The organism is Dyadobacter sp. SG02, assembly GCF_900109045.1.
Classification (GTDB): Bacteria; Bacteroidota; Bacteroidia; order Cytophagales; family Spirosomataceae; genus Dyadobacter.
This window is the reverse complement of sequence record NZ_FNYL01000001.1, coordinates 779,255-894,597: the sequence shown is the minus strand read 5'-3', so window position 1 is coordinate 894,597 and position 115,343 is coordinate 779,255. Positions and strand designations below refer to the sequence as shown.

Sequence of the window (115,343 nt, the reverse complement as noted above, 5' to 3'; positions counted from 1 at the left end):
GGAAATAAAAGCATATCAAATTGGCAAAGTTCAGTAACCTTCTACTTGGAATACTGCTGGCCGTAACGTGGACGGCCTGCAAAAAGAATGAATCGAAGACAGAGATCGATCCGACGGTAATCGGCCAGGTAACGATGCAGATGACGGACGTAATGGTGCACGACGTCACCAATCCGCCACTCGGGGCCCGGTTCTATTCCTATGCTTGTCTGGCCGGCTACGAGGTGGTTGCCGCGAATGATAAGGCCTATCCGACGATGCATGGCGTGCTGAATGATTTCCCGGAAATCGAAAAGCCAAAGATAGGAGAGTATTCCTACCAGCTCGCCGCGGCATTGGCAATGCTCGAAACCGCGAAGAAAATGCAGCCTTCCGGTGGTTTGCTACTCAAAAAATACCAGCAAAGTCTGGTCGATTCCTGCAAGAGAATCGGGTTTAGCGATGAAGTACTCGCCGGTTCGCAGGAGTATGCGCTGGCGGTGAGCAAGCAAATTTTGAAGTATGCCAAAGGCGACCGTTACAACAAGATCAGCAACTTCCCACGCTACGAGCCTCACGGCGGCCTTGGAACCTGGTACCCGACCCCTCCGGGTTATTTCCCGCCGGTGGAGCCCTATTTCAAAACCGTGCGGCCATTCACGCTCGATTCGGCATCGCAATTCAAACCCGCGCCGCCGGTTGCATTCTCGGAGTCGAAGGATTCGGAGTTTTATAAACTCATGAAACGTAATTACGACGATACCAAAGCGGAGGAGCACCGCGTAATCGCGGCATTCTGGGATTGTAACCCGTTTGCGTTGGAAAACAAAGGGCATTTATTGGTAGGAATGAAGAAAATCTCCCCGGGTGCGCACTGGATGGGCATTACCGACATTGCCTGCCGGAAAGCAAAGACCGATTTTGGTAAAACCATGCTGATCAATACCTCGGTAGCGATCGGGTTGATGGACGGCTTTATGGCCTGCTGGGACGAGAAATTCCGAAGCAACCGCATCCGCCCCGAAACCGCCATCCGGAAGTACATCGACCCGACCTGGAAGCCATTCCTGCAAACCCCGCCGTTCCCGGAATATTTAAGCGGACACTCGGTGATTTCGACGGCGGCGGCGGTGATTCTCACGCATTACTTCGGAGACAACTTCGCTTATACGGACACCGTTGAGGAGCGTTTTAATCTGAAAGCACGCCCATTCAAATCGTTCCTTCATGCTTCGGAGGAATCCGGATTGTCGCGGTTTTACGGCGGTATCCACTTTATGGACGCCATCGAAAACGGTCAGAAGCAGGGGCAGCAGGTGGGGGAATGGGTGATCAGCACACTCGGAAATAAAGCGGTGGCTGCGTCAGGGAAATAGGGTTTTGTGCTCGTTCAGGAGCGTTTTGGTGTAGGTGTATCCTGTTTCAAAAAGCTGATCCGCTTTCCGGAAATCGAAAATGCTGAAACGACTCAATGCGGGCGGTTCGATGAGTAAGTCGCATTTCGCGAAACGCGCCCTGGTTTTGGTATGCATTGCCAGAATGAGGCTGCGGTAAACGATCTCCGTCGTCCGTTTCAAAGGTTTATCTAAATTGAAGGGATTGCAATGGCTCCCGATAATGTAATCTGCCTCGTCGAGCACCGGTTCGACGGGCAGGTTATTCAAAACGCCTCCATCGACCAGGTCGTGGCCGTTGTAATGCATCGGACTGAAAAGCCCCGGAATGCAGCAGGACGCCAGGACCGGTAATGCCAGTTCTCCGCTACGGAAACGGACTTCTTCTCCCGAAACAATGTCGGTCGCAGTCACTATCAGCGGCGTTTTGAGTGATTCAAAAGTATTTTGAGGAATGAATTTCCGAAAAACGTCTTCCATCTTCCGCATATGCAGCAAGCCGTTCGCCCCGATACCGAATCTTAGATAAGGATAAAAACTGGTATCGCGGATGATTTTGAGAATATCGGTCGGCTCGTAACCATAGCCCAGCAAAGCTCCCACAAACGCCCCGGAACTCGTCGCACTGATCACATCCGCCCGAACTCCGCGTTCCCGCAGCGCCTGCGCGACCCCCACATGCGCAATCCCGCGAGCGCCCCCGCCTGAGAGGATTAGTGCTGTTTTCATGGGTTACAAGAGTTGCAGTTCATCGACCCTTTCAAAATGCTTTAAATTCAATGTAACAAGCGGCAGGCTATAATGGATAGCTGTGGCAGCGATAAAAAGATCTGCCATTCCGATTGATTTGTTTTGCTTTTTGAGTGCCTTGCTGATATCGACAGCCGTTCTGGCGATCTCTTTGTCGAATGCCAGGATCTGCGTTCTGAACAAGAAATCCTCCCAATAATCAAATTGATTTGGGGTAGCCCCGATGTGAATTTCGAATTCCGTTATCGCCGAAATACAATAGGTGAATTCATCCTTCACCAGTTTCAGTAGCCGGGAGTTCGCTTTGTCAGATTTGCTGAGAAAATCGATTAGAATAGAGGTGTCAACAAGCACTAGTTCTTTCGCCATTGGTCAATTGCCTTTCTGGTTTCTTCAATCGTTTTAACTTGATTTTCAGAGAACTTTGGGGCTGACAGCAGGAAATCTTCAAGTGAGTTGTTGGGAGATTCATTTTCCATTCGGTCAATTTCAACTTTCAACCGGGCACGCTGAGTGTCCGATAGGCCTCTGATAAGGCTGATCAATTTATCGAATGATATGTTTTCCTGCGTTTGCATATCCAAATATATAGAAATAGCTGCATTTACTCAACCAGGAAATCCCGCAACATCCCCTTCTCCCTAACCCGGATTCCCTTCTCAGTATTCTCCACCAATGCAGCCTCATACACAGGATCATGCTCGAAAAGCAATATGCATTGCTCATCGACCGCCTGGCGCAAGACGCTTTGTTTTTCTTCCATCGTTTGCAATGGACGCATGTCGTAGCTCATGATCCACGGGATCGGGATGTGGTACGACGAAGGAAAAAGGTCGGCGCAGTAGATAATCTTCTGGCTTTTGTATCGGATCACGGGCAGCATCATTTGCTCGGTATGGCCGTCAACGTGGAGGAGGCTGATGCCTTCAAATGGCGATTGGCCGTTTTCGATGAACCGCAGTTGCCCCGATTCCTGCAAGGGAAGGATATTTTCCTTTAAAAAAGAAGCCCTTTCGCGTGGGTTGGGATGGGTAGCCCATTGCCAATGCGCTTCGTTCGACCAATAGGTAGCATTCGCGAATGTCGGTTCGAGGCGGGAACCGTCGCGGCTGAATTGCGCGGCACCGCCGACGTGATCGAAATGCAGGTGCGTGAGAAATACGTCGGTAATGTCCGCGGGGCTGAAACCCTTTTCGGCAATGGATGAATGCAATGTGGCTTCGCCGTGGAGGTCGTAATGACCAAAGAATTTATCGTCCTGTTTGTTCCCCATGCCCGTATCGACCAATATCAGTTTTTCACCATCCTCGATCAGCAGGCATCGCATAGCCCAGGAGCAGAGGTTTTTCTCGTCGGCCGGGTTTTGTTTGTTCCAGAGTGTTTTCGGCACCACGCCGAACATGGCCCCGCCATCGAGCTTGAAAAAACCGGTGTCGATGATATGGATTTTCATAGGGTTTTTTGGATTTAAATCGTCCTTTTCAGTGGAATATCAACATTCTATCGACCTAACATACCATTATTTTTTCGATCTTCCGACCTGAATTTATAACAAGCCTAACCATGCGCGTACCGTTCCTCTCTGTCAGTTTCCTGTTATTGTCGACGTTTTTTGTTGATAATCAATCCTATGCACAAAAAACACCTGTCGACTATGTGGCGACGATGATCGGTTCCGCGCCATCGGCGACGGAAAGTGCCAAAGCGCACAGCGAGGCGGGCAGCGAGCTGAAAGGGCAAACTATCCCCGCGGTCGGCGTCCCTAATGGCATGACGCAATGGACGCCGCAAACGCGCGCCACCGAAACCAAATGCATTGCGCCATTTTACTATAATGACAACAAGTTCCAGGGCTTCCGCGGTACGCATTGGCTGAATGGCTCCTGCGTGCAGGATTACGGCTCGGTGACGGTGATGCCGCTTTCCGGCGAGCTTATCACCAATCCTGAGAAAAGGGCCAGTACATTCAGTCATGAAAAAGAGCTGAGCACGCCGGATCATTACAGTGTGTGGTTGCAGGATCATCAGATCAATGCCGAGGTAACGGCCCTTGCACGGACGGCTATGATGCGGTTCAGATTCGACAGTGGCGAGGAATCATTCATCATTATCGAACCCAACAGCGATGAAGGCGAGGGTTTCGTGGAAGTATTGCGTGAGCGTGGCGAGATTGTGGGTTATAATCCGGTCCACCGCATTTACCAGGGTTCCGGGCAGCCGGCAGGTATCAGCGGGTATTTTGTGATTAAGTTTGATAAGAAATTCATGCAGTCGGGCGTGTGGCTGGGCGATACCATTACGCCTATGGGCCGGATACTGACCGGTAAAGGAAACCGGGAAAAGCTCGGAGCATATGTGGGGTTTGGGGATGAAAAACAGGTGATTACCGCGCGCATCGGCACATCTTTCACGAGCATCGAAGGCGCCAGGGCGAATCTTGAAAAAGAATTAGGCAGCAAGACGTTCGAGGCGGCACGGAAACTGTCGCGCGATGCCTGGAACGAAGCATTGGGTAAGGTAGAAGTTGCCGGCGATGAGCAAGACAAAGCACTTTTTTACAGCGCATTATACCGGACTAAACTTTCGCCCAGGCTCTTCTCGGATGTGGACGGCAGCTATCCGTCATTCGCAGGAGGTACCCCCATGCAAAAGGCAGAAGGTTTCGATTACTATTGCGATTTCAGCATGTGGGACAGCTTCCGCGCAGCCATGCCATTGGGCATCATACTTGAACCCAAACGGGCGGGCGATATGATGCAATCACTGGTGAAAAAGGCCGAGCAGGGCGGCTGGATGCCGATTTTCCCCTGCTGGAACCATTACACGGCCGCTATGGTGGGTGATCACGCATTGTCGGTGATCGCGGATGCTTACGCCAAGAATGTCCGGAATTTTGATGTGAATTCAGCCTATAATTTCCTTCGTAAAAATGCATTCGAAGTAAATACCAATACTAAAAGCTATGAAGCCGGACAGGGGCGCCGTGCTTTGAAATCCTATTTGCAGTATGGCTATGTGCCCCTGGAAGACAGCGTGTGGCAGGCGTTTCACAAGCGCGAGCAGGTATCGCGCACGCTCGAATACGCGTATGATGACTTTTGCCTTTCGACGCTGGCGGATAACTTAGGGAAGAAGGAAGATGCCGACCAGCTGCGCAGCCGCGCGCTCAATTACCGGAATGTGATCGACCCGTCGACAGGTTACGCACGGGGACGATACGCAGACGGCCGCTGGATCGGCCATTTCGATCCGTTTGCGAAACGTACCAGCTTCATCACCGAAGGCTCACCGGCGCAGTATACCTGGTTTGTACCGCAGGACGTTGCCGGATTGCAAAAGATCATGGGAGGAAAGGCCGGTTTCAGTGCCAAGCTCGATACATTGTTCGATCAGGGGTATTACTGGCATGGAAATGAGCCCAATCACCAGATTGCTTATCTGTACGCATTCGCCGGGCAGCCGTGGAAAACGCAACAATGGACGCGGACGATCATCCGCAGCGAATATGATACCAGCGTGGGCGGGTTGAGTGGCAACGAGGACGGCGGACAGATGTCGGCCTGGCTGGCATTCAGTATGATGGGCTTTTATCCCGTGGCGCCGGGTACCGACCAATATGTACTCGGCAGCCCTGTTTTTGAGGAAATTTCCATTGAAACGGGCAAGAACCGCAAGTTCACCGTGAAGGCCAGGGGCGTTTCCGACAATGCGCGTTATATTCAGTCGGCGACGCTCAATGGTAAGCCATTCACCCGTACTTACATTACGCACGGCGAGCTTCTGAAAGGCGGCTCGTTGGTACTGCAAATGGGGGACAAGCCCAACAAGCAATGGGGTACGCAGAAGGCAGATATGCCATTTTCACTTTCGAAAAACTGATAGGTATTGCCGGTTGGTAAAAATTGTATTTCAGGAAAGAATGTTTTGATATTTTTTAATACTACCATATAAAATTTGCATTCATAGCGGTTGGTGCCTAAATTCCACAATTCCATTACTATTCACTCCCAACCCAATGAACCGCAGAAATTTCTTTGAAAAAGCCATTCCGGCCAGTTTTGCATTAGGCGCCGTTGCGTCGTCGTGTGCGCCGAGGACCGAGTTGAGGTATCCCGACAAGCATTTCCACATCAGCCGGGGTTACCACCAGATTCCCAAACTACGCCTTTCGATGGACCGCATTGTGAAGGAAACGGTCGGTTTACGGCCATTCCGCGCCTCAGGCCCGCGACTGGATGTGGAGCAGCTCGGCAGCAAGACGATCGTCCACAACTATGGCCATGGCGGCAGCGGCTGGTCGCTGTCGTGGGGTACCGGAAATATTGCCCGCAAAAACGTACTGGCGACCGGCGAGAAAAAAATAGCGGTATTGGGCTGCGGAACGGTAGGCATTGCCACATCGCGGCTGTTGCAGGAAAGCGGCTGCGAGGTGACCATTTACACGAAAGACGTACCGCCGAATGTGACGAGCAATCTGGCCACCGGTACTTGGTCGCCGGCGTCGCGGGTTTGTGATAAAAAGATCGCCAAACCAGAATTTCAGGCTATATGGGAAGACGCGACACGGTTCTCGTTCCGCCGGTTTCAGTTTCTGTTGGGTATGAATGATATCGCCACCTGGGCGGAAGAATACAGCGTTTTCAAGCAGGTGCCGGTGTACTCGCCCGGTGCCGGCGGGGAGGATTTTGAAATAGAAGGCCTGCTACCGGAGCGCGTGCGATTGGATAAGAAAGAACATCCGTTTAAAGCCGAATATGTGACGCGCCGGACCAATATCATGTTCAATATCCCGACATACCTGCGGCACCAGTTGCAGGATTTTACGATGTTCGGCGGGAAGGTGAAAATACACGAGATCAAAAAACTGGAAGATATCGACGCATTACCCGAAAAGGTGGTCGTGAATTGTATGGGGCTGGGCGCGAAGCCGGTTTTCAACGACCAGGAACTGACACCGGTTTCCGGGCAGCTTTCGTGTCTGATTCCTCAGGGAGATATCAATTACAAATTATACACGCAGGGAGCCAACTTCATCGCCCGTAAAGATGGCATTTACATTGGTAGCAACGGCATCGTAGGCAACTGGGACACAACTCCGAGCAAGGAGCAGACCGAGAAGACGGTCGGGATATTGATGAAATTGATGGAGGAAATGCGGGGTTAATCCTCTTTGAGAAGATAGCGCCGGCGTATCTCGTTGATCAGGAATTTCTTATGGGCTGTAAAACTTTCGGGATGCATGGTTTCAAAAAGGCCGCTCCATTCCTGGTAGCGTAGCGTATCGCCTTTTTTGAAGGCACCCACGTCTATTTTTTTGGATTTAAGGTATTCTTCGAATTCCATATTACTTGATTTTGCCTGCAATATACCCGTTTAAAGTAAGCAATGCCTGCCCGGAAATCAGCTTTAAGCATTAATTTGGCCCGAAATTGCAACGAATACCCGATGAATGTTTTTGAAATGAAGATAGATCTCCGCAGCGACACCATTACCAGGCCCACCCGGGGAATGCAGGAAGCGATGTGGAGTGCGGAAGTGGGGGACGACGTTTTTGGCGACGACCCCACCGTGAATGCATTGCAGGAAAAGGCCGCCAGGCTTTTTGGAATGGAAGATGCGCTCTTTTGCCCTTCCGGTACCATGACGAACCAGCTGGCGATCCGCGCACACACCCGCCCGGGAAGCGACGTAATCTGCGACAAGCATTCGCACATTTACCTGTACGAAGGCGGGGGCATTATGCTCAATTCGTTTTCGTCCGTAAAATTGCTCGACGGAGACCGCGGAAGGCTCACAGCACAGCAGGTAAGCGAAGCCATCAGCCCTGAGAACGACGTCCATTCGACCGTTACCCGGCTTGTTTCTCTCGAAAATACGATGAACAAGGGAGGCGGTTGCTATTACGATTTTAAAGAAATAGAAGCGATCCGCGACGTTTGCCGGGAACGCAATATCCCCCTGCACCTCGACGGCGCCCGGCTTTTCAATGCATTGGTCGAAACGGGTGAAACGCCTGAGCAATATGGACAGGTGTTCGACAGCATCAGCATTTGTCTTTCCAAAGGCCTTGGCTGCCCTGTGGGCTCGTTGCTGCTTGGTACCCGCGAAATGATCCGCGAAGCGCGCCGTTTCCGAAAGGTAATGGGTGGCGGCTGGCGGCAGGCTGGTTTCCTGGCGGCGGCGGGCATTTACGCGCTCGATCACCACATCGACCGGCTGAAAGAGGATCACAGCCGCGCACGGACAATAGGGGAGCTATTTGCGGCAAGGGCAGAGGTGGCGGAGGTCTTTCCGGTGGATACTAATATCGTGATTATCCGGCTGGATGAAGGTATTTCCGAAAAAGACTATGTAAGCCGCCTTGCCGAAGCCGGCATTCTGGCCGTGACGTTCGGCAAGGGGCTGGTGAGATTTGTAACACATCTTGATTTTACCGACGACCTGCTCGAAACCATGCGTGGCAGGCTCCAAACGTTCTAGGCCTCCGGGATCATTTCCTCGTATTCGTACTCAGAGTTGGGGCCCTGGTAAATCACTTTCATGCCCGTGAGATCGGCAACGTACGTGTGTATGCCCGCGGCACCGATCTCGCGCAGGAAAGTGGGGTAGTCGGTGAGGCCTTCCTGTGTACGTTTGATGGCCGCTTTCACCTCTTCAAGCTCAAATGCCTCTGCGCATTCGAATTCGGGCAGGTCACCCGGTACGATAAGTTTGTCGCCATTAACGGACGTATAAGTACGCTTCCGGTTTTTTACCTTCACTTCATAATTGTCGACCCCAATGGCTTTCAGGTTCTTAACAAGTTGCGGGTAGGGTTGGCCGGCAGACCGTTGCTCGGCTGATTCGATGATTTCTTCGGTCAGTTCGATCATTTCCATGGTTCAGAGCTTTGATGAAAAAAATGTTGCTTCACCGGAGGTAAAAGCAACATTTATCGTAAGGTTAATCAATTTCCGGCAAATTAATGTGCCATATCGTCGTCTTCGGGATGATGGACGATCAGCGAACTGCGTGTGTCCAGTTTTTTGATCATTTCATTGGACATCGCGTCGGCATACACGCCGTAGCTGCTCACCAGTGTCCCTTTCAACCCGTCTTTCGATTCGATTGCGTATAAAATCGACATATCCGAGGGGTTGGTCATCCCTTCGAAGCGGTACACCTGCACAATATCGAAGTCCTCGGGCGACAACGTCAGGCAAATGCCGTCGTCTTTATGTATTTCCAGGGCATGGGCCGTGAGGTTAAAATCGTAAGTATAGCCTTGCTCCTGCAAATCTTCAAGCGTTTCGATGAGCGTATCGGGCTCGCTCATGTTTTTGTTGGAAGGATGCGGTTTCTTAACCTTATCCTGGTCTGTTCCTTGCAAGTCCATGGTGTTTATCTTTAAGATGGATGATCTGATTGAATGAACAACTGATAGCGATTTAGATCATCATCCGGGAAAAAAGTATGCCTTGCTGACCAGCCGTTTTTCGCCGCAAAATGCTTATCCGGCGATATACATTTTGAGGTACTTTGACCTCAGTTTGCCAGATGTTGTAGAACGGGAATTGGAAATAAACCGGATTATTTGGGACGATAAATGAATTGCCCGGAGTTATAGGACCCGAAACACCCCAGGCCGCCCTCGATATTGGTGTAGATCAGCGAGGGCTCGACAAACGGGTTATCCGAATCGCCCCGCGTTTGCACCGAGCGATGGTATTTAAAGTAATGCTCATCGGTATTGAACACTTCCATGGTGATGGATACGATCTTGCTTTTGGGGTAGGAAGTATATACCGTGCCGTTGCTGGTGCTGTAACTCAGCGGATGGGGAAGCTTCACCCGGCCGATAGGCGAGTTGAACTCGCTACCGTCCAGGTTCACGTCATTGCGGAAATCGTTCCGGCCGATGGTGTCGTCCCAGTTGAAATTAAAACGGTTTCGCACCCTTTTTTCCGTGAATTGGCCGGTACCGGAAATTTCTTCCGGTAAACTGTACTCCAAATCGAGCGACGCACGGACGCGGTAGTAGTTGGTTTGTCCCGCGATGTCTTTCCAGTTGAACTTTACCGTCAGTGAAGTGTCCTGGCCGGAATAGGACGTGTCGATTTTATAGCTTTCCGGCACTATGGCACTCGCGGGAACCGTGCAGGTTGCGCTTACCGACCGTACGCCATCGGTTACGGAAAGGAAATAGGTTTTGCCGGGTAAAATGGGGAGTACCGCTTTATCGGCGGAGTAGAGCTGGTTCGCGGTGTCGAACGGGATCACGGCTTCGCGGGCTCCGTCGGATAGCCTGACAATCGCATTCGGGATGACGCCGCCTTTCAAATCGGGCTCGGCAAAAAGCGGTATCGATTCTGAGACGACCACATTAATGCGGGAAGATTGCGGGGAAATGAAGCTTTGCACCACCAGCTTCGATTCCACTTGCGGGAGGTCGCCGTTATCAACATCCGTCACAAGCGATTCACAAGCCGCCAGAAGCAATGTCAGGAACAGGAAAAGGATATTTCTGATAAACATGGCGGCTCTTAGAATTTAAAGTTATAGCTGAAATAGGGCAGTATCGGAAACAGCGAGTAGCGTTTCAGCGTGTATTTCTGTACCGGCGTGGCGGGCATTACATTGGGGAGTATGACAATTTCTTCATCGATGTTGTAGAAGAACGGATTTCGGCGGTTGTACGCATTGTAAACACCGAACTCCCAGGTACGCTCATGCCGCTTTTTCTTTTTGTGGAATTGAATGGCGATGTCCATTCTGTGGAACGGCTCGGCACGGTAGCTGTTTTTTTGTCCATATTCGCTGACTCTCGGGCCAAACCAGTTGATAGCAGGCTTGCCGTCGGAAGTAATGCGTGTTACAAAGTTGTCCGTCGTTGCCCGGTAGCTCGACACGGGGAGCGTCAATGCATTGCCGGTGCCGTAGACCCAGGTCGCCGAGAGCGTAATTCTTTTGCTTAGTTCATAAATTCCTACCACCGAAAGGTCGTGGCGGCGGTCGTAGCGTGGAAAAAATGTTTTACCGAAATTCAGCTCGGGAAATTTCCAATAGGTCCACGACAATGTATAACCGATCCAGCCGGAGAAACGCCCGGTTTTCTTTTGTATTAAAAACTCACCGCCGTACGACCAACCTTTGCCCGAGGTCACATTATCCTCCCAACTCAGCTCGTTCGCATTCTCGCCATTGATACTCAGGAACGACGACCCTTCTTTATAGTTCAGGATGTTGTTCATCTTTTTATAATAACCTTCGAGCGTAACCGTGAGCGCCGGGCGCTCGAAATCTTTGGCAAAACCAGCCGCTATTTGTTCGGACTGCTGGGGTGCAACCTTGGCCGTAGTAGGAACCCAAAGATCGGTAGGAAGGCCGAGGCCGGTATTGGAAAGCAAATGCACGTACTGGTTCATGCGCGCATACGAAGCCTTGAACGACAGGTTTTCGGCGAGGCGTAAAGCCGCTGAAATGCGCGGCTCGGGGCGAACGTAGGTTTTAACTTCCGTCTGAAAAGTACTTAACCTTAACCCCGCATTTACTTTCAGAGCATCCAGCGCCTGCCAGGTATCTTCGATATAAACCCCGGCTTCCAGTGAATAAACGGGTTTTACCGATCGCTCGATGGGGTTATCTGTAAATGTCCCCGCGATGGCGAGCGCCGAAGGGACAAATTTGTGAAATGTAGCCTGCCCTCCAAACTTCAAGGCATGTTTGGATGAAGGATAAAAATCAAAATCCGTTTTCACACCCAGGTCGCGGATGCGCGAATCGTAGTCGAGACTGAACTCGTCGTCCAGCGAACCATCATTATTTAATTCTTTGGAATAACTGGAAACCCCGAATTTGAAATTGCTGAAAATGAAGGAGGTATTGACGAATAGTTTCTGGTTGAGTACATGATTCCACCGCACAGTGGCCGTTGCATTGCCCCAGTCGAGGCCGGCGCGGGTTTCGGATGTGCTGCTTTTCTCATTAGCATGAAATTTGTCGCGACCGAAATAGCCGCTGATATATAGCTTGTCCTTGCTCCCGAGGTCGTAGTTCATCTTGGCATTCAGATCATAAAAATAATAACCCGGCTTCACCTGGCTATCTGCGCCCCGCTGCTCCCGGGCAATCAACGGCTTCGCGAGAAAGTCAATATAGGTACGCCGGCCAGAGATCAGGAAAGAGGATTTACCCTTTGAAATAGGCCCTTCAAGCGTTAACCGCGAGGAAATAAGGCCTATTCCGCCCTCGCCATGCAGTTTTTCCTTGCTGCCTTCCTTCATATTCATTTCCAGCACCGACGACAACCTGCCGCCGTATCGCGCCGGAAATCCGCCTTTGGTCAACTCCACGCTTCGGAGCGCATCGGAATTGAAGATCGAGAAGAAACCGAACAGATGGTTGGCGTTATAAACCACCGCGTCGTCGAGGATAATGAGATTCTGGTCGGGCCCGCCACCGCGCACGTACAAGCCGGTTTGTCCTTCGGTACCTTTTTGCACGCCCGGCATGAGTTGCAATACCCGCAATACATCCTTTTCGCCAAAGAATGCGGGTATTTTCTTCAATTGCTGGATGGGAATTTCTACTTTGCTCATTTGCACCGTGCGGCTCACATAATCCTCCTGCTTGCGTGCGGACACGACCACTTCGTCGAGTTGCGTAATGGCAGGAAGAAAGATGTCCAGTTCGGTATTCTTCCGGAGTGCCACCCGTTTCTGCTGTTTTTCATAACCTACAAATGAGAAGGAAACCGTCGCGGAATCCGACGCAGGCAATGTGAGCGAGTAAAAACCGTAGGTATTCGTCACTGCGCCGTGAGGTGTGTTGTCGATATACACATTCACCCCGGGAAGCAACTCCTGGCTCCCTTTTTCCCGCACAAAACCACTGATCGTAACACGGTTTTGGGCAAAAGAAATAATGTGGAAAAGAAAGAGAAAGGCCGTAAAAGTCAGACGCATAGACGAAATCGCGGGTTAGTTTGAGTAACGAGTCGGGTGAGAATCTAGTATGGGGGAATTGTATTTGACCATGACGAGATATAAACCAAAACCGTTGCACCGGGTACAAAAAGAATGGCGGAATTTCCCTGGAACCGGGAAACTCCGCCATCGTAGAAGCCGCACCGGCTACCTGACGCCTTTGACCTTCATTTTTAAGCCGTACACTGTGGTTTCGGCTGTGATAAAAAGCATGTCACGGTTTTTGCCACCGAAACATACGTTCGCCGTCCAGCCCTTGTGCACGGGGAAATGCGCGATTTGAGTGCCTGTTTTATCGAAAACCGTCACGCCGTCGCCGGTAATATAAAGATTGCCTTCTTCATCGAGGATCATCCCGTCGGAGCCTTTGGAGGCGAATAGTTGCCGGTTAGTCAATGTGCCGTCCTTTTGAATGTCGTAAACATACGTTTTGCTATCGCCGATGTCCGCTACGTACAGCTTTTTGCCGTCCGCGGTGCCGATAATGCCGTTGGGTTTTTTCAGCTTTTCATCCACGCGGATGAATTTTTTGCGGTCGGGACTAAGGTAATACACGTGCTGGCCATCCTGCTGCATAGCCGGATCGCGTTTCCAGTAATCGCGTTTGTAGAGTGGATCGGTGAGGTAAATGCCGCCTTTTGGATCGATCCAGAGGTCGTTAGGGCCATTGAGCAGCTTGCCTTCGTAGTCTTTGACGAGGACCGTCGGGTTGCCTTTCTTATCGAATGACCAGACCTGATTTTCTTCATCCGAACATGCTACCAGATTCCCTTTTTTATCGAAATACATGCCGTTGGCACGGCCTGCTTTGTCGGAAAACGTACTGAATGCGCCGGTTTCGGCATCCCAGCGGATAATTTTGTTGTTGGGCTGATCGGTGAAAAACACATTGCCGTCCTTGTCGGGAACCGGCCCTTCGGTGAATTTGTACCCATCGCCCAGCTTCTCTACCTGCGCTCCGGGCGCGACGATTGATTTCGAATCCATGATTTGTGCGGATAGTAAAACAGGAGTAAACAGCGCGGCAAGGCCCGCCAGCGCCGGGATAATGATTTTGGATTTTTGCATAATGAAACAGCGTCCGGTGTTGCGTTGGAGCCGGATTTTTGTATTAAAGTCGTAATAGGGGATTGAATACTGTTTGACAATTAGTAGAGCCAGCCGGATTCAGGAAAGTTTATGTCACTACAAGTTCCAGTTTCTTTCCCAGTCCGAGTTCTAGAAGGCGATAAAGTGTGGAGAGCTGGATATCTGACTGACCATTTTCGATTCTTGAGATGAAGCTTTTTTTTGCTCCTATTCGGTCAGCTAGTTGCTCCTGGGTTATTTTGGCAAGCCTTCTTTCTTCACGGATCATTTCACCTATCAGAAATGCTTTCGCTTTTATTTCAAATTCGATTCTCGAAGGGCTACCAGGCTCGCCATAGCGTTCGGTAAAATATTCCTCGACGGTTGTGATGTCGTTGTTCTCAGCCATTGCTATCGATTATTGAAATATTCATTCATGAGTTTTATTGCAGTGGCAATTTCTGCCGGTGGCGTTTTTTGTGTTTTCTTTTGAAACGCATTAAGTAGTATTACGATTTTCCCTCTGTCAAAGCAGCAAAATATCCTGTAAATGTTGCTTCCCGCTTTGATTCGCAATTCATAGAGGCCTTTCTGTCCTTCGATATGCTTTAAAAATTTTTCCGGGACGCGCTCAATATGTGTCAACAAGAAAAGAACACGGTCGATTTTAGTTCGGGCAACCAGTGGCAGGCTTTCAACGAAAGTCTTGAAATAGTGTTTGTAGAAAATCAGTTCTCTGATTTTTTCCATTATAGATAGTGTGGTAGGTAAAGTTAACTTAAAATGGAACAAAAGGCAACTGTACGAGTCGGTTGCCTTTTGCAATGCTTCTAATTTACAACTATACAACTTCCTTTTCCAAAAGCGCGTCCAGCCGCGCGTATGAATCTGTCACCCCTCGCCCCATGCCCGATTGCACCATACCATCGCGGTCTGCAACGGATTGGAAAACGGATTGAACGGTTAGGCGTGTCCGGCCGTCGGGCAGGTCCTCGAAGCGGGATGTTTCCAATATCACGTGGCCCTTTTCGGGCAAGCCTTCAAATTCGAAGGTCTGAATGATCCGTTCCGGTGCCGTGTGCTCGTGGCATACGCCGTGGAATGCAAATTCCATCGGATTACCGGGAATTGTATTGATGAAACGATAGGAGCCGCCTGCGTATGGCTGGAATTTTTCATAATGCACCGTCATATCGTTGGGTCCGGCGGCCCATTGTGTGAGTAAATCCTCTTCGCTGAATGCGCGGAACACAATGTCGCGCGGCGCTTCGAATTCGCGGATGATGAAAAGCTCCTGCTTGCCTGGTTCTACAATGATTTTGGTTTCATTTTTGGTTGCCATGATGTTCGTTTTTTAAAGTGTTGATAATATCGTCCAGTTTCTCAAACCGGTCTTCCCACATTTTGCGGAACGGGTCGATCCAGTCGGCCACCTCCGCCAGCTTTTTGGGCTGCACCGTGTAATAGCGTTCACGTCCTTGCGGATTGATCCCCAGCAGGCCGCATTCAAGCAGGATCTGGATATGCTTCGAAATGGCCTGGCGACTCACGCCGAAGGATTCGGCCACCGCATTGGGCGTCATCGGTTTTTTCGCGATCAGGCCGATGATATCCCGCCTGGTAGGATCGGCGATGGCCTGAAAAACATCTCGTCTCATTTTATTCTGATTAATTGCGCAATCGATCGATTGCAAATATATGTGCAATTAATCGGTTGCGCAACGATGTCGTAAAAATTTTTTATTAAAGTGCCGTTTCCAATGCTATGAGCAGGTTAATGACTTTGAAGGTCGAAGCCGGTTGCGTCAGCTTCCGGGAATCGTCGCCGTCGCTGATCGTCCATAGTTTCTTTTTGTAGTTGTAAATGGTGGTGCTGCCTTCTAAATGGCAATCTTTGAATAACTGCTTAAAATGCGACTGCCCGAAGGATTGAAAGGTTAGTAATGTGAGAAAATCGGAAGAAGGCGTTTCATCAGGCGTTAAAATGTAATTCCAGCAGCGTATTGATTTTGGTGGTAAGGATTTCAATCAACTCTTCATCCATAAACTCATATTCGTCGGGAATGTCGAGTACCTGAATGGGTGGGAGGTCGAGGTGGTCGTAGAGTTTACGGATCTTGGACTTGTGGTCATTTTCCATCACCAAAGCAATATCCGCCCAATTCAGATCGCCCTCGGAAATCTTTCGATTGCTTTGAGGGCTTAATCCAGCCGAGCGGATATTGAACCGTTGGTCGTTTTTGAATATGTACTCTGCCGTGCGGCTGCGGCGCTTGTTTTTACCGCAAATGACAAGAAAGTTGGGTCTGTGCATAACTTACTTTCCAGCCAGCATAATCTTCGCGCCGCCTTTGCGGATGGATTCATAAACGGCATCCACGACGATCATATCCTTCAAACCTTCTTCGCCGGTTACATTCGGATCAGGTTTATTGTTGAGGATAATATCGGCGATGCCGTCCATTTGGAGCGTCTGGTGCGTCACCACCGGCTGATTCATCGGGCCCAGATGCGAGCGGCCTTTGATAGGACCGTACCCAAATGCGGGGCTCAGTTCCACAAATCCTTTTTCACCGATCACATACAGCCGCTCGTAATTATTGAATGCATAAGTGGTACCACAGCTGGCCACTATGCCGCTCGGGAATCCAAGCTGGAACATCACGGTTTCATCGACCTCCTTAAATTTGACCGGATCGGTTTTCGTTTCCTGTGCCGTAACCCAGATCGGCTCTTCACCGGTTGCATAGCGCGCACCGTTGAGCGCGTAAATACCCACGTCCATCATCGCGCCGCCGCCTGCGAGGGCTTTTTTCAGTCGCCATTGGTTCGGGTCACCCGATTTGAAGCCCATATAATTGTTTACGTGCATGATCTTACCCAGCTCTCCCGCCTCGCGCATACGTATGAGCTCACGCGTGTGCGGCTCGAAATGCATCCGGTAGCCTATGTAGAACCGCACGCCCGCTTTTTTGCAGGCGGCGATCATCTCCCTCGTTTGCTGCGCATTGTCGGCGACGGGTTTTTCGCAGATCACGTGCTTCCCGGCCGCAGCGATTTGTAATACGTGTTTGTGGTGCAGGGAATTCGGCGTGGTGACGTATACAATATCAATGTCCGGATTATCCTTTATTTTGGCGACTGTTTCGTAGTTATAGGTATTTTTCTCCGGAATATTATATTTCTGTTTCCAGGTTTCGAGTTTTGAAGGCGTACCCGAAACCGCTCCGACGAGCGTTGCCATTTTGCAATCCTTCATCGCGTCGGCCACCCGACCGGCGTAACCGCCCAATCCCATTAATGCTACACGCAATTGCTTGTCGGCTTTTGGGCCGGCGTAGAGCTCGTGCGCAGAGACGGGGAGGTCGGTTAGCGCTGTTGCACCGATGCCCAGGGATAGTTTTTGAAGGAAATCTCGACGGGTGTCCATACAGATGAGTGATTTTCAGTTGAATATTCAAAAAGCAAAAAGTGGACTATGCCGTTGATCTCCTTGCAATTTTGTAACTCATTTATTTGAAAGTGTGAGTTCGTCGATACGTTCGTCCGGCTCACTTTGTTCCTCCAAATCTTCGTCATCCCAGCCCTCAGAAAGAAAGCCCTTCGCTACCGGACGATTCGCGAGCGTTTCGCGGAGTAATTTGGCTTTTGGGTTTGCGGACGAAATTTTGTCTATCGCCGTTTCCAGCCGACTTAATGTACCCTGTGAGGGAATTGTGATGATGAGGTCTGTAAGCGGGATTTCGAATAGTAAATGAATCAATTTCAAATCATTAGTCGAAAACGGCCTGATCCCGTTCAGCAGTTCGGAAGTATAGGATTTGCTGTGGTTTAATAGGAGTGCGAGGTCTTTTTGTTTTAAAGAGAATGCTTGAAGTTTTTCAAGAATCAGTTTACGCCGGTCTCTAATGAAAACGTATTCTCGTTCAGCCTGGATTTCGGCTGCGTCGTGCTCTTGGACCTGGGCGTCAGAAACGCGTGAACTATCCGACCAATATCTGTTCTCGTAATCGATGGTCAAATTACTTAGTGTCCGTCGCATCTCGCGTAACTCGGGTTGCTGTTCCTCTTGTAACATTAAATGCCGTTCCGCAAGGGTTACCCTTTCCAGGTCCAGCTCGTTGTCGATCCGGCCTGCGTCAAGTATTCTCCTGATATCCGGTTCGGCTAATTCAGCAAGTCTCTTTCTCTGAGCCATTTTTCGATTGTGTTTGTATTGTTTTTGAAAGTCCTTACATATTCTGCATGGGTTCCTGCCCAAATAATTGTTGCAAGGTTTTCTTTGAATTGAACAAATACCAATGTCCTGTGCACATGCAGATCGAAGAAATAAAAATCTTTACCGTGGACCCGGTCGGCATCTTTCCTCACTTCCAGAAGTTCACCCTTACTAGCGAACGACATCTGTTCCAGGTCCGCGATTAGCTGGTGGATAGCCTGTTCTAACCGTTTATTCCCGTGATTTTTAGCAACTAGTTTATTTAATATGCTTTTACGTTTGATTTCCATTGCTCGCCGACAGTACAATTTATAAAAGTTCTACTAAAAAGTGAACTTTTGGTTTTAGACTTTCTATTGATACGTCGGTTTTAAAAAAGGTAACAGGGAAATTATTTTTTGGCACAACAAAAAGCGGCGTCTCCCGCAATGGGGAGGCGCCGCCCGGATACTATGTATTTGAACCTTACTTAACTGTCAGAATACGTTCGATCTTTTGATCGGCCAGTTCGAAAGTTTTGGTTTGAACTTCGTTGCCGCTGATAATGTCCAGCTTGTATTTGCCGGGTTCCATGGCGTCGAGGTTCAGTGTACGGCCGAATTTTTTGTTGTCTTTCGAAATTGTTTCGCGGTATACTACGGTTCCTTCGGCGTCTTTGAGCAGCAGGGTTGTTTTGCTGTCGGTGCTGCCTTTGTCTACGAGGACGTTGATTTTACCGGTTTTGGTGGCGTAAATGCCGGTACCGAAAGAAGATGCTTTTTTGGCTTCTTTATCGCCTGCGTAGGCAGTGAAAGAAGCGGCTGCAAGCGCAAATGCGCAAATGAAGGTTTTAACTGATGTTTTCATGACTATTTTATTTTTATGGCTATAAGTTTTGTTCTATTTTAAGAACGCTGCAAAGGTAAAGCGGGCTGCGTGTACGTCGGGAATCAAAGTACACGAGCGGAATTTCGGGTGGGACAAGTGGTTGATTCCCAGCATAAGCAATTAAACGGTATCTCATGGCTATTTTTAAAAATGTAACCAAGAGACGTAAGTCTGTGCGGGAGTGTTGCTTGGAAAAGTGTTAAACTGTTAAAAAAAACGGCCCTCCATCTGTGGGGGCCGCTTTTAACTAAAACTAAAACCGAAACTATTCTTTTTCTACAAAGTCCATATCCTTTGTAAATGTCTCTTCCAGGAAATATAAGGCCAGTAATGCCACTACGGACGTTGCTATACCTATTACCAGCCCGCTCTGGATCACGCCCAGGTCAGGTTTGAAACTCACAAACAATGCCGCCAGCGGAATGGTCGCGCCGCGCACGAAATTGGGAACCGTCGTTGCTACCGTAGCACGGAGGTTCGTACCGAACAATTCGGCAGCAATGGTAATGAACAATGTCCAGTAACCATTGCAGAATCCGAGCAAGGTACAAAGCAAGTAGAAGGAGAACAAATCCTGCATCGGAATAAGTAAATAACCGATCACCATGGCAAGCGACAGCACGATAAACAGCCTGATCACTTTTTTCCTGCTCCGCATATACTGGCTAAGTAACCCACTGACGATATCTCCGCCTACCTGCCCTGAAAAAGCGAGCATTACTGCTTTTCCTGCATTGATCCCCTCAATTCCTTTCGCAGCCCCGAATTCGGGTGAAAAAGTAATGAGAATGCCCACTACAAACCAGATGGGCAAGCCTACCAGGATCGCCATCAGGTATTTGCCGAGGCGTTTGCCGTTGGTCAGGATCATGAAAATGTTACCACGGACCACCGAACGCTCCTTGGCATGCTTGAACATGCCCGATTCAAAAACGTTGAAACGCAATACCAAAAGCAACAAACCCATGCCACCTCCTACAAAATAGGATATGCGCCACGCAAATAAATCGGCTACGAAGTAAGCTAAAATTGCACCCAAAACCCCAAGCGTAGCCACTAAGGTGGTACCGTAACCGCGTATTTCTTTGGGCAGCACCTCCGTAACGAGCGTAATGCCCGCACCCAGCTCACCGGCCAGCCCGACGCCCGCAATAAAGCGAAGAACCGCGTACTGATCAAGCGATGTGACAAAACCGTTGCCGATATTGGCCAGTGAATACATGATAATCGATCCGAAAAGTACCGAAAGCCGACCCCTTTTATCCGCAATCACTCCCCACAACACGCCGCCGATCAGCATTCCCGCCATTTGGTAATTCAATAAACTGATGCCTTCGCTGAGCAGCTGATCGTCGGCGACGTTCAACGCTTTGAGACTCGGTACCCGCACCACACTGAACAAAAACAGGTCGTACATATCGACCAGGTAGCCCAATGCAGCCACTATTACTGGTATTTGTAACAACTGCGAAAGCAGTGATGGTTGTGGGGTATTGGTTGTTGTTGACATAGGGTTAGGATGTTTAGTAGGTCGTTTAGAGCCTGTCAATCAGCATTCCGCCGTCTACGCCGATCACCTGGCCGGTGGAGTAGGGGAAATCGCCTCTCGTGAGCGATGCCACGGCTTTGCCGACGTCTTCGGGTGTGCCCCAGCGCGGTTGCAATGCAATGCCGCTCTGGAAGAGGTTGTCGTATTTCTCCTGTACTTTGGAAGTCATGTCGGTGGAAATAATACCCGGACGGATTTCGTAAACAGGAATGTTGTACTCGGCCATTCTCACCGCGAAAAGCAGGTTGGTCATTGCAAGCCCCGCTTTTGAAATACAATATTCACCGCGATTGATCGACGCTACGGTGGCTGAAATAGACGTTACGAAGATGATCGCCGCCTCAAATGCATGGTTATCCTGTTTCGCAGCCGCCATGCGTTTGCCGACGGCCTGGGTGAAAAAGAACGGGCCTTCGAGGTTGGTCGTCATCACTTCCTGGTAGTTCTCGACGGTCGTTTCGAGAATATCGAGCCTTACACGCGGCGCTATGCCGGCATTGTTGACGAGCAGGTTGATCTGCCCGAAAATGGAATAGGCTTTTTCGATAATAGTCTCGCGATCAGCCGCGCTGGCAATGCTTCCCTGGCAATAGGCCACTTCCGCACCCAGCTCGCGCAATTCATTGAGCGCATCGGCGGCGCCCGCCTCGTCGCGTACGCCGTTGATGGCCAGGTTATATCCTTCTTTGGCAAGGGCTTTGGCAATGCCAAAACCGATGCCACGACTCCCGCCGGTGATTAATGCCGTCTTTTTCATAGATCCTGCACGTCAACCCATTGGCGTTTCTCCCAGCTTTCGAGACCTTTTTCGGCGAGTTGCACGCCACGGGCGCCTGCTTTCAAATCCCACGGGAAAGGCGTGTCTTTTACTATATGTTTCAGGAACAGCTCCCATTGTGCCTTGAATGCATTGTCATAAATCTCCTGCTCGGGCACCTTCGACCAGCCATCGAAGAAGGGGATCGGTTGCGCGATGTCGGGGTTCCAAACCGGCTTTGGCGTGTTGCCATAATGCTGAACGTAGCAGTCGCGCAGACCGGCAACGGCCGAGCCGTGCGTTCCGTCCACTTGCAATGTGAGCAGGTCGTCGCGGCGTACGCGTACTGTCCAGGATGAATTGAAATGCGCGATTACATCGCCTTCCAGTTCAAATGTCGCATAGCAGGCGTCGTCGGCGGTACATTTATAGGTATTTCCATTCTCGTCCACGCGCTCGGGAATGTGCGTCGCGCCCAGGCAGGAAACGGCTTTTACATTGCCAAAAAGATTGTCGAGCACATATCGCCAGTGACAGAGCATATCCACGATAATGCCGCCGTCGTCTTCCTTGCGGTAGTTCCATGAAGGGCGCTGTGCCGGAATACTGGTTCCTTCGAAAACCCAGTAACCAAATTCGCCTCTTACCGAAAGGATTTTTCCGAAGAAGCCGGCTTCCATCAGTCTTTTCAATTTGACCAAACCTGGCAACCACAGCTTATCCTGCACTACACCGTTTTTCAAACCTGCTTTGGTAGCAAGATCATAGAGTTCCAATGCCTCCTCGGTAGTAGTACCGGTTGGTTTTTCACAATAAATATGCTTTCCAGCCTGTATGGCCTTCTTCACCGCCGCCGCACGACGACCGGTTACCTGCGCATCGAAATAGATCTGGTAATGGGGATCGGACATGACCGAATCCAGGTCGGTAGTGTATTTCTGAACGCCCGATTGCTTGCAAAGTGCTTGCAGCTTCGACTCATTGCGACCTACCAGGATCGGGTCGGGCATGATCACCTCGTCGGAAGATATCTTCACGCCGCCTTGCTCGATAATGGCTTTGATCGAACGCAGCAAATGCTGGTTGGTACCCATACGGCCGGTTACGCCGTTCATGATAATGCCAATGGTATGTGTTGTCATTGTTGTTATACGGTTTTGAGAAATGCTTCTGTTATTTCATTTAAAAACAAATGCTGGTCCTTCGCCCAATGGATATTCGAGAAAATCTCTACTTCGCAAAAGCCATCGAAACCCGTAGCTTCTACCCAGCCTCTGATTTTCTTCAAATCAATACATCCTTCACCCATTAAGCCGCGGTCATTTAAAAGATCGATGGTATTCACTTTCCAGTCGCAGACGTGGTAGGCAAGCAGGTTGCCATTTGCACCGCAGCGTGCGATCTCCTTTTCGAGGTCGCCGTCCCACCACAAATGGTACACATCCACCGCTACGCCTACAAACGGCGATTTGAAATACTCAGCCATATCATTGGCTTGCGCCATGGTATTAATGGCCGAACGGTCTGCGGCGTACATCGGGTGCAACGGCTCGATGGCCAGCTTTACGCCCAGTTTTTCAGCCAGTGGGAGAATGGCTGCAATGCCTTCGCGAATCTGGTCGCGGGAGGTTTCCAGCGACTGATCGGGAGAGGCACCACATACCAGGACGATCATCGGCGCTCCCAAAGCTGCGGCTTCTTCGAGGAGCTTGCGGTTATGATCGATCGCCTGCGCGCGTCCTGCGCTGCTGGTATGCGGGAAAAACCCGCCACGTACGTAAGAGACGATTTCCAGCCCGGCAGCCCGGATAATCTCGCCCGCGCGGTGCGGCCCGATCCCTTCCGTGGCATTCTGCCAGACGCTAATGCCTTTTACACCGGCAGCAGCATAGTTTTCCACCGCCTCCGAAAGCCCCCAGGGTTTGGTCGTAATGGTGTGGATACAGCACCGGTCGAGTGTTATGTTTTCCAATTCGGAGAAATGGTTATGGATTCTGATAACTTTTTTAAAAAAGAGTCGCTACTGTCAGCTACGAGCGCTGTCCGTATGTCATCCTGTGCGGACCGGGCCGCCGGGCGGTCTCGTCTGCTCAGGATGACTGTAACGTCACTTCACTGCACCCAGATAGGAGTAATAAGGCAGCCCCTTATTGATCCGGTGCAGGTAAAGGGCTACTTCTCTCGCATGGTAATCGCCCCACATGCTCGATTCGCCGCATGGGATCTTCTGGCCGGCGGGGATATTGTCCCAGCCATTCGGACGGTGGTAGATCGAATGCAGGATTAAACCCTGGTGCGTAGGATCAGTCGAGAGGTAAGGCTCCGCGAAAAGCGAATCCACGGCTGTGAGACCGGCCTGCCAGTAGCGATTCCCGGCTTCGCTTTGTCCTTTGTCATTCAAATACTTGCCTAAACGAAGCAGCCCTTGCGAGCCGATGGCCGCCGCCGAGCTGTCAATCGGTTCGAATTCGTTGTAAGGATCGGAAACCCGGGAAGTGTAATCTCCGAGTTTGTGTATTTGGGGAGCGCCGGTATCCCAGTAAGGAATACCGTCGGATGCCGTATTGGCAATGTAAAAATCACTGGTAGCTTGTGCCGCTTTGAGGTAAATGCGTTCGATTTCGGCACGGCCGCCTAGCGGTGCCAGTTCTTCGTCGGAGAAGCTGGCCAACGATTCGAGCTGTTCGGCGAACCCAACCATCGCCCATGCGAGGCCGCGCGTCCAGGTGGTGAAGCCCGAGAAGCCTTGCTGTGAATTGGGGCAGCGGTAATTTCCGTCGTTGGTATTGAATACGCTTTCATGCGCCGTACGGCCCCAAAGGTCGTAACTGTCGCGGCCTTCGCCGTAGTAAACCGAATAATTGGCCGTGGCAATGGAATGCAACGTTCCGCGTTCGAGCAGACTGGTTTTCAGGTCATTCTCGCCCATGTAGCTATGTCCGAGCAAATGCGAGACAATCAGCGCACGTACCGAGCGGATCGTATCCACAAACAAAGAGTGCGGCCCGTTGAAGGAATGGATAAAGCCCTGGCCATTTTTAATGGTAGTCCAGCGACGCGCCTGCACCGCTCCCGACACTTTCAAAGCGATTTCATAGAAGTTACGCTCCCATTCGTTTTCCGGGATAACACCTTCGTTCATCAGGCGCAGGAGATTGCCGTAAGTACTCACATTGTTGAAACCATGATCGTGTACGCCGAAATGTCCCACGTGCGAAGCCATGGATTGTACAGTGTTCTTGCGGGCGCTCGCGAGGTAACTTTCGTCACGGGTTGCGTCGAATTGCAGTACTTCGGCCCCATACTGAAAGCCCTGCGTCCATTCCGTCCAGCCGCGAAGGGTATACTTTCCATTTACCGTGAAAACCGGGGTTCCTTTCGAGTTGTCGTACTCTTTATTAATGAGCTTGATTTTCTCGCCGGAAACCTCCCAGAACCGGTCGATTTTAGATTGAAGTGAAGCGGCCGTCAGTTCGTTTTTTATCTGCATAACTTATATCAATAGTATTATTTAGCCATTTTAATTTTGGATAATACAAAGATATTTGCAGCAAAAAGCGATAGCAAGGTACAAATTTGCTATTAAATGGTACTTTTCCGAACATGCTCGCGGTACTCGGCGGGAGTAAGCCCGGTTTTCTTTTTGAAGATACGGCTGAAATAGGAGGGGTCGTCCATATGAATGTGGTAGGCGATTTCTTTGCTGCTTAGGTTAGAGAATACCAGGAGCCGTTTGGCTTCAAGCAGCAGCTTGTCGAGAATGTATTCCTGGCAGGAGATACCGAGGTGTTTTTTGATGATTTTACTTAAATAATCGGGTGTAACCGATAGCTGGGCGGCATATTGCTGCACTTCATGCATTTGCCTGAAATTCTTCTCCACCAGTTCCTGAAAGCGCCCTGCTAGTTCTGGTACGCTCAATGCAGACGATTCGGCAGGCTGGGCATTGTGTTGGGTCAGGAAGGCGCATTTTTGTAATAGCAATCCCAAATACCGTCCGATGAGCGTTTGGTCTGTTTCAGCATTCAAATGGTCGGTGACCATGTTTTCGAGGATATTGTGGAAGTAATGCTTGTCGCCGTCGGACAGCGTGATGATCGGTTGCCTGCGCGCCGGTTGGAAGAATGGCAGCTGCGAAAGCGACGGGTTCATCGGATTATAAAATGTGTAAAAGTCCTCCGAAAACGCGACGATATACCCTTGAAAAGAACTTGAAAACGTAAGCAAATGCACTTGGCCGGGCGTCAGAAAATGCAGTCCGGCACCCTGGATATTATAAGAATGAAAGTCGATTTCGTGAAAACCTTGCCCTTCTTCGATGAACAGGATCTCGTAATAGGTGTGCCGGTGCGGCGCGTCGGTCGGGAGGGGGGTAATGGGCAGGGACACGGGACCCGACTGGATAGTCCCGGACTGGACGGTCCCCGACTGGATAGTCCCGGACTGGATAGTCCCGTCCTTTTGCACCTCGGCACTGTTTTTAAACCTGAAAATCTTTAATGCGGGTACCTGGCTGGGTGTTTTTGGAAGCGAATGGACCGGGATTGCATCAGACACGAAAACCATGCATCAAGACTTTTTCAAATTCGTTAATCGTTTCAAAAGCCACACAGCCAGCAAAACTACCAGTGCCAGGGCGATTACAGGCAGAAATACCGCAAGACCTGAGAGCCCGAACGACGCCACATTCTCAGCGGTTGAAACCACAGGATTGCCGATACCCGCCGTTGTCTTGGACGAAAGCAACCGCAAAATACCCGTACCTGCCTGCACCAATCCGGCTGTACCGCCGCCAAGGATGAGCCCTAACCCCCAATGCAGCATTGGATTATCAATATCGATGAATGATGTAGTGAGCAATGTTCCGGCAACCACGGCCGCGGGCGTAGCAACGGTATCGAGCAGGTTGTCGACGAACGGAATGTAATAGGCGGCTATTTCCAGCAATGTTGCCGTGCCCAATGCGAAGAATGCCGTCCAGGTGCTCAGCCACCCGAATTGCTCACCCGGCGTGATCCAGCCGTTCATAGCGGCGACATTCGCGACCAGCATGGGCAGGAATATCCTGAAACCGCAGCTCGCGCTCAGCCCTATTCCCAGACATAAACTCAGAAACAGCTCCATTTTGACGATATCGAGGCTTTGAAACGTTAATGTAGTGTATTTGAAAAAGATATGTGCCGATTGGCAGATTTTTTATCCCCTCTGTGACATTTTCTACCTTTGCATTGTTGATCCAAGACAACCACTGTATTACCTAATAGCTACCCGGTGAACCAGGAAACCAAAAGCGGCCAGATATTCGATCTTCCCACCCTAAGGCGTCTATACACATTCGTTCGACCTTACCAGAAGCAGTTTTACCTGCTCATTGCCATCATATTGCTCAATGCGGTACTGGCGCCGTTGACGCCCCTGCTGATCAAGTACACGATCGATACACCTATTGCCAATGGCGACTACTCGCAATTGACGGTAATGCTCGTTGTCATGTTGGTTGTAACGGTTTTGCAGGGCATCGCCCAGTTTTGGAACACCTATATGTCGGGCTGGCTCGGGCAGTACATTATCCGCGATATCCGCGTGCAGCTCTACCAGAAGATTATCGGTTTGAGGCTCAAATTCTTTGATAATACCCCCATCGGCCGGTTGGTAACCCGTACCATTTCGGACGTCGAAACGCTGTCCAACGTGTTCAGCGACGGTATGGCAGCCATTGCCGGGGATATTCTGCAACTGGTACTGATCATCGCCGTGATGTTCTACACCGACTGGAAGCTCTCGATCATCAGTCTTTCGATGATCCCGCTGATGCTTTTCTGTACTTATGTTTTCAAGGAAAAGATCAAGGATTCGTTCAACGAAGTGCGCGCGGCTGTTTCCAATCTTAATGCATTCGTGCAGGAACACATCACCGGAATGGGGATCGTGCAGATTTTCAGCAGCGAGGACATTGAATTCAAGAAATTCAGAGAGATTAACAAGGTGCACCGCAATGCGAACATACGGTCTATTCTATACTACTCGGTTTATTATCCGGTGGCGGACGTGATCGCGGCGGCGGGTACTGGTCTGGTGGTTTGGTATGGTTCGAAGCAAATTTTGGGGGCAGAGATCACGTTCGGTACGGTTACGGCGTTTGTGATGTTTATCAACCTTTTCTTCCGTCCGATCCGCCAGCTCGCCGACCGTTTCAATACACTGCAAATGGGGATCGTCAGTACCGACCGCATTCTTAAACTGCTAGACAGCGATGAATATACTTCCAATGAAGGCACATTTGCGCCGGAATCGATTAAGGGTAATGTGGAATTCAAGCATGTGTGGTTCGCTTATAATGATGAAGAATACGTTTTAAGGGATATTAATTTTAAAGTAAAAGAAGGGGAGACCATTGCCTTCGTGGGCGCAACCGGGGCCGGGAAATCGTCGATTATCAACCTGCTCACGCGTTTGTACGAGATTAATAAAGGAAATATCTACGTCGATGGTGTAGAAGTGCATGATTATGAGCTGAATGCATTGCGCAAGCACATCGGGGTGGTATTGCAGGATGTTTTCCTTTTCTCAGATACCATTGAAAACAATATCCGGCTTGGTGATGAGAGTATTACCCGCGAAAAGATTGTAGAAGCCGCAAAACTGGTGGGTGTACATGATTTTATCGAGCGCTTGCCCGGCGGCTATACTTATAATGTAATGGAACGCGGCGCGACGCTCTCGGTAGGGCAGCGGCAGCTCATTTCCTTCGTACGCGCAATGGTGCACGAGCCGAAGATCATCGTGCTCGATGAGGCAACATCGTCCGTGGATAGCGAAACGGAGGAACTGATCCAGCATGCGATAGAAAACCTGATGCACGGCCGCACGGCTATTGTGATTGCGCACCGGTTATCGACGATCCAGGAGGCGGATAAAATTATTGTGGTAGATAAAGGAAGGATCGTGGAGGAAGGCAACCACGAGCAATTGCTGGAAAAGGATGGGGCATATGCGAATCTTTACCGGATTCAGTACAAGGAGGTGCATAAGATTGGGACGATGTAAAAACAGCCTGACATGATCCAACAAAAATCCCTGACACTTTCCAATGCCAGGGATTTTTTTAGTTTCTCTTCCCGGTATCCAGAGGTATCGGTGGAGGTCCGATCAGGAAATCGTCTTCCTCATTCCGTTTGGCCGGCGTACTGTCGCCTTCTATTCCCAGCGAATCGCTTACAGCCGGCGCCCATTGGGTAGGGCAGTTGTATGTTTTGGCTATTTTAAAGCTCGGTTTCGGGAATGGGCCCGGTTCTATGGATTTGTCTTTATAAACCTTTTCAAGGAATGCTCCTACAATTGGCAATGCAGTTTTGGCCCCTTCGCCGAGGTTGGTCGTCCGGAAGTGGATACTGCGATCGTCGCCACCTACCCAGGCGCCCACAACGAGGTCGCGCGTGACGCACATGAACCAGCCGTCGGAGTTATTGGAAGTGGTTCCGGTTTTGCCGCCCAGCTCGTTACCATTCAGCGTTACATTGAACCTCCACCGGATACTTCCCGAAGTGCCGCCTCCTTCTTCCACGCCGGCACGCAGCATTTGCAGCATCAAAAACGCTGATTCTTCACTGATCGCCTGACGGTGCTCCGGCTGGAACTCTTCGATCACCTTCCCATTGCTATCCTCGATCTTGGTTACGAGAATGGGCTGGGTGTAAGTACCATTGTTTGCAAAAACGCCATAAGCCGCCACCATATCGTAAAGCGACACGTCGAATGGCCCCAGGCCGATCGAAGGAACAGGTTTCAAAGGTGTGGTAATACCCATTTTTTTGGCATAACGAACCACATTTGCCGCGCCTACCTGGTCGGTGAGTTCTGCCGTTACCGAGTTAATGGACTGTGCCAATGCCCGGCGGAGGGTCATAGGGGCATATGTGTAAGATCCGGTTGCGTTTCGGGGTTTCCAGATTTTCTCTTCACCGTCTTCCTCGTAGGTTTTCTCAAACGGCTTGTCCACGATCTCGTCGCAAGGGTTCATGTTAAATGAAGAGTCGTCAATCGCGGTCGTGTACACGAACGGCTTGAATGTCGAGCCCGGCTGACGTTTGCCCTGCTTAACTGCATCGTATTTGAAATAGTTGTAATCTAAACCACCCACCCAGGCCTTAATCTGCCCGGTTTGCGGGTTCATAGCCATCATACCGGCACGAAGAATACGCTTGTAGTAATCGAGGGAATCCATGGAACTCCAGTACTTCTTCATTTCTCCGCTGTTTTTCCAATCATAGACGGCCATGGTGTCCTTCTTATTGAGGTAATAGGTCACGCTGTCAGGATTGTTCGGGAATTTAGCGGCAAGCGACTTGTATTTGCTGGTCCGCCTCACGACAGTAGGAAGGAAATCGGTGATTTCGTTGCCGTCCTCGTCGCGCCAGGGATTCTGGTTACGCCAGTGATCTTCGAAAATGCGTTGCAACTGCTTCATTTTCTGGGTCATGGCTTCTTCCGCGTCTTCCTGCATGCGCGAGTCGATGGTGGTGTAGATTTTCAAGCCATCGGTATAAAGGTCATAGCCATTCTCGTCCCCCCATTTTTTAACAAAATCAACCACCGCATTCTTGAAATAATTGGCATTGCCATCGTACGGAGTTTCGAACTTGGTTTTCAGCTCAATTGGTAATGCGCTGATCGAATCGGCCTGTTTGGCATTCAGGTAACCATATTTACGCATCTGATCGATCACCACATTGCGGCGTTCGAGCGAACGTTTCATATTGCGGATCGGGTTGTAAGTCGTGGTCGCTTTTTGCAAACCCACAAGCACCGCAGATTCCTGCACGTTCAGGCTGTCTGGCGATTTGCTGAAATACGACTTGGCGGCTGTGTTGATGCCGTAAGTATTATTCCCATAATCGACCGTGTTGAAATACATGGTCAGGATTTCCTCTTTAGTAAAATTCCTTTCCAGTTTAATGGCCGTGAGCCATTCCTTGGTCTTGTAAATCAAAGTACTCACGCCCGGAACGTAGCCTAGCAATCCACGTGCACCCGATTTACGGGTTTTAAAAAGCTTTTTAGCTAGCTGCTGGGTAATGGTGCTACCCCCGCCACGATCCGTAGCGCCGGTGACGATCCCCCAGGCCACGCTGGCCATCGCCTTGTAATCGATACCCGAATGCCGGTAGAAACGGGCATCTTCGGTAGCGATCAATGCTTTGACAAGGTTTGGAGAAATCTGTTTGTAAGGAACGGGCGTCCGGTTCTCCGTGTAGAATTTGCCGATCATGATGCCGTCGGCAGTATAAATTTCCGAGGATTGCGCCACTTTCGGGTTTTGCAAATCTTCCACGCTCGGCATGCTGCCCATCAGCCAGAGGAAATTGGTTTCCACACAGAAAATATAGAGGGCAAATGCTACAATCCCGTAAACCATCGTTTTCCAGAGTGTTACGAGAGGGCGGTAATATCTCGAATTCACATCCACCCTGTCCTCCCACCAGCCGCGCACCGACTTTTTGTTCTGCCGGTAAGAGTGAAAGAGCTCGTCGGCCTTAGGTTTGCCGGTTACAAGCGAGGTAATTCTATAAGCAATCCTGTTGATGAGTGTGGCGAGTCGCGTCCGGATTGACCGGAAAAGCGTTCTGATTGTGGTAAAAAACGATCGGATAACTTCCATCAAACGTTTTGGTTCGTAATGTGTCAAAGATAAGAAAAGCCGGATAGATATGATTCAATCCGGCTTTTTCTGAGATTTATTCTATTCAGCTTTGTGAAATTTCAATGCAGCGCCGTTCATGCAGTAACGAAGTCCGGTTGGTTTGGGGCCGTCGTTGAAAACGTGCCCGAGATGTCCGCCGCAGGTCCGGCAAACCACTTCGGTGCGGATCATGCCGTGCGTTTTGTCAACAATTTCTTCTACATTGTCTTTGGCTACCGGCATAAAAAAGCTCGGCCATCCCGAACCTGAATCGTATTTTGCCTCCGAACTGAAAAGTGGCGTCCCGCACGCCGCACACACGTAGGTGCCCTCTTCTTTATTGTCATTATAAGGATGCGAAAACGGCCGCTCGGTGCCTTTATCAAACAGAACGAAGCATTGCTGGCCGGTAAGCTCCTGCTGCCATTCTTCTCTGGATTTTTGTACTTCTCTCATGGATTTATTTTTTAGGAATGGTCTGAAAAATCGTACCATATCCTGTCATAACGTTGAAGGAAAATTTATCGTTTAGAAAAAATGCGGCGAAGCCATGAATCCTGTGGCGGCCAGCATTGGTTCTGAGATTCGGGTGGTCTGCGGAACAGCCCGCCGGAAATGCCGAAATACAGGTTGAATGATCGTGGGTTACCGATATTTAATAACCCGGTAAGATGGTCGGTACCAAGCCAGAGCGGACCGATGCGTCCTGCAAGCCCGATCGCCGGCGAGCGGTAGCGGTTCATGAGCGATAGCGGTACCGATATTTCGTACCATTTATGTTCGTAACGCGGCGTAACGCCGATGTAGGATTCAGCCTTCATGCCAAATGCGCCTTGCGGGATCAGGTTTTGCACCCAAAGACCATTGACATACACATTAGGTTTTACATTGTAATCCACACTCGCCTGGAATGCCGTCGGTAGCATCGATTTGAAGTTCGGCGCGATAGGTTGCCCGCCATCCAGAGACGAGTTGATCGCATTGAAAATGCCTTCGGAACCTTTCAGTTTTTGGAATGTGTCGTAACGGAATTCCTTGTTTGTCGTGTGGGTTTCCTGTTGCAGGATGTAGGCCGGGTTGTTGAAATGCACACGGCCAATGTCTGTCAGTGAAACGGCTATGCGGTACAGGTATTTGTTTTTAGACGCGTCGCGCTTGCGTTCGCCTCTTTCGCGGTACGTGGCTTTGTGCACATCGGGCCGGTATTCGTAAACTGCCCCGAGGTCGAAGCCCCAGCCGCTTCCGGGAGGCGCGCCGCCGAAGAGCCAGGCAGGAGATGGCTTGACGTTCTGGAAACCTTCGTCGCGTGTGAGCGCATAGCGCACATTGATTTCATTTACATTAATATACTGCCGCTTATTTTCCCAGACAGGGTCGGGCTGGATGTCGTAGGACGAATTCTCGATAATGGCGTGAGCATTGTAAAGGCCGATGAGCCTTTTGACTGTGAAACCCACTTTGAGGTAATCGGTCTCATTGTCGAAAACGGTGCCGCCGAGCGTAATCGCTATCTCGCCTAAACCATTCACGTGCAGCTGGCCCGACTGGTTTTCATAAACCTGACCTTGTATGTCCTTAAACTGCGTCGTCTTGCTAATCAACCGCGCCATGGGCTCGGTTACCTGAGTCATGTTCAGGATATAGCGTGCCCGCGACGAAATTCCCACACCAATGCGCCCTTTGAACATATTGAACATAATAGAAGGCAGGCGCGTATCGCCGCCGGCGTTCATATACTTTTTGTTGCCGTTCAACTTCTCGCCCAGGTAGGCGCGAGGGAACAGCAGCATGCCCCGTTCGTTGTGGTACTTATCCGGTACGGTGTTGGTAATCAGGCTCAGGAATGAGTAAGGCGCTTCGTATTTGACGTGGTTGTTGGCTGTATAAAACTGCGTGCCGACGAGGTTTACATATACGCTGTAACGGCTGTCGGCCACAAAAGCCGGATTGTGGTATAATGCATTCGTTCCGGCAAAATTGCTCATGGCCGTGCCCGGCAAATGCTGGGCTTGGACGTTGATGGTTAATCCGCAGACCAGTCCTAATATGGATAACCAGCTTTTTTGCATAGGGAACGAGATTCGGTAGGGGTGGCCGACAATTATCAGGTTACAAAGAAAACGCTAACGGCACTGACTTGCAACATTGTTTACTGATTGGGTAAAGAATATTCCATAACGTTTGGCGGCACGATTTTAATACGGAGGAGATGCAGAAAAGGTTGCTCCCGGCGGAACTTGTCGCGCTCAGTGGTTTAGGCTTTTTCCGGGAACGGAAAGCCGAGATTGCTTGTCGATGGCTGTTGGTATTTGTTTTGGTAATTCATACATTGACCATATATTGTTCTGTGAACTATCGGTATTGACTTATTCAAATTTTGAATTGTATGAATTTTTCATTTTCTAATTATCAAATAGAAAATTTCTTCGATGAGATGTTTACCCCGGAGGGTGAAATACGTCCGGGGTATGAACATTTAAAGAATAAATTTGAAAACCTGACACACGAAGATCTGACGAACCGGCAACTAGCCACCGAGCGAGCGCTGTTATCGATGGGTATTACATTCAATGTGTATTCCGAAGGCGAAGGTACCGAGCGCATTATGCCGATCGACATTATTCCGAGGGTGCTGTCGAATGCGGAGTGGGAGTGGCTTGAAAAAGGCTTGAAACAGCGGATCAAGGCATTGAATATGTTCATCGACGACGTTTACAATGACCAGAATATATTGAATGACGGCGTAGTGCCGCGCGAGTTGATCGAATCGAGTAAATGCTTTCTCAAACCCTGCATAGGCCTGAAACCGCCGAAAGGCATCTGGTGCCACATCACGGGTACTGACCTCATTAAGGGTGATGACGGCACATTTATGGTGCTCGAAGACAACCTGCGCTGCCCATCCGGTGTTTCTTATATGCTGGAAAACAGGGAGTTGTCGAAGCAAATCTTCCCCGATGTGCTCGCGCGCACGGGTGTGAGGCCGGTATCCGATTACCCGACGCGCCTGCTGCAAATGCTGCAACATCTCGCCGACCGCCCTAACCCGACAGTAGCGGTACTGACGCCCGGCATTTATAACTCGGCCTATTTCGAGCATTCGTACCTCGCCCAGCAAATGGGTGTGGAACTCGTAGATGCACGGGATCTCGTAGTTTCGGATGGGTATGTTAAAATGCGGACGACGAATGGTTTGCAGATCGTGGATGTAATCTACCGGCGGATCGACGATACTTTCATGGACCCGGAATCATTCCGTGAGGATTCGTTGATCGGCATCCCAGGTATTTTTGAAGTGTATAAAAAAGGACGCGTGGCGTTGGCCAATGCGCCTGGAACGGGCGTGGCCGACGACAAGGTAGTGTATGCTTATGTACCACGCATTATCAAGTACTACCTGGGCGAGGAGGCGATTATTCCAAACGTGAAGACCTATATCTGCGGCGAAGAGGACGATATGAATTACGTTCTTGAGAATATATCACAATTGGTTGTAAAAGAAGCTAATGAGGCCGGCGGTTATGGAATGCTCATCGGGCCGAAGGCGACGGAAGAAGAACACGAACTTTTCCGGCAAAAAATAAAGGACAATCCGCGGAATTATATTGCCCAACCAACGATTTCACTATCAAGGGTGCCTTGTATGGTCGATGCACACGCCGAGGGGCGGCATGTAGATCTCCGGCCTTACATATTATATGGTGACGATATCAGCGTGATCCCTGGCGGGCTTACCCGTGTAGCGTTGCGTAAGGGATCGCTTGTGGTGAATTCGTCGCAGGGTGGCGGAGGAAAAGACACCTGGGTATTGTATTAAGTTATCATTAACAGTTACTGGCAGTCTGTTCATGATAACGGTTTATGTGTTTTTTTGATAAACCTTGTTTGAACTGCCTGAAAATGAATAGTCAGTAACTTAAATGATTCAACAATGCAACGCCATATAACCGGATGGTTCAGTCCGGCGCTTAACAAGGAAATGGAGGTTGCCGTTTACGGACATTATGGAGTTGCCCTCCTGCTGATTCCGACAGCGGCATCCGATTACCTCGAATACGAACGGAATGGATTGATCGACGCGATCGGGCCTTATATCTATTCCGGAAAGGTGAAAGTTTATTGCATCAACAGCATTAATGCCGAAAGCTGGCTAAACCCGCATATGCACGGCTATGACAAAGCCGTGCGGCATCAGGCTTTCAACGATTACGTGATTAAAGAGGTGATACCGTTTATTAAGGAGGATACCAGCCCTACCAACGAAATCATCGCCGTGGGTGCATCTTTCGGCGCATTGCATGCCGCCAACTTGTTTTTCAAACACCCCGATTACATTCACGGCGTGATTGCAATGAGTGGCTGTTACGACCTGAGCGTGTATACCGACGGTTATTACGACGATAATGTGTATTTCAACTCGCCGGTACATTACCTGCCGAACCTGAAAGCGGAATGGCATTTGTCGATGTACCGCGATAGTCGCCACATTCATTTCATCACGGGTTCGGGCGCGTACGAGGTGCCGGATTATTCGAGGCATATCTCCTCGATCCTGGCCTCCAAGAATGTGCCGCACGAACTGGATATATGGGGGAGCGATATTCCCCACGAATGGTGGGCATGGAAAAAAATGCTTCCTTATTATCTCGAAACACGGTTTTGATGGTTTGTTTAAAAAGTAAATGCCCTGAAATGATGACATTTCAGGGCATTTACTTTTTATAGTATTTCAAATCAGGCGCCTTCGAATTGCCGCAGGAACCTGACGTCATTTTCTGTGAACAAACGGAGGTCGTTGATACCGTACCGCAGCATCGTAATCCGCTCGATGCCCATTCCGAACGCAAAACCGGTATACTCTTCGCTGTCGATGCCGCAATTTTCCAATACATTCGGGTCCACCATACCGGAGCCGGCGATCTCCACCCAGCCGGTGTGTTTGCAAACATTACAGCCCGACCCTCCACAAATAAAGCAGGAAACGTCGATTTCAGCGCTGGGCTCCGTAAAAGGGAAGTAGGATGGGCGGAGGCGGATTTTGGAATCCTTGCCGAACATCTCCTTCGCGAAATGATATAACGTATCTTTTAGATCTTTGAAACTCACATTCTTATCCACATAAAGGCCTTCTACCTGGTGGAAAACGCAATGCGCGCGGGCTGAGATCGCTTCATTTCGGAATACACGACCGGGCATAATGGACCGGATCGGTGGTTTCTGGCGCTCCATCAGGCGCACCTGCACGTTGGATGTGTGCGTACGCAGAAGGACGTCGTCTTTCACATCGCCTTCACTTTTGGAAATAAAGAAGGTATCCTGCATTTCACGCGCCGGGTGGTTATCGGCAAAGTTCAACGCACTGAAATTATACCAATCCTTTTCGATCTCCGGCCCGTAAGACACATTGAAGCCCATGCGCTCGAAGATTTCGATGATCCTCCGGCGAACGATAGTTAGCGGGTGAAGGCTTCCCTGCAAGTTGGGGGTTACAGGCAAAGTCAGGTCGATCAGCATTTCAGGATTGCTGTCTGTCGAGTTTTCCAGTGCTGTCTGAAAATCCTGAAAACGTGATTGTGCCAGGTTTTTCAGCGTATTCAGTTCTTGTCCGACAGCCCGACGATCTTCCTGGGGGATATTTTTGAGGTTATCAAAAAGCTCGGTTACCGCGCCTTTTTTACTGATATATTTCAACCTGAAAGCTTCCAGCTGCTCCTTATTGCTGACGGTTGCCTGTTCGATTTCAGAAACTAACTCCTTTACCCGCTCGGTAATCATAAAAGCTTGTTGTTATTGGTGATTTATGCCGTGTTTTCTGCGGCGTGAGCCCCGTTTGGAGGGCTCCGAAATTCCTGCAAAGATAACGAAAGTTAGTTCGCAGGCGGAAGCGAAATGGTGCAGTTACGTCTATTGGGCTGGTTTATTAGAAAAGTCCATGTTTTCGGGACTACGTAAAATTACGCATTTTACTAAGTTCGCTTACGTCATTTGATATATTATCTATTTGTTAAATATATGATTTACAAATAGTTAAATACGGGTGCGTACTTTTACGTATTTCGTGAACACTACGCAATGTGCTAATTTTGAAACAAGAAATCACAACAATATTAGCGTAGTTACCATGAAAAATTTTCCAAGCTTTACTCGCCCCAACCTGTCAGAGAGATCATACAACGACAGTCGTTCTTATATTTCGGTCCAATCGATGGGAAGAACGATCTTTTTGACGCCCGACGTAATCACCTTCCTTGAAGGTGAAGGAAACTACACATTCATATATACGAACAACGGTAAGAAATACCTGGTTTCGAAAACGTTGAAGTCTCTTGCAGAGCAGTTGAGCTCTAAATTCCTGCGCGTTCACAAATCATACCTCGTTAATGCCGATTACGTGGTAGAGCGTATGGAAGACGATCGCATGTTAAGACTGTCATGCGGCAAAGAAGTAGTCGTATCGCGCAGAAAAATCAAAGAGGTATCCGGTCTTCTTGACCACTCGAACCTCATCCGCATCAGCGCATAAAAGACATTTTGGTGAATTAAATTAGTGGGTTATTCATAAAAACAGCAGCCATCGCTCGATCGAAGGCTGCTCGTTTTGTTTATGGCCAATTCACTCATTCAAAATTAAAAAAGCTTCAACCCCAGCGTCACTTGCCAGGAGGTCACTTTTTGCTTTACGGAACCGCCTGCTGCCTGCTGGCCACTTACCTGGAACGACGCCAGGTTGGTGAATGACCCTTCTTTTCTTACGTCCAAACTGAAATTCCCCAGATCCAGGCCGGCGCCGAGCTGGTAACCGAACGTAGCTTCGGACATAGCGTTGTTCAAATCGGAAGTGTAATATCTAAATGCATCGCGCAAACGCTGGTTATCACCGATGCGGAAGGATGTCACCGGCCCGGCGAGAATGCGGAACGGACCGCCTTTCAGACCGATCAACAATGGGACGTCGATATTACTGTATTTGATATTGACAGTTTTTTCAACCGGTATTTCCTGATCGTTCTGGATTATTTTGAACGAACCGCCTTTTGTAGAAACCAAAACCTCCGGCTGAATGAACAACGTTTTGCCGAAGCGCAACCAGACACCCCCTACCGCACCGGTTCTTGTGTTGAAACTCTCTTTTAGGTTGTCGCGAACCTCTTTGCCGTCATACCCCAGATACGGATTTCCCTGATCATCGTAACGTGTCGTGAAAACGTCGCCCATGGTAAGCCGCGACAAATTCACTCCTCCCTTGATACCAAACGCAAAACCTTTTTTCTGGGCCTGCACATTTGAGAATGCGAAAATGCAGAGCAAACAGGCACAGGCCACTTTTGTCAGGATGTTCATGGATAATATGATTTTTTAAGTAAAACAGGTTAATAACGCCAATTTGCAAAAAACTATACCCATCCCAGATTTTTTTTGATTTTATGGCCGAAACATGCAAATATTGGATTAATATCGTCTGAATTACGTTAGTCACCAACAGGATATAAATTAGACTATTCGAGTATGGCCAAAGCCAAGACGGCATATTTTTGTCAGGAATGTGGGTATAATTCGCCAAAATGGGTCGGCAGATGTCCGTCCTGCGGGGAGTGGAATACATTCGTACAAGAGGTTATAGAAAAGGACGACAAGAAAACAGCGGTGTCGTGGAAATCGGTGAATCTGGCGAACCGGCCGCGGGCAATTGCCGAAATTGTCTACGAAAATGAACCACGCATCCGCACATTCGATGAGGAACTGAACCGCGTACTTGGTGGAGGTATCGTGCCGGGTTCGCTTGTGCTTATCGGCGGTGAGCCGGGAATAGGGAAGTCGACACTGATGCTGCAAATCGCATTGACGCTTTCCAACAAAAAGGTACTTTACGTTTCGGGAGAGGAATCTGAGGCGCAAATTAAAATGCGCGCGGAACGGATGGCGGCGAAAAGCGACAATTGCTTTATCCTCACCGATACCCAAACCCAGAATATTTTCAGGCAAATAGAAGACTTCCAACCCGAAGTTCTGATTGTCGACTCCATTCAAACCATGCAATCGACCTACATCGAGTCGGGCGCGGGTAGCGTGTCGCAGGTGCGCGAATGCACGGCGGAGTTTATGAAGTATGCCAAAGAAATGGGTGTTCCGGTGTTTTTAATAGGTCATATTACCAAAGACGGCTCACTTGCGGGCCCGAAAGTGCTGGAACATATGGTGGATACCGTCCTGCAATTCGAAGGCGACCGGCACAATACTTACCGGATACTCCGGACGATGAAGAACCGATTTGGAAGTACTTCCGAGCTTGGTATCTATGAAATGCAGGGAAACGGCCTCCGCCAGGTGAGTAATCCTTCGGAAATTCTCATCTCCCAGCGCGATGAACCGGTAAGCGGCGTTGCGATCGGTTCGATGATGGAGGGGAACCGGCCGTTGCTGGTCGAAATACAGTCGTTGGTAAGCGTAGCTACCTATGGAACGCCGCAACGGAGCAGTACCGGCTTCGATGCAAAGCGTCTGCAAATGTTGCTGGCTGTGCTCGAAAAGAGGGGTGGTTTCCGTTTGGGCGTCCAGGATGTATTTTTGAATGTGGCTGGTGGTTTGAAAGTGGAAGATCCAGCGATTGACCTGGCTGTGATTGCCTCACTGGTTTCTTCTTATGAGGATAAATTCATTCCACCATCGGTATGCTTTGCGGCGGAAGTAGGCTTAGGAGGTGAAGTACGGGCCGTAAACCGCATTGATAGCAGAATTTCGGAGTCGGAAAAGCTGGGTTTCAAAAAGATTTACATTTCAAAATACAACAGTAAAGGACTGGATTTGAAAAAGGGGAAAATCGAGGTGATACCCGTTGCGCATCTGGACGAGCTGTTTATGTCGCTCTTTCTGAATCAATAGGCTGATTTCAAGCGTCTAACGCATTTTAGAATGCTTCACCAGGTAAGCGAGCAGTACGGGATCGAAGCCTTTGGCAATATCCGCCTCGATGAAATCGATCTTGTATTGCCCGCATTTCAGTTTCAGCTTCTGATAAAAATCACCTACAAACTGCTGGTACGACTCGCGCACCTGGTCGGGCTGGACTTTGATCTTTTCCCCCGTTTCGAGGTCGACAAATTCGTATGGACGATTCTCGAATGCAAAATTCTCTTCCGTTTTCCGGTCGGTGACGTGGAAGAGCAGTACCTCATGCAAATTATGCCGCAAATGCTGTAACGCGGAGAAAATCTTGTCGGCTTCTTCGATATTGTCGAACATGTCGCTGAAAATGACCACGAGCGAACGCTTATGAATCTTTTCGGCGATCTGGTGCAGGACGTCGGCTACCGAGGTTTTCAGTAAGGGGCGGTTGGTTTGCAGCTGTTGTTCCAGTTCGAGCATGATCTTGTGCACATGCGAAGGTGTGGACTTCACTGCGGTCTGTATTTCAATTTGTTCCGCAAATGTGCATAGGCTCACGGCGTCTTTTTGCCGTTGCAATAAGTAGGTAAGGCTCGCGGCAGCCATGACGCTGAACGTCATTTTGCCATAGTTGTCTTCCGGGTAATACATGGAAGACGACGCATCGAGCAGGATATGACAGCGAAGGTTGGTTTCTTCTTCGTAACGTTTGACGTAAAGCCGGTCGGTTTTGGCAAATACCTTCCAGTCGATATTACGCGTGGATTCCCCCGTATTGTACAGCTGATGTTCGGCAAATTCGACTGAAAAGCCGTGAAAAGGAGATTTGTGAAGACCGGTGATGAAACCTTCTACCAACTGTTTTGCAAGAAATTCCAGGTTTCCGAATTCTCTGACTTTGGCCAGATCCAGTTGGCGGACACTCATGTTAGCATCAAGGCTTACTTTCTCATGGAAATGACTTTACCCGATTTCGGGTCGATTTCTTCACTGGGTGACAAGAGCACCATTCCTTCCATTCCTACAACCCGCACGGAAACATTGGCTACACCTTTGGCGAGAATGCCCAGCAGGCGGGCCGCTTCCTTACTGAGGTCAATCACACGGTGCTTTGAAAACGGGCCACGATCGTTGACTCTCACAATCACTTTTTCGTCGTTGTCCAGATTCGTCACCTCGAGCATGGTATTGAGCGGATAGCTCCGATGGGCGGCCAGCAGCTCACTGCTTTTATGTACTTCCCCGAATGAGGTTTTCCTGCCGTGGAACCGCGCCGAGTAGTAAGAGGCGTTTCCGGTTTCCGTTTTGCCGAGTTTTACCTGTGCAATGGCTTCGGGTAACAGCGCGACAAACGCTAACATGGTGAGAATCAGAATCCGACGATAAGTCATTTTTCTGGATTTAGGTGAAACATAATAAGGTAAAAGTCCCTTATCTCATATCTTCCTTTGGTATTTCAGATCAATTTTAAAACCCACGAATTTCAAAACTAGTAAAAAGATCTAAACAAACCAGCAAAAGTTGCACATAATTTGAGTGCGGCTGCTCGGCTTGCTTGTAACCTTCTATCAACAAATTGCTAATATGTTCCGGTTTTTTTGGAAGCAGCAATAAACTTTATATTTTAGCGTTTGGAAACCTATTTAAAACTAAACATAGTGGAAGACAGAGAGCAAATCTACTCCAAAAGGGTCAGGGCGGGAAAAAGGACTTACTTCTTCGATGTTCGCTCTACGCGATCTAACGATTACTATCTTACCATCACAGAAAGCCGTCGCCACCCTCAGGGAGACGGATTTACCTATGAAAAACACAAGATGTTTTTGTACAAGGAGGACTTCGACAAGTTCGTGGAGGCATTGAAAGAAGCGGTGGATCATGTGAAAACAGAACTGATGCCAGAGGTTGACTTCTCACAATTCGAATCCAAAGGAGACGAGGTGGACGTAGTAGGAGAGTCGGACCTTAAGTGGGATTAAGAAATTCAGATATTAAGTAGAAGCCTTCGCAATTGATTACGAAGGCTTTTGGTTTTTGTACCTGCTAAATAGTAATTTTGCGAAAATTATTATTCAGCAGGCGGGCATGCTTTGCTTTCCAGGCAGGTATGAGGCCGCCGTTCACTGCTTACCATTCATATATGAGTCTTCAATGTGGGATTGTCGGATTGCCGAACGTTGGGAAATCCACCCTTTTTAATGCCATTTCTACCGGCAAAGCCGAAGCTGCCAATTATCCTTTTTGCACCATAGAGCCCAATGTGGGCGTTGTGACCGTTCCTGACGAGCGGCTGGATACTCTTACCAAGCTGGTTAGTCCTCAAAAAGTGATCCCTACGATCATCGAGTTCGTGGATATCGCGGGCCTCGTGAAAGGCGCTAGCCAGGGAGCGGGGTTGGGTAACAAATTTTTGGCCAATATCCGTGAAGTAGATGCGATCGTACACGTGGTGCGCTGCTTCTCGGACGACAATGTCGTGCACGTGGAAGGCCGCGTCGATCCTGTTTTCGATAAAGAAATCATCGATGCGGAGTTGCAGTTGAAAGACCTTGAATCGATCGAGAAGAAAATACAGAAGACGGAAAAAGGTGCCCGCGCGGGCGATGCGAAAGCGAAAGCGGAACTCGAATGGCTGAAAAAATATAAATCTACGCTGGAAGAAGGTAAAAACGCCAGGGCCGTTGAGATCGATGCGGAAACGAAAGAATCCGTTATCGGCGACCTGCAATTGCTGACAGCGAAGCCGGTACTTTATGTGGCTAACGTGGATGAAGGTTCGATGCTGACGGGCAATGAGTATTCTGAAAAGCTCCGCGAAGCCGTAAAGCACGAGGGAGCGGACGTAATCGTACTTTGCGCAGCCATCGAATCTCAGATATCGGAAATAGAAGACCCGGAAGAGCATGAAATGTTCCTCGGCGAATACGGATTGGAGGAATCAGGTTTGAGCAAGCTGATCAAAGCATCTTATGCGCTTTTGAACCTCATTACCTATTTCACGGCCGGTGTAAAAGAAGTACGCGCATGGACAATTGTGAAAGGATGGAAGGCGCCGCAGGCCGCGGGTGTAATCCACAGCGACTTTGAAAAGGGTTTTATCCGTGCGGAGGTGATTAAAATTGCCGATTACGAGCAGTATAAGACAGAGCCTGCTGTGAAAGAAGCTGGTAAAATGGCTGTGGAAGGAAAAGAATACGTGGTTGCAGACGGCGACATTATGCACTTCCGTTTCAACGTGTAGTGCTTGCCAACGTCATTCAGATATAGAAAGAGCGGCCTCGTGCCGCTCTTTGTGTTATTAATTAATCCTCATAATAGTCCGGAGCGTCCTTGTGGATGACTGCTCGAAGCGTTTTGGCCATATGCAGAATGGTATCGACTTTGTAATGCGCTTTCTTTAAAATCTCCGGATTGTGTCCTTCATTGATCAGCTGCATAAACATTTCGCGCAGAAACACCAGATCGTCTATATTCTTCGAGAAATCCTCAACAATATACATCTGAAAGCCTCGGTCGTCCAGCTGCGGGAAATATAGGACCAGGTAAAGGTCGGTTTGCATGTAGAAACTGATCACGTGGCTTGCCTCAAAATTGACAGGCATTTCATCATGATCCACCAGGCAATCGACGATGTAATTCTCGTTGTTGGTGATTGAGAGGTTAGTGGTGAGGTAGACGCTGTCTGCTGATGATTTCATAACGTTAAGTGGTTAACGCCGCCGGTTCCATTCCACAGTGCGGTAGCCGACAAGCAGGTCGGCACGGCTGGCAGGCGGACGGTGGTAGATCAATATATCGTAGTCGTTCTCGGTAGCGGCGAAATTTCCTTCAATAGAAGACTCATCAGGCTTCTGATTGCCTTTAACCACGGTGTAGTCATAGTTGATAACCCCCTGTTTCATCATCATTTCGACCTGGTATGCCTGTGCTGTGGCATCGTAAGTCATTTTGTTGCGGTCAGTCAGTTGCCAAAGGTTGAAAGCGCCATTTACATAATATGTGGCGCCGGGCTCCTCCTCTGTTTTTAATGTAAATACCACCGGCGTGTAATCGGCCTCGACGCTTCCGCGACCCGATTCACGCTGATCAACGATGTATTGGCCGTTAAAATCGTCGATTTGTATGTAAGGTACATGCGCTCGCGACTTGTCGGGGAATAGAAAGAGCTTTGTGAACTCGTCCGTCCGCTCGATCTCATTTACGCCGTAACCACGACCGGTAAGCGAGCGACTGTCGAAGTAACGAAATTCATTTCCTCCCTGGAAAGTGTTTTCGAGATCGAAAAAGGTGTATTCAAGAAGCTGATCAAACGGGCGTACGTTGGTCGGTTTATAATTCGTCTTGGCCTGGTCCCAGCGGAAGTTCTTGCGGATAACCACTTTCAAATCAGTTTGCGGTGCATTGAGCTGATAGCCTTTGTAATCCACCGAAAAATCGATCTGCTGGTCCGAGAACTGCTGCTCGATCCCCTGGGAAAAGCGGGCTTGTGCAGTGATGTTCACGCGCGGTTGATAATGCATAAAGCGCCGGCTGCACATTAGTTTTCTGTCTCGGTCGGAAAACACATAGATTACATAATTCCCTGGCAACTTCAATTTGGGCAACTCTAATCGGTAATGCGTGTAAGGCACCTTGGTGCTGAACGACTGGTCGTAGGTATTGATCGGATATTCATTGAACTCGTAGGTGAATTCAATATCGTTCAGATTGGATTTGGTCCAATCGGCATTGCAATGGATGATTTTTGCGCGGTAACCCTCGGGTTGGCCGGTCATGTCGTCAAATTCCAGCACCAGCGGCGCGGGATTACCCAGCGGCGTAATGGGGGGCGTGAGCAGACGGGTAGGGTTTTCAGGATCGTCCAGGGCCGGGTACAACAGCACGGTCTTGATTTTGTCCTGATAAATAAAATCTTCCAGGCGAAGCCCTTGCGGCTGCGCGTAAGCGTGTGTGCAAAAGAGAAAAAGGGCTATCAGCAGTACTAAACGCATCTCGGGATTTTTAAATGGAAACGTAACTTTTTACTGTAAGGTACATAGAGTTTGGAAAAGGTGATTTGAACATTATTAACTATTTTTGATTAGAACCATGACAGCAGTAGCGATCAAAATGTACACGGAACAGGAATATCTTGAACTGGAACGCGCCGCGGAGTACAAGAGCGAGTACTATCGTGGGGAGATTTTTGCGATGTCGGGAGCCAGCCGGTATCACAACCGGATTACGGAGAATTTGTCGATTGAGATTGGTGGTTTCCTTAAAGGGAAGTCCTGCCAAAGCTTTTCCCGTGATATGCGTGTCCATATTCCGGAAAATACGCTGTATACCTATCCCGATCTGTTGATCGTCTGCGATAAACCGGAGTTTCGGGATAAGGAATTTGACACATTGCTCAATCCTTCGGTGATTATCGAGGTACTTTCACCCAGCACAGAAGGTTATGACCAGGGAAAGAAATTTCATCTGTACCGGAGCCTTCGGACACTCGCAGAATATGTACTGATCGATTCTCAGGAGATCCGGGCTGAGGTGTACCGAAAAGGAAGCAATGGTAAGTGGACCCTGGCGTCGGAAGCGGCTGATCTGGAAGGCAGTATTGAAATTAGCCATATCGGGCTAACATTAACAATGGCAGACGTCTACGCGCAAATTGAAGATTTGGGTTGACAAAAAAAGGGAGCCACCCAGCTCCCTTTAACATTTTTACTATTTCCCCGAAAGCTCCTCCACTTCCAGCATCAGATTTTCCCAATCCTCCGTGCTCTGTTCCAGCTTCTGCTTGATATCCGCGTAAAACCGGTTCAGCTCGGCTAACGCAACCGGGTCATTGTAAATCGCAGGATCAGCGAGTTTGCCTTCGGTCTCCGCTTTTCTTACTTCCAGGTTGTTAATGGTATCTTCCAGCTCCTCGATCTGCTTTCTGGCCTTTTTCAGCTTCTGAGCATCTTCGTTCGATTGAGGCTTGCCATTGTTTTTATTCTGATTGGCAGGCGTCGGCTGATTCTTCTGCGGCGGGGCGCTGCTTACCTGTACTTTTTCGCTCACAGCCGACTGCAATCCACGCTCTTCCACCCAAATTTCGTACTCCTCGTAAGTTCCCGGATATTCCTTGATCTGATGATCTTCAATATACCAGATCTTGTTCGCGATGTTCTCTACAAAATAGCGGTCGTGGGAAACGACGATGTAGCTGCCTTCATATTGCTGCAAGGCCTGGATGAGGATATTGACCGACTGCATATCCAAGTGGTTGGTGGGCTCATCGAGCAGCAGGAAGTTGGCTTGCGAAAGCAATACCTTTGCCAATGCAACCCGCGATTTCTCACCCCCGGAAAGCACCTTGATCTTCTTAAAAACATCATCCCCTGTAAAAAGGAAGCAGCCCAACACGGTCCGTAATTCAGTTTCGGTTTTCGTCGGGTTGGCATATTTCAACTCCTCAATGAGGTTATGCGCCACATTGAGGGATTCGAGCTGGTGCTGGGCGTAGAATGTAAACGATACATTGTGTCCCAATCTCCTTTTCCCATCAATAGGCTCGGTACCGGCCACAATGCGGAGGACGGTGGATTTACCACGACCATTGGCACCAATCAATGCGATCTTATCACCACGCTCCATGCTGATATTGGTCGCGTCGAGGATCACTTTGTCGCCGTAAGCCTTCGAAGCATCCTCCAACTGAAAGACGTGGCGGCCAGGTTGCGTGGTGAACTGGAAGCGGAAATGCACTTTCGCATTCTCATCCAGAACTTCATCCACCACATCCATTCTGTCCAGCGCTTTCACGCGGCTTTGCACCTGGCGAGACTTAGTCGCTTTCGCTTTAAAACGCTCGATAAAGCGCTCCGTTTGGCGGATTTTGGCCTGCTGGTTTTCGTAAGCACCGCGCTGGATATCGTTGCGGAGCGCCTTTTCTTCCAAATAGTAGGAATAATTTCCGGCGTAATAGTTGAGTTTACCGCCTGAAACTTCCACAGTCGTATCAATCGTATTGTCGAGGAACTGGCGGTCGTGGGAAACGACGATCACAGCTCCTTCGTAACTCTGCGTATATTTTTCTACCCATTGAATGGACGGAAGGTCCAAGTGGTTGGTAGGCTCATCGAGCATTAGGAGTGCAGGCTTTTGCAAAAGCAGTTTCGCGAGCATTACGCGCATCCGCCATCCTCCCGAGAACTGGCGCAAGGGCAGGTTCAGATCGGCCGTCGAAAAGCCAAGGCCTTCCAGAATCGCCTCTGCCTTGGATTGTACGGAATAGCCGTCCAATGCTTCGAATTCGTCTTGCACGCGGGCGAGCTTGTCTACCAGGTCGTCCGTATAATCATGCTCCATGTCATGCAGGATTTTGTCCATTTGCACTTGCAGAACATTCTGTCTTTCAAATGCTTGCATAGCTACCGAAAGGATCGAATCCTCGGTTTGGTACGAAAGCAAATCCTGGTTCAGAAAGCCGATCGTACAGTCGCCCGCTTTGGAGATCGAGCCGCCGTCGGGCTGAAACTCTCCGTTGATCATGCGCAATAGGGTAGACTTACCGGTACCGTTCAGTCCGATGAGTCCGATCTTTTGTTTTGGCTTGATATGTAGTGAGGCGCCGTCGTACAATGCACGGTCGCCCAGGAAATAGCTGAGGTTGGTAATCGCGATCATGGTGCAAAGGTACGGGGAAAGAAGCAGATAGAAAAAGTGTGATGTTGGAATAGTGATAAAGGCATTCGCGGTGTCGTTTAGAACCGGTTATTTCAGTAAATTTGATCAATGAACAATCTCTTCCCGATATTCCTGAAACTCGAAAACCTGCACACGCTCATTGTGGGCGGCGGCTACGTAGGTTTGGAAAAAATTACAGCCGTTCTCGACAATTCCCCGCTCGCACGCGTTACGCTCGTCGCGCCTGAAATCCGCGGAGAAATCAGGGACATTGCCGCAGCCAATTCCCGAATAAATCTAATTGTGCGGAGGTTTGAGGACTACGACCTGCTGGAAAAAGACCTGGTGATCGTCGCTACGAACGATAAACCGGAGAACAAACGGATCTGGGAAACCGCCCGCGCCCGGCATGTACTCGCGAACGTGGCCGATACGCCGGATATCTGCGACTTCTACCTCTCTTCCGTTGTCAGAAAAGGGAATCTCAAAGTCGCCATTTCAACGAACGGAATGTCCCCCACATTAGCCAAGCGGCTCAAAGAAGTCCTCAGCGAAGCACTCCCCGACAATCTCGAAACCGCCATGGAACAGCTCAAAGCGGTCCGAGATATGCTGAAAGGCGATTTTGCTTCGAAGGTCGATGAGTTGAACCGCATTACTTCCGTTTTGACGGAAAAGAAAAAAGATGTTTCCTGAAACCGCTTAAATCGCGTTCTCCGGACAATAAAATATGATTTTGCAGTGTTTTTAGAAAGATAATTTGCTAAAAATCATACTGCACCATTCAACGGTATCGGGGTTTTCTGCGTATTAAGTATATTCTTTTGTTTTCGTGCAACTAGTTGGCGTTAATTTTTGTCACCGCCTATTGTGGAATGTTTTCGCTTTTCGTGCGATAATACGTATTATTGAATCTATTAATTTTTAAACCCGCCTCGGGCGGACGGACAGTTATTTGGGGTTAGACTTATACTTATTTATATGAATCTTTTCTATCGGATCAGTGGCCTGAGTCGGCTTATTGCGTTGTTCCTGGGTGTCTTCTTTCTGTCCGTTTTCACTTCTCCGTTTTCTTCTCTCGCATTTGCGGCCGATATCGACGTCAAAGGCGTCGTGAAAAGCAACACCGGCGAGCCGCTCATCGGGTCGACTGTACGCGTGAAAGGCTTGCAGAAAGGAACCGTTACCAATGAAAAAGGCGAGTTTGTATTACAGGACGTCAGCGACAATGCGATCCTTGTGATTACCATGATCGGCTTTTTACCCAAGGAGGTAAAAGCCGCACGTAGCCTGAGCATAGAGCTTGTGGAAGACGCCGTGGGCTTGCAAGACGTGGTTGTGACGGGTTTTCAGCAGATTAATAAAGATAAATTCACAGGCTCGGCGGTAACGCTCAAAACCGATGACGTAAAAATCGACGGCTTGCCCGACGTCAGCCGGATGCTCGAAGGTCGTGCGGCGGGAGTTTCGATCCAGAACGTGTCCGGGACATTCGGGGCCGCGCCCAAGATCCGTATCCGCGGTGCAACTTCGTTGAATGGTGCCAATAAGCCGCTTTGGGTGATCGACGGCGTCGTGCAGGAAGACATTGTGAACATTTCCAACGACCAGCTTTCCAGCGGCGACCCTACCACCTTGCTCGGGTCGGCGGTTGCGGGGCTCAACCCGAACGATATCGAGACTTTCGATATATTGAAAGATGCCGCCGCTGCCGCATTGTACGGAGCGCGTGCGATGAACGGGGTGATTGTGATTACTACTAAAAAAGGGAAAAGCGGTAAGCCCGTAATTACCTATTCCGGTAATTTCAGCACGCAATTGGTGCCTTCCTACCGCAATTTCAATATCATGAACTCGGCGCAGCAAATGTCGGTGCTGGGGAATCTGGAGCGGACCGGATATCTGAATTCAGGAATACTTTCCAAGCCGGATTACGGAGTTTATGGTAAAATGTACAACCTGATCCAGAACGGTGACGATCAGGGGAATTTCGACTTAATGAATAACCCGGAGAAGAGGCGGCAGTTTTTGCTGGGTTACGCGAAAGCAAATACCGATTGGTTTGACGTACTTTTCAAACAGAACTTCATCCACGAACATTCTCTCAGCGTTTCTTTTGGAACTGAGAAATCGAGCTCGTACGCGTCGGTGAGTTACCTGGACGATAACGGCTGGACGATCGCCGATAAAGTAAAAAGGTATACCCTTAACTTCAACAATACTTATCAGCTTTCCGACCGCCTGAGCATTGGCCTGACCACATTGGCATCGGTAAGGAGGCAGCAAGCACCGGGCTCTCTGAGCAGAAGAAGCAACCCGGTAGAGGGCAAGTTTGACCGCGATTTCGATATCAATCCGTTCAGTTATGCATTGAACACCAGCCGGACGCTCACCGCTTACGATCAGAACGGCAATCTCGAATTCTTCCGCAGGAATTTTGCGCCTTTCAATATTATCTCCGAGCTGGCTAACAACAGGCTTAATCTGACATTAGCGGATATCAAGTTGCAAGGGAATCTGTCTTATAAAATCACGGATAATATCAGTTATGACTTCCTGGGCGCATTGAGGTACATTCAGACCGGCCGGGAGCACATTATCACGGAGCACAGCAATATGGCGAATGCTTACCGGGCAGCAGACAACGCCACGATCGCGGCTGCTAACAAATACCTTTACGTTGATCCCGACGACCCGAATTCGAATCCTGTGGTAGTCTTGCCAAGCGGTGGTTTTTATAATCGCAATGAGGATCAGATGCTTTTCTACAATGTCCGGAACAACATTCGTTACAACCAGAAATTTGGGGAACGCCATGAAGTGAATGCGCTGGTGGGCCAGGAAGTGAAATTCACCAACCGTCAGAATTCAAACAATACGGGCTATGGTTTTCAGTACGACCAGGGTGGGACACCTTTCGTAGATTACCGTATTTTGAAGCAGACTATTGAAACCAATTTTCAGTATTACGGAATGCAGATGGATTATGAACGCTTTGCTGCATTCTACGGAAGTCTTGGTTACACTTTGGATGGAAAATATAACGTGACAGGTTACGTCCGTTACGACGGCTCCAACCGTTTTGGAAAATCAGCTATCGCGCGCTGGCTGCCTACTTATACGATCGCCGGCTCGTGGAACTTCGATCGTGAGAATTTCTTCAAAAACTTGAAATGGTTGAGCATGGGTCGCTTGCGGTTGAGCTATGGGCTTTCTGCCGATACAGGTCCGGCTACCAATGCGGCGGTGTTACTGCAAAGCATTATCACCCGCCGTCCTTACGCCGACGAAAAGGAGTCCGCCATTGAACTTGCCTCATTGCAAAACACGGAGTTAACCTGGGAGAAACTTTACAGTGGAAACGTCGGTCTGGATGTAGGTTTGTTTGCCAACCGTATCAATTTTACGCTCGACGGCTACTTCCGTAACAGCTTCGATCTGATCGATCAGATCAAGACGTCAGGCATCGGGGGACAGATTTATAAAATCGCGAACTATGCGGACATGGAGTCTTACGGCGCCGACTTTTCCGTCGACGGTGTGTTGTTCAAAAATCGTGACTGGGATTTCCGTTCGCGCATTACCCTCGGGTATTCACACACGCTCATTACGAACGTGGATAACAGCCCGGGCATTTTCGATCTCGTGAAAGCGGAAGGTGCCAATATTCAGGGCAAGCCCGTGCGCAGCCTTTATTCGATCGACTATAATGCATTGAATCCCAAGACGGGTGTTCCGATATTCGTAAACGAGAATGGAGAAGTGAGTTCGGATGTGTATTTGCAGGATCAGAATATTCAGTATCTCAAATATGAAGGGCCGGTCGATCCGCCGTTCACAGGTGGTTTCAACAATACGCTGAGCTATAAGGGCCTTTCGCTGAACGTCTTCTTTACTTATCAGGCGGGAAACAAAATCCGTCTCAATCCGCTGTATAAAAGTGCATTCAGTGACCTGGATGCTATGCCCAAGGAGTTTCTCGATCGTTGGGTGATGTCGGGAGAAGAGAAGGTTCCTGCCAAACCCTCGGTTTCGGATCAGTTGGAGTTGCTATATCTCCAGGGCACTTATCCCTACAACATTTATAATTATTCGACAGAGCGCGTCGCCAAGGGTGATTTTGTGCGGTTAAAGTCGGTGTCGTTAGCCTATAAATTGCCTTTGCAGGTGATTTCGCGTTACGGTTTTAAAGCTGCGAGTGTCCAGGTTTCATCCATTAACCCATGGCTGATTTATTCGGATAAAAAATTGAAAGGGCAGGATCCTGAGTTTTTCAATTCGGGTGGTGTAGCGCAGCCGATCCAGAAGCAGTTCACGGTCGCGTTAAAGCTCACATTGTAATCAGGTAATGGTTTGAGAATGATATATTTTTCAGATATGAATACCATCAGGAATTTTAAAAAAATAATGCTAATCCTGCCTCTGCTGGCATTGGCGGGCTGCGAGGACTTCCTGTCCAAGGAGCCGGACAGCACCCGGGCGATTATCAACACACCCAAGCAGGTATCGCAGCTGCTTACAACTGCTTATCCACAGGCTGGTTACATCGTGTTTTCAGAAGCGATGAGTGATAATGTGGCCGATAAGGGGACGGGGCAGGACGATAAAACCAACCGCGGTTCGTTCCTTTTCGAGGCGGTGGAAGCAACAGTGGATGAGCAGGACTCGCCCGACTCCTACTGGGCGGAATGCTATCGGGCTATTTCGGTAGCGAATGAAGCGTTGGACATCATCGGTAAAGTTGCCGATCCCGAGAAATACAATGCGCAAAAAGGCGAAGCGCTGCTGGCCCGAGCGTATGCGCATTTCATGCTGGTGAACTACTTCTGCCAGTTTTTTGATCCACAGCAAGCCAACAGTGGCCCGGGTATTCCTTATGTAACTGTGCCGGAAGATGTCGTGATCAAGCAGTACGAGCGTGGCACCGTAGCCGGTGTCTACCAGATGATCGAGAAGGATTTGCTGGAAGGGCTTCCGCTGATCAGCGACGGTACATACACCGTGCCGAAATATCATTTCAATATTGCAGCCGCCAATGCATTTGCAAGTCGGTTTTACCTGGTGAAAAAAGACTACCAAAAGGTTCTGCAATTCACGAATGCCGCATTTCCAAGCAATAATTTTGCGGAAAACCTGCGACCGTGGAACACCGTTTATTCAAGCCTTTCGCCGGAAGAGCTATTCAGGCTCTATTCGCGCGCAAACCAGAGTGCCAATTTGCTGCTTATCGAAACATCGTCGAACTACGGGCGGTATGTGGCCAATTACAGGTATGGCATGACGTACCCCAAATGGCAGGAGATTTCAGATGGCGAACGGATTATTGCAGGCAATGCCGGATGGGCGTACCCACTCTACTATCGGGGCGACAACAATTACTTTATTCCCAAATTGACGGAATATTTCGTTCGTGAATCTGTCAATGCGGAAATCGGGCTTCCCTATGTGATGTTGCCGGCTTTTACGGTCGAGGAAGTACTTTTCAACCGGATCGAGGCGAATGCTTACCTCAATAACACGGCTGCTTGCCTTACCGATCTAAATACTTACATAAGCAAACGGGTCGATAACTACGATGCAGCGACGCATAAGGTAACGGCCGCGAGTATGCAAAACTATTTTGGGACGAATAACCTTAGAAACAACATTGTGAACACGGTATTGGCCTTTAAGCGCGTTGAATTTGTACAGGAAGGAATGCGTTGGTTCGACCTTCAACGGTACAATGTGCCGGTGACACATACTACGCGATCGGGTACCGTCATTTCCGTTCCGGCCGGCGATAACCGCAGGGTATTGCAAATCCCGCAGACAGCCGCGCTTTCAGGTATTGCACAAAATCCCAGATAAGAAAGCCATTCAACTATGAAAAATATATTTAAACATTTTACAATCTACGTCGTAACAGGTTTGCTGTGCAGCGCGACTTTAACCTCTTGCAAGGAGGACGGGATCGGTGAGGTAGACGATATTCCGGGTCTGGGTGGTGACGTTTGGGCAGAGGGGCCTGTCGATAAATGGATTCAGGACAGTCTCGTTGTACCCTACAATATTTCGGCGAAATACAAATGGGACCAGTTTGAATTCGGGAACCTGACCAAAAACCTGGTGCCGCCAGACGAAGCGCAGGTGATCCCGCTGCTCAGCACTATTAAAAAGGCATGGACAAATCCTTACGTGGAAGAAGCGGGAAGGGTGTTTTACAATAAATATTCACCCAAATTCTTCATTCTCTCGGGGAGCAATGAGTACAATGTCGAATCGGGTTCCGTCACGCTCGGAACCGCGGAAGGCGGGCGGAAGGTGATTTTGTATGGTGTGAACCTGTTCAAGATTAAAGGAATGGATGGTTACGACGCGGCACGGGATTCGTCTTTCGTGAAGAACTGGTTCCTGCATACGATCCATCACGAATTCGGGCATATTCTCCACCAGACCGTGCTTTACCCGGTAGACTACAAGAACATTTCGAAAGCGTACTACCAGGGAGGTAACTGGATCAACTGGAGTGACGCCGATGCCCGCCGCGACGGTTTCATTACGGCTTACAGCTCTTCCGCCTTCGACGAGGATTTTGTGGAAATGATCGCGATGATGCTGACGGAAGGTAGGGCAGGCTTCGACAAGATCGTGAACTCGATACCGGAAGGAACAAGCCCCAGTGGCGTAACAAAGGCGCAGGCTCAGGCCGCATTGCGCCAAAAAGAGGCTATTATTGTAGCCTATTATAAGAATACCTGGAAAATTGATTTTTACAGTCTCCAGAAAAAGGTGCGGACTTCGATGAATAAACTTTTTTAATGCCAGATGAAGAGATCATTTTTATATCTGCTGTTGCTGACCACTGTTTTCTTTTCATGCGAAAACAAAGACGACACGGTTTTTGAGGAGTCGGCGGACGTGCGTCTGAATGCTGCACTGGCTTCATACGAAAAGCAGCTTGTCGAAGCACCTTATGGCTGGAATGCGGTTATTTATCCCGGCGGTGGCGGTAGTTACGGGTTCTATTTCAAATTCGATGACAAAAACCGGGTAACGATGTACTCCGATTTCTCGGATGCCTCAGCTGCCAAGTCGAAGGAGAGCAGTTACCGGTTGAAGGCCATGCAAACGCCTTCATTGATATTTGACACTTATTCTTACCTGCATGTGCTGGCCGATCCCGACGAAGAAGTCAACGGCGGTGTACTGGGCGAAGGCCTCAAATCCGATTTTGAATTCAGTATTTATGGTGATTCCCTGAGTGCGGATCGGATGGCGTTTGTCGGGCGCAAAAACCAGAGCCGCCTGGTACTCACAAAAGCGACACAGGCGCAGGCAACTGCATATACGAACGGTGATCTGGCGAAAGCGCTCCTTTTTAACAATATCGCTAAATACATTCCTTATTTCAAACGCGTTACGCTCGGTGCAAATACCTATGAAATTACGGTCGGCCAGGATACGAGAACGATCAAAATGACCTGGTTGAACGGAAATGTGCCGAAAACTTTCACTACGAATTATTACATGACGCCAAGCGGCGTGGCGTTCGTATCTCCATTAGTAAACGGTTCTCAAACGATCACCGGTTTTGGAAACATCACCTGGAACGCCAATTCAACACAGCTCGGTGTCAGCGGAGGAGGCGCAAGCGGGATAGTAGTGAGCGCGATCAAACCTATATCCGTCGACCTGGCAGCGGCGAGAAGATGGTGGCAGGCGCCTGTTGAATCCGGCGGCGACTGGCGCTCGGCGAATGGATTTCACGTGAACGGTGTCGACGACGCTTTCAAGGTGAATGACTTGAAAGACGGCCAGGGACGGTCATACGGATTCTACATGTACGCTCCCGCGTTCAACAGCAGGTACGACGCGTTTGCACCAATTTTTTATGACGAGAACGGCATTTATCTGGATTACGGACACGCTCCGGCAAAGCCCACGTTTACTGCCGACGGCCGCGTAATATTCACCGAATTCGGGGCGTTTGGGGAAATACCTGCGGGCAGTGCCGTAGAAAAGTCGGGAAACCTTTTATTCGATGCAAGCGGCTTTTACCTGATCCAGACATCGGACGAGACATACGATATGGTAAGCGCTAAGGACGCTAAATCGTGGATCAGCTGGGAGTAGCAGGTAGGGTAGCTGTTACCAGTATTTTCCATTCTTTTTGGCAAACCAATATCCCCGCCAGAAGATGCGCAGGTGGTTGAATAGCGTCGGAATCAACCCGAAATGCTTTTTGAGCACTTTGTAGCGGTCAGTCAGCGAGCGACGGTGATTTTTGACGGACAGCCCGCCCAAAAGATAGCGGCATAGTACGAACGGCAGAAATTGTATGCTTTCGGCCCGTTTCAGGCATTCGATCTCCCATTCGATGTCGGCGCTGAGATTCTGGTATTCATAAGGCGGAGCAATGTCTTTTCGTGCAATAAATGCCTGGTGACACACTTTCATGCCGAGCGCGAAATCTTGCCAGCGAAGGTTTGCGGGCAGGGTGTGGGGCGTGAAATGGCTGCGCAGGCCCACTTCGGTACCATCTTCGCGGACCATCATGGCGTCGCTGTAATATACCGCGGCCCCGGTTTCGAGCGACGACAGGAGGTTTTGCAATGTCTGATCGTCGTAAGCCTCATCACCCGCATTCAAAAACCAGACATATTTCCCCGATGCCAGTCGTAACCCCTTGTTCATGGCGTCGTAAAGGCCTTTGTCTTTTTCGGACAGAATTTTGGAGATAAAGTGGCTATAACCATTTGCGATCGCGAGCGTCTGATCGTTGGAGCCGCCGTCGATGATCAGGTATTCCAGTTGCGAGGCATTTTTTACGTTTGAAATAGCCTTTTCCACACTGCTTAAAGTTCGGCCGAGGTATTTTTCGGCCTGGAATGTCACGGTGATGATTGTCAGCAATGGGCTATTGTCCATGAAGCAGGGATTCGTAAAGTTGGGAATATTGCCGGGCTACCACTTCCCCGGAATAGCATTGTAAAACTTTCTTACGGGCATTGGCGGAAACGTCGCCTTCTGTATTATGGCTTAATACCCATTGAATACCTTCGGACAGTGAAGAAGCGGATTTGGGTGTTGCGATAAAGCCGTTTTCGAAATGTCCGATCATTTCCGGTATACCCCCGGTTTCGAAACCCACGGCCGGCGTACCGCACGCCATAGCTTCCATGATGGTATTCGGGAGGTTGTCTTCCAGCGACGGGACGATCAATGCATCGGCTGCATTATAGGCCTGCACCATCTGGCCGGCATCCGAGATTTTACCCAGAAAATGCGCTTTCACCGGCATATCCTTAAAATTTTCAGGTTTCCCTTTGCCGAGGATCATTACTTCGGCATTGGCGAGATCGGGATGTCGCATGGCTTCCTGAAAGTAGGTAAAGCCTTTGCGCGGGTCCTGTGTGTTCGCACCTGCGAAGAGGAGCAATTTCTTATCAGCTGGGAGCCCGAATGCATTTCGGGCTTCGGCACGGTTGCCAGGCTTGAAAAAATCGGTGTCGATGCAGTTCGGGATGGCTTTTGACGGCCTGCCGTTGGTCAACGCCGCTTTTTGAACGAGATTATCCAACCATCGGCTGGGAGAGATGAGTGTAAGATTCCTGTCTTGATATAACCTTTGTTTTTGCTCGAATTGGGCAAAAGCAATATCATATTCGCCCGGCTTTTTGAGATACGGGCAGTAACAGCAATGCGACAGGTAACGTTCGCATCCGCGGTTGTAATGGCAGCCGCCGGTAAATGTCCACATATCATGCAATGTCCAGACGATCGGCTTGCCTAGTGCGAACAGTTTTTCCAGCGATTTCAGGGAGAGAAACCCGAAATTAATCCAATGCAAATGAATGAGACTGGCTTGCTTTACGAGCGGGTGATCGGCAATGTCTGCCCCGGCGGCGGCGGGAGAAAATGCGAAACGGACGGACTTGTCTTTTTCATAGGGAAGAAAACTAAGCCTTTCCAGTACAAAATTCCCCCAGGCTTTTCTGGATTTCCAGGGATTATCCGCCCAGGCAGTCGTTTGCGGGCCCGGTCGGGAGATTTCCGAAACCATCAGATGCGAATCCACCCCGGCATTCAGCAATGCCTGGTGCAACCTTGCCGCAGCGACCCCGGCCCCACCTTCCCAATGAAAAGTACTTAATTGAAGCACCATTTGATCGCTATCGCTCATTCGTGTTTTGGCCGGAGATTTGTTTCACCCGGGTAAAATTAATAGTTCTGCCATTAAATAATTTTCTATCCGATGAAACTATCTTTATCGCCAAATCTGTAACTCCGAAACATGTCGAGCGAAAAACGAAGCCACGAGGCGCATTCTGAATGGTATGAATTGCAATATGCTACACAGGAGGCAAAAAACAAGGCCATCGAATTGTGGGAGTACGATAATGCGCATCTGACCATTAATAACTGGATCCACAAGCGCCAGCTCGAACTGACAAACCCATTCGTGCAGGAAAAGAAGTCGTGGTTGACAGTAGGGGACGGTTACGGTTTCGATGCCAGCTATTTTTTCAAAAAGGGATTGGATTCGACCGCCAGCGATATTGCCGGCACCTTTTTGCCTTTATCCAAAGAAAGAGGATTCATTGAAAAATACGCGGTCGAAAATGTGGAGCGTCTGACATTTGCCGACAATAGCTTCGACTACGTTTTCTGCAAGGAGGCCTACCACCACTTCCCGCGCCCGTACCTGGGCGTGTACGAGATGGTGCGCGTGGCGCGTGAGGCGGTGATCCTGATAGAACCACACGACCCCGTCTCCAAAATGCCTTTTCTGCTCGCACTAAGGAATATTTTCGACCGGTTCGACACAAAAGCGTTACAGAAATACTGGAAGAACAGGTATTCGTTTGAAACGGTGGGGAACTACGTTTTCAAACTGTCTGAGCGCGAAATGGACAAGCTTGCGAATGGCATGGGGCTGCCGGCGGTTGCCTTTAAGGGTATCAACAATAACTACTATCATCCCTCGTACGCACAGGAAAAGGCCGACGATTCGTCTGCGGCATTCCGGAAGATCAAGCGGAAGCTCGCATTTCATGATTTTCTCGTAAAAGCTTCATTGATGCCCTCGCAGATTTTGTGCGCGGTGATATTCAAAAAACTGCCTTCGGAGCAGGTTATGAAGGCCATGCAGCAGGAAGGTTTTCAGGTGCATATTTTCCCACCGAATCCTTACGCGCATTGAAATCAATACGGCAATCATGACTGCGCTTTAAGATCACAATTTGTGTTCTAAGAGTCAAACTCTTGCCTGTGAGTGTGATTAGTGACTTTTTTCCCTCTTTCTAAGGTCACAGTTTGTGACCTTAGAAAAGCATATTCTTCCCTTGAATGACCATTAATTCCATAAAGAGCGACGATATTGGAGTGACCACTTTATTCAAATACGCTCATTTTTTACTTTGGTAACGCTTTCGTCGATAATTTTTTGGTAGGACGAAATATGCCTAGTTTTATGCCCGAACATTCAATTAAGTACCTTCCATGTTACCCGGATCAGATGTCAGAATTGCCGTTATCGGACTTGGTTATGTCGGTTTGCCGCTGGCCGTGGCTTTTAGCAGGAAGTATCCGGTAACTGGCTTCGATATCAACAAACGGCGCATTCAGGAGCTCAAAGATGCGTACGATACGACCAAGGAAATCTCGCGGCAGGATTTGCGGGAGGCTGCTAACCTTACATTTTCGTGGGACGAAGGTGCATTGAAGGAATGCAATGTGTTTATCGTAACCGTGCCTACGCCGGTTGATCATTACAAAAAGCCCAATCTGACGTACCTGTTGAAAGCCAGCGCGATGATCGGGCAAATACTGAAAAAGGGCGATGTAGTGATCTATGAATCGACGGTCTATCCGGGTTGTACCGAAGACGATTGCGTGCCGGTGCTGGAACGTGAAAGCGGGTTGAAATTCAACGAAGGGTTCTTCTGCGGCTACTCGCCTGAGCGCATTAACCCGGGCGATAAAATCAATACCTTCACAAAAATCAGAAAAGTGACGTCGGGTTCTACGCCCGAAACGGCCCGCTTTGTGAACGATTTGTACGCGTCGGTAATTGAGGCGGGTACGCATTTGGCGTCCAGTATTAAAGTTGCAGAAGCGTCCAAGGCGATCGAAAATGCCCAGCGGGATGTGAATATCTCGTTTGTGAATGAGCTGGCGTTGATTTTCGACCGGATGAACATCGATACTACCGAAGTGCTCGAAGCCGCCGCCACGAAATGGAATTTCCTGAAATACAAACCGGGGCTCGTCGGCGGGCATTGCATTGGCGTCGACCCGTATTACCTGGCTTACAAGGCCGAATCGCTGGGATATTATCCGCAGGTAATTCTCTCCGGCCGAAGGGTAAATGATATGATGGGCGTATTCGTAGCCAATAAGCTCGTAAAGCTTATGATTCGCAAACGGCATAGGATAGAAGGAAGCCGCGTTCTGATCCTGGGCATTACCTTCAAGGAAAATTGCCCGGACATCCGCAATACGCGCGTAATAGACGTGTACCGCGAGCTCACCGATTTTGGAATGCAGGTAGAAGTATACGACCCCTGGGCTTCGGGCGAGCAGGTGTTGGCGGAGTATAATATTGCATTGCTCGACAAACCCGGAGCTACTTACGAGGCTGTGGTGCTGGCCGTGGCGCACGAGGAGTTCCGCACGATGGAATTTGGAGAATTTACCAGATCTGATTCGGTGATATTCGATCTGAAATCGGTATTGCCACAGGATATGGTCGATTCCCGACTCTGACAGCAGCCTATTCCCGCCAGCCGAAGATATTCAATTGCAGGTCCATCACATCGTTGCCACGGTAGCGGCGGTTAACGAATGGCCGGAGCCGGTGCTGGTTGGTATCTACATAATACCGGAAGCCGTTTTCTTCAAAAACTTTGACCACATCCGCCAGGGCCTGCGCATTGCCGATGTAGGAATGGAACTCTACAAAAAGATTCTCCACATGCGCGAGCGAGCTACGGCAATCGTGAAGCACATCGATTTCCGCCCCTTCAATGTCCATTTTCAGAAAATCGATTCGGGTTTCTTTTGCCAGGAAATCTTTCAGTCGAATAGAGTCGATCTTACGTTTCCGGGCGGTAGAATAAATGGAAGAAGAATCGGCAGATTCGCTACCGAACCAAATACCTTCTTCGTTAACCCAGACGGCCTTGTCGATAATTTCAACATCCTTCACGCCGTTGCCTTCCAGGTTCTGGCGCAGCAGCGACGCAATCGCCGGTTCGGCTTCGAATGCAAGTACCCGCGCGTTCGGGAACAACTTTTTAAAATACAGAACGCTCATTCCAATATTTGCGCCGCAGTCGAAAATAACCGGTTGGGTCTCTTTGCTTTCAAAATAATAGAACTCGTCCGCGAAGATTTCCTTATGTTGCCAAAGGAATGACATGGTGTCGGGTACTTCCAGTTTAAACCCGCCGAATGCCACGTCCGTAAGCTTATAACGGGCGCGGTTGCCATATTTGAGCAACAACCCCATGAATTCACGGTTCCGCGCGGAGCTGAGCGCGTGATAAGGTTCTTTAAGCAGGTAGCGAAGCCAGTACATATGAATGGTGGGTCAAATGCCGTATTTGACCCGGTTTTTAATTTTTAAAAGGAAAGGCAGCCGGTAATACTCCCCGAATGCACGGATCATTTTTTCATCAGGCATCAGCCCGGCAGGCATTTGCACACCGCCCTCGGTCATTTCGTGACCGTATTCGCCCGATTTAAATGTAAAATTAGTACCACTGCCGTCCGTTCCGATGTTTTTGATTTTGGAATGCACAGGGTAGAGCCCGTAAGCATTGTTCTGAAACTGCGAATAGGTCCAGCGAATCGCCCACGAGTCGATCACGCCTTTTTGCTGCTTGACCAACATGGGCCATAGGTCGTCACCTCCTTTATTAAATGCTTCACGATGGTCCGCATCGTTTTTCAAAGTAGAAAAGCCCTTAACCTGCCAGTCGGCCTTCGCCCATTTGTGCGCCCATGTGCCCCAGCCCCAGGAACTGGCGCGTGGCACGAGGTACAGGTCGTGCGGGTAATTTTCAGGAAAGGTAACCGGCGGCGTGTAGCCGGTTACCGAAAAAATATCTGTGCGTTCTGCATATACATCTAACGCCTGGTTCATGAACGAGAGAAAATCAGTGGCGCTCAGCATGTCGTCTTCGAGCACGATTACGTTCGGATATTTGGAAAGAACAAAACTGACCCCTTCGATCACCGATGCGGCCAACCCCTTATTCTTTTCGGCCTCCGTTATGTGAATAGCACGAAACCCGGTTACTGTCGAAAGATAATTCCTGACTTCCCGGACCTTTTGACGATCATCCTCATTTTTCGGGCCGTCGGAATACACAAAAAGCTCGCTTTCCGGTGCCAGCGTGTTCAGGCGCAGGCTTTCCACCGTTTGCCGCAAATGCGCGGGGCGGTTATAACAAAACAAAACGATGGGTGCGAGTGTGCCGGAAAAGCCCATTTCAGCCTTTGATTGCGTCGATGATCAGGGAAGTGTAGCCCAGTTTCCCGTCGCGGTTGCGCTCGTCGTGGTCGGCGGAGCGGCGGATCATACCGTCCTCGGGGTTCCACGGTGATTGATGGAACTGGCCGTTTTCATCGAAATATTCGAGGAGGTTTACTTTGAAGCCCACATTTTCGAGAAAACCCGACATCAGCTTGTAATTGTACAGCAGCTTGTGGTCGTCGGCGCCATTGCCGGTTCCGCCCGGTTTTACATAGTCGATATATTCCTCGCTCGGATTGAAGCCGTCGGGAACCGCTACACGCAGTATGCCTCCCGGTTTCAGGAATGTGTAGCAATTCTGAAATGCCAGCTGGCCTTGTTCCGGTGTTAAATGCTCCCAGACGTGTTCCGCTAGTATCCTGTCGATCGAGTTTTCCGGGAAATATTTCTCCCAATCGCTCTTTTTCAGCAGGTCCAATGTCTCGATATCGGAATGAATCCAGCCTTTAAAAAGGGAATACATCGCGCCTACTACCAGTTTGACAGGCTTGGTACGGTCATAGCTGATCAGTTGGTACTTGCTGTAAGGTTCTTTCAGAAGTCCTGCGACTATTTTTTGTTTTAAAGACATTGGTAATCCGGAAATTGGGGCCGTTGCGCCCATGATTGCTGTGCCAAAGATAGCAAAAGTTGATATGACAGCGGCCGGTTACAGGGCCTAATCGCCGGTTTCATGCCGGGCCTGACTTACTTTCTGTTAAAAACGGCCGATCTCACCATGCCCCATCCCAGGCTGAACCCGGTAGAAATATCCTCCGAAACCCGCCAGAGCAGAATGCCGCCCCCGAAAATGACCGTCACTATTACAGACCGGATCGCCATGCCGGCCAGCACCGGGATCAGTTCACGATTATTGGGGACAGGGATAAAGTAAGCCGCCAGATAAGCCAGCGCTGCCAGTAACAAAACTTTCAGGGTACCGGTAGAGAAAGGCTGGATCCCCATCTTATTTTTAATAAAAAACAGCTTGACAATATTGTAGGTAACCGTCGCAAAAAGTGCCGCCGCCGCCGCACCGTTGTAGCGGTAAAGCGGTATCAGAAACTGGCTTGCCCCGAGGATCAATACCGTGAAAAAAAGCATGAAAACAATGTCGTAACGGTAATAGCGAGAGTTGGTCAGGATTTCGGTGTTCAGGCCGGTCATCATGTCGGCAATGCGTGACACCCCGACCATCAGCACCACCCATTTGCCTTGGGAATAAATGTCGGATTTTGGAATGAGGCTGAAAATGGCGTCGATATTACACCAGATTCCCAGGAAAAGGAAGGAGCCGATGATGAACAGGTTGAGCGACGATTTTTTGTAGATGGTATCAATATGCGGGATATCGTTTTTGACGTAGGCCTCCGAGATAATCGGTGCGCTGATCATCACGATCGCATTTCTCGGAATGGAAATCACCAATGCAATGCGGGAAGCGATGTCGAAGATCGCCGTGTTGCCCAAACCGCCTTCGAATGCGGGTAAAAGTACTTTTTCGATATGAGGCAGTAATGCCGCGCTCGCGCCGCCCAACAGTACCCAGAGGCCGTACCGGTACATTTCCTTGAACGCGGGATGTTTGATAAAACCGAAATCCAGCGATGTAAAAAGCCGGTTCTGAACGTGGAGATAAATGAGCATTGCCACAATAGCCACCGCGTAGCTGACCACGGTAAGATTGACCATCGTGTCGAAAGTGATGACTTTAAACCCGAAAAGGATCACCAATAGGCTGTTAGCAAGCCTGAGACCGACTTCCCGGATCAGCGAAGGCACCGCAATGCGCAGGTTGATCCGCGAATAGGATTCCAGCGCCAGCAGGTACACCATTCCGACTGTCAGCGGAATGAAAACATAATAGTATTTGACCAGCATCGGAGAGTGGTCGAGGTAAAATTTAAGGTATAATGGCTTGAAAAGCAGGTATAACAGCGCAAATGCCGTGAGACCTATCAGTGGTGTAATAATGATAAATGTAAAAAGCTGCCTTCGCGAATGCTCGTCCTGGAACCGGCTGTGGAACCTGACAGCCACCGAAGGTACCCCAAGCAATGAGAACGACATGTAAATCACCGGGAAGGTAAGCAGGGTGGAGGCGTATAAACCCAGCTGTTCCTGGGTCATGTATTGGTTGTAAAGGATCAGGATATTGAAAATGCCGATGACAACACCAACATAAGAAACAATGGAACTCTTAAATCCCTGACGTACAATAATCCCCATTGAGGCACCACTTGATTAGAGAGACGAAGTACGAGAAAAAGCGCCAGATACCCTAACACATACCACGATTATGAAGATCCTTCAAGTGGCCGGCGCCAGGCCCAACTTCGTGAAAATCGCGCCGTTGCACCGCGCATTCATGCAATATCCCGACATGCACCCGCAGATCGTCCACACCGGGCAGCATTACGACTTCGCGATGTCCGGAGTCTTTTTCGAACAGCTCGGAATTCCGCATCCGGATCATTTTCTGGGCGTCGGGCAGGGATCTCCTACCGTACAGACGGCCGAGATCATGTGCGCATTTGAAAGGGTGATGCGGGTGGAAATGCCGGATTTGGTGTTGGTCGTAGGTGACGTAACCTCTACGCTCGCGTGTGCGCTTGTTGCCGCGCAGATGCGCATTCCGCTCGTACACGTAGAGGCGGGCCTGCGCAGCCGCGACCGCACGATGCCCGAGGAGATGAACCGGATATTGACCGATGCACTCTCGGACCAGCTATTTGTAACCGAGCAGGCGGGAATGGATAATTTGCTCCGTGAAAACATCGATCCGGGCCGCATTCACCTGGTGGGTAATGTGATGATCGATTCGCTGGTGCGTTTTCGCGACCGGATCGAGGACATGTCTCTTTCCAGGCAATTGGGGATTGGCAGTGAGCCCTACTTGCTCATCACTATGCATCGGCCGGGTAATGTGGATCATGAAGATGGATTGAGAAAGATTGCCGAGATGTTGGAAATGCTCGCAATGCGATGGATGATCGTTTTTGTCGTGCATCCGCGTACCGCTAGGAACATGGCTGACTTTGGGTTGGATTTGCAGAAATGGACGAATGTAAAAATACTCCCGCCGCAGGGATACATTGAATTTTTAAGTTTAATGCGGCATTCCACCGTCGTTATCACCGATTCCGGAGGCGTGCAGGAAGAGACTACCTTTCTCGGGATTCACTGCATTACATTAAGAAACAACACCGAGCGGCCGGTAACCGTCGGGTACGGCACCAATTATCTGTTGCCCGATTTTAATGCACAAAAGGTTTGGGATACCATTGGAAAAATACTTGCACGGGATTCCAAAAAGCAAACAATTCCCCCGCTTTGGGACGGAAATACGGCGCAGCGCATTGTGAATATTTTGAGAGAAAAATACATTGATTCGCAGGATAGATGACACACGCTTCGAGCGTATTCTACCGCGATGGCAATTGTTCCGGAATATAAATCAGAACTGGGCCTGGTAAACGACCTTCTTGCATTCCAGCCCACCAATGTTGGCCTTAAACCGACTTAGCGACGGCTTCGGGTTGCCGAGGTGATCGATAGAAATGCCCAGGTCCAGAACGGATATCTTTTCTTTCCGACAATATTCAAAAGCAGCCTCAAAAAGCATTAGGGCGGGGCTCAATGCACGATATTCGGGCAAATACCCGGACATAAAGTGGTAGAGAATACCGTCGCTTACCCGCACCATAATCGCCATTGCAACCGGCTCATCTTCGAGCCAGTTTGTAAAAACCAGGTAATTTTCAGGGGAAGCGGTTATAAAACGGGCTAATTGATCCGGCGGAGCAGGGAACTTGTATCCTCGTACATTGTAACACCGGTGCAGAAAACCTTCTGCCAGCTTGTCGGAAATACCACGATACATTGTCACTCGCAACCCCCTTACTTTGCCTTTGGCTAACCTGCGTCGCTCCGCTGGCTCAATAATCCGGTCAAAACACTGGCTGGCAATAGGAATATAATGATTAGAATAGGTATGATTGGGTAAGAAACCGGCTGAGAGGCAGGCACGATGGCAAATTTCGTATGCGTGTGGGTCGTAACAGGAAGGCGCCGTTTTAACCGTGAGCATATTTCCTCCCATGTCGGCAACCCATTCCCGGATGCAGTCGAGGAGGAAAGTGAGTTGGTGTGAGTGACAATTTCCCACCGGCATAATGCCTCCAAATGGTGCCAAAGGCGGTGAAATCCATCCATTAGGGCCTGGTACGCAGTGAAATACCGCCAAAATATCACCGGAACCTTTGGAAGTAAGAATAAATGAATAAATTAGGTCAGAAGTCTGAATTGCCAGTTGTTCCCTGCGGTAAAACAGCCAGGGAACGGTAGAAGGAAATGGTGCTTCCCGCATCGAAAATACATCCACGAGGCTGTCGTGATAGGTCCAGGAGCGTAGAGAAGTGTGTGTAAAATTATTACTGATCGATCCCAAAAGTTATAGGATGTATGTTAAATGTGCTCAGATCAAGGATTTTGATAAATAATTGATATACTAATTTGATATTTTTTATGTTTAATACAATGCTGATTACTATTTTTGTTAATTCATCAAATCAGTTCAATCTGAATGTACAAAATTGTACTGGTTGGTAATCAGGATTTTCAGTTTAAGGGCAATCATCAGGCTGGAAATTGATTGGCCGGATTAATTTGACACCAGTAGTTTTTTACATCCATTGGACCCAACCCATCCATGAAACACATACTGATCGCCGAAGACCACGCTGTGGTAAGAATCGGTACCAAACACCTCCTCAAATCACTAATTCCGGATTCAACCATTTCGGACGTTGACGATTTTGATAAAATTCTTCAGGAAATCGAGACCAAAGCTTATGACCTCCTGATCCTGGATATTAATATTCCTGGTGGTAATACTACGAAGATGGTGGAAACCATTCGTACCAAGTCGCCCGGTATCAGGATCCTCATGTTTTCGAGCTATGACGAGCAACTTTACGGCTTGATGTACCTCCAAGCGGGAGCCGACGGTTATCTGTCGAAAGACGCGCCGGAAGAAGAGTTCAAAACCGCCGTTATGAGCGTTCTGAACAACAAGAAATACATGAGCGAAGATATGCAGCAAATGAATATCAATCGTCTCATCAATCCGAAGGAATACATGCCGGACCCGATCGTGAGCCTGTCGCCGCGTGAAACCGATGTGATGAACCTTTTGAAGGAGGGCCTTGGAACCGCAAAAATTGCAGAAAAGCTGAACTTGCAGCTCTCTACCGTAAGTACTTACAAAGCCCGCATTTTCGAAAAGCTGGGCGTTAAGAACATCGTAGAGCTGATCACCAAGATCAAGTAATTTGTTCTTACCATACCGAAAAGGTTTCTGTACGAGGTGCAGAAACCTTTTTTTATGAAATCAATCGAGTAAAATTCATGCGCAAGCTGAGTGTAGATGAAATGGACCGCCTGTCGGTCGAAGCGTTTAAGGAATCGGAAAAGTTTCCGTTCGTGATCGTGCTGGACAATATCAGGAGCCTGAACAACATCGGTTCGTTCTTCCGGACGGCCGATGCGCTACGGGCGGAGAAAATACTGCTTTGCGGCTACACGCAGGCGCCCCCGCACCGCGAGATCACGCGCAGCGCCCTCGGGGCCGAAATGTCGGTAGCATGGGAGAAATGCCCTGGTGCGGCAGAAGCCGTTAAAATATTGAAATCGGAAGGTTACAAAGTATGGTGCGTAGAGCAGGCCGAGGGGAGTGTGCTGTTGCAAAACTTCGAACCCGACCCGGAGGTCCCTTATGCGTTTGTATTTGGTAATGAGGTGGAAGGTGTGAGTGACGAAGCGATTGCGGAATCCGACGGTTGCCTCGAAATTCCGCAGTTCGGAACGAAGCATTCTTTCAACGTATCGGTGTCGGCGGGAATCGTCTTATGGGATTTTGTAAAGAAAAAAATAACATAAAAATAATACGGAAAATTTGCGATTTATAAATTAATAATGGGTATTTGTAGGTTATTGCCTGACGGCAATTTTGACGCGTTACAGCTCCGTTTCGGGCTGTGCTCCATGTATCATTAAAGAAATTCTTAATATCAGATTTATGAAATCCGCTACCAAGAAGTTATCGACAGAGATTGCTGAGACGCTTACCGGAAAGATTGAAGCAGTTTCTGCCGGCTCGAAAAAAATAAAGAAATCGATTGAGAAAGCGGCCGCCAAACTGGCAAAGAAAGTAGCCAAGTTTGAAAAGGAAACCCTCAAAAAGAAAGCCAAGGAAGCCAAGAACGCCGAGAAAAAAGTAAAAGATAAGAAAGAAGGCAAGAAAACTAAGGCGCAGAAGAAGGAAAAAGTTGCGGCTCTGGTAGCGGCGGCGTCGTCCAAAGCGCCTGTGGCAACTCCGGCGAAGCCGACCGTAGGTAAAGAAGCGAGCGCTCCAAAACCTGCTGCAAAGCCAGCCGCACCGAAAGCGGCACCTGCCAAGCCTGCCGAGAAAGCCCCTGCCGCTCCCAAAACAGATGCGGCTGCACCGGCACCAGAGAAAGCATAAATTAGAAGAAAACACATTAATACGACCAGCAGCGGTATGCCGTTGCTGGTCGTGTCGTTATATGGCTCAGCTGGTGCGGCCTATCGTCACGAGCAGGCGCCCGGTCAGGCCCTTTTCGGCGCGGTGCGAAAAGTAATCGTCATTGTGCACGACAGTAGAGTACGGGGATATTTCGACATTACCGGGCTTCACGCCGCTGCGGATGAGCTGGTCGCGGTTGGAGGCTTTCAGGTCCACGAAAAACTTGCCGGAACTGGCGTCCAGGCGTTTATAGGTCGGGATGAAATGCTGTGCCACATCCTCACCTACTTCAAAACTGCACTCGTCGATGCATGTGCCTACATATCCAAAACAATCTTCGGGTCTGGTGCCATAATTGGTATGCATGGTGGCTACCGTCTTTTCAACAATCCCGCCTACGGTACCGCGCCATCCCGCGTGAATGGCCGCCACTGCACCTGTCACGGGGTCATAAATGAGGATCGGGGTGCAATCCGCGACGGTTACCGCGAGTTGAATGCCTCTCACATTGGTTACCAATGCGTCGAAACCTTCGAAACGGGCCGGCGCGGTTACGGTTACAATGTCGGTACCATGCACCTGGTGCGCTTTGGCGACGTTTTCGAAAGGGATTCCCAGTGCTCCGAAAAATAACAGGTTGTTTTGCATGATATTTTCGGCGGTATCCTGCGAACCGCCGAGGTTCAGCGAAGCGTAGTGCCCGGTGCTTACGCCGCCGTGGCGTGTGCTTTCGGCGGCAACCAGTTCGGGAAATTGGTTAAATATCTGTGGTTTGCGGAATAGCGGGCGTTTGTCGGTAATGGGGGAAGCAAGCATTCTTCTGATATTTGTGGAAAACGATACCAAAATTAAACGATCGTGCCGCCGGATTCATTTCCCTCCGAATTTATTTTGAGGCAATGCGGTTATGTGCCCGGAAGTTCGCCATAAAGGAACCGTAAACTAGCGGCGCGGAGATTTTGAGGAGAATTCAGCTAAATTTGTGACGAGCGACTCCGCTTATTCAATGAAATAGTGACTATGATAAAAGTGAGCGTGTGTGTAGTCACCTACAACCACGAAAAATTTGTAGCGAAAATGCTGGATTCGATTCTGATGCAGCAGACTACATTTGATTTCGAGATCATTGTGGGAGATGATTTTTCCAAAGACAACACCCGGGCGATATTAACCGAATACCAGCAGCGTTTTCCCGATAAAATCAGGCTTTTGTTACACCCGAAAAACATGGGCCAGAATGGGAAGTTTAATGCATTGGCCACCTTTGCCGCGGCAAAGGGCGAATATATCGCTCAGTTCGACGGCGACGATTATCTGCTGGTTCCGGACAAATTGCAAAAACAGGTCGAGATGATGGACGCCAATCCGCATTACTCGGCTTCTTTCCACAATGCATGGGTGATTTACGATGACAATGCAGCCCCGCCGCACCTGGTCAACTGGATTAACAAGAAGGAATTTACGGTCGACGACCTCATTGGGGAGGATGAGCTTTGCTTTATCGCGACGTCGAGCCTGATGTTCCGGACGGAGGATTTTGCCCAAAACCCGGACCCGGAATGGACGAACCTGTCGACCAGCGGCGATATTCCCCGTAATATCATGCTCGCGACCCGCGGGCCGATCGGATATATCGATGAAGTGATGTCGGTGTACCGGAAGCAAAGAGGAGGCGCGAGCTTTGCGGATAACCATTATGGAAAGGATTTTCTTTTCAACCGCATCGAAATGTATTCCAATATCGATAAGGAGCTGAAATACAAATACCACGATCGCCTTACGAAGAATATCGCGACCTACTATTATAAAATGCTGTTTTCGAGGGAATATGGCGAAACTTACTGGCCGAGGGTCAAATATGCCGTGAAATACCTTTCGATGGCCGAACCTTCACCGGAGCGGAAAAAAGAGGTGATCCGCGATTTCATCATCCCGCCGTTTTTTATGAAGTTTTACAGCTTTTTCGCTTTGAATCTCTACAATCTGAAAAGCAAGCTGTCGGGACAAAGCTGATAGCAAACAGGGCCGGTTCGAATGAGCCGGCCCTGTTTTGTTTTTAGAATAACTTCTCTTTCGGAGGCGTCGCACCCTTCATGCGGATGTAAGGGGTCGTCTGGCCGCGGTGGTGAGTCTGGTGCTCGAAAGCTTTCTCAAATGCGGTACCGGCTTTCATATCCATTCCGAACACTTTCACATCTTTGCCGAGGTCGGCGTCGGTCATGCCTTTCAATGCGGCGATCACGAAATCGTAGCTTTCCATTACTCCTTTGGTTACGGCAGCTTTCGATTGGTCGGCGCGTTTTTCGAGCGATTCGCCGGGCTTCGCTTTGCCGGATGCTGCCGAAATGAACGCGTAATTCGCGTCGCCGAGGTGGTCCATTTGAGCTGCAAACGAACGGATCTCAGGGGTAGGTTTCAATGCATATCCGTCTTCCGGCATAGCATCCAGGTATTCCTTGGTGTAGGTTTTGGCGCGTTCCCAATCCGCAACGTATTTGGCAGTCATGGTTTGTGCGGATGCAACTTTGCCCGCGAGTAAAAACATACAGATAATAGCGATTCTTTTCATTCGATTTTTGTGTTTGGTGGTTGATCTATTTTCGCGAAAGGTAACGGTATGAAACGCGATTGTCAACATGGTAATCAAATATTTAACTAATGGTAATGTGCTGATCGGTGACATTGTATAGTGGCTGACTTTCAAGAAAATCCTGCTATGATCGTTGAGGTTAACCCGGTTATTCTTTTATTTACCATCCACACCCATTTACGCAAAGGACCGCTATGCCCGGAACTTCGGAAGAACGCGCGCAAAAATACCTCGACCTCGGCCATAGTGAAGCCGAGAACCACGCGAAAACCCAGCTGGAACTGTACGAAAAGCGGGTGAAGCAGACATCGTCGGTCACCAACGTCATTTCTGAGTTTTTCAAAACCAATCTCATAGGCTTTGCGTGGCATTACTTGCGCAGCCGCTTTGGCGCGCGCCACCCATATCAGGCGTACCCGCGAAACGACGACACCGGCATTTATCCGTTGCAATCTTCCATCGCATCCCGTGATGAGATCAGCATTGCATTGCTTTCCGATTGGGCGAGCGATACGGCCGAGTCCGATGCCGTGGCCAACCTGGTGGCACGTCATGCGCCCGATTACACGGTCCATATGGGGGACATTTATTTTGTGGGAACACCGAAAGAGGTCGAGGAGAATTTTACTGCGCCCTACGCTTCCTGGTATTATGGTGCCTCCGGGAGCCTGGCGCTTTCAGGGAACCATGAAATGTATTCCAATGGCAATGCATTCTTCCAGCACCTGCTTCCCGCCATGTACGCGCAGGTAGGCGACGTGCGCAAGACGCAGCAGGCCGGTTTTTTCTGCCTTGAAAACGATTATTGGCGCATTATCGGCATCGATACCGGCTATACTTCGGTTGGGCGGCCGTTTTTTGAGATCCTCTCGCCGCCGGATTGCCATTTACGGAAAGAGCAGGTGGCCTGGCTGCGCGATGTAGTAAAGCTGGGCGACCCGCTCGATACACGCGGCATTATGTTTTTAAGCCACCATCCTTATATATCGGCGTTCCGCGAGGAATATGCCCGGCCCGGCGAGCAGCTGCAAAAGCTCATGGGCGATGCGCAAAGGCCTGTGGTATGGATATGGGGCCACGATCACCGGATGGTAGCCTACCGGTTCGACCGGAACGGCAAGGGGCCGCAGGCTTACGGGCGCTGTATCGGGCACGGAGGGCTTCCGGTGGAGACCGGGCCGTGTGATGCGGGGGAATTGTATAAAGTGGATTATTATGACACACGTATCCGAAAGGAAATCAAGGGCCGTGTGCTAGGCTATAATGGCTTCGTGAAGCTGGTGCTGCGGAATGAGCAGCTTGTCGCCGAATACCGCGACCTGGAAGATACCTGTGTGCTGGAAGAAAGCTGGACCGTCAACAAAGCGAACGGCCAGCTCGATTGGGAAGTAGTCAATGTCCTTCCTGAGCTGGCCGTTCGTTAAATATGATCATGCCCTCGCGGGCCGGTTGTCAATGATGATCGTCGTGGCTGTTGTCTTTGTAAAATGCAGCGAAAGTCACAACCAGACCGATACTTCCGAGGATGAATGTGAACAGGTCGCCAAATACTGCCAGGATAATGAAAAGGATGATAAACGCCGCGATGTACGCAAAGGTTGGCAGCGAAGAAGACTCGGTATGTGATGTTTCAGACATATTCGGAATGTATTAATAGCTTTCGATGGTGCGAAAATAATAAATCAATCCCAAAATCCATACTTTTGTTTCAGTAATCACAGGCCGTAGTTCTCCTGCGCAGGAATGCGGGTTTTGCCTCAAAAACAATTGCCAATGCCCTATATTATCGGTTGTGATATCGGCACAACAAACGTCAAATCAGTCGCTTTCGATACCGTTTCCGGGACAATCCTTGCTTCGCATAGTGAAAGTTATGAAATGCAGCACCCGCGTGCCGATTGGAGCGAGCAGGATCCGGAAGAGATTTTTCAGGCCGCCTGCAAAACGCTGAAAAAGGTAACCACCAAGTTAAAGGACCAGGGCGATCCGGTCGGGATCAGTTTCAGTGCCGCTATGCACGGCGTGCTGGCGCTCGACAAGGAGGGCAAGCAACTCACCAACCTCATTATCTGGGCCGATAACCGCAGCGCCGATGTCGCAACCAAGCTGCGCGCATCGCAAGTAGGCAAGAAGATCTACAACAACAATGGAACGCCCATCCATGCGATGACGCCCGTGTGCAAGTTGTTGTGGATGAGGAAAAACGAGCCGGATCTTTACCGCAAGACGAGCAAATTCGTGGGCGTGAAAGAATATATCGTATACAGGCTCACGGGCGAGTTTCTGGTCGATTACTCCATTGCCTCCGCCACCGGCATGTTCAACATCCGCGAGTTGCAATGGGATGAATATACATTGAAAAAATTAGGCTTGAAGGCGGAAAAGCTGCCTGCGGCGGTATCTCCCTATCATATTGTAAAGCTCCCGAAAGGCAATGCCGGGAAACTGCCCGAAGGCATACCGCTGATCATGGGCGCGAGCGACGGCTGCCTGGCCAACCTGGGCAGCGGCGCTATCAGGACCGGTTCCATGGCCGTTACAATCGGTACGAGCGCGGCAGTACGGATTTGCTCCGCCAAGCCATTCTCCGATCCGCTGATGCAGACCTTCTGTTACGTGCTCGATGAAAAGACCTATATCGTCGGAGGGCCGTCGAACAACGGGGCCGTCATTTTTGAATGGCTTATGAATACCTTCTTTCCAAAGGAGGAGTACGATGCGGTTTTCAAGGAGGCTGAGGGCATTAAGGCTGGCTCCGAGGGCTTGCTTTTCTATCCGTACCTGCTCGGCGAGCGTGCGCCGCTGTGGAGCTCTTCCGTACGCGGAGGCTTTTCCGGACTCGACATCACGCATACACGCGCGCATTTCGCGCGGGCGGTCATGGAAGGTATTCTGCTGAACCTTTACAGCATTGGCAAAATACTGATGGAAATGCAGGAAATAGACACAATATATGCCAATGGCGGCTTTGCTCGCAGTGCTACCTGGGTGCAAATGCTTTCTGATGTATTTGGGAAAACGGTTAAACTGAATGAAACCGTCGAAACCGGGGCAGTAGGGGCGGCTATGATGGGATTGAAGGCGCTCGGTATTGTGAAAAGTTTCTCGGAACTCACCGCATTTACGCAGGTAGGGCGGGAGTTTGGCGCTCAAAAAGAGATCCATGAACAGTATGATGCCCTGGCGAAGAAATTTATCAAAGGTGCAAAACTGATGATGGCGCACGCTGTCTGAATGCATTGTGATTTTGTCTAAACACAAAAAAGGCTTCCATCGGGAAGCCTTTTTGCTATTGATCTAACTATCTACTAAAACTTGTATGTAACGCTCAAACGGTAATTTCTTGGAGGATCAGCCTGCCAGTAGTACGATTTCAACCAGTCGTAATAGCCGCCGCTGTAAAGGTATTTGTCCAGAATGTTGAATACGTTCGCTGTGATGCGGATATTGTTTTTCTCCCAGAATACACCACCGTCCAGTTTGAAATAGTCGGGCTGGTTGAGGCTGCTGTTGGAGGTCGACCAGTTGGTAGTAGCGCGGCCCGCGAGGTAGGTGAAACCTCCTGAAATACCGGCGCCTTTCAGCGAACCGTTTTGTACTTTGTAGCTCAGCCAGGCATTTGTCGTATGTTTGGCGTAGCCGGGGATCAGGTCACCCACTTTCACGTCCGTTACACCTTCGGCCACTTTCGTCACTTCGGAAATGGTGTAAGCGTAGTTGGCAGTCAAATTAAGGCCATTCACGATCGTACCCCGAAGGTCAAATTCTACGCCCTGAGCCCGCTTCTGTCCCAATACAATGCTAAGACCTGAGTTGGGGCCGCTGTTAGGGTCGGCGGTCAGCTCGTTGTTTTTCAAGATGCGGTAAAATGCGAGTGTAGTATTCCAGCGTCCCTCCGCCCAGTCGCGTTTCACACCAAACTCGGTGTTGTTACCGGTTATCGGCTTCACTTTACCACTGACCAAACGGCCCGATTGCGGGATGAATGCCTGATCGTACAATGCATACAATGAGGTGTTTTTAGTCAGCGAAATGCTCAAACCCACACGCGGGGTGAAGTGTTTCGCCTCGTTGTTCGGGCCGCCGTATTCCGATTGTTTTACATAAGTGTACCGACCGGCCAAAGTCAGGCGGATTTTGTTATCGAGGAAGCCAAGTTCATCTTGCAGGTAAAGACCGGTGTAGTCCTGGTTTTGCAAGCCGCCGCCGGCCGCAGCGCGCGATTCGAGGTCCAGGGAGCGGTCAAATTTCGGATAACCCATTACCGGCGTGCCGTAGTAAGGGTTTTTAGGGTCAAATTCCGCTCCTGTGGAATCCAACGCGAAGGATTGCGACCAGTCGGCGAAGTAACGTTTGCTACCGATATCGATACCACCCAGAATGCGATGTCTTACGGCGCCGGTTTTTACATCACCATTCACAAACACCTGGCCGAGGGTCATTTCGCTTTTCGCGTCCCACAGACCTACGCCGCGGATCATTGTACCATCGGGATTTACGGCGTTGGGCCACATGCTGCTGCCGTCCAGGCGGTAGTTGAAATATCCTACCTGCGCCGTCAGTTTCCAGTCGGCATTGAAATTATGCTGCAAGTTCACGAAAACGCTCTGGTCGTTGATCTTGGTAGGAGCGAGCCCGGGAGGCATTGTTGTGAAATCACGTGGCAAACTGGCATAGCCATCAGGTGAAAACACGTAGAATGATCCCACGTTCGACATTTTGGCGTATTGCAAAGTGTATTCAGCCGTCAGCTTGGTTTTTTCGTCGATCTGGTAAGAAATTACCGGGGCAATGCTGTAACGGTTGTTGTACTCATAAGCGCGGAACGAACCTTTGTTCTGCGCCGCTACATTGAGGCGGTACAGGAACTTGCTGTCTTTGCTCAGTTTACCGTCGAGGTCGAGGGTGGCGCGATAGAGGCCAAAACTGCCGACATTAAAAGACACTTCCCCTTTTGTCTGACCGGTCGGTTTCTTGGTCACTACATTATACAAACCGCTCGGGTCGCCATTTGCAAGCATAAATCCGGCCGGGCCTTTTACGAATTCGATGTGGTCGACGAAGCTCATATCCTCAGTCAATGGTCCCCAATAGGAGTTCACTACGTTGAATCCATTGCGGAATGCCTGGATTTGGGAGCCGCGCATGCTGATGTTGGCATACATGTCACCCCAGTGTTCCAGACGAACGGCGCCGCTGACGTTGCGGATCAAACCGTCGCTCATGCTGATTACCTGCTGATCGGCCAGTACTTTTGCCGTAACAACCTGCACGTTCTGAGGAGTTTCGAGGATCGGTGTGAGCAATTTCATACTGGATGAAAACTGGTCCGACTTATAGGTAGTACCGCTTTTCACGATTACTTCCTGCAACTCGTTAGCGCTTTCGGAAAGCGTGAAAGAAACGTTCACCGTTTCACCGGCTGCCACTTCCACTTCTTTTTCCTGGGTAGCCAATCCTACGAAACTCACGAGCAAGGTGTGGGTGCCTGGTTTGATCCTTTCAATTGTGAATTTTCCTTGATTGTCCGAGATGGCACCGCGGGCTGTTCCTTTAATTCCGACCGAAACTTGCTCTGCCGGTTGTCCATCCGAGCTCAGTATCTGTCCTGATATTCTGCCGTTTTGCGCAAATGCGGAGGCGCTAGCCAGCAAGAATAGGATGAAAATATAAAGTTTTTTCATTTTATTTAAAATTGGACTAAATAGTTAACGTGCCGCAAATATCTGACGGGAATCGTTAGGAGGCAAGGTTTTTATTTAGATTTATTTAAAATAGTAAATAATAGCCTGTCGCATAGCCACTTTGGCCACTAAAAAAGCCGCATCGTCCATTGGGACAATGCGGCCGTATTCGAATTTCAAAAGCCGGCTTTACTTTTCCTCCGCCGCTTTCACAGCTTCCACCATTTTCACCGTGATCATTTTCTTTTCCGAGGAGTTACCCCAGGAATTCATAATGTAATTCATCACGTCGGCGATCTGCTCGTTGGCCAGGCCGGGCTCGGGCATCATGTTGTCGTAGGACACGCCATTTACCGTAACCTTGCCGATCAGCCCGAATTTGATCGCCTGGATCGCATTCTCGGGGGTTTTCATCAGGTAATCCGATTTGGCGAGAGGTGGGAAAGTGGCCGTAATGCCTTCGCCCGTGCCCATGTGGCAGGAAATGCAGTTTTCGGAATAAACCATTTTGCCGCGCTCGATGCTTTTGGCAAGCTCGTCGTCCTGCATGCGCGGGATCGCGGCAAAGAAGATCGCGGCGGTAATTAATGTGAGTAACAGTTTCATGGTGATGTTTTTTGGTGAGGTCGCGCAAAGCAAGAACTTTGCGCTAGCGTGTCAGCGAGAAAGGAACCACTTCCGGTTTCGTTCCCCAGCTTTTCGAAGGCTTACCCGTCAGATCAAACTCAACAGAACCGCCTTTCTGAATATCCGCGTGTTCCAGGTAAGTCTTGTCGTACGACTTGCCATTCAGCTTCGCGCCCTGAATGTACAGGTTACTGTCGCTGCTGGCAGGCGCTTCGATCGTGAATTTCTTCCCGTCTTCCATCGTCAGTGTCGCTTTTTTGAACAACGGTGAGCCGATTACATATTGTGTCGTGCCCGGCGTGACAGGGTAGAAGCCCAGCGAAGAGAATACGTACCATGCGGACGTCTGACCATTGTCTTCGTCGCCACAGTAGCCGTCCGGCGTTGCCTGGTAAAGTCGCTTCATGACCTGACGCGTCCAGTATTGCGCCTTGTCGGGCGCTCCTGCGTAGTTGTACAGGTAAATCATGTGCTGGATAGGCTGGTTTCCGTGCGCGTAGTTACCCATGTTCATAATCTGCATTTCACGGATTTCGTGGATCGGGAAGCCGTAATAGCTGTCGTCGAACACCGGCGGCAATGTAAATACCGTATCCAGTTTTTGCACGAATGCTTCGCGTCCGCCCACGAGGTTGATCAGCCCTTTCACGTCCTGGAACACCGACCACGTGTAGTGAATGCTGTTACCTTCCGTGAATGCATCGCCCCATTTGAATGGATTGAACGGCGACTGGAACTTGCCGTCCTTATTCTTGCCACGCATCCATTTCGTTTCGGGGTCGAACAGGTTTTTGTAGTTCTGGCTTCTTTTCAGGTACAGATCTACTTCTGTCTGAGGTTTTTTCAACTCTTTCGCCAATTGTGCGATACAGAAATCCGCATAGGCATATTCGAGCGTGCGGGCCGCATTTTCATTGATTTTGACATCGTAAGGAACATAGCCGAGCTCATTGTAATATTCATGACCGAAACGGCCTACCGAGCTTACAGGGCCTGCATTCTGCGTATTTTTCAGAATGGCTTCGTACAGTTTATTGATATCGTAACCACGGATACCTTTGATATATGAATCGGCGATCAGCGACGCTGAGTTCGAACCGATCATGCAGTCGCGGTGACCGGGGCTGGCCCATTCGGGTAGGAAGCCGCTTTCGTCATATGCATTGGCAAGGCCTTCCATGATGTGCGCGTTCAGCGTCGGGTACATCAGCGTGAAGAACGGGAATACCGCACGGAATGTATCCCAGAAGCCATTGTCGGTGAACATGTAACCCGGGCGTACCTCGCCGTTGTAAGGGCTGTAATGCACGACTTTATTAGCCTTATCCATTTCATAAAACTTGCGCGGGAACAGCAGCACGCGGTAAAGACACGAGTAGAATGTCCGGATCTGGTCGATATTGTCGCCTTCTACTTGGATACGCGAAAGCTCGGTGTTCCACGCCTGTTCGCCTTTCGCTTTGGTTGCGTCGAAGGAGTCGTTGCCCAGTTCGCGTTGCAGGTTCAATTCGGCTTGTTCGGGGCTGATGAAAGATGAAGCCACTTTGATGCCCACCTGCTCACCTCTTTTTGTTTTAAAACCAACCACTGCACCTACGTGCGCGGCGCTCAGTTCCAGCGTGTCTTTGGCCAGAGTCTTGCCGTGGAACGCGGAGGAAAATGTGAATGATTTATCAAAAACCAAAACAAAATAGTTCTTGAAGTTGGCCGGTACGCCGCCACTGTTTTTGGTCGTATAACCGATGATCTTGCGTTCTTTTGGCAGGACTTTTACATAAGAACCCCTGTCGAACGCGTCCAGAAGCACATAGGAAGTATCGGCTTTCGGGAAGGTAATGCGGAACTGCGCGGCACGCTCGGTGGGCGCTATTTCCGTTGTAACGTCATAATCCGCCAGGTATACCTTATAATAATGTGGCTTGGCAGTTTCGGCTTTGTGCGAGAACCAGCTGGCACGGCTTTCCTCGTCGATTTTCAGCTTGCCGGTGATGGGCATGATCGCGAACTGGCCGTAGTCGTTGATCCATGGGCTCGGTTGGTGGGTTTGTTTAAAACCGCGGATTTTCTCGGAGTCGTACATATAAGCCCATCCGTCGCCCATTTTGCCGGTTTGAGGCATCCAGAAGTTCATTCCCCAGGGCAGGGCAATGGCCGGGTAAGTGTTACCGGCAGATAAGCTGAATTTCGACTGCGTACCCATCAGTGGGTTCACATAGTCGACCAGATTGGCAGTACCTTGCCCGTAGGATAATTTCAATGAGGCAATAACGGTAAAAAGGCAGGACAGGAGTTTTTTCATGTTGGGGATAATTCTTTTTTATATTGTTTCGGAATTACAAATGCAGGGACAAAAGTAATCGAAGGGCAGAGAACAAAAAGTAATGGGCGCAAAGATTTACCAACGGCAGGTTTTCTGCCATTTTGTACCGGCATAATTCTTTTTGACTTTAAGTTTTGAATTCATCGTAATCAACATGACAGAACACCTTAACCGCCTTACACCGCGTCAGATCGTTTTCGAGCTTGACCAATATATCATCGGACAAAATGACGCGAAGCGCAATGTGGCGATCGCATTGCGGAACCGGTGGAGGCGCATGAACAGTCCGGAGGACATTCAGCGGGAAATTATCCCGAACAATATATTAATGATAGGAGCAACGGGCGTCGGGAAAACCGAAATCGCCCGCCGGCTGGCCAAAATCGCCGACGCGCCGTTCGTGAAAGTGGAAGCTTCTAAATTCACGGAGGTAGGTTATGTGGGCCGCGACGTCGAAAGCATGGTCCGTGACCTCGTGGAGCAGGCGGTAGCTATGGTGCGCACGCAGAAAAAAGAAGAGGTGAAGATCAAAGCGGAGCAGGCTGTGGAGGACATTATCCTCGACGCATTGATCCCGCCGGTTCACGGCTCAGGCTCGTCCAAGCCGGTAACTGAAAACGGTTCCGACGAAATGCCGCAAAGCGATGCCGAACTCAACCAGCGTACCCGCGAGCGCTTCCGCGAGAAAATCCGTAACGGAGAGCTCGATAGCCGTAAAATCGAAATAGAGATTCAGCAAAACCAGATGCCTAATGTAGGGATGATAGGAGGGGCTGTGGACGACGTTTCGATGATGAATATCCAGGAAATGATCGGCAATATGATGCCGCGCCGAGGTAAAAAGCGTAAGGTGACCGTCGAGGAAGCCCGCAAGCTGCTGCTGGACGAAGAAGCGTCGAAACTGATCGATATGGACGAGGTGAAGCTCGAAGCCATTCAAAAAGCGGAAAACCTCGGCATCATATTTATCGACGAGATCGACAAAGTGGCATCCAGCCGTTCTGGCGGAAGCGGTCCGGACGTGAGCCGCGAAGGCGTGCAGCGCGACTTGCTGCCGATCGTAGAAGGGAGTTCGGTGAATACCAAACACGGCGTGATCCAGACCGACCATATTCTATTCATCGCCGCCGGTGCATTCCACGTATCCAAGCCATCGGATCTCATTCCCGAGCTGCAAGGCCGCTTTCCGATCCGTGTAGAGTTGAACAGCCTCACAGAAAGTGATTTTTACCAGATCCTGAAAGCACCTAAAAATGCATTGACGAAGCAGTACGCCGCCATGCTGGAATCCGAAGGCGTCGAACTGGAATTCGAAGACGGTGCATTACGCGAAATTGCCCGCATTGCATTCGAAGTCAATAGCGAAGTAGAAAACATCGGTGCCCGCCGCCTCCAAACCGTCATGAGCTCGCTCCTCAACGACTTCATGTTTGATATCCCCGACGTCATCGGTGACGGCGCGCATATCAGCATTACTGCGGAAATGGTGCAGGAAAGGCTATCCGCACTGGTGAAGAACCGGGATTTGAGCCAATATATTCTCTAATAGCAAAAGAGGAAGTGTTTCAAACACTTCCTCTTTTGCTATTCAAAAAACAACCACTCAAAAGCCTTGGGAAACTCCTGACTCCACTGCTTTTCGGCGTGTTCGCCTTTGGCGTCCACAGTGGATTTAATCTTTACGCGGCTGTAACCGAAGCTTTGCGTTTCCAATGTTTCTTGCAGTTTGGCGACGTTCGGGATCATGTGCGTGCCTTCTTTGCCGCCGGCGTAAAGGTAAATGCGCGTTTCGAACGGCTCGAAGAAATGCACGGTGTCGAAGTAGATTTTCTCTGAAATCCACAACGCCGGAGAGAATACCATAAACTTCCCGAATGTCTGCGGGAACATCAGTGCTGCATAAATGCTGAGTAACCCGCCTACGGAACTTCCGCCGATACCGGTGTTGAGCCGGTCGGTTTTGGTGCGGTATTTGGCATCGATATGCGTTTTCAGCGGTCCGGCGATAAATTGCAGGAATTTGGCGCCATATCCTTTGCCGAGCTTGGCATTGTCGTACGGTGAAAGCTCCTGAACGCGGTCTTCTTCGCCGTGGTCGACAGCAACGATGATCACACCGGCCTTATGCTCTTTGGCTAATGCAGCAAGGCTTTTGTCTATTTCCCAGTTACCATATTCCGAGCCCTCACCGAACAGGTTCTGGCCGTCGGTCATGTAAAGTACCGGGTAGCGCTGGTCCGGGTTTTCGTAGTAATCGTGCGGAAGAAGCACCCGTACGCGGCGGGTACGGCTGAACTGTGTGATTTCAAATGCCTCCGAAACCGTTTCAACAATGGGTGAAAGGTCTGTTTTGGCCGAAATATCGGTTTGCCAGCGGATCACATTGTCTTTGATGAGCGTTTCGCCGGCTTTAATAATGCGGTTGCCATAGGGCTTCCCGGCGCGATCCAGTTCCACCTGGTTCCAGCCGCCGCGAGTATATTTATATTCGATGATATCGGGCAGCTCCGGGTCTTCGGGGAATTGAAAACGGTAATTGCCTGGACTTACCATGGTCATACGGTATTCTTCCAGGTCGGGAAGCCACTTGCAGAAATTGCCAGTGATGAAGACCGGACGATTATCGAATGGTACTGTGCTTAGTTCAATGGTAAGGGTTTCAACTTCTACTTGCATTCTACTCTTGTACTTTCATTGAGTCACTATGGGTTACGAGGGCACAAAAGTACTTATTTATCAGCTTTTTTAATATAATTTATGAACTCATTTTTTAATATAATTAATAAACTCAAAACGGAAAATATGGCGCTCATCAGGCTCGTGGAGGTTTCTTTCCGTCTCGACCCATGCGTCCGGCTCCCCGATTTCGAAAAAAGTATCCCCTTCGATTTCGGTATGCACCCGCGTCAGGTAAATATGTGTCGCAATCGCTTGTGACTGCCTGTAAATCTCCCCTCCGCCCACAATGCAAGCTTCCTGGCCGTCAATTTCTTGTGCCTTTCTCAGGGCCTCTTCCAGTGAATGCACGACTATCACGCCCTCAAAAGCAAAATCAGCACTTCTTGTGATCACAATGGATGTCCTGCCAGGCAGCGGTTTTCCGATCGACTCGAACGTCTTCCGTCCCATGATCATGGGGTGGCCTAATGTAAGTTGTTTAAACCGTTTCAGATCGTCCGGCAGTCGCCAGAGGAGCTGGTTATCCTTCCCGATCGCGCCGTTTTCGGCTGCGGCTACGATGATTGAAATTTTCATGCAGGTGATTAATGTTTTTGCAAAGATGGGTTGAAATGTGAACAACCAATGCCGTTGGGCATGTAATAACAATGCATTGCTTTGTCAATGTTGTCACATCGAAAACCGATCAATGCCTGCCGGTATTTCGGAGCAAAAATGAAATGCAGGTGAACCTGCGAGTAGGTATTGGCCATAAGATAGTTGTGTGTAAAAGTGTGTAATACAATGCGGACGCCTTACAATTTATACCCCCGCAAAAAATCCCCGACCGCCATCCGCTTTTTTCCCTCAATCTGCAATTCTTCAATTGCCAGCCAGCCGTCGCCAGTGCGGAAATGCAGGTAGGACTTGCCATCGGAACGATACTCGCCGGGCTGGGCGTCGCTTTCATCGTCAGCAACTTGCGTTTTAAATACCTTGCACGAAAGCCCATTCAGCGTCGTCCAGGCCGCAGGATAGGGCGAAAGTCCTCGCACAAAGTTGTGAATTTCAACAGTCGGACAGTTCCAGTCGATTTCACAAGTTTCGCGGAAGATTTTTGGGGCGGATTTGATGTCGGCAGGCTCGGATTGCGGCTCTTGCGGGTAACTGCCTGCTTCGATGGCTTGCACGGTTTTTACGACGAGGTTTGCTCCCTTGCGCATGAGGCGCTCGTACAATGTGCCCGCATTGTCGTCCGGGAAAATGGGTTCTTTGTCCTGGAAAATGATTTTGCCGGTGTCGATGTCCTTTTCGATGAAAAAGGTGGTGACGCCGGTTTCGGTTTCGCCGTTGATGATGGCCCAGTTGATGGGCGCCGCGCCGCGGTATTGGGGCAGGAGGGAGCTGTGCAGGTTGAACGTTCCCTTCGAAGGCATGCTCCATACCACTTCGGGCAACATCCGGAATGCGACTACCACCTGTAAATCCGCATTGTAGGATTTCAGTTCTTCGAGAAAGGTCGGGTTTTTTAGTTTTTCAGGCTGCAATACAGGGATGCCTTGCGATTCCGCGTATATTTTGACGGGTGAAGCCGTTTGTTTTTGCCCACGACCCGCAGGCTTATCGGGAACGGTGACGACGGCCACAACATTAGAATTGCTTTCGACCAGACTTTGTAAACTTGGGACTGCAAATTCGGGCGTCCCCATAAAAATAATTCTCATCGGATTTGACATATCAGATGGCGCTTTTGGATAAAAATGGTGCTACCATTCACAAATATTGTTATTTTTGTCGTTCTTAACAGAAAATTATGGTGAACACAAAATCATATAGCAACCGAAAAGAAAAGGTCTTCTAGCCTTCTACGAGAGTATCGTTAACTCTGTAGAGCGGTCTTTGAGCCGTTCTTTTTTTTTATGTAAAATTTCAAAAATCAAAAAGACTTATAAACAAAATAAAGGTCATGGCTAAAATTTCATACTATACGGAAGATGGACTCAACAAGCTGAGGAACGAGCTGAATGAGATGAAAACCAAAGGCCGCACGGAGATTGCACGACAAATTGCAGAAGCGCGGGATAAAGGTGATTTAAGTGAAAATGCAGAGTACGACGCGGCCAAGGACGCGCAGGGTATGCACGAAATGAAAATCGCCAAACTGGAAGAAATCCTGTCCAATGCACGCGTGATCGACGAGTCGACGATGGATACTTCTCAGGTTTCAGTACTTTCGAAGGTGAAGATCAAAAACCGTAAGAATGGAATGGAAGTTACCTATACATTGGTGTCGGAAGAAGAGGCCGACCTGAAAACGGGCAAGATTTCGGTAGGTTCGCCGATCGGGAAAGGTTTGCTGGGCAAAAAGGTAGGTGAAACGACGGAAATCAAGGTTCCTGCCGGCATGATGGAGTTCGAAGTGCTGGATATCAGCCGTTTCACAGGCGAGTAATCAGGTTATTGATATAATGGGTTGGGTTGCGGAATGACATCATTTCGCAACCCAACTTTTTTGAAACCAGTCCCAACACCACTATGCGTTTCAAAGGCTTCCTCCTTACCGTTCCCTCCCTCCGGGTCGATGGAATGGCGTTGTTCCCATTCATATTATCGAAGCGAAAAGGGCCTTCCCGGTACTTTTTGAATCATGAACGCATTCATTTGAAGCAACAGCTTGAACTCGGGCTGGTTATCTTTTATGTGTGGTATCTGGTGGAATATTTAATCCGATTCGTACAATTCAGAAGTCATTATTTAGCCTATCTTCATATTTCGTTTGAAAAGGAAGCCTACACCCACGAACGCGACCTCGGTTATCTTCGGAAACGGCGTTTCTGTGCCTGGTGGAAGTACCTTTGAGAACACAGTTTTAGTCGTTATTTAAATTAAAAGTATGTCAGATCAGAGCACAGAGTTCCTTTATAAGTACCTGAACAATGCTTCGCCAACCGGCTTCGAATCGACCGGCCAGCAGATATGGCTCGACTATATCAAGCCATATATTGAAGAACAGATTATCGACGTGTACGGAACGGCTGTGGGCGTTATCGGCCCGGGCCAGGATTACAAAGTGGTGATTGAAGCGCATTCCGACGAGATTTCGTGGTTTGTGAACTACATTTCCGAGGATGGCTACATCCACGTGCGGCGCAATGGCGGTTCCGACGCGGCCATCGCACCTTCGATGCGCGTGAACCTGCATACGGCCAAAGGTGTCGTGAAAGGCGTTTTCGGCTGGCCGGCGATCCACGTGCGCGACACCGCCAAAGACCAGGTGCCCAAAGTGCACGAGCTTTTCATCGATGTGGGCGCGGCCAAAAAGGACGAGGTGCTCGAAATGGGTATCCACGTGGGTACGGTTGTTACTTTCGCCGACGGCCTCGATGAGCTGAACGACAAGTATTACCTCGGCCGCGCACTCGACAATCGCATGGGCGGGTACATGATCGCGGAGGTGGCGCGTATGCTGCACGAGAACAATGTGAAGCTGCCTTTTACATTGTATGTGGTAAATGCGGTGCAGGAAGAAATTGGTTTGCGTGGTGCGGAAATGATCTCCCGTCGACTGAAACCCGATCTGGCAATCTGTACCGATGTAACGCACGATACGCAATCGCCTATGTACAACAAAAAGGAGCAAGGCGACCTGAAATGCGGCAGCGGCCCGGTGATTTGCTACGGCCCTGCGGTGCAGAATAATTTACGCGACCTGCTGATCCGCGTCGCCGAGGAGAAAAGCATTCCGTTCCAGCGCCAGGCAGTTAGCCGGTCGACGGGTACCGATACGGATTCGTTTGCCTACTCGACAGAAGGTATCGCATCCGCATTGATCTCATTACCATTGAAATACATGCACACCACCGTGGAAATGGTTTCCAAAGAGGACGTGCAGAATGTAATACAACTAATGTACGATGTACTCCTGTCGCTGAAAGGCGGGGAGGACTTCCGGTATATCAAGTAAGATGTGAGGCTGAGCGGCCGGGTCCGCTCAGCCCCACAACAACACACACCTTCGTTAGCATACTTCATAACTTCATCAACTTACTGAAAAACAATGGACAACCGGGCACGCGGGCGCGGGGCTGCTATCAACACGCCCAACAAATTCTTCAAGCACGAGATCGAGTACACCTCCGAAGACTGGCAGCAGTGGGAAGATCCGGAGGTAAATCCCAAAACACAATTCATCGAAGAGGAATCCAAGACGCTGATGAGCGTTTCGGACAGTCCTGATTTGCCCAATTTTCATTCGATCAATCCTTACCGGGGGTGTGAGCATGGGTGCATTTACTGCTACGCCCGCAATTCGCACGAGTATTGGGGCTTCTCGGCAGGATTGGATTTTGAAACAAAAATTGTGGTGAAAAAGAATGCCCCGCAATTGCTGGAAAAACTTTTCAACTCCAAAAAATGGGTGCCGCATCAGATTCATATTTCAGGTAATACCGATTGTTACCAGCCGGGCGAAAAGAAGTACCGGCTTACCCGACAACTGCTGGAAATATGCCTGCGGTACCGCAATCCGGTGAGCATTCTTACCAAAAACGCATTGATCCTTCGGGATCTCGATGTTTTGGAAAAAATGGCCAAACTGAACCTCGTGCACGCTGCGCTGTCAATTACTTCATTAAATGAGGAACTGCGAAGTGCGTTGGAGCCGCGGACGGTTACGGGTAAAAGGCGTTTGCAGGTGCTTAAAACGCTCAGCGAGGCTGGTATACCGACCGGCGTCATGACGGCGCCGATCATTCCGGGGCTCAACGACCAGGAAATACCTTCGCTCATTCAGGCGATTGCGGAGAATGGAGCTTTATGGTCGCATTACACGGTCGTGCGGTTGAATGGGGCGATTTCGACCTTATTTGACGAATGGATTCACCATCATTTTCCCGATCGGGCCGCCAAAGTTTTGAACCAGATCAAGGAATGCCACGGGGGAGTGGTGAACGATTCGCGTTTTGGAATCCGGATGGTAGGAGAAGGCAACTTCGCGGAGCATATCCGGCAGTTGCACGAGCATTGCTGCCGGAAATATCTTGCGGGTCGTGAGTTGCCACCTCTGGATACTTCGCAGTTTATGCGAGCTGGGCAGATGAAGTTGTTTTAAATTTTGTTTGCCACAAAGACACGAATGTCCACGAATTCGTGCTAATTCGTGTCTTCGTGGCATTAAAATCAAAGCCACAGCTAAATCCCATGAAAACCTTAGCCTTAGCATTCAGTATCGCCGCCGCATTAGCCACCAGTAGCAACTGCGTCAATTCCACATCCCAGAAGAGTCCGTTCATCGCCGATTCGCTTTCCGCGGCGCCCGAAGATCTTACAAAAGCCAAAGGCCCGACCACCGGCGCCGATCAGATTTCGCAATATCTGGATTACCTGAAAGGAAAGAAGATAGGCATTGTCGTAAACCAAACTTCCATTATCGGCACGAAACCGATTGTCGACAGCCTGGTAGCATTGGGCGTGAATATCGTCACCATTTTCGGCCCGGAACACGGGTTCCGCGGTACGGCCAGCAACGGCGACAAAGTGAACGACAGCGTCGATCCGAAAACCGGAATCCCGGCCATTTCGCTCTATGGAAAGCTCAAAAAGCCCACCAAAGAACAAATGGCGGCGATTGACCTGATGATCTTCGACATCCAGGACGTAGGCGCGCGCTTTTACACGTACATCAATACGCTCGGGCACGTGATGGAGGCATGCGCGGAGAACAATAAGGAAATGCTCATCCTCGACAGGCCTAATCCGAATGGCTTTCTCGTAGACGGCCCTATTCTGGAAGACCACCTGCATTCAGGGATCGGGATGTACAAAATACCGATCTCGCATGGCCTCACGATAGCTGAGTTAGCCCGGATGATCAATGGCGAGGGCTGGCTGCCCAACAAAATGCAATGCAAGCTGAAAATCATCAAAGTGGCCAGCTACACGCACGACACGCCTTACGTATTGCCAGTAATGCCTTCCCCTAACCTCAATACTCAGCAATCGGTGATGCTTTACCCACATATTTGTATGTTCGAAGGCACCATTCTAAGCCAGGGCCGTGGCACCTATATGCCTTTTACAGTGCTTGGCGCACCGCTGCTGAAAGGCAAGTACGATTTTTCATTTACCCCACACAGCATCAAAGGCATGAGCGAAACCCCGCTGCATCAGGACAAGGAATGCTATGGCCTCGATTTGCGGAAATATGACCTGAAAGACATTCGCAAAAGTGGCCAACTCCATCTGAAATGGCTCACAGAGCTCTACAAGGCATACCCCGACAAGGAGAAGTTTTTCGACATGAGCCAAAGTAAGCAAATGGGCAACTTCGACAAGCTTTCGGGAACGGAAAATCTCAAAAAACAGATCATCGCAGGCGCATCGGAAGAAGAGATCCGCAAGAGCTGGGAGCCCGGACTGGGACAGTACAAGGAAACGCGGAAGAAATACCTGATCTACCCCTGACAATAACAGACAAAAAGCGACTGTTAATGACAATCTGATAATCCTGACAACCCCTGACAATACCTGACAACACCTGCCAATACTTGACTATCAATAACTTAAAACAAAACATCCCAGGGAAAATTCCCGGGGATGTTCAATTATTCTCAACGATATTTAATTAAAACTGATAGCGATTTAGTTTAGGTTTGGTACGGTAAATATGGTGTGCGTTTGAGAAACGAATGTGTGCATAATGCTCAGTATCATGCCAAAAGTACTCAATCGACCTAATTACGTTTTTTGGTGTGAAACAGATGCCTGGACCTCAGAAAAATCTTTAAATTTATTGAAGCCCAGGCCTTCTGTCGGGGTAAAGTATATATGTAATAATAGAAGAGGGTGTTTACGTGCTATAAAATTACTTCGCACATAAGTCCTCAGCAAATCAAAGGGGTGAAGTGTGGCTTTTCTGGGGTGAAGCCGGGGAAACCGTAAGTAACCGTTTTTCCTTAGGATAATACAAGTTATCAGGAGAATGTTCTTATGCGGCTCAGGAGCTCTGTCCGGTTATCGTTCGTGATCGGGATCTCGATATCGTTGATCATCACGTGTACGTAGTCGATCGCTGTAATTGCGTTCAGATTGATAATGAATGACTTATGTACGCGAAAAAAGTAGTTGGTAGGAAGCTGCGAAAGCATGTTTTTCAATGTCTCGCGGATCGTATATTTCTTCTTGGTCGTATGCAGTTCCAGGTAGTTGTCGTCGCTGCGAATGTAGAGGATGTCGGTGAGCATAATCTTGGTGAACATATGCTTTTCCTTGATGAACAGCGCGTCCTTGATCACCGTCGTATCTTCTTTTTCCTCCGAAGTAGTTTCACCCGCCAATGCCGCCAGCCGGTAGTTTTTCAGCGCCAGCTTAACGGCCGTATATACCGTAATCTTCTGAAATGGTTTCTGCAAAAATGCGTGGGGTGCAGCTTGCAACGCCGCGTTCACAACGGCAATATCTTCGTGGGCCGAGAGGAAAAGAAAAGGGATCTTGCAGGTTTCCCGTATGTAATGGGCAAGGTCGATACCGGTTTGATAACCATTGAGGTTAATATCCAGCACGGCCAGGTGAAAAACCTTGCTGTGGAGAAGTTCCGTGGCTGTCGTATAGTCGGTCGCGATATCGTTTGCGTCGTAACCGAAACCATTGAGCAAAAATTGGAGATGTTTCGCAATGATAAAGTCGTCCTCAACGATTAGAATATTCATCTTTGGTATAAATAGTCAGCCTTTGCCCGTCTTAAATTGAACGTAGAATGGGTTATGTTTCGAAGCTACCGCGGCCAGATATGCGACCGGAATGCAAATAATAGGATAATATACGAATTAATTGCAAAGTGGGATTTACAGAACTCGTCGAATTATCTTTCAAAGAATAGCATTAAACTAATCTGGCGTTAAAATAAAGCCAAAATACGCTATTGCACAAGGCCTTGCCGATTTGTAGCAATAGTTTTACTTCGGCTGTTCCGGAGGGGCTGAATGTTTTTAGTTTGATTTATTTAATTTAATATTTACATAATTATACTCCTTCGTTTGCCATGCTTGCAAGTTTTTTTAACGTTTGAACATCCGGCTGCCCTGTAAGTGGCGTATATAAGCCCGAATGGTTGTTAACACCGTCTTTGCCCTTCGTTAATAGTTGCTTGTAATCTGTCGGCTTTCTTCTCCGGCAGCGGCTCGCTTTTCCCGGGATTTCGGCCCTGTTGCGGGGTCGGGATTTGCATCGATGTTTTTATGCTTTAAGATCACATTTATTCCCGTTCCCGTATTTAAACTTTTACCTCATGCAAGTTTCTATGTTGGATCCTTGCAGGTTCAGGAGAGCCCTTCTGTGCCTGTTGTTACTGCCTTGTGCGCTGAGCAGTCTGGCTTCGAGCCACCGTGAAGCGCCGCTGATTTCCAATGATCCGCTCGCCGATAATACGGATTTGTACGCTTTCAAAAGCCCCGATGACCCCAATTCCATCACGATCATCGCTAACTACATTCCGTTCGAATCGCCTGAGGGTGGCCCCAATTACTTCAATTTCGGGCCGAATGTTCGTTATGAAATCCATATCAAAAACCAGGCGGGGACGCCCGGTGACGACATCACGTACCGCTTCACCTTTTCAAGTACCAACGAAGACCCGACCACCTTCTTCAATATCAGGCTGGGCAAACAAAATCTCAAAACCACTTACAAATGTGAGAAAAGTACCGATGGCGGTATGACTTTCACGACCATCATCGCCAATGGCGTAGTACCTCCGAACAACATCGGACCGCGGTCCATCGAAGGACAAACGGTGGGCCTGGAAGCGCCTGACTACAATTCGCTCGTGGAAAATGCGATTGCTACGGCTTCCAGCGGTGAAAAGGTGTTCTGCGGACCGGTAGACGATCCGTTTTTTGTAGACCTCGCGGGTGCATTCGATGCGGGCAATTTCCGGCCGGAAGGGAACAGTACCAATGCGCCGAAAGACGGTCTGGCGCGCTTCAACGTACACACCATCGCATTGAAAATCCCGGTTAACCTGCTCCAAAAGGATGGTAAAAACGTCAGTCAGGCTGCAAACATCCTCGATCCAAATTATGTGATCGGTGTGTGGGCGTCGGCGAGCCGCCAGATGATCAAAACGCTATACAATGGCGGTGATGTGGGTTATGACGGTCAATACGTGCAGGTTTCGCGCCTGGGCATGCCGCTGACGAACGAAGCGGTGATCCCGCTGGGTATGAAGGACAAATGGAACTCCGTTACCCCGTATGCGGGCCACGATCTTGAATTTGCCAAATACTTCACCAATCCGGAACTGGCATTGTATATGGATGATTCCAAGTTCGGAGCGGCGGTACCTTCATTGAGCGCGCTTCGTATTCAGGCCAATGCGCTGGGAGCATTTGATTTCCGTAATGGAAGGTCGGGTTTGTATGGGTTGAAAGGTTCTTCCGCATTGACGGGCACTGCACTGGACGACGCGATATTCGGCACCTTGCTGCTGCCTGATAATGCCAGTCCGAGAGCGGTGGATTTGCTGCCCATATTCTACACCGGTGTACCAAACCTGATCCCGTACCAACTGGCGACAGGCAAAGGCACGAATCCGCTGGCGAAAGGAAAGCCGTTTATCCACAACTTCCTGCCTACGCTCGGCGATATGCTCCGCTTGAATATGGCGGTACCCGCAACGCCGCGGAACGACCCGAAATTCAGTCACCTGGGTTTGGTGCAAGCAGCCGTATTGGGCATCACCGACCCGGCCTACAATGCCAATACCGACCTGCAATGGATTCCGAATATGGATGGTTTCCCGAACGGCCGCAGGCTGGAAGACGACGTGACGACCATCGAACTGCAAGCCGTATCCGGTGTGGTACTGGCAGCGGTAGGCTTGTTCTACGACGACGCCACCCCGCAAGCACCGGTTTCACAGCAATTGCTGAACGTGTTGACTTTCACCGCCGGACCTACGAAAAACGACGCTGCATTGAAAGGCTCGTTCCCATACCTGGCGAATCCATGGAGAGGTTATGATTATCCTGAAAAAGCCCGTTTCTGATCCCACACTTTTAGCAAGAACATTATGAAAAATCTTCTTTATCTGATCGGGCTACTGGCGGTCATTTGTATAGGGGCTCCGCGGGCAATGGCTTCCTCGCACCGTGAAGCGCCGCTGATTTCGACCGACCCGCTTGCCGACAATACCGATGTATACGCATTCAAAAGCCCGGTGAACAAGGAAAACATTGTGCTGATCGCCAATTACATTCCTTTCGAACACCCCGCGGGCGGCCCTAACTGGTATTCATTTGGTGAAAATATCCGCTACGAAATCCACGTCGACAACAACGCGGGAACGCCGGGGGCGGACATTATTTACCGGTTTACATTCAAGAAAATGAATGAGGACCCGTCCACATTTTTCCTGATCCGTCTTGGCAAGGAAAACCTGAAAACGACCTACACCTGCGAACGCAGTACCGACGGCGGCCACAGTTTCTCGACCATCGTGTCGAACGGCATCGTACCGCCTCCGAATATCGGCCCGCGGTCGATCAACAGCACGCCGGTAGGCTTAGGTTCGGAGTATAATGCATTGGTGGACAAGGCCATTATGACGGCCAGTACCGGTGAGAAAATCTTCGCAGGGCCGGTAGATGACCCTTTCTTTGTGGATCTGGGCGGTATTTTCGACCTCGGTAATGTCAGGAAATCGGGTGCGCGCGATGGTGTGGCCAAGTTCAACTGCCATTCGATCGTGATCGAGGTGCCGGTGGCTACTTTGCAAAAAGGCCACAAAACCGTGGCCGAAGCAAGTAATATCCTCGATCCCGACTACGTGATCGGCGTGTATGCTTCATCGAGCCGCAGAAAAATCACGACACTTTACAGCGGTGCGGACGTGGGCTACGACGGCGATTGGGTGCAGGTTTCGCGCCTGGGCATGCCGCTCACCAACGAGGCTGTGATCCCGATCGGCATGAAAGACAAATGGAATGCGACTTCCCCTGCCAATGATTTGCAGTTTGCCAAATACTTCACCAATCCTGAATTGGCATTGTATATGGACGACTCGCAGTTTGGCGGTGCAGTTCCCGGCCTTTCTGCATTGCGTATTCAAAGCAAATCACTGGGTTCGTTCGATTTTCGTAATGGTAAAATGGGTTTGTATGGCTTGAAAGGCAACCCGGCGCTGGATGGAACGGCATTGTCAGAAGCTGCATTCGGAAGTGTGTTGCTACCTGATGCGACCAGTCCGAGAGCGGTGGATATCCTGCCTATCTTCTATACCGGCGTACCGAATTTGCCTCCATACCAACTGGCGACCGGCAAAGAAGGAAACCCACTGGCAGCAGGTAAACCATTTATCCACAACTTCCTGCCTACCCTCGGTGACTGGCTCCGGTTGAATATGGCTGTTCCCGCAACGCCTCGTAACGATCCTAAATTCAGCTCATTAGGGCTCGTTCAGGCGGCGGCGCTAGGTCTTACGGACCCGGCTTACAATGGTAACAAGGATTTGCAATGGATTCCCAATATGGACGGCTTCCCGAATGGCCGCCGTCTCGAAGACGATGTAACGACCATTGAATTACAAGCCGTGGGCGGTGTGGTATTGGCAGCAGTAGGGTTGTGGTACGACGATTTCGTGCCGGGAACCTCTACCAGCCCCGTGACGCCGCAACTGGTTAACGTGCTGTCGTTCAATGCGGGTGTGACCAAAAACGACACCACGCTGAAATGGAACTTCCCGTACCTGCAAAACCCATGGCCAGGATTCCGCGGACCGAGTTACGAAGGTCCTAAACCAGGCGAAATGGAGCCATTGGCCGTAACGATCCAGAATTTCGATTGCCTTACCGGCGGGTTTCAGTTCGGGCATACCGGCGGCGTGGCGGGCAATACCGTCGAGTATTCGGCCGCAGGCGTGGTGAATGGTGGCTGGGGCACTTCCGTGAGCAGAATGGTAGAGCCGGAATTGTTTAAGGATAACAATAGTAGCGGCGTACTCTGGCTGAAAGCGCGGTACGTGGGCGATCCTTCGTCGGAAGTGACTATGCAGTTCGATTTCCGGGCTTATTGCGGAAAAAACAATATGCGGCAGGCCGCGCCGGAATCGGATGAATCCGCTGTTTCACTCAAAGCGGTGGTAATGGGTAACCCAAGCACCAGCGAGGACGTCGTGATCGAAATCCGAGGCGCAGCCGGCAAAGCGGTACGCCTCGATCTGGCCAACAGCAAAGGCCAGGTGATCGGTCAGCAGCATATCGGCAAAGCGATCGCGAACGAAAGACGGGTTGTGAAGCTGAATGGCCAGCCGGGTATTTACTACCTGCGGGTGACGACGGCCGACGACCGTTATACAGTAAAAATTCTCAGAAGATAATCTAAACTGTCAGGCTGAGCGAACCGGGCGACCCGGTTCGCTCGACATGACAGCGGCGTACTATTCCGTACCATTTAACACATCTATTTAAATCCTTCCGCATTTAATTCGAAAGCCTTATGAAAACTTACTTTTCAATGATATTTGTAGCATTGCTGGTGGCGGTTTGGGGTTGTGGTGAAAAAAAGGAAAGCGGTAAACCAGTAGAGAAATCAAATTCCTCCGCGGGAGTTTCGACGGAAATTCCTGCATTATATGAAAGGCAGGGCGAACTGGCAGCTGCCGCAGAATGGCCGAAGACGAAGGAAAAAGTAAAGGAGTTGAGACAGAAGATCAGCGAGAATCCTTCGGACGTCAAACCGCGGCTTCAAGTAGCCGTCATTTACCTTTCGGAAGCCCGCATTACCGGCGAGCACCCTTACTATTATCCTGCGGTGTTGAAAATACTCGATGACGTATTGGCGATCGAGCCGAAGAATTTCGAAGCTACCACTTTCAAGGCTTCTGTGAAAATGTCGCAGCACCAGTTTGCAGAGGCACGAAAGCTGGCCGAACAGGCCCGGAAGATCAACCCGAGCAATGCCTACGTATACGGCGTGCTCGTGGATGCGAATGTGGAACTGGGTAATTATGATGAAGCAGTAGCCATGTCCGACAAAATGCAGGCGCTGAAACCTTCTTTGGAAGCCTATTCGCGGGCATCTTATTTGCGTGAGATTTATGGCAACTATCCAGGCGCCATTGCCGCTATGAAACTGGCCGTGGAAGCAGGGTTGCCGGGGTCGGAACCGCAATGCTGGGCCAAAAACACGCTGGGACATTTGTACGAAACCACCGGCCAGTTGGAGCAGGCCAAAATCCAGTACAAAGAAATCCTCGCCATGCGCCCGAGCTACGCCTTCGCATTACGCGGGCTCGCACAGGTACATAAGGCCGCGAAGCAATATGATGCGGCATTGGCCGATCTGGACAAGGCTGCCAGGGTAATGCCCGAATTTTCTTTTCATGAAGAAATGGCCGATATCTATGCATTGCAGGGTAATAAAGAAAAAGCAAATGCTAAATACCGGGAAGTGGCAAAAATGTTGGACGAGGACGCACGCTCGGGACATGCCGTAGACCTGGAACTTTGTAAATTGTATACGAAAACAAGCCAGCTGGACTCTGCTATTGCCTTCGGTTTGAAGGAGTATGCCAAACGGCCGAAGAATATCGATGTAAACCATGCATTGGCGGCGGCCTATTTCAAAAGCAAAAACAATGACAAGGCCAAGCAGCATATCGAGGTAGCGCTAAGTACCGGCAGCCGTGACCCTGAATTGCTTCAAGTGGCAAGCGCCATTGCGGTTGCTACGGGCGATAAGGCGCAGGGAAGCCGTTTGCTGGCACAAGCCAAAAAAACTAATCCTAGATTTGTACTCTGAACCGCGACCACTATTGACTGTTTTTACATGAAAAAATTTACGCTCCTCTTTTGCTTTCTGATCGTCGGCCTGCGTGCATTTGCCCACCTGGGAGGTATTTCGGGTGTGGTGTACGATCAGTCGACCCGGCTACCGCTCAAAGATGTGACCGTGCTGCTTTCCGGAAGCGGTAAAGCCACGGTGACCAATGAACTCGGGCAATACCGCTTCGAAGACCTGGTCCCGGCCAAGTACAAGATCGAGCTTTCGCACGTGAGTTTCACTGCGCAGGTGGTTGAGGTGACGGTCGCCTCCGACGAAACAGCTTTCCTGAAAACAGAACTGGCCGGTGCCAATGTAGAACTTAGCGAAGTGACCGTTTCTACCCGGCGCGCACATGACCAGCAACTGATCAGCAGTCTCGACATCAAGCTGCGGCCGATCACCAACTCGCAGGAAATCCTGCGCATTGTGCCGGGGCTGTTTATCGGGCAGCACGCTGGCGGCGGAAAGGCCGAGCAGATATTCCTGCGCGGTTTCGATATCGATCACGGGACGGATATCCGGCTGACAGTCGATGGCATGCCGGTCAATATGGTCTCGCACGCGCACGGGCAGGGCTACGCCGACCTGCATTTCGTGATACCGGAGCTGGTCAAGGGAGTTGATTTTAAAAAAGGCACGTACACGACTGATAAAGGAAATTTCAGTACCGCAGGCTGGGCCGATTTCCGGACGAAGGATGCGTTGGAAAAATCGTTTGTGAAGCTGGAAGCAGGGCAATTCGATACGTACCGCGCCGTGGCGGGCATTGACCTGCTCGGGCAAAAAGGCAGGGAGAAGAACCAGTCGGCATACATTGCTTCGGAGTATTCATTCACCAATTCCTATTTCGATAATCCGCAAAATTTCAACCGGTTGAATGTGGTGGGTAAATACCACGGCCACATTACGCCCAATACCAACCTGACATTGACCGGCTCTACTTTTTGGAGCAAATGGAACCACTCCGGCCAAGTCCCGGACCGTGCCATCGAATCGGGGCTGATCGGTTTTTATGGCTCCATTGATCCTACGGAAGGCGGGGAAACGAGCCGCACCAATTTCAATGCGCAGTTTGTAACTGTCACGCCCCGCAATTTTGTGATCAAAAATCAGGTTTTTTACAGCAATTACAATTTTGAACTGTATTCCAACTTCACATTTTTCCTCGAAGATTCCCTGAACGGCGACCAGATCCGGCAGAAAGAGCGGCGCAATCTGTACGGTTATAATGGTAGTATTTCAAAAGAATCATTCATTGGGAAAACCAACTGGGTAACCACGCTGGGCGTCCAGTACCGGCACGATCTCACCCGCGGCACCGAGCTTTCCCACACCAAAAACCGGACTGAAACCCTTGAACATTACAAGTTGGGGAATATCAATGAATTGAATGCGGCGGTGTATCTGGACGAGGTAGTGCGCCTTACCGACCGGTTTTCTGTAAATGCCGGTATTCGGGTGGATTATTTCAGGGATCAATATGAGGACCTGCTTAGTCAGCCTGTCACTAAACAGCACGCCAGCGATGCCATTGTTTCGCCCAAACTCAATTTCTACTACACATTTAACCCCAACGTGCAACTGTACCTGAACACGGGAAAAGGCTTTCATTCCAACGATACCCGCGTGGTAGTACCACAAGGTGGTAAGCAGATTTTGCCCGGCGCATATGGCTCCGACCTGGGTGTGATTTTCAAGCCGTTCCCGAAAATGGTGGTTAATGCGGCTGCGTGGTATTTGTGGATGCAGCAGGAGTTCGTGTACGTGGGCGACGCGGGCGTGGTGGAGCCGAGCGGGAAATCGCGCAGGCAGGGGCTCGACTTGTCGGTTCGGTACCAGCTTACCAAAACGCTTTATGCCGACGCCGACTTCAATACGGCGAAACCCAGGGCTGTCGGGGAAATGGAAGGTATGAACTACCTGCCATTGGCACCGGTATTTACCTCCGCGGGTGGGTTATCGCTGCAAATGCCCAATGGCTTGAACGGTTCGCTTCGCTACCGTTACATTGCCAACCGGCCAGCCAACGAGGACAATTCGATTGTTGCGAAAGGCTATTTCGTGACGGATATGCAGTTGAATTACACCAAAAGCAGGTACAGCGTCGGCCTTTCGGTGCAGAATTTGCTCAATACCAAATGGAAGGAAACCCAGTTCGCGACGAAAAGCCGTTTGAAAGATGAAGCCGAGCCGGTGGAAGAAATCCATTTCACGCCCGGCACACCGTTTTTTGCCAAATTAGGCGTGACGCTCTTCTTCTGATTGTTGCAACGTTTCCAGCTTTTTGTGGCGACCGGTGATCCCGAAAAACAGGGCGATAACCGCCAATCCGCCAAAAAACCAGAGGCTTAGCAGCCAGTTATAATACACGATCGCGATAAGGCATAGCCCCGAAATTACCAGGGCGATGGCCGGAAACCAGGGGAATAAAGGTACCGTAAACGGCCTTTCGAGCTCAGGTTCCTTGCTTCTCAATGCAAACAGTGCGATCATACTGATAATGTACATAACCACCGCACCCAATGCGGCCAGGATAATCACCTGATCGGTAGTGCCGAGCGATAATGCGAGGCAGCCTGCAACACCGCCCGCGACGAGCGCCCAATGCGGCGTCTGGAAACGCGCGTTTACATTGCCCAGGAATGAAGGCAGGTAACCTTCACGTGCAAGGGCATAAATTTGTCTGGAATAACCAATCACCGTGCCGTGAAAGGAAGCGATCAGTCCAAAAAGGCCCAGGCTGGCGAAAAGCTGGGTAAGCCCGCTGTCGCGGCCGAGTACAATGCCTAATGCGGCCGGTAAGGGATAGTCGATGTCACTCAATTCTTTCCATGGTGCGATACCGCCGGTGAATACCATCACCGCCAGCGCAAGCACTACCAATGTCAGGATACCGTAAATGTAGCCGAGCGAGATAGTCCGTTTCGGGTCTTCCACTTCTTCGGCTACCATCGCCACGCCCTCGATGGCGAGGTAGAACCAGATCGCGAACGGCAATGCGGCAAATACACCGGCCCATCCGAAAGGCATCGGTTCGGAAACGAACGTGTCGTAGGAGAAATGCGGGGCGACGATACCAATGTAAATCAGCAGTTCCACCACCGCCAGCAGTGTGACGACCAGCGAAAAAGTGGCCGACTCTTTGATACCCAATAAATTAATTACAATAAAAATGGCGTAGCACGCGAATGCAACTTCCAGTACTTGCAGGTTCGGGTAAAGGAAATGGGTATAACTCCCGAGCGCGAATGCAATGGCCGGAGGCGTCACCAGAAACTCCACCAGCGTAGCATAGCCGGCAATGAGCCCGCCCCACCAGCCGAACGCGCGGTAGGCATAGGAAAATGGCCCGCCCGCCTGCGGAATGGAGGTAGTAAGCTCGGTAAAGCTGAAAATGAATGTCACGTACATGACCGTCACCACGAGCGTCGCGATCAGGAAGCCGATGGTGCCCGATACGCCCCATCCGTAATTCCAGCCGAAATACTCGCCGGAAATCACGAGCCCGACGGCAATGGCCCAGAGGTGGATCGGTTTGAGGACTTTTTTGAGCGCAGCGGTTTGTTCGGCAGACATGAAGGAAAGTTTTGACTAATTGATGACAGTACAATATAGTCTATAACTCTCCCAAAGCCATTTGATACTACTGATAAATTATCCTATGCCGTATTTTGTTTTGCAAAACTACCTTGGTGCAGTACGAAGATAGTCGCCAAGCTCGCGTACTTTGTCGGTGTTGAGGTAATCGACGCCCAGGGCCATCATGGTTTTCCAGGAATTGATATTGTCGGGCGTGGCCCAAATCCGCACCTTTTTGCCAAGATCGTGCACGTCGTTGATCATCTTCTGGATCTTCTTTTTGTCTTTTTCCAGAATAGGCCCCTCGCCGTTCCATTTGGAATACTGCTGGAATGCCTGGCTGATCAGCCCCACGTGCGCCATTTGCGCAGGTGTGTAAACTTTCTCGGGACGGCCGTCGAAATAGATGAAGTTGGGATATTTCTCGAAAAGCGATGGATCGGGCACATTGCCGCTTACCACGACTTTGACACTGCCCGTCGGCGCGAAGAGGTCCTTATGCGGTTCCATTACCTTGATCAGCGCCGCCAGCGTCGGCTCGCCTTCCGTTTTGAGGTCGATCAGCAATTGCATCGGAACATTATCCTGCGCGTAAATGCGGCCACTGTTCTGCTCTGTTTTTTGAAGGATCGGAAGAAGGTACAGTGCGCTGAAAGTCCTGCCAGGGCGGATATCTTTCAGGTTATGGGCAACAAAAAGGGTATCGTTGACAAGGAAAACGTCAGCCTCCACCGATCCGAACTGCTGCTCATAGGCATCCTCGAAAGGCCGCGCCCGTTCGTAATCATTGTGCGAATGTGCCTGGGCGGTGGAATAGGATTTAACGCCCTGGGCCGCAATGAATGGAATGGACAGGATGAAGCTGATGAAGCAGGTAGTGATTTTTTTCATGGGCGGATTGGTGGAACGGAGTAACGGGGATTAGTTCGATAACGCAATCATTCCCTGTTTGATTTCGCTATCGAAGAATTTTCTACGGATTTTTTGGGATAAAAGGAACAAATTTTCAGGGGATGCCGGGATCGTTTTAGAATATCATTATTTTTAGCCCTGCTTATTACAAACTGATACCTGATAAATCGCGCCTGCATGAGCCAGAATTCTCCGCTATTCCGAAAAAAAACCGTTGACCAGATTCTGAAAGACGCCCATGCAGGAGACGAGGGAGGGCTAGCCAAAGTGCTGGGAGTACGCGACCTGGTATCGCTGGGCATCGCGGCCATTGTAGGCGCGGGGATATTCAGTACCATCGGTCTGGCGAGTTACAATGGTGGTCCGGCGGTATCGCTGCTCTTTGTTTTCACGGCCATCGCGTGTGTGTTCACCGCCCTTTCATACGCGCAGTTTGCGAGCACGGTGCCCGTGTCCGGTAGCGCGTACACGTATGCGTACGTCGCATTCGGGGAGCTGTTCGCTTGGATCATCGGCTGGGCGCTTATCCTCGAATATGCCGTTTCCAACATGGTGGTGGCCATTTCGTGGTCGGAATACTTCGTGAGCATGCTCAAAGGTTTCGGCATTACATTGCCGGGCTGGCTTACGATCAACGGCGAATCGGCGCGGGAAGCTTTTCTGAAATTGCAGAGCGCGGGTGCGGCGCAGTTGTCTGATTACGAACGTTTTGCCGCGGCGGCATACGAATCTGCCCCGACAATCGGAGATATTCATATCCTGCTCAATCTGCCTGCCGGTTTGGTGACGTTGCTCATAACCGCATTGGTGTACATCGGGATACGCGAGTCCAGGACGGCCAGCAATATCATGGTGGTGCTCAAAGTGGCGGTCGTATTGCTCGTCATTCTCGCAGGCGCGTTCTATGTAAAACCTGAAAACTGGTCCCCGTTTGCGCCTAATGGTGTGAAAGGCGTCTTGAGCGGCGTGGCGGCGGTGTTCTTCGCATTTATCGGTTTCGACTCCATTTCCACCACTGCCGAGGAATGCCGCAATCCACAGCAGGATATGCCGAAGGCGATGATCTATTGCCTCGTTATTTGTACCGTATTATATGTTCTCATTACGCTGGTACTCACCGGGATGGTGAACTATACGGAGCTGAAAGTGAGCGATCCGCTGGCATTTGTATTCCAAAAGAATGGCCTGGATTTTATGGCGGGCGTTATTTCCGTAAGCTCGGTGATCGCGATCACGAGTGCATTGCTGGTGTACCAATTGGGGCAGCCCAGGATCTGGATGACTATGAGCCGTGACGGACTGCTCTGGAAACGTTTTGCCAAAATCCATCCTAAATACCAGACACCATCTTTCGCGACGATTGTAACCGGTTTTGTGGTCGGTATTCCTGCATTATTTTTCAAAATGGATTTCTTCGTCGACCTGACGAGCGTCGGGACTTTCTTTGCATTCATCCTCGTGTGCGGCGGCGTGCTGTACCTCGATCACAAAGGCATTTCGGCCCGTTCCAAATTCCGGGTGCCGTATATCAATGGCAAATATCTGGTAGGCCTATTGTTCTTCCTGGCGATCCTGGGGATTCTTACTTACGGACAAAGTATAATTCTCGAATGGCGGATGCTCAGTTTCACCGAAATTTTGGAGCATAAGCTGCTGACCATTATTTTTTGGATTACCTGGTGCACGCTTTCGATTTTGAGCTACCAGCATAATTTCTCCGCATTACCCGTGGCCGGAATCCTGACGAATTTGTACCTCATGACCGAACTCGGCGCTTCCAACTGGCTGATCTTCGTGATCTGGCTGGCGATCGGTCTGGTGATCTATTTCAGTTACGGTTACAAGCAAAGTAAACTGGCACAAAAATAGGGAAGCTGTCGGGCCTCCCTTTTTCTGCATTGCCTGTTAGAAGGCTATTTTCTCTCGATTTTCAGCTGGATCGAATATTTCTCTTTGGTTCTGGTCGAATCCCCGAACTTGGGATAAGGATTGACGGCACTGAGGACAAGTCTGTATTTCTGTCCCGCAAATGTCTTTTCCAATGTATCCGAACCCGTTGATGCATCGCAGGTACCGACGCACATTTTGACGTGTTCCTTAATGCCTCCCTCGGTAGTAACCCCGCTAAGCAGCAGATCCACCGCCGCCCGACCACCCCAGATACACGTCACGCCTTCCGGACAACGGCTGTCTTCCACCTCGAAAAACGTAAGCGTAGCCACTGGAATGTCGTTCAGTACAACGGTTTCCTTGTATTTGATACCATCCTCTTTCTTATCCACACCGGTACTTTTGCAGGCCACCGCCATCGCAGCAAAAAGCACGAATACATACTTTTTCATCGGGTTGTTATTTAGGTTTTTTGCAGGACAATATGGTGGCGGGGAAGGTTGCAACGGAATGGGCTTTTTGACCATAGACGATGGTCGGGCCGGAGGTCCTAAAACACCAACGTAAACACCGTCCCTTTCCCAACCTGCGATTCGACATTCAGTTGCCCGTTATGTTGCTGTAAAATCTGGCGAGAAAGGCTTAATCCGATACCGGAGCCCGTTTTTTTGGTGGTATAAAAAGGAATGAAAATGTTCTCCAATGCCTCGGGTTCGATACCGTCGCCGTTGTCGGCCACTTCGATCATGACGGTCCCGTCGATCTGGTAGGCCGTGAGGGTAATGAGACGATCGGTCTGGTGGGAGAATGCCTCGGCGGCATTTTTGATGAGGTTGATCAATACCTGCTGGATCTGGCTCGCGTCGGCTTTGACGGTGAGCGATTCCGGTTTTACGGACAATTTCCAGAGCACACCGGATTGAGTCAGGTCTGTTTGAAGCAACTGTACTACCTCCTGCAAAAGCTCCGCAACTTCCAGACTGGCGAAAACCGGCTTGGGTAACGTCGTGAAATCGCGGTAGGCGTTTACGAACTGCATCATGCCTTTGCTGCGCTTTTCGAGCGTCGATAATGCTTCTTTTAAGTCGTTTACAGCTTCCTGATCGTTCGTTGACTTCTCGATATCCTCGTTCACGATCAGGCGCATGGTGCCTACGAGCGATACGATAGGCGTCATGGAATTCATGATCTCGTGCCGCAGCACGCGGGTAAGGTTTTGCCAGGATTCGATCTCCTGTTGCTGCAACTCGGTCTGGATGTTTTGTAATACCACAATTTTAACCCACATCCCACGCAGCTGAATGGCGGCTGCCTGCAATGCGAGCGGCTGGTCGGTAGGCGTGCGGTACAGGTCGCGGACGCCGGTATCGAGGTCGGAAAGCAGCTCATACAGGCGCGGGTGCCTTTCTTTGAGCTCGCTGAGCTGGTGCAGGCGGTAGATGCCCAGCATGCGCAATGCCGCATTGTTGATCAGGTTGACCTGCCCGTTGGAATCGAAAGTAATGAGGCCCGTCCCGATGTGCTGGACAATGGTGTTGAGGTATTGTAAATTGGCCTCTTTCTCCGCGCGCGCCTGCCTGAACGCGTGCAAGACTTCGTTGAACTGCTGGTTAAGCTCCTTGAACGTCCGGCCCATTTTGTTGTCTGAGCGGAAATTGATCGTGAAATCGGAATAGCGTACCGATTCGAGGAAATAGGTCAGTTTGCGGTTCACATTCGTGACATACTGGTACAGCAGCGATCCCTGTACGAATATGAAAATGGTACCCAGGATGTACACCAGCGTTTCGTTGGTATGCTTGGACGCCAGCCAGGCGAGGGCAATGACACTCAGGACAATCACTATTATCCTGATCATAATCATAATACTGAAATGCCGGAGTCCGATCATGCGGGGTAAGCGGGAATAGGGTCGAGGTTTAGTTTTCGATCACACTTTGCGGCACACCCGACATTTCGCTCAGGATGTATTGTTCGAGCGACGGGATCTTGTAATGTGCCATATCAAACTTTTTATCTTCAAAAACTTCCGCCGCAGGTACCGAAATCGTGATCATACCTGCTGCATGCGCGGAGCGTAGCCCCGCGTGCGAGTCCTCGAAAGCAATGCATTCTTCGGGCAAAACACCGAGTTTTTTAGCGGTAGTTAGGTATACCGCCGGGTGGGGCTTGGTGTACTTTTCCAACTCGCCGGAATGCCAGGTGTCAAAATAGTCAATAATTTCCAGTCTTTTTAATACCCCCTCAATGAGGTCCATGTGCGAGGCCGAGGCGACCGCCAGTTTCAGGCCCTGTTTTTTCAATTCCCTGATCAGCGTAATGGCACCGGGCATGGCTTCGGCATTAGCCAGAATATCGTGATGTGCCTTTTCAAGTATTTCAGTTTCAAGCTCTTCGAAAGAGGGTGTGTTCCAGGGCTGGATCTGGTGGCAGAAATCAAGAAACAGCTTGATGGACAGTCCGGTAGTCTGTAAGCGAAGTGCTTCGGTGATTTCAAAATTGACTTTTTGCATGACAGAACGCGCCGCTTCCGTCCACATTGGTTCGGAGTCGATGAGCAGGCCGTCCATATCGAAAATTGCTGCTTTGATCATGATCAGGGGAGTGTGGGGATTTTTGATAACCACCCAAAACTACTACATTCGTCGGTGATGTCGAAGGGAGGAAGGGCTACATTTCCATTCCCTTTCCTCCTTTTCCCCAAAAAAAGTAACGATGGCTATTCAACTGGAAACAAACCTCGAAAAACTGCGTGCCTCGGCCCCGCTGGTGCAAAATATTACCAATTTCGTTGTGATGAACTTCACGGCCAACGCATTGCTCGCAGTGGGGGCGTCGCCGGTGATGGCACATGCGGTGGAGGAAGTGGAGGATATGGTGGCGATCGCTGGTGCGCTGGTAGTCAACATCGGTACGCTTTCGGCGCATTGGGTGGAAGCGATGAAACTGGCGATGAAGAAGGCGGCCGAACTTGGCAAACCGATCATTCTCGATCCCGTAGGCGCGGGCGCGACGCCCTACCGCAACAAAGTGCTGACCGAACTCCTGGAAACCGCCCCGCCGACGATTATCCGTGGTAACGGTTCCGAAATACTCGCATTGGCCGGAGCCAGTATCCAAACCAAAGGCGTCGACAGCACCGTAGATTCGACGGATAGTATCGGCGCCGCACGCGCATTGAGCGCTCGCTTCGGTTCGGTGGTGAGCGTGAGCGGGGCGGTAGACGTGATCGTACAGGGCAGCCGCACAGGCTGGGTATCCAATGGCGTGCCGCTGATGACGAAAGTAACGGGTATGGGCTGTTCGGCGTCCGCTATCGCCGGCGCATTCGCGGCCATTTGCAGCGATCCCTTCGAAGCGGCGGTTTCGGCGGCGGCTACGATGGGGGTTTGCGGGGAGCTGGCTTACCGCAATACGAAATTACCCGGTTCGTTTCAGATCGCGTTTTTAGATAAATTGGCAGAAGTAAGCCCGGCGCATTTGGCCGAGTTGAGCAAGGTTAAATTTGAATAATAGTGAAGGAACATTGGTAGACGAAGATTGCTGCCGTATGTTTGAAAATCCCGTGAGGGACGGCATGCCCAAGGGCATTTTTGAACTGGATGCGGCATAATTGGCTGCCTATATCACATGCCTGACGGCATTAAAAAAGAGAAATGTAATGTTAAATCTCGAACTATATCTCGTAACCGACGAAGCTGCATGCCTTGGCCGCGACTTTTACTGGGTCGTGGAAGAGGCGGTGAAGGGAGGCGTTACGATGGTGCAATTGCGGGAAAAGTCGCTTTCGACCCGTGCATTCATCGATCGGGCCAAGCGCTTGAAGGACCTTTTGGAAACTTATAATGTCCCTTTGATCATTAATGACCGCGTTGATGTAGCATTAGCTGTGGATGCGGACGGCGTGCATATCGGGCAGAGCGATATGCCTTTTCAAACGGCCCATCGGTTGCTTGGAGAGGGCAAAATCATTGGACTATCGGCCGAAAAGCAATCCGATTTGCTCGAAGCGGAGCATTGGAACCTGTCGTACCTCGCCGTGAGCCCGCTTTTTGCTACACCTACCAAAACAGACACCGAACAACCCTGGGAACTCGAAGGGCTCCAATGGGCGCGGCAGGAAAGCCGGCATCCGCTGGTCGTCATTGGCGGGCTTCACACAGGCAATGCGCGCGAAGCCGTGCTGAACGGCGCGAACGGTATTGCCGTCGTATCGGCCATTTGCAGCGCCCCGTCTCCCCGAGAAGCGGCAAGAGAGCTGAAAAAAACCATTCAGAACGCCATTCTTTGGCCAACCCTCAACACCCCCTGACCATACCTGACCATACCTGACAACCCCTGACTATACCTGACCGCACCCGACCACACCCGACCACAACTGACCACACCTGACCACACCCGACCACACCCAACCACACCCAACCAACACCACCAACCACATTCCTATGAACCGTTATCCAACTGTATTAACCATCGCCGGATCCGATAGCGGAGGTGGCGCAGGCATTCAGGCCGACCTCAAAACGATCGCCGCGCTGGGAGCCTACGGAACTTCGGCCATCACCGCGCTCACTGCGCAGAATACGCAGGGCGTGCGGGCCATTCACCCGGTGCCGCCGGCTTTTTTGCAGGAACAGTTGGAGGCTGTTTTCGAGGATATTACGGTTGATGCTGTAAAAATCGGGATGGTCAATACTGCGGAAGTAGCATATATAATCGCGGAGGCGCTCGATCGCTTCCAGCCGTCTTTCGTCGTTTTTGACCCGGTGATGGTATCTACCAGCGGTTCCAAACTGATTCAGGATGAGACGGTGTCGGTGCTCTGGAACGAACTTTTCCCTCGCGTCGACCTCATTACCCCCAATCTCGACGAGGCAGAAATACTCATCGGTGGACAGATCCGAACCCCAGCGACGATGAAGAGTGCCGCGACGGAGATGGTTGAAAGAGGCTGTAAAGCGGTATTGCTGAAAGGAGGCCACCTGGTAGCGCCGACGATTTACGATGTCCTGGCGCAGCGAGGGCAGGAGCCGCTGATCCTCGAATCGGATTATATCGATAGCCGGAATGTCCATGGTACGGGCTGCACATTGTCGTCGGCCATTGCTACCTACCTTGCCAAGGGCAATTCGCTGGCGGAGTCGATCATTTTCGCCAAGGAATACATCGCCGGCGCTATCCGCGAAGGTAAGAACGTTGTTACGGGTCACGGGCCCGGGCCGCTGAACCATTCATTTTCACCACTTTCCATGCAGATTATATCATGAAATTTACCGACCTGCTCTGGGCCGAAGCGCTGCCAATATTTGAACAAATACAACAACATCCATTCAACCAGGAGCTGAAAGAGGGTACATTACCGCTTGAAAAGTTTAAATTCTATATTTACCAGGACTCCCTTTACCTCGCCGATTTTGCCCGCGCATTGGCCGTAGCCGGCACCAAAGCCGGTAACAGCCACGAACTGCTCGATTTCCTCCAATTTGCTCAAAACGCCATTCTCGTAGAGCGGGCTTTGCATTTAGGTTATTTCAAAGAATACGTGATCGATTCCCAATCGGGGAAAGCGCCGGGCTGTTTTGCCTATACCAATTACCTGATGGCCACCAGCGCATTCGAATCCTACGAAGTGACAGTGGCCGCATTGCTCCCCTGCTTCTGGATTTACAAACAAGTCGGCGACTACATTTACGCCAACCAGACAGGCCCGAATGCTTATCAAAACTGGATCAATGCCTACGCAGGAGAAGATTTCGCCCATTCCGTACAGAAGGCGCTGGATATTTGCGATCAGCTGGCCGAGAATGCCTCAGAAGCGACGCGCAAAAAGATGATCGAGGCATATGTGACGGCGTCGAGGTTGGAATATATGTTCTGGGATAGCGCGTATCGGTTGGAGGAATGGGTGGTTTAGGACCGGCGGTCCATGGTCGGCGGTCAAAAAATCCCCCGTTCAAAAATTTTTCCAATAACTTTTAGGGTACCCACCGGCTGAGTTGTCAGAATTGCAAAACAACCAGCCATGAAAAAATTTATCTTGACCTTAATGGCCGGGGCCGTGAGCGCCCTGGCCTTTGCCCAGCCTGCCCAGACCGTCAAAGGACGGATCATTGATACCGAATCGCAGCAACCTGTGATCGGGGCGAATGTGATCGTGACATCCGTAACGCCTATTATCGGAGGCGTGACCGATACGGAGGGGAATTTCCGCATCGAGAAAGTACCTGTCGGCCGCCATTCATTTAAAATCACCAGCATAGGTTATGACGATGCATTCGTGCAGGAGATCAATGTCGGCTCGGGGAAGGAAGTCGAATTGAATATCAAACTGACTGAGTCGTTCCGTGCTCTGAATGAGGTTGTTGTGAAGGCGCAGAAAGAGAATGGCGCGCCTTTGAACGATATGGTGAGTGTGAGCGGGCGCTCCTTTACCGTAGACCAGACCAAACGTTTCGCGGCATCGGTAAACGACCCGGCGCGGATGGCGATGTCGTTTGCCGGCGTAGCGGCGACCGATGATGGTAGTAATCAGCTCATTATCAGGGGTAATAGTCCGAAAGGAATGCTATGGCGGATGGAGGGCGTTGAAATCCCTAATCCGAACCATTTCGCGCAGGAAGGGGCGAGCGGCGGGGGCATCAGCGCATTGAGCGCCAATGTGCTCGGCAATTCCGACTTTCTCACCGGCGCCTTTCCCGCGGAATACGGTAATGCCACATCCGGTGTTTTTGACCTTAAACTCAGAAAAGGGAATAATGAAAAACGTGAATACGCGATGCAGGCCGGTATTCTCGGGCTCGACTTTGCAGCAGAAGGCCCCATTGGTCCGAAAGGCGGCGCTTCTTATCTGGCTAATTACCGCTATTCTACGTTGTCGGTTCTTAACAAGATCGGCGTTAATCTTAATGGCGATGCTTCGATTGATTTTCAGGATGGCGCTTTTAAAGTATATATTCCTTACGACGACAAGGTGGTGGTGAGCGTGTGGGGAATGGGCGGCATCAGCACGTCCAAGGTCGACGACGACGATTGGAAGGAAACTTTCAAGTCGAACCGTGGGATGGTAGGCGTCAATTACCTCCGCTATATCAACAGCAAGTCGTATATGGAAAACATCGTTTCTTATTCTGCGACAACACAGACGGGTGATTTTTATGACAAAAATATCGATGCTACCTACCAGCAGAAATTTGTAAACCAAGCGCTTAGGCTCTCTTCTTTATATAACTACAAGCTGAATGCGCGCAACACAGTGCGTCTGGGCGTGATCATCAATCACCTGGATTTCAACCTGTACGACAAAGATAATGAAGACGGTCCCTATGAAATCAATGTGGACCGGAAAGGAAATACCCAGCTGTTTCAGGCATATGCGCAATGGAAGTCGCGTTTAACGCCTACCGTTACGTTGAATGCAGGTTTGCATGGCATGCTGCTGGCGTTGAACAACCGATATTCGATCGAACCGCGTGTGGGTGTGCGCTGGGCGGTAGCGCCGCGTTCGACGGTGAGTTTCGGGGCAGGTTTGCACAGCAAAACGGAATCCATTTCCATGTACATGGCCCAGGTAAAGGTGTCGGATGACAAGACGGATCAGATCAACAAAAACCTCAAACTCACCAAATCGGCGCATTTGGTGGCGGGCTATGAGTTCAGGCCGTCGGCGAGCTGGCGGGTGCTTGCGGAGACCTATTACCAGCACCATTACAATATCCCTATCGGCCCGCCGAATACCACGACGCCCTATTTGCTCCACAACTCGCAGCTGAACGAGATCAGCGGTTTCGTGAGCGATTCGCTGACGAGTGACGGTAAAGGACGCAGTTACGGTTTGGAACTGACCGTCGAGAAATCGCTGACAGCCGGTATTTACCTCATGAGCACGACTTCATTGTACCAGTCCAAATACACCGGTCGCGATGGCATCGAGCGCGACAGCCGTTTCAATAGTAAATATGTGCAAAACTTCCTCGCGGGTAAGGAATGGCGCGTCGGTAAAAGCAAAACCAATATTTTCGCAGCGAACATCAAGCTCCTCGCAGCAGGCGGTAACCGTACTACACCGATCGATTTGGAAAAGTCGAGAGAGAAAGGCCGCACGGAACGGGATTGGTCGCGAAGCTACTCGGAGCAACTGCCCGCCTATTTCCGTGGCGACCTGCGTGTGAGTTACACCAAAAATAAAAAGCGCACCACCTCGACCATCTCACTCGATATTCAGAACGTGACCAACAGGCTGAATGCGTTCGACCGCTATTACAACAAGAAAGAGGACCGGGTAAAGTTGATCACCCAGACAGGCATGCTGCCTATCCTGAATTACCGCCTGGAATTTTAATGCAAGGCGTGGCGGGCGTTCGGTTGTAAATGAGCGAAAAGATCCGCCAACAGTGGCCTCGTCAGGTAATCTTTGGAACGGTTGTTTTACAGATCTGGATTCGAACGAAAATTTCAACAAATCTAAAAACGACCGTTATGGAAAAGGATTTTGAAGATAATCAGGCTGTTAAGAAACTAAAATCGCTTGCGGAGGACATCCGGTTCTGCATGTACACGACCATCGAAGACGGCAAGATCGTATCGAGGCCGATGACGACGCTGGACATCGATGTCGAAGGTAATGTGTGGTTCTTCACAAGCCGTCACACAGAATTAGTGAGAGACGCACGCAGAGGTGATCCGGTGACATTGATTTATTCGGACCCTAAAAACAATACCTACCTGAGCGTATCGGGCACGGCGTCGATCGTGGAGAGCGAACACCGTAAGGAAGAACTATGGAATGTAATGACGAAAGCCTGGTTTCCGGGGGGAAAAGACGACCCGGATCTCGCGGTTCTCAGGGTTACCACACAAGAAGCGGCCTATTGGGATAGTACATCTTCCAAAATGATCGTATTCTTTTCGATGCTCAAAGCGGTGATCACGGGCAGCACACCGGAAGGTGGGGATCATGGCAAATTGAATCTGGTGTAGATGTATATATTGAATGCAAAAGAGGCGGTCGGGAATCCCGATCGCCTCTCTGCTTTTATAAAAGGCAGAAGCCTTTACTCTACACTTGCTTCCTCATTCACGTAGGCTTCTGCCAGTTCGGTGAGCTTATGGTCGGTTTCCCCTTCCTGGTCAAGCGTTTGTTGCAATAGATCAGCGACGTTGGAATGCCCGAGTGTACGCGCGATGTTGCGCAGTGTACCATACGATGCGATTTCATAATGTTCCACTTTCTGGGCGGCCATAATCAATCCGCAGTCGCGCACCATCGTGCCTTTTTCGGTGCTTTCAAGGATTTCGTTCGCTTCTTCGATGAGCCCTTCCATCGCCGCGCATTTTTTGGCTTGCGCTTTTTCGCCGATTAGGCCAAAGATTTCTTCCACGCGTGCTGCGTGCTGTTCGGTTTCAGTAGTATGTTGTTCGAATGCAGCCTTTAACTCTTCGGAAGTGGTATTCTTGGCCATTTTTGTAAGCGCTTTTGCCAGATTCTTTTCAGCCCAATAAATGTCTTTAAGACCATCTACAAATAATTCTTTCAGCTTAGTGCTATCCGATTCGGTAATTTTCTTGGGACTTGTTTTACTTTTTGTCGCTTTCATGATCATGTAGTTTTAATGGTCGTTGTTTTGTTGAAAGTGATGGCGGTCGCCATCCGATTGCGGGATCCTTTTTAAAAACCCATACCAATCCGATAATGCCGTTTGCAGCAAATCTCAGCCCCGTGCTTGAAGATATTCCTACCCATATACGTGTGGCAGGGGTGGGAAAGGGGTAGGAATGCTTTTTGAACAACGGGCATATCAACCGACTGACACCATGAGCAAAAGCAAACCATTTAAACCAGTCATCATCATTCTCCTGCTACTCGGCATCGCCGTGGCCATCTGGTACTTTTTCAAAAAGAGCAAACCCGATGCGGTCACGGGATTAAAACCACACGTGGAAATGAGTATCGCACACATCAGCGACGTGACGGACAGTACCATTAAAATGGAGCTCAAAACATTGTTGTATAATCCGCTTCCGGTGGGGATGCATTTGAAGCGCCTCAATTATGTGGTAAAAATGAATGGCAAAACGATTGTTGAGGACCATTATAACCAACCGCTGGAAGTAAAAGCGGCCGACAGCTCTTTGCTAACGCTGCCTGCGAAAGTGAAAATCCGCAACCTGCGCGTGGAAGGAGACGAGGAGGCTGCCAAAGGCCAGGATAGCGCCGATTATCATTTTAAAACCATCCTGCATTTTGAAAAACCATTTCTGGGAAAAGATTCCCTTGTGCTCGATATGGATAAGCGCTTGCCGCTTTACCGGCTTCCGAAGGTCAAAATGGCGGGTTATGATTTCAAAAAGCTGGGTCTGAAAGAGTCGGATATTGTAGTGAAAATCGAGGTTACGAACTTGAACACGTTTTCACTCCAATTCCGGGACCCGCGGTATGCTATGGATTTGGGTAAACAAAAACGCTTCGCGGAAGGCGCTGTCACGGGTATTACCAGGGTGAAAGCCAAAAGCACGGAGATTTATGAAATCCCGCTTTCGGTAAGTCTTGGGAAAGTGATAAAGGCCGGTGCGCAGATGATCGGCAAAGGCAAGGAACTGCCGTTTACATTCTATTTCAAAAGCAAAATCAAATCCGAAAACGAGGTCCTGGACGGCAGCGATATGAACCTCATTATGGATGGGGAATTGAAGGATTTGGAGGCGTTTCAAAAGAATATGGGGCGGGAGTAATGACGGCCGTCATCACTCCCTGTCAAACCAAATCGTCATTTCATTGGCGCCGCGGTTGGCCCAGGCGTAGTAGGGGATTAATGTGATGTTTTGTTCTTTGGATTTCAGGACATTGATGCCGCCGAGCATTTCCTTCTGGTACGATGGGGTGAATTCCTGCGTGCCGGAGATTTTCATGGCGAGGGCCTTGCCGCCATTGTCGTGGCCTTCCGCGCAGTAAAGTACCGGCCCGCGTTCGATGGCAACCTTCCCCTGGTTGGATTTCAGGTTTTCATTGGCGATCACTCTGCGTACCGGCATATCGACCACGAGCTCGATCACATCGCCTTTTTTCCAGGTACGGTTCAATTTCAAATAGCCGTTTTCAATGGTTGGGTCCATTTTTTTGCCATTGACGGTCAATCCCACCGGTTTTACGAGTTTGTCTTCATAACTATACAAATCCCCCGGAATCGCCTGACCGTTCGCCCAGCCCGGAATGCGGATATGCAGCGGAAAAGCTCCGCTCTTTTCGGGATCTACCTGAATGCGAATGTTTCCCTGCCAGGGATATTGGGTCTGCTGAGTGATTTGGACCGGGGTGTTTGGAAGCGTAACGTTCGCTTTGGTATCGCCGAATAGGTTGATGACTAATGCATTACCTTGAGTCGCATACATGTATGCAGGCATGGAAGGCAGAAAGCGCGAGACATTGGTAGGGCAACACGCGGTACCGAACCATTCGTGCCGCACGGCACCAGAGCCTTTGTTGAAGTCGTTGGTACCATTAGACGACATTGGGTTAACATAAAAGAATGTATTGCCTTTCACACCCATTCCGCCCAGGAAACCATTGTAAAGCACGCGCTCGAACACATCCATGTATTTCGCGTCGCCGGTGAGGAGGTACATTTTGTGGTTCCAAAGCATATTCGCGATAGCGGCGCAGGTTTCGGCGTAGGCATTATCGTTGGGCAGAATGTAAGGCTTGTCGAATGCTTCGCCGTCCTCCCGGGCGCCCATTCCGCCGGTTACATATTGTTTTTTATAGGTGGCGTCGTTCCAGATGGCTTGTACGGCGGTCTCGTCTTTTGAGTCGGGGCGGAGGGTGAGCAGATCGGCTACGCCTGTGTACAGGTACTGCGCGCGTACCGCGTGCCCGACCGCCTCGCGCTGGCGCACGAACGGTACCTGGTCCTGAAAATAGGAGGGGCCGAGCTTGTGCTCGTCGAGGAAGAGCGTGCGCTTGTCGGAACGGCCGCGCATGTCGATGAAGAATTTGGAAAGATCGAGGTATTCCTTTTTGCCGGTAACGCGGTAGAGGCGGATCAATGCGAGTTCTGTCTCTTCATGACCCGGTACCACCACCATTTGTCCGGGTTTAGGGCCAATGGTTTTAACCAAATGGTCGGCATTCCTGATGGCGACATTCAGCAAATTCTTTTTGCCCGTCGCTTCGTAATGTGCTACCGCCGCTTCGTACAAATGCCCTGCATTGTACAATTCATGGCTGCCGTTCTCGAAGGAATAGCGGTAAGGTCCCGCGATCCAGTCATAGGAACCGGTGGTATCCTTGTTAATGGTTCTGATCGTGTACAAATAACCATCGGGCTCCTGCGCGGCGGCGAAGAGCGTGATCAGCGAGTCGAGGTAGTGATCCAGTTTAGGATCATATTGATTTTGAAGTACATAAGAAGCACCTTCAACGACTTTGAAGACATCTGAATCGTCGAATCGAGCCCCTTT

At 49.9% G+C, this 115,343-nt stretch carries 105 protein-coding genes (2 of these 105 running past the window's edge); 45 read left to right on the top strand and 60 right to left on the bottom strand.

Annotation, left to right across the window (positions count from 1 at the left end):
- Together BMW93_RS03750 and BMW93_RS03745 are read left to right on the top strand one after the other, a co-directional pair.
- On the top strand, positions 1-37 hold the final stretch of the coding sequence (locus BMW93_RS03750; protein ID WP_090373820.1) for a VCBS repeat-containing protein. 3,350 nt of this gene lie to the left of the window's left edge; only the last 37 of its 3,387 coding nucleotides appear in the window; its start codon lies off the left edge, out of view; its stop codon occupies positions 35-37.
- 13 nt (positions 38-50) lie between these two features.
- Complete coding sequence (locus BMW93_RS03745) at positions 51-1,355, top strand: vanadium-dependent haloperoxidase (RefSeq protein ID WP_090373892.1); 1,305 nt, start codon at positions 51-53, stop codon at positions 1,353-1,355.
- On the opposite strand, the gene BMW93_RS03740 is transcribed toward BMW93_RS03745, so the two are convergent.
- Genes BMW93_RS03740 through BMW93_RS03725 form a run of 4 tightly spaced genes read right to left on the bottom strand, consistent with a single transcriptional unit; the run spans position 1,344 to position 3,576 of the window.
- Positions 1,344-2,102, bottom strand: a complete 759-nt coding sequence (locus tag BMW93_RS03740) for a patatin-like phospholipase family protein (protein WP_090373819.1) — start codon at positions 2,100-2,102, stop codon at positions 1,344-1,346. The two genes, BMW93_RS03745 and BMW93_RS03740, sit on opposite strands and share 12 nt — an antisense overlap.
- A gap of 3 nt (positions 2,103-2,105) precedes the next feature.
- Positions 2,106-2,492 (bottom strand): type II toxin-antitoxin system VapC family toxin, encoded by a 387-nt coding sequence (locus tag BMW93_RS03735; RefSeq protein WP_090373818.1) that lies wholly within the window; start codon positions 2,490-2,492, stop codon positions 2,106-2,108.
- Complete coding sequence (locus BMW93_RS03730; protein ID WP_090373817.1) at positions 2,477-2,701, bottom strand: hypothetical protein; 225 nt, start codon at positions 2,699-2,701, stop codon at positions 2,477-2,479. The genes BMW93_RS03735 and BMW93_RS03730 overlap by 16 nt, the downstream gene beginning before the upstream one ends.
- A 26-nt stretch (positions 2,702-2,727) precedes the next feature.
- Positions 2,728-3,576, bottom strand: a complete 849-nt coding sequence (locus tag BMW93_RS03725; RefSeq protein ID WP_090373816.1) for an MBL fold metallo-hydrolase — start codon at positions 3,574-3,576, stop codon at positions 2,728-2,730.
- Positions 3,577-3,686: 110 nt separating this feature from the next.
- On the opposite strand from BMW93_RS03725, the gene BMW93_RS03720 reads away from it, so the two are divergent.
- Entirely contained in the window at positions 3,687-6,002 is a 2,316-nt protein-coding gene (locus BMW93_RS03720; RefSeq protein WP_090373815.1) for a GH92 family glycosyl hydrolase, read from the top strand.
- Positions 6,003-6,138: 136 nt separating this feature from the next.
- Positions 6,139-7,287: an FAD-dependent oxidoreductase gene (locus tag BMW93_RS03715; RefSeq protein ID WP_090373814.1), complete on the top strand. Its 1,149-nt coding sequence runs from the start codon at positions 6,139-6,141 to the stop codon at positions 7,285-7,287.
- Here BMW93_RS03715 and BMW93_RS03710 read toward each other — a convergent pair.
- Entirely contained in the window at positions 7,284-7,466 is a 183-nt protein-coding gene (locus tag BMW93_RS03710; RefSeq protein WP_090373813.1) for a hypothetical protein, read from the bottom strand. The two genes, BMW93_RS03715 and BMW93_RS03710, sit on opposite strands and share 4 nt — an antisense overlap.
- Positions 7,467-7,583: 117 nt before the next feature.
- Between BMW93_RS03710 and BMW93_RS03705 the strand changes: the two genes are divergently transcribed.
- Positions 7,584-8,603 (top strand): low specificity L-threonine aldolase, encoded by a 1,020-nt coding sequence (locus tag BMW93_RS03705; protein WP_090373891.1) that lies wholly within the window; start codon positions 7,584-7,586, stop codon positions 8,601-8,603.
- Here the strand turns inward: BMW93_RS03705 and BMW93_RS03700 are convergent.
- The 21 genes from BMW93_RS03700 to BMW93_RS03600 all read right to left on the bottom strand — a co-directional run bounded on the left by BMW93_RS03700 (position 8,600) and on the right by BMW93_RS03600 (position 26,671).
- On the bottom strand, positions 8,600-9,001 hold the full coding sequence (locus BMW93_RS03700; protein WP_090373812.1) for a DUF1398 domain-containing protein: 402 nt from the start codon (positions 8,999-9,001) through the stop codon (positions 8,600-8,602). The genes BMW93_RS03705 and BMW93_RS03700 overlap by 4 nt on opposite strands.
- Positions 9,002-9,084: 83 nt before the next feature.
- Positions 9,085-9,498 (bottom strand): hypothetical protein, encoded by a 414-nt coding sequence (locus BMW93_RS03695; RefSeq protein ID WP_090373811.1) that lies wholly within the window; start codon positions 9,496-9,498, stop codon positions 9,085-9,087.
- Between the two features lie 194 nt (positions 9,499-9,692).
- Positions 9,693-10,637: a DUF4249 domain-containing protein gene (locus tag BMW93_RS03690; RefSeq protein ID WP_090373810.1), complete on the bottom strand. Its 945-nt coding sequence runs from the start codon at positions 10,635-10,637 to the stop codon at positions 9,693-9,695.
- A gap of 8 nt (positions 10,638-10,645) precedes the next feature.
- Positions 10,646-13,066: a TonB-dependent receptor gene (locus BMW93_RS03685; protein WP_090373809.1), complete on the bottom strand. Its 2,421-nt coding sequence runs from the start codon at positions 13,064-13,066 to the stop codon at positions 10,646-10,648.
- Between the two features lie 168 nt (positions 13,067-13,234).
- The gene (locus BMW93_RS03680; protein WP_090373808.1) at positions 13,235-14,155 is read right to left on the bottom strand and encodes an SMP-30/gluconolactonase/LRE family protein; all 921 of its coding nucleotides are present in this window, start codon (positions 14,153-14,155) and stop codon (positions 13,235-13,237) included.
- Between the two features lie 109 nt (positions 14,156-14,264).
- Positions 14,265-14,564: a helix-turn-helix domain-containing protein gene (locus tag BMW93_RS03675; RefSeq protein ID WP_090373807.1), complete on the bottom strand. Its 300-nt coding sequence runs from the start codon at positions 14,562-14,564 to the stop codon at positions 14,265-14,267.
- Between the two features lie 2 nt (positions 14,565-14,566).
- Complete coding sequence (locus tag BMW93_RS03670) at positions 14,567-14,905, bottom strand: type II toxin-antitoxin system RelE/ParE family toxin (RefSeq protein WP_090373806.1); 339 nt, start codon at positions 14,903-14,905, stop codon at positions 14,567-14,569.
- A 91-nt stretch (positions 14,906-14,996) separates the two neighbouring features.
- Positions 14,997-15,497 (bottom strand): SRPBCC family protein, encoded by a 501-nt coding sequence (locus BMW93_RS03665; protein WP_090373805.1) that lies wholly within the window; start codon positions 15,495-15,497, stop codon positions 14,997-14,999.
- The gene (locus tag BMW93_RS03660; RefSeq protein WP_090373804.1) at positions 15,481-15,813 is read right to left on the bottom strand and encodes a helix-turn-helix transcriptional regulator; all 333 of its coding nucleotides are present in this window, start codon (positions 15,811-15,813) and stop codon (positions 15,481-15,483) included. The genes BMW93_RS03665 and BMW93_RS03660 overlap by 17 nt, the downstream gene beginning before the upstream one ends.
- Before the next feature lie 314 nt (positions 15,814-16,127).
- Positions 16,128-16,469, bottom strand: a complete 342-nt coding sequence (locus BMW93_RS03655; RefSeq protein ID WP_090373803.1) for a low molecular weight protein tyrosine phosphatase family protein — start codon at positions 16,467-16,469, stop codon at positions 16,128-16,130.
- A 3-nt stretch (positions 16,470-16,472) separates the two neighbouring features.
- Positions 16,473-17,585, bottom strand: a complete 1,113-nt coding sequence (locus tag BMW93_RS03650; protein ID WP_090373802.1) for a Gfo/Idh/MocA family protein — start codon at positions 17,583-17,585, stop codon at positions 16,473-16,475.
- A gap of 78 nt (positions 17,586-17,663) precedes the next feature.
- Entirely contained in the window at positions 17,664-18,353 is a 690-nt protein-coding gene (locus BMW93_RS03645) for a helix-turn-helix transcriptional regulator (protein WP_090373801.1), read from the bottom strand.
- Entirely contained in the window at positions 18,323-18,664 is a 342-nt protein-coding gene (locus BMW93_RS03640; protein ID WP_090373800.1) for a type II toxin-antitoxin system HigB family toxin, read from the bottom strand. The genes BMW93_RS03645 and BMW93_RS03640 overlap by 31 nt, the downstream gene beginning before the upstream one ends.
- A gap of 175 nt (positions 18,665-18,839) precedes the next feature.
- Complete coding sequence (locus BMW93_RS03635) at positions 18,840-19,220, bottom strand: DUF3244 domain-containing protein (protein ID WP_090373799.1); 381 nt, start codon at positions 19,218-19,220, stop codon at positions 18,840-18,842.
- Between the two features lie 286 nt (positions 19,221-19,506).
- Positions 19,507-20,751 carry an MFS transporter gene (locus BMW93_RS03630; RefSeq protein ID WP_090373798.1) on the bottom strand — a complete coding sequence of 415 codons (1,245 nt, stop codon included), beginning with the start codon at positions 20,749-20,751 and terminating at the stop codon, positions 19,507-19,509.
- A gap of 25 nt (positions 20,752-20,776) precedes the next feature.
- Positions 20,777-21,547, bottom strand: a complete 771-nt coding sequence (locus tag BMW93_RS03625; protein WP_090373797.1) for a 3-ketoacyl-ACP reductase — start codon at positions 21,545-21,547, stop codon at positions 20,777-20,779.
- Positions 21,544-22,689, bottom strand: coding sequence for a Gfo/Idh/MocA family protein (locus tag BMW93_RS03620; protein WP_090373796.1), 1,146 nt, complete (start codon positions 22,687-22,689; stop codon positions 21,544-21,546). The genes BMW93_RS03625 and BMW93_RS03620 overlap by 4 nt, the downstream gene beginning before the upstream one ends.
- A 5-nt stretch (positions 22,690-22,694) precedes the next feature.
- A complete protein-coding gene (locus BMW93_RS03615) occupies positions 22,695-23,519 on the bottom strand; it encodes a sugar phosphate isomerase/epimerase (protein ID WP_090373795.1) in 825 nt (274 codons plus the stop codon).
- Between the two features lie 135 nt (positions 23,520-23,654).
- Complete coding sequence (locus BMW93_RS03610; protein WP_090373794.1) at positions 23,655-25,037, bottom strand: glycosyl hydrolase; 1,383 nt, start codon at positions 25,035-25,037, stop codon at positions 23,655-23,657.
- Positions 25,038-25,129: 92 nt separating this feature from the next.
- Entirely contained in the window at positions 25,130-26,113 is a 984-nt protein-coding gene (locus BMW93_RS03605; protein WP_090373793.1) for an AraC family transcriptional regulator, read from the bottom strand.
- Between the two features lie 3 nt (positions 26,114-26,116).
- Entirely contained in the window at positions 26,117-26,671 is a 555-nt protein-coding gene (locus BMW93_RS03600; RefSeq protein ID WP_090373792.1) for a DUF4126 domain-containing protein, read from the bottom strand.
- Between the two features lie 147 nt (positions 26,672-26,818).
- Here BMW93_RS03600 and BMW93_RS03595 point away from each other — a divergent pair, with 147 nt between their 5' ends.
- A complete protein-coding gene (locus tag BMW93_RS03595) occupies positions 26,819-28,594 on the top strand; it encodes an ABC transporter ATP-binding protein (protein WP_090373791.1) in 1,776 nt (591 codons plus the stop codon).
- Between the two features lie 58 nt (positions 28,595-28,652).
- Here BMW93_RS03595 and BMW93_RS03590 read toward each other — a convergent pair whose 3' ends face one another.
- The 3 genes from BMW93_RS03590 to BMW93_RS03580 all read right to left on the bottom strand — a co-directional run bounded on the left by BMW93_RS03590 (position 28,653) and on the right by BMW93_RS03580 (position 33,295).
- Positions 28,653-31,205, bottom strand: coding sequence for a penicillin-binding protein 1A (locus BMW93_RS03590; RefSeq protein WP_090373790.1), 2,553 nt, complete (start codon positions 31,203-31,205; stop codon positions 28,653-28,655).
- An 81-nt stretch (positions 31,206-31,286) separates the two neighbouring features.
- Positions 31,287-31,682 carry a peptide-methionine (R)-S-oxide reductase MsrB gene (gene msrB, locus BMW93_RS03585; RefSeq protein ID WP_090373789.1) on the bottom strand — a complete coding sequence of 132 codons (396 nt, stop codon included), beginning with the start codon at positions 31,680-31,682 and terminating at the stop codon, positions 31,287-31,289.
- Positions 31,683-31,747: 65 nt separating this feature from the next.
- A complete protein-coding gene (locus BMW93_RS03580) occupies positions 31,748-33,295 on the bottom strand; it encodes a DUF5723 family protein (protein ID WP_090373788.1) in 1,548 nt (515 codons plus the stop codon).
- Positions 33,296-33,612: 317 nt separating this feature from the next.
- Here BMW93_RS03580 and BMW93_RS03575 point away from each other — a divergent pair, with 317 nt between their 5' ends.
- Both BMW93_RS03575 and BMW93_RS03570 read left to right on the top strand, forming a co-directional pair.
- Positions 33,613-35,043, top strand: coding sequence for a circularly permuted type 2 ATP-grasp protein (locus tag BMW93_RS03575; protein WP_090373787.1), 1,431 nt, complete (start codon positions 33,613-33,615; stop codon positions 35,041-35,043).
- Between the two features lie 114 nt (positions 35,044-35,157).
- Positions 35,158-35,889 carry an esterase family protein gene (locus BMW93_RS03570; RefSeq protein ID WP_090373786.1) on the top strand — a complete coding sequence of 244 codons (732 nt, stop codon included), beginning with the start codon at positions 35,158-35,160 and terminating at the stop codon, positions 35,887-35,889.
- A gap of 71 nt (positions 35,890-35,960) precedes the next feature.
- Here BMW93_RS03570 and pheS read toward each other — a convergent pair whose 3' ends face one another.
- Positions 35,961-37,001 carry a phenylalanine--tRNA ligase subunit alpha gene (gene pheS / locus BMW93_RS03565; RefSeq protein ID WP_090373785.1) on the bottom strand — a complete coding sequence of 347 codons (1,041 nt, stop codon included), beginning with the start codon at positions 36,999-37,001 and terminating at the stop codon, positions 35,961-35,963.
- 430 nt (positions 37,002-37,431) lie between these two features.
- Here pheS and BMW93_RS03560 point away from each other — a divergent pair, with 430 nt between their 5' ends.
- Entirely contained in the window at positions 37,432-37,749 is a 318-nt protein-coding gene (locus tag BMW93_RS03560) for a LytTR family DNA-binding domain-containing protein (protein WP_090373784.1), read from the top strand.
- A gap of 104 nt (positions 37,750-37,853) precedes the next feature.
- On the opposite strand, the gene BMW93_RS03555 is transcribed toward BMW93_RS03560, so the two are convergent.
- The gene (locus BMW93_RS03555; RefSeq protein ID WP_090373783.1) at positions 37,854-38,567 is read right to left on the bottom strand and encodes a porin family protein; all 714 of its coding nucleotides are present in this window, start codon (positions 38,565-38,567) and stop codon (positions 37,854-37,856) included.
- A 165-nt stretch (positions 38,568-38,732) separates the two neighbouring features.
- Here BMW93_RS03555 and radA point away from each other — a divergent pair, with 165 nt between their 5' ends.
- The gene (gene radA, locus BMW93_RS03550) at positions 38,733-40,106 is read left to right on the top strand and encodes a DNA repair protein RadA (RefSeq protein ID WP_090373782.1); all 1,374 of its coding nucleotides are present in this window, start codon (positions 38,733-38,735) and stop codon (positions 40,104-40,106) included.
- 15 nt (positions 40,107-40,121) lie between these two features.
- Here the strand turns inward: radA and BMW93_RS03545 are convergent, their stop codons facing one another.
- Complete coding sequence (locus BMW93_RS03545) at positions 40,122-41,036, bottom strand: DUF58 domain-containing protein (RefSeq protein ID WP_090373781.1); 915 nt, start codon at positions 41,034-41,036, stop codon at positions 40,122-40,124.
- Between the two features lie 14 nt (positions 41,037-41,050).
- Positions 41,051-41,470: a septal ring lytic transglycosylase RlpA family protein gene (locus BMW93_RS03540; RefSeq protein WP_229240173.1), complete on the bottom strand. Its 420-nt coding sequence runs from the start codon at positions 41,468-41,470 to the stop codon at positions 41,051-41,053.
- A 270-nt stretch (positions 41,471-41,740) separates the two neighbouring features.
- Between BMW93_RS03540 and BMW93_RS03535 the strand changes: the two genes are divergently transcribed.
- Both BMW93_RS03535 and ychF read left to right on the top strand, forming a co-directional pair.
- Positions 41,741-42,088 (top strand): DUF3276 family protein, encoded by a 348-nt coding sequence (locus BMW93_RS03535; RefSeq protein ID WP_019942161.1) that lies wholly within the window; start codon positions 41,741-41,743, stop codon positions 42,086-42,088.
- A 161-nt stretch (positions 42,089-42,249) separates the two neighbouring features.
- Positions 42,250-43,350 (top strand): redox-regulated ATPase YchF, encoded by a 1,101-nt coding sequence (ychF, locus tag BMW93_RS03530; RefSeq protein ID WP_090373779.1) that lies wholly within the window; start codon positions 42,250-42,252, stop codon positions 43,348-43,350.
- A 61-nt stretch (positions 43,351-43,411) separates the two neighbouring features.
- Here the strand turns inward: ychF and BMW93_RS03525 are convergent, their stop codons facing one another.
- Together BMW93_RS03525 and BMW93_RS03520 are read right to left on the bottom strand one after the other, a co-directional pair.
- Positions 43,412-43,807: a hypothetical protein gene (locus BMW93_RS03525; protein WP_090373778.1), complete on the bottom strand. Its 396-nt coding sequence runs from the start codon at positions 43,805-43,807 to the stop codon at positions 43,412-43,414.
- A 12-nt stretch (positions 43,808-43,819) separates the two neighbouring features.
- The gene (locus tag BMW93_RS03520) at positions 43,820-45,100 is read right to left on the bottom strand and encodes a DUF5103 domain-containing protein (protein ID WP_090373777.1); all 1,281 of its coding nucleotides are present in this window, start codon (positions 45,098-45,100) and stop codon (positions 43,820-43,822) included.
- A 97-nt stretch (positions 45,101-45,197) separates the two neighbouring features.
- Between BMW93_RS03520 and BMW93_RS03515 the strand changes: the two genes are divergently transcribed.
- The gene (locus BMW93_RS03515; protein WP_090373776.1) at positions 45,198-45,776 is read left to right on the top strand and encodes a Uma2 family endonuclease; all 579 of its coding nucleotides are present in this window, start codon (positions 45,198-45,200) and stop codon (positions 45,774-45,776) included.
- Between the two features lie 39 nt (positions 45,777-45,815).
- Here BMW93_RS03515 and BMW93_RS03510 read toward each other — a convergent pair whose 3' ends face one another.
- Positions 45,816-47,762, bottom strand: a complete 1,947-nt coding sequence (locus BMW93_RS03510) for an ABC-F family ATP-binding cassette domain-containing protein (protein ID WP_090373775.1) — start codon at positions 47,760-47,762, stop codon at positions 45,816-45,818.
- 108 nt (positions 47,763-47,870) lie between these two features.
- Between BMW93_RS03510 and BMW93_RS03505 the strand changes: the two genes are divergently transcribed.
- The 5 genes from BMW93_RS03505 to BMW93_RS03485 all read left to right on the top strand — a co-directional run bounded on the left by BMW93_RS03505 (position 47,871) and on the right by BMW93_RS03485 (position 55,877).
- On the top strand, positions 47,871-48,458 hold the full coding sequence (locus BMW93_RS03505) for a bifunctional precorrin-2 dehydrogenase/sirohydrochlorin ferrochelatase (RefSeq protein WP_090373774.1): 588 nt from the start codon (positions 47,871-47,873) through the stop codon (positions 48,456-48,458).
- 285 nt (positions 48,459-48,743) lie between these two features.
- The gene (locus tag BMW93_RS03500; RefSeq protein WP_090373773.1) at positions 48,744-52,103 is read left to right on the top strand and encodes a SusC/RagA family TonB-linked outer membrane protein; all 3,360 of its coding nucleotides are present in this window, start codon (positions 48,744-48,746) and stop codon (positions 52,101-52,103) included.
- Positions 52,104-52,169: 66 nt separating this feature from the next.
- Positions 52,170-53,612 (top strand): RagB/SusD family nutrient uptake outer membrane protein, encoded by a 1,443-nt coding sequence (locus tag BMW93_RS03495; protein ID WP_229240171.1) that lies wholly within the window; start codon positions 52,170-52,172, stop codon positions 53,610-53,612.
- A gap of 15 nt (positions 53,613-53,627) precedes the next feature.
- Entirely contained in the window at positions 53,628-54,563 is a 936-nt protein-coding gene (locus tag BMW93_RS03490; RefSeq protein ID WP_090373771.1) for a putative zinc-binding metallopeptidase, read from the top strand.
- A 6-nt stretch (positions 54,564-54,569) separates the two neighbouring features.
- Positions 54,570-55,877, top strand: coding sequence for a DUF4302 domain-containing protein (locus BMW93_RS03485; protein WP_090373770.1), 1,308 nt, complete (start codon positions 54,570-54,572; stop codon positions 55,875-55,877).
- Between the two features lie 15 nt (positions 55,878-55,892).
- Here the strand turns inward: BMW93_RS03485 and BMW93_RS03480 are convergent, their stop codons facing one another.
- Both BMW93_RS03480 and BMW93_RS03475 read right to left on the bottom strand, forming a co-directional pair.
- Positions 55,893-56,672: a glycosyltransferase family 2 protein gene (locus BMW93_RS03480; protein WP_090373769.1), complete on the bottom strand. Its 780-nt coding sequence runs from the start codon at positions 56,670-56,672 to the stop codon at positions 55,893-55,895.
- The gene (locus BMW93_RS03475) at positions 56,662-57,927 is read right to left on the bottom strand and encodes a glycosyltransferase family 4 protein (protein ID WP_229240164.1); all 1,266 of its coding nucleotides are present in this window, start codon (positions 57,925-57,927) and stop codon (positions 56,662-56,664) included. Before BMW93_RS03475 ends, BMW93_RS03480 begins: the two co-directional genes overlap by 11 nt.
- 111 nt (positions 57,928-58,038) lie before the next feature.
- Between BMW93_RS03475 and BMW93_RS03470 the strand changes: the two genes are divergently transcribed.
- Both BMW93_RS03470 and BMW93_RS03465 read left to right on the top strand, forming a co-directional pair.
- Positions 58,039-58,947, top strand: coding sequence for a class I SAM-dependent methyltransferase (locus BMW93_RS03470; RefSeq protein ID WP_090373768.1), 909 nt, complete (start codon positions 58,039-58,041; stop codon positions 58,945-58,947).
- Between the two features lie 299 nt (positions 58,948-59,246).
- Positions 59,247-60,512 (top strand): nucleotide sugar dehydrogenase, encoded by a 1,266-nt coding sequence (locus tag BMW93_RS03465; RefSeq protein ID WP_090373767.1) that lies wholly within the window; start codon positions 59,247-59,249, stop codon positions 60,510-60,512.
- A 7-nt stretch (positions 60,513-60,519) separates the two neighbouring features.
- Here BMW93_RS03465 and BMW93_RS03460 read toward each other — a convergent pair whose 3' ends face one another.
- From BMW93_RS03460 to BMW93_RS03445, 4 genes are all read right to left on the bottom strand, one after another.
- Positions 60,520-61,326 (bottom strand): FkbM family methyltransferase, encoded by an 807-nt coding sequence (locus BMW93_RS03460; RefSeq protein WP_090373766.1) that lies wholly within the window; start codon positions 61,324-61,326, stop codon positions 60,520-60,522.
- 12 nt (positions 61,327-61,338) lie between these two features.
- A complete protein-coding gene (locus BMW93_RS03455) occupies positions 61,339-62,241 on the bottom strand; it encodes a glycosyltransferase (RefSeq protein ID WP_090373765.1) in 903 nt (300 codons plus the stop codon).
- 1 nt (position 62,242) lies between these two features.
- Positions 62,243-62,857, bottom strand: a complete 615-nt coding sequence (locus tag BMW93_RS03450; protein ID WP_090373764.1) for a methyltransferase domain-containing protein — start codon at positions 62,855-62,857, stop codon at positions 62,243-62,245.
- Positions 62,858-62,973: 116 nt separating this feature from the next.
- On the bottom strand, positions 62,974-64,494 hold the full coding sequence (locus tag BMW93_RS03445) for a lipopolysaccharide biosynthesis protein (RefSeq protein ID WP_090373763.1): 1,521 nt from the start codon (positions 64,492-64,494) through the stop codon (positions 62,974-62,976).
- 70 nt (positions 64,495-64,564) lie between these two features.
- Here BMW93_RS03445 and wecB point away from each other — a divergent pair, with 70 nt between their 5' ends.
- Positions 64,565-65,671, top strand: coding sequence for a non-hydrolyzing UDP-N-acetylglucosamine 2-epimerase (wecB, locus tag BMW93_RS03440; protein WP_090373762.1), 1,107 nt, complete (start codon positions 64,565-64,567; stop codon positions 65,669-65,671).
- Between the two features lie 51 nt (positions 65,672-65,722).
- Here wecB and BMW93_RS03435 read toward each other — a convergent pair whose 3' ends face one another.
- Positions 65,723-66,715, bottom strand: coding sequence for a GNAT family N-acetyltransferase (locus BMW93_RS03435; protein ID WP_090373761.1), 993 nt, complete (start codon positions 66,713-66,715; stop codon positions 65,723-65,725).
- A gap of 261 nt (positions 66,716-66,976) precedes the next feature.
- Between BMW93_RS03435 and BMW93_RS03430 the strand changes: the two genes are divergently transcribed.
- The 3 genes from BMW93_RS03430 to BMW93_RS03420 all read left to right on the top strand — a co-directional run bounded on the left by BMW93_RS03430 (position 66,977) and on the right by BMW93_RS03420 (position 68,791).
- Entirely contained in the window at positions 66,977-67,597 is a 621-nt protein-coding gene (locus tag BMW93_RS03430) for a response regulator transcription factor (protein ID WP_090373760.1), read from the top strand.
- Between the two features lie 77 nt (positions 67,598-67,674).
- Complete coding sequence (locus BMW93_RS03425) at positions 67,675-68,205, top strand: RNA methyltransferase (protein ID WP_090373759.1); 531 nt, start codon at positions 67,675-67,677, stop codon at positions 68,203-68,205.
- A 139-nt stretch (positions 68,206-68,344) separates the two neighbouring features.
- Complete coding sequence (locus BMW93_RS03420) at positions 68,345-68,791, top strand: histone H1/H5 family protein, HCT subfamily (RefSeq protein ID WP_090373758.1); 447 nt, start codon at positions 68,345-68,347, stop codon at positions 68,789-68,791.
- Positions 68,792-68,857: 66 nt separating this feature from the next.
- Here the strand turns inward: BMW93_RS03420 and pgeF are convergent, their stop codons facing one another.
- A complete protein-coding gene (gene pgeF / locus BMW93_RS03415) occupies positions 68,858-69,628 on the bottom strand; it encodes a peptidoglycan editing factor PgeF (RefSeq protein WP_090373757.1) in 771 nt (256 codons plus the stop codon).
- Between the two features lie 204 nt (positions 69,629-69,832).
- On the opposite strand from pgeF, the gene BMW93_RS03410 reads away from it, so the two are divergent.
- Entirely contained in the window at positions 69,833-70,825 is a 993-nt protein-coding gene (locus tag BMW93_RS03410; protein ID WP_090373756.1) for a glycosyltransferase family 2 protein, read from the top strand.
- A 43-nt stretch (positions 70,826-70,868) separates the two neighbouring features.
- Here BMW93_RS03410 and BMW93_RS03405 read toward each other — a convergent pair whose 3' ends face one another.
- Positions 70,869-71,381: a DinB family protein gene (locus BMW93_RS03405; protein ID WP_090373755.1), complete on the bottom strand. Its 513-nt coding sequence runs from the start codon at positions 71,379-71,381 to the stop codon at positions 70,869-70,871.
- A gap of 215 nt (positions 71,382-71,596) precedes the next feature.
- On the opposite strand from BMW93_RS03405, the gene BMW93_RS03400 reads away from it, so the two are divergent.
- Positions 71,597-72,826, top strand: a complete 1,230-nt coding sequence (locus BMW93_RS03400) for a metallophosphoesterase (RefSeq protein ID WP_090373754.1) — start codon at positions 71,597-71,599, stop codon at positions 72,824-72,826.
- A 28-nt stretch (positions 72,827-72,854) separates the two neighbouring features.
- Here BMW93_RS03400 and BMW93_RS03395 read toward each other — a convergent pair whose 3' ends face one another.
- Entirely contained in the window at positions 72,855-73,040 is a 186-nt protein-coding gene (locus tag BMW93_RS03395) for a hypothetical protein (RefSeq protein WP_090373753.1), read from the bottom strand.
- 135 nt (positions 73,041-73,175) lie between these two features.
- On the opposite strand from BMW93_RS03395, the gene BMW93_RS03390 reads away from it, so the two are divergent.
- Entirely contained in the window at positions 73,176-74,636 is a 1,461-nt protein-coding gene (locus BMW93_RS03390) for a gluconokinase (protein WP_090373752.1), read from the top strand.
- A gap of 74 nt (positions 74,637-74,710) precedes the next feature.
- On the opposite strand, the gene BMW93_RS03385 is transcribed toward BMW93_RS03390, so the two are convergent.
- The 3 genes from BMW93_RS03385 to BMW93_RS03375 form a co-directional block, all read right to left on the bottom strand.
- Positions 74,711-77,086 (bottom strand): TonB-dependent receptor, encoded by a 2,376-nt coding sequence (locus BMW93_RS03385; protein WP_090373751.1) that lies wholly within the window; start codon positions 77,084-77,086, stop codon positions 74,711-74,713.
- A gap of 189 nt (positions 77,087-77,275) precedes the next feature.
- Positions 77,276-77,692, bottom strand: a complete 417-nt coding sequence (locus tag BMW93_RS03380; RefSeq protein ID WP_090373750.1) for a cytochrome c — start codon at positions 77,690-77,692, stop codon at positions 77,276-77,278.
- Between the two features lie 43 nt (positions 77,693-77,735).
- On the bottom strand, positions 77,736-80,012 hold the full coding sequence (locus BMW93_RS03375) for a GH92 family glycosyl hydrolase (protein WP_090373749.1): 2,277 nt from the start codon (positions 80,010-80,012) through the stop codon (positions 77,736-77,738).
- 175 nt (positions 80,013-80,187) lie between these two features.
- On the opposite strand from BMW93_RS03375, the gene hslU reads away from it, so the two are divergent.
- Entirely contained in the window at positions 80,188-81,579 is a 1,392-nt protein-coding gene (hslU, locus tag BMW93_RS03370) for an ATP-dependent protease ATPase subunit HslU (protein ID WP_090373748.1), read from the top strand.
- Between the two features lie 38 nt (positions 81,580-81,617).
- On the opposite strand, the gene BMW93_RS03365 is transcribed toward hslU, so the two are convergent.
- The 3 genes from BMW93_RS03365 to fmt form a co-directional block, all read right to left on the bottom strand.
- Positions 81,618-82,709: an alpha/beta hydrolase gene (locus tag BMW93_RS03365; protein WP_177193988.1), complete on the bottom strand. Its 1,092-nt coding sequence runs from the start codon at positions 82,707-82,709 to the stop codon at positions 81,618-81,620.
- An 87-nt stretch (positions 82,710-82,796) separates the two neighbouring features.
- A complete protein-coding gene (locus BMW93_RS03360) occupies positions 82,797-83,288 on the bottom strand; it encodes a dihydrofolate reductase (RefSeq protein ID WP_090373747.1) in 492 nt (163 codons plus the stop codon).
- A gap of 218 nt (positions 83,289-83,506) precedes the next feature.
- Positions 83,507-84,400 (bottom strand): methionyl-tRNA formyltransferase, encoded by an 894-nt coding sequence (gene fmt / locus BMW93_RS03355; protein WP_090373888.1) that lies wholly within the window; start codon positions 84,398-84,400, stop codon positions 83,507-83,509.
- Positions 84,401-84,657: 257 nt separating this feature from the next.
- Here fmt and greA point away from each other — a divergent pair, with 257 nt between their 5' ends.
- From greA to BMW93_RS03330, 5 genes are all read left to right on the top strand, one after another.
- On the top strand, positions 84,658-85,143 hold the full coding sequence (greA, locus tag BMW93_RS03350; protein WP_090373746.1) for a transcription elongation factor GreA: 486 nt from the start codon (positions 84,658-84,660) through the stop codon (positions 85,141-85,143).
- A gap of 83 nt (positions 85,144-85,226) precedes the next feature.
- A complete protein-coding gene (locus tag BMW93_RS03345) occupies positions 85,227-85,550 on the top strand; it encodes a hypothetical protein (RefSeq protein ID WP_090373745.1) in 324 nt (107 codons plus the stop codon).
- A gap of 34 nt (positions 85,551-85,584) precedes the next feature.
- On the top strand, positions 85,585-86,655 hold the full coding sequence (locus BMW93_RS03340; RefSeq protein WP_090373744.1) for a M42 family metallopeptidase: 1,071 nt from the start codon (positions 85,585-85,587) through the stop codon (positions 86,653-86,655).
- A gap of 93 nt (positions 86,656-86,748) precedes the next feature.
- Complete coding sequence (locus BMW93_RS03335) at positions 86,749-87,801, top strand: PA0069 family radical SAM protein (protein WP_090373743.1); 1,053 nt, start codon at positions 86,749-86,751, stop codon at positions 87,799-87,801.
- An 89-nt stretch (positions 87,802-87,890) separates the two neighbouring features.
- Positions 87,891-89,153 (top strand): exo-beta-N-acetylmuramidase NamZ domain-containing protein, encoded by a 1,263-nt coding sequence (locus tag BMW93_RS03330; protein WP_090373742.1) that lies wholly within the window; start codon positions 87,891-87,893, stop codon positions 89,151-89,153.
- A 509-nt stretch (positions 89,154-89,662) separates the two neighbouring features.
- On the opposite strand, the gene BMW93_RS03325 is transcribed toward BMW93_RS03330, so the two are convergent.
- On the bottom strand, positions 89,663-90,397 hold the full coding sequence (locus tag BMW93_RS03325; protein WP_090373741.1) for a LytTR family DNA-binding domain-containing protein: 735 nt from the start codon (positions 90,395-90,397) through the stop codon (positions 89,663-89,665).
- Between the two features lie 578 nt (positions 90,398-90,975).
- Here BMW93_RS03325 and BMW93_RS03320 point away from each other — a divergent pair.
- The 4 genes from BMW93_RS03320 to BMW93_RS03305 all read left to right on the top strand — a co-directional run bounded on the left by BMW93_RS03320 (position 90,976) and on the right by BMW93_RS03305 (position 98,771).
- The gene (locus tag BMW93_RS03320; RefSeq protein ID WP_229240163.1) at positions 90,976-92,733 is read left to right on the top strand and encodes a DUF4331 domain-containing protein; all 1,758 of its coding nucleotides are present in this window, start codon (positions 90,976-90,978) and stop codon (positions 92,731-92,733) included.
- Positions 92,734-92,757: 24 nt separating this feature from the next.
- Complete coding sequence (locus BMW93_RS03315) at positions 92,758-95,061, top strand: DUF4331 family protein (protein ID WP_090373739.1); 2,304 nt, start codon at positions 92,758-92,760, stop codon at positions 95,059-95,061.
- Positions 95,062-95,180: 119 nt separating this feature from the next.
- The gene (locus tag BMW93_RS03310; protein ID WP_229240159.1) at positions 95,181-96,485 is read left to right on the top strand and encodes a lipopolysaccharide assembly protein LapB; all 1,305 of its coding nucleotides are present in this window, start codon (positions 95,181-95,183) and stop codon (positions 96,483-96,485) included.
- Positions 96,486-96,512: 27 nt separating this feature from the next.
- Positions 96,513-98,771 carry a TonB-dependent receptor gene (locus BMW93_RS03305; RefSeq protein ID WP_090373738.1) on the top strand — a complete coding sequence of 753 codons (2,259 nt, stop codon included), beginning with the start codon at positions 96,513-96,515 and terminating at the stop codon, positions 98,769-98,771.
- Here BMW93_RS03305 and eat read toward each other — a convergent pair.
- Positions 98,748-100,085 (bottom strand): ethanolamine permease, encoded by a 1,338-nt coding sequence (eat, locus tag BMW93_RS03300; RefSeq protein ID WP_090373737.1) that lies wholly within the window; start codon positions 100,083-100,085, stop codon positions 98,748-98,750. The two genes, BMW93_RS03305 and eat, sit on opposite strands and share 24 nt — an antisense overlap.
- 108 nt (positions 100,086-100,193) lie before the next feature.
- Positions 100,194-100,979 carry a phosphatidylinositol-specific phospholipase C/glycerophosphodiester phosphodiesterase family protein gene (locus BMW93_RS03295; RefSeq protein ID WP_090373736.1) on the bottom strand — a complete coding sequence of 262 codons (786 nt, stop codon included), beginning with the start codon at positions 100,977-100,979 and terminating at the stop codon, positions 100,194-100,196.
- A gap of 198 nt (positions 100,980-101,177) precedes the next feature.
- Here BMW93_RS03295 and BMW93_RS03290 point away from each other — a divergent pair, with 198 nt between their 5' ends.
- Entirely contained in the window at positions 101,178-102,869 is a 1,692-nt protein-coding gene (locus tag BMW93_RS03290) for an amino acid permease (protein WP_090373735.1), read from the top strand.
- 44 nt (positions 102,870-102,913) lie between these two features.
- Here BMW93_RS03290 and BMW93_RS03285 read toward each other — a convergent pair whose 3' ends face one another.
- From BMW93_RS03285 to hxpB, 3 genes are all read right to left on the bottom strand, one after another.
- On the bottom strand, positions 102,914-103,342 hold the full coding sequence (locus tag BMW93_RS03285; RefSeq protein ID WP_090373734.1) for a hypothetical protein: 429 nt from the start codon (positions 103,340-103,342) through the stop codon (positions 102,914-102,916).
- A gap of 98 nt (positions 103,343-103,440) precedes the next feature.
- Positions 103,441-104,754, bottom strand: a complete 1,314-nt coding sequence (locus BMW93_RS03280; protein ID WP_229240189.1) for a PAS domain-containing sensor histidine kinase — start codon at positions 104,752-104,754, stop codon at positions 103,441-103,443.
- 55 nt (positions 104,755-104,809) lie between these two features.
- Positions 104,810-105,484, bottom strand: coding sequence for a hexitol phosphatase HxpB (gene hxpB, locus BMW93_RS03275; protein WP_090373732.1), 675 nt, complete (start codon positions 105,482-105,484; stop codon positions 104,810-104,812).
- A gap of 121 nt (positions 105,485-105,605) precedes the next feature.
- Here hxpB and thiM point away from each other — a divergent pair, with 121 nt between their 5' ends.
- The 6 genes from thiM (at position 105,606) to BMW93_RS03245 (ending at position 111,866) form a co-directional block, all read left to right on the top strand.
- Positions 105,606-106,403: a hydroxyethylthiazole kinase gene (gene thiM / locus BMW93_RS03270; RefSeq protein ID WP_090373731.1), complete on the top strand. Its 798-nt coding sequence runs from the start codon at positions 105,606-105,608 to the stop codon at positions 106,401-106,403.
- A gap of 148 nt (positions 106,404-106,551) precedes the next feature.
- The gene (thiE, locus tag BMW93_RS03265; RefSeq protein WP_090373730.1) at positions 106,552-107,202 is read left to right on the top strand and encodes a thiamine phosphate synthase; all 651 of its coding nucleotides are present in this window, start codon (positions 106,552-106,554) and stop codon (positions 107,200-107,202) included.
- A gap of 133 nt (positions 107,203-107,335) precedes the next feature.
- Positions 107,336-108,157 (top strand): bifunctional hydroxymethylpyrimidine kinase/phosphomethylpyrimidine kinase, encoded by an 822-nt coding sequence (gene thiD, locus BMW93_RS03260; RefSeq protein ID WP_090373729.1) that lies wholly within the window; start codon positions 107,336-107,338, stop codon positions 108,155-108,157.
- A complete protein-coding gene (gene tenA, locus BMW93_RS03255; RefSeq protein WP_090373728.1) occupies positions 108,154-108,804 on the top strand; it encodes a thiaminase II in 651 nt (216 codons plus the stop codon). The genes thiD and tenA overlap by 4 nt, the downstream gene beginning before the upstream one ends.
- Before the next feature lie 108 nt (positions 108,805-108,912).
- Positions 108,913-111,228: a TonB-dependent receptor gene (locus BMW93_RS03250; protein WP_090373727.1), complete on the top strand. Its 2,316-nt coding sequence runs from the start codon at positions 108,913-108,915 to the stop codon at positions 111,226-111,228.
- Between the two features lie 137 nt (positions 111,229-111,365).
- A complete protein-coding gene (locus tag BMW93_RS03245; protein ID WP_090373726.1) occupies positions 111,366-111,866 on the top strand; it encodes a pyridoxamine 5'-phosphate oxidase family protein in 501 nt (166 codons plus the stop codon).
- Between the two features lie 74 nt (positions 111,867-111,940).
- Here the strand turns inward: BMW93_RS03245 and BMW93_RS03240 are convergent, their stop codons facing one another.
- Complete coding sequence (locus tag BMW93_RS03240; protein WP_090373886.1) at positions 111,941-112,483, bottom strand: ferritin-like domain-containing protein; 543 nt, start codon at positions 112,481-112,483, stop codon at positions 111,941-111,943.
- A 217-nt stretch (positions 112,484-112,700) separates the two neighbouring features.
- Here BMW93_RS03240 and BMW93_RS03235 point away from each other — a divergent pair, with 217 nt between their 5' ends.
- Positions 112,701-113,618, top strand: coding sequence for an LEA type 2 family protein (locus BMW93_RS03235; RefSeq protein WP_090373725.1), 918 nt, complete (start codon positions 112,701-112,703; stop codon positions 113,616-113,618).
- A 12-nt stretch (positions 113,619-113,630) separates the two neighbouring features.
- On the opposite strand, the gene BMW93_RS03230 is transcribed toward BMW93_RS03235, so the two are convergent.
- Positions 113,631-115,343: the 3' portion of a glycoside hydrolase family 127 protein gene (locus BMW93_RS03230; protein ID WP_090373724.1), read on the bottom strand. 234 nt of this gene lie beyond the right edge of the window; only the last 1,713 of its 1,947 coding nucleotides appear in the window; its start codon lies off the right edge, out of view; its stop codon occupies positions 113,631-113,633.

Coding starts and splice junctions, on each gene's coding strand:
- BMW93_RS03740 (WP_090373819.1), bottom strand. CDS start 2,102: ATGAAAACAGCACTAATCCTCTCAGGCGGGGGCGCTCGCGGGATTGCG.
- BMW93_RS03735 (WP_090373818.1), bottom strand. CDS start 2,492: ATGGCGAAAGAACTAGTGCTTGTTGACACCTCTATTCTAATCGATTTT.
- BMW93_RS03730 (WP_090373817.1), bottom strand. CDS start 2,701: ATGCAAACGCAGGAAAACATATCATTCGATAAATTGATCAGCCTTATC.
- BMW93_RS03725 (WP_090373816.1), bottom strand. CDS start 3,576: ATGAAAATCCATATCATCGACACCGGTTTTTTCAAGCTCGATGGCGGG.
- BMW93_RS03720 (WP_090373815.1), top strand. CDS start 3,687: ATGCGCGTACCGTTCCTCTCTGTCAGTTTCCTGTTATTGTCGACGTTT.
- BMW93_RS03715 (WP_090373814.1), top strand. CDS start 6,139: ATGAACCGCAGAAATTTCTTTGAAAAAGCCATTCCGGCCAGTTTTGCA.
- BMW93_RS03710 (WP_090373813.1), bottom strand. CDS start 7,466: ATGGAATTCGAAGAATACCTTAAATCCAAAAAAATAGACGTGGGTGCC.
- BMW93_RS03705 (WP_090373891.1), top strand. CDS start 7,584: ATGAAGATAGATCTCCGCAGCGACACCATTACCAGGCCCACCCGGGGA.
- BMW93_RS03700 (WP_090373812.1), bottom strand. CDS start 9,001: ATGGAAATGATCGAACTGACCGAAGAAATCATCGAATCAGCCGAGCAA.
- BMW93_RS03695 (WP_090373811.1), bottom strand. CDS start 9,498: ATGGACTTGCAAGGAACAGACCAGGATAAGGTTAAGAAACCGCATCCT.
- BMW93_RS03690 (WP_090373810.1), bottom strand. CDS start 10,637: ATGTTTATCAGAAATATCCTTTTCCTGTTCCTGACATTGCTTCTGGCG.
- BMW93_RS03685 (WP_090373809.1), bottom strand. CDS start 13,066: ATGCGTCTGACTTTTACGGCCTTTCTCTTTCTTTTCCACATTATTTCT.
- BMW93_RS03680 (WP_090373808.1), bottom strand. CDS start 14,155: ATGCAAAAATCCAAAATCATTATCCCGGCGCTGGCGGGCCTTGCCGCG.
- BMW93_RS03675 (WP_090373807.1), bottom strand. CDS start 14,564: ATGGCTGAGAACAACGACATCACAACCGTCGAGGAATATTTTACCGAA.
- BMW93_RS03670 (WP_090373806.1), bottom strand. CDS start 14,905: ATGGAAAAAATCAGAGAACTGATTTTCTACAAACACTATTTCAAGACT.
- BMW93_RS03665 (WP_090373805.1), bottom strand. CDS start 15,497: ATGGCAACCAAAAATGAAACCAAAATCATTGTAGAACCAGGCAAGCAG.
- BMW93_RS03660 (WP_090373804.1), bottom strand. CDS start 15,813: ATGAGACGAGATGTTTTTCAGGCCATCGCCGATCCTACCAGGCGGGAT.
- BMW93_RS03655 (WP_090373803.1), bottom strand. CDS start 16,469: ATGCACAGACCCAACTTTCTTGTCATTTGCGGTAAAAACAAGCGCCGC.
- BMW93_RS03650 (WP_090373802.1), bottom strand. CDS start 17,585: ATGGACACCCGTCGAGATTTCCTTCAAAAACTATCCCTGGGCATCGGT.
- BMW93_RS03645 (WP_090373801.1), bottom strand. CDS start 18,353: ATGGCTCAGAGAAAGAGACTTGCTGAATTAGCCGAACCGGATATCAGG.
- BMW93_RS03640 (WP_090373800.1), bottom strand. CDS start 18,664: ATGGAAATCAAACGTAAAAGCATATTAAATAAACTAGTTGCTAAAAAT.
- BMW93_RS03635 (WP_090373799.1), bottom strand. CDS start 19,220: ATGAAAACATCAGTTAAAACCTTCATTTGCGCATTTGCGCTTGCAGCC.
- BMW93_RS03630 (WP_090373798.1), bottom strand. CDS start 20,751: ATGTCAACAACAACCAATACCCCACAACCATCACTGCTTTCGCAGTTG.
- BMW93_RS03625 (WP_090373797.1), bottom strand. CDS start 21,547: ATGAAAAAGACGGCATTAATCACCGGCGGGAGTCGTGGCATCGGTTTT.
- BMW93_RS03620 (WP_090373796.1), bottom strand. CDS start 22,689: ATGACAACACATACCATTGGCATTATCATGAACGGCGTAACCGGCCGT.
- BMW93_RS03610 (WP_090373794.1), bottom strand. CDS start 25,037: ATGCAGATAAAAAACGAACTGACGGCCGCTTCACTTCAATCTAAAATC.
- BMW93_RS03605 (WP_090373793.1), bottom strand. CDS start 26,113: ATGGTTTTCGTGTCTGATGCAATCCCGGTCCATTCGCTTCCAAAAACA.
- BMW93_RS03600 (WP_090373792.1), bottom strand. CDS start 26,671: ATGGAGCTGTTTCTGAGTTTATGTCTGGGAATAGGGCTGAGCGCGAGC.
- BMW93_RS03590 (WP_090373790.1), bottom strand. CDS start 31,205: ATGGAAGTTATCCGATCGTTTTTTACCACAATCAGAACGCTTTTCCGG.
- msrB (WP_090373789.1), bottom strand. CDS start 31,682: ATGAGAGAAGTACAAAAATCCAGAGAAGAATGGCAGCAGGAGCTTACC.
- BMW93_RS03580 (WP_090373788.1), bottom strand. CDS start 33,295: ATGCAAAAAAGCTGGTTATCCATATTAGGACTGGTCTGCGGATTAACC.
- BMW93_RS03575 (WP_090373787.1), top strand. CDS start 33,613: ATGAATTTTTCATTTTCTAATTATCAAATAGAAAATTTCTTCGATGAG.
- BMW93_RS03570 (WP_090373786.1), top strand. CDS start 35,158: ATGCAACGCCATATAACCGGATGGTTCAGTCCGGCGCTTAACAAGGAA.
- pheS (WP_090373785.1), bottom strand. CDS start 37,001: ATGATTACCGAGCGGGTAAAGGAGTTAGTTTCTGAAATCGAACAGGCA.
- BMW93_RS03560 (WP_090373784.1), top strand. CDS start 37,432: ATGGGAAGAACGATCTTTTTGACGCCCGACGTAATCACCTTCCTTGAA.
- BMW93_RS03555 (WP_090373783.1), bottom strand. CDS start 38,567: ATGAACATCCTGACAAAAGTGGCCTGTGCCTGTTTGCTCTGCATTTTC.
- radA (WP_090373782.1), top strand. CDS start 38,733: ATGGCCAAAGCCAAGACGGCATATTTTTGTCAGGAATGTGGGTATAAT.
- BMW93_RS03545 (WP_090373781.1), bottom strand. CDS start 41,036: ATGAGTGTCCGCCAACTGGATCTGGCCAAAGTCAGAGAATTCGGAAAC.
- BMW93_RS03540 (WP_229240173.1), bottom strand. CDS start 41,470: ATGTTAGCGTTTGTCGCGCTGTTACCCGAAGCCATTGCACAGGTAAAA.
- ychF (WP_090373779.1), top strand. CDS start 42,250: ATGAGTCTTCAATGTGGGATTGTCGGATTGCCGAACGTTGGGAAATCC.
- BMW93_RS03525 (WP_090373778.1), bottom strand. CDS start 43,807: ATGAAATCATCAGCAGACAGCGTCTACCTCACCACTAACCTCTCAATC.
- BMW93_RS03520 (WP_090373777.1), bottom strand. CDS start 45,100: ATGCGTTTAGTACTGCTGATAGCCCTTTTTCTCTTTTGCACACACGCT.
- BMW93_RS03515 (WP_090373776.1), top strand. CDS start 45,198: ATGACAGCAGTAGCGATCAAAATGTACACGGAACAGGAATATCTTGAA.
- BMW93_RS03510 (WP_090373775.1), bottom strand. CDS start 47,762: ATGATCGCGATTACCAACCTCAGCTATTTCCTGGGCGACCGTGCATTG.
- BMW93_RS03505 (WP_090373774.1), top strand. CDS start 47,871: ATGAACAATCTCTTCCCGATATTCCTGAAACTCGAAAACCTGCACACG.
- BMW93_RS03500 (WP_090373773.1), top strand. CDS start 48,744: ATGAATCTTTTCTATCGGATCAGTGGCCTGAGTCGGCTTATTGCGTTG.
- BMW93_RS03495 (WP_229240171.1), top strand. CDS start 52,170: ATGCTAATCCTGCCTCTGCTGGCATTGGCGGGCTGCGAGGACTTCCTG.
- BMW93_RS03490 (WP_090373771.1), top strand. CDS start 53,628: ATGAAAAATATATTTAAACATTTTACAATCTACGTCGTAACAGGTTTG.
- BMW93_RS03485 (WP_090373770.1), top strand. CDS start 54,570: ATGAAGAGATCATTTTTATATCTGCTGTTGCTGACCACTGTTTTCTTT.
- BMW93_RS03480 (WP_090373769.1), bottom strand. CDS start 56,672: ATGGACAATAGCCCATTGCTGACAATCATCACCGTGACATTCCAGGCC.
- BMW93_RS03475 (WP_229240164.1), bottom strand. CDS start 57,927: ATGAGCGATAGCGATCAAATGGTGCTTCAATTAAGTACTTTTCATTGG.
- BMW93_RS03470 (WP_090373768.1), top strand. CDS start 58,039: ATGTCGAGCGAAAAACGAAGCCACGAGGCGCATTCTGAATGGTATGAA.
- BMW93_RS03465 (WP_090373767.1), top strand. CDS start 59,247: ATGTTACCCGGATCAGATGTCAGAATTGCCGTTATCGGACTTGGTTAT.
- BMW93_RS03460 (WP_090373766.1), bottom strand. CDS start 61,326: ATGTACTGGCTTCGCTACCTGCTTAAAGAACCTTATCACGCGCTCAGC.
- BMW93_RS03455 (WP_090373765.1), bottom strand. CDS start 62,241: ATGGGCTTTTCCGGCACACTCGCACCCATCGTTTTGTTTTGTTATAAC.
- BMW93_RS03450 (WP_090373764.1), bottom strand. CDS start 62,857: ATGTCTTTAAAACAAAAAATAGTCGCAGGACTTCTGAAAGAACCTTAC.
- BMW93_RS03445 (WP_090373763.1), bottom strand. CDS start 64,494: ATGGGGATTATTGTACGTCAGGGATTTAAGAGTTCCATTGTTTCTTAT.
- wecB (WP_090373762.1), top strand. CDS start 64,565: ATGAAGATCCTTCAAGTGGCCGGCGCCAGGCCCAACTTCGTGAAAATC.
- BMW93_RS03430 (WP_090373760.1), top strand. CDS start 66,977: ATGAAACACATACTGATCGCCGAAGACCACGCTGTGGTAAGAATCGGT.
- BMW93_RS03425 (WP_090373759.1), top strand. CDS start 67,675: ATGCGCAAGCTGAGTGTAGATGAAATGGACCGCCTGTCGGTCGAAGCG.
- BMW93_RS03420 (WP_090373758.1), top strand. CDS start 68,345: ATGAAATCCGCTACCAAGAAGTTATCGACAGAGATTGCTGAGACGCTT.
- pgeF (WP_090373757.1), bottom strand. CDS start 69,628: ATGCTTGCTTCCCCCATTACCGACAAACGCCCGCTATTCCGCAAACCA.
- BMW93_RS03410 (WP_090373756.1), top strand. CDS start 69,833: ATGATAAAAGTGAGCGTGTGTGTAGTCACCTACAACCACGAAAAATTT.
- BMW93_RS03405 (WP_090373755.1), bottom strand. CDS start 71,381: ATGAAAAGAATCGCTATTATCTGTATGTTTTTACTCGCGGGCAAAGTT.
- BMW93_RS03400 (WP_090373754.1), top strand. CDS start 71,597: ATGCCCGGAACTTCGGAAGAACGCGCGCAAAAATACCTCGACCTCGGC.
- BMW93_RS03395 (WP_090373753.1), bottom strand. CDS start 73,040: ATGTCTGAAACATCACATACCGAGTCTTCTTCGCTGCCAACCTTTGCG.
- BMW93_RS03390 (WP_090373752.1), top strand. CDS start 73,176: ATGCCCTATATTATCGGTTGTGATATCGGCACAACAAACGTCAAATCA.
- BMW93_RS03385 (WP_090373751.1), bottom strand. CDS start 77,086: ATGAAAAAACTTTATATTTTCATCCTATTCTTGCTGGCTAGCGCCTCC.
- BMW93_RS03380 (WP_090373750.1), bottom strand. CDS start 77,692: ATGAAACTGTTACTCACATTAATTACCGCCGCGATCTTCTTTGCCGCG.
- BMW93_RS03375 (WP_090373749.1), bottom strand. CDS start 80,012: ATGAAAAAACTCCTGTCCTGCCTTTTTACCGTTATTGCCTCATTGAAA.
- hslU (WP_090373748.1), top strand. CDS start 80,188: ATGACAGAACACCTTAACCGCCTTACACCGCGTCAGATCGTTTTCGAG.
- BMW93_RS03365 (WP_177193988.1), bottom strand. CDS start 82,709: ATGCAAGTAGAAGTTGAAACCCTTACCATTGAACTAAGCACAGTACCA.
- BMW93_RS03360 (WP_090373747.1), bottom strand. CDS start 83,288: ATGAAAATTTCAATCATCGTAGCCGCAGCCGAAAACGGCGCGATCGGG.
- fmt (WP_090373888.1), bottom strand. CDS start 84,400: ATGGGGACGCCCGAATTTGCAGTCCCAAGTTTACAAAGTCTGGTCGAA.
- greA (WP_090373746.1), top strand. CDS start 84,658: ATGGCTAAAATTTCATACTATACGGAAGATGGACTCAACAAGCTGAGG.
- BMW93_RS03345 (WP_090373745.1), top strand. CDS start 85,227: ATGCGTTTCAAAGGCTTCCTCCTTACCGTTCCCTCCCTCCGGGTCGAT.
- BMW93_RS03340 (WP_090373744.1), top strand. CDS start 85,585: ATGTCAGATCAGAGCACAGAGTTCCTTTATAAGTACCTGAACAATGCT.
- BMW93_RS03335 (WP_090373743.1), top strand. CDS start 86,749: ATGGACAACCGGGCACGCGGGCGCGGGGCTGCTATCAACACGCCCAAC.
- BMW93_RS03330 (WP_090373742.1), top strand. CDS start 87,891: ATGAAAACCTTAGCCTTAGCATTCAGTATCGCCGCCGCATTAGCCACC.
- BMW93_RS03325 (WP_090373741.1), bottom strand. CDS start 90,397: ATGAATATTCTAATCGTTGAGGACGACTTTATCATTGCGAAACATCTC.
- BMW93_RS03320 (WP_229240163.1), top strand. CDS start 90,976: ATGCAAGTTTCTATGTTGGATCCTTGCAGGTTCAGGAGAGCCCTTCTG.
- BMW93_RS03315 (WP_090373739.1), top strand. CDS start 92,758: ATGAAAAATCTTCTTTATCTGATCGGGCTACTGGCGGTCATTTGTATA.
- BMW93_RS03310 (WP_229240159.1), top strand. CDS start 95,181: ATGAAAACTTACTTTTCAATGATATTTGTAGCATTGCTGGTGGCGGTT.
- BMW93_RS03305 (WP_090373738.1), top strand. CDS start 96,513: ATGAAAAAATTTACGCTCCTCTTTTGCTTTCTGATCGTCGGCCTGCGT.
- eat (WP_090373737.1), bottom strand. CDS start 100,085: ATGTCTGCCGAACAAACCGCTGCGCTCAAAAAAGTCCTCAAACCGATC.
- BMW93_RS03295 (WP_090373736.1), bottom strand. CDS start 100,979: ATGAAAAAAATCACTACCTGCTTCATCAGCTTCATCCTGTCCATTCCA.
- BMW93_RS03290 (WP_090373735.1), top strand. CDS start 101,178: ATGAGCCAGAATTCTCCGCTATTCCGAAAAAAAACCGTTGACCAGATT.
- BMW93_RS03285 (WP_090373734.1), bottom strand. CDS start 103,342: ATGAAAAAGTATGTATTCGTGCTTTTTGCTGCGATGGCGGTGGCCTGC.
- BMW93_RS03280 (WP_229240189.1), bottom strand. CDS start 104,754: ATGATTATGATCAGGATAATAGTGATTGTCCTGAGTGTCATTGCCCTC.
- hxpB (WP_090373732.1), bottom strand. CDS start 105,484: ATGATCAAAGCAGCAATTTTCGATATGGACGGCCTGCTCATCGACTCC.
- thiM (WP_090373731.1), top strand. CDS start 105,606: ATGGCTATTCAACTGGAAACAAACCTCGAAAAACTGCGTGCCTCGGCC.
- thiE (WP_090373730.1), top strand. CDS start 106,552: ATGTTAAATCTCGAACTATATCTCGTAACCGACGAAGCTGCATGCCTT.
- thiD (WP_090373729.1), top strand. CDS start 107,336: ATGAACCGTTATCCAACTGTATTAACCATCGCCGGATCCGATAGCGGA.
- tenA (WP_090373728.1), top strand. CDS start 108,154: ATGAAATTTACCGACCTGCTCTGGGCCGAAGCGCTGCCAATATTTGAA.
- BMW93_RS03250 (WP_090373727.1), top strand. CDS start 108,913: ATGAAAAAATTTATCTTGACCTTAATGGCCGGGGCCGTGAGCGCCCTG.
- BMW93_RS03245 (WP_090373726.1), top strand. CDS start 111,366: ATGGAAAAGGATTTTGAAGATAATCAGGCTGTTAAGAAACTAAAATCG.
- BMW93_RS03240 (WP_090373886.1), bottom strand. CDS start 112,483: ATGAAAGCGACAAAAAGTAAAACAAGTCCCAAGAAAATTACCGAATCG.
- BMW93_RS03235 (WP_090373725.1), top strand. CDS start 112,701: ATGAGCAAAAGCAAACCATTTAAACCAGTCATCATCATTCTCCTGCTA.